General features: G+C 74.1%; 101 protein-coding genes and 1 pseudogene (2 of these 102 running past the window's edge). 44 read left to right on the top strand and 58 right to left on the bottom strand.

Annotated features, from left to right (window positions below; translation table 11 throughout):
* From E4U92_RS06980 to zapE, 11 genes are all read right to left on the bottom strand, one after another.
* A protein-coding gene (locus E4U92_RS06980; protein WP_137299359.1) for an alpha/beta hydrolase crosses the window boundary here: on the bottom strand, nt 1-1,542 show its 5' portion. Its footprint begins 63 nt before the window's first position; only the first 1,542 of its 1,605 coding nucleotides appear in the window; the start codon lies at nt 1,540-1,542; its stop codon lies off the left edge, out of view.
* Nucleotides 1,543-1,689: 147 nt separating this feature from the next.
* Complete coding sequence (locus E4U92_RS06975; protein ID WP_137299358.1) at nt 1,690-2,472, bottom strand: TIGR04222 domain-containing membrane protein; 783 nt, start codon at nt 2,470-2,472, stop codon at nt 1,690-1,692.
* 120 nt (nt 2,473-2,592) lie between these two features.
* Entirely contained in the window at nt 2,593-3,930 is a 1,338-nt protein-coding gene (locus tag E4U92_RS06970; RefSeq protein WP_137299357.1) for an MbnB/TglH/ChrH family RiPP precursor modification enzyme, read from the bottom strand.
* A gap of 164 nt (nt 3,931-4,094) precedes the next feature.
* Nucleotides 4,095-4,811: a peptidyl-tRNA hydrolase gene (locus tag E4U92_RS06965; protein WP_168725051.1), complete on the bottom strand. Its 717-nt coding sequence runs from the start codon at nt 4,809-4,811 to the stop codon at nt 4,095-4,097.
* 16 nt (nt 4,812-4,827) lie between these two features.
* Nucleotides 4,828-5,055, bottom strand: a complete 228-nt coding sequence (locus E4U92_RS06960; RefSeq protein WP_168725031.1) for a hypothetical protein — start codon at nt 5,053-5,055, stop codon at nt 4,828-4,830.
* 30 nt (nt 5,056-5,085) lie between these two features.
* A complete protein-coding gene (locus tag E4U92_RS06955) occupies nt 5,086-5,967 on the bottom strand; it encodes a polysaccharide deacetylase family protein (RefSeq protein ID WP_168725050.1) in 882 nt (293 codons plus the stop codon).
* Nucleotides 5,968-6,043: 76 nt separating this feature from the next.
* On the bottom strand, nt 6,044-7,417 hold the full coding sequence (locus tag E4U92_RS06950; protein ID WP_137299356.1) for an alkaline phosphatase PhoX: 1,374 nt from the start codon (nt 7,415-7,417) through the stop codon (nt 6,044-6,046).
* A 93-nt stretch (nt 7,418-7,510) separates the two neighbouring features.
* Complete coding sequence (locus E4U92_RS06945) at nt 7,511-8,299, bottom strand: slipin family protein (protein WP_137299355.1); 789 nt, start codon at nt 8,297-8,299, stop codon at nt 7,511-7,513.
* A gap of 126 nt (nt 8,300-8,425) precedes the next feature.
* A complete protein-coding gene (locus E4U92_RS06940; protein ID WP_137299354.1) occupies nt 8,426-9,904 on the bottom strand; it encodes a SulP family inorganic anion transporter in 1,479 nt (492 codons plus the stop codon).
* A gap of 237 nt (nt 9,905-10,141) precedes the next feature.
* Nucleotides 10,142-10,549: a hypothetical protein gene (locus tag E4U92_RS06935; RefSeq protein WP_137299353.1), complete on the bottom strand. Its 408-nt coding sequence runs from the start codon at nt 10,547-10,549 to the stop codon at nt 10,142-10,144.
* A gap of 181 nt (nt 10,550-10,730) precedes the next feature.
* Nucleotides 10,731-11,837, bottom strand: coding sequence for a cell division protein ZapE (zapE, locus tag E4U92_RS06930; RefSeq protein ID WP_137299352.1), 1,107 nt, complete (start codon nt 11,835-11,837; stop codon nt 10,731-10,733).
* Nucleotides 11,838-11,874: 37 nt separating this feature from the next.
* Here zapE and E4U92_RS06925 point away from each other — a divergent pair, with 37 nt between their 5' ends.
* From E4U92_RS06925 to msrB, 4 genes are all read left to right on the top strand, one after another.
* Nucleotides 11,875-12,687 (top strand): pyrimidine reductase family protein, encoded by an 813-nt coding sequence (locus tag E4U92_RS06925; RefSeq protein WP_137299351.1) that lies wholly within the window; start codon nt 11,875-11,877, stop codon nt 12,685-12,687.
* A gap of 181 nt (nt 12,688-12,868) precedes the next feature.
* Entirely contained in the window at nt 12,869-13,342 is a 474-nt protein-coding gene (locus tag E4U92_RS06920; protein ID WP_174863724.1) for an indole-3-glycerol phosphate synthase, read from the top strand.
* 120 nt (nt 13,343-13,462) lie between these two features.
* Nucleotides 13,463-14,854 (top strand): UDP-N-acetylmuramate--L-alanine ligase, encoded by a 1,392-nt coding sequence (murC, locus tag E4U92_RS06915; protein ID WP_137299349.1) that lies wholly within the window; start codon nt 13,463-13,465, stop codon nt 14,852-14,854.
* A 13-nt stretch (nt 14,855-14,867) separates the two neighbouring features.
* A complete protein-coding gene (msrB, locus tag E4U92_RS06910; RefSeq protein ID WP_137299348.1) occupies nt 14,868-15,275 on the top strand; it encodes a peptide-methionine (R)-S-oxide reductase MsrB in 408 nt (135 codons plus the stop codon).
* A gap of 30 nt (nt 15,276-15,305) precedes the next feature.
* On the opposite strand, the gene E4U92_RS06905 is transcribed toward msrB, so the two are convergent.
* The 3 genes from E4U92_RS06905 to E4U92_RS06895 form a co-directional block, all read right to left on the bottom strand.
* A complete protein-coding gene (locus tag E4U92_RS06905) occupies nt 15,306-16,382 on the bottom strand; it encodes a lysylphosphatidylglycerol synthase transmembrane domain-containing protein (protein ID WP_174863722.1) in 1,077 nt (358 codons plus the stop codon).
* A gap of 267 nt (nt 16,383-16,649) precedes the next feature.
* On the bottom strand, nt 16,650-18,089 hold the full coding sequence (locus E4U92_RS06900; RefSeq protein ID WP_137299347.1) for a sensor histidine kinase: 1,440 nt from the start codon (nt 18,087-18,089) through the stop codon (nt 16,650-16,652).
* The gene (locus E4U92_RS06895; protein WP_137299346.1) at nt 18,086-18,775 is read right to left on the bottom strand and encodes a response regulator transcription factor; all 690 of its coding nucleotides are present in this window, start codon (nt 18,773-18,775) and stop codon (nt 18,086-18,088) included. Before E4U92_RS06895 ends, E4U92_RS06900 begins: the two co-directional genes overlap by 4 nt.
* A 182-nt stretch (nt 18,776-18,957) precedes the next feature.
* On the opposite strand from E4U92_RS06895, the gene E4U92_RS06890 reads away from it, so the two are divergent.
* From E4U92_RS06890 to E4U92_RS06865, 6 genes are all read left to right on the top strand, one after another.
* On the top strand, nt 18,958-20,298 hold the full coding sequence (locus E4U92_RS06890) for a ferredoxin reductase family protein (protein ID WP_137299345.1): 1,341 nt from the start codon (nt 18,958-18,960) through the stop codon (nt 20,296-20,298).
* A 44-nt stretch (nt 20,299-20,342) separates the two neighbouring features.
* Nucleotides 20,343-20,756, top strand: a complete 414-nt coding sequence (locus E4U92_RS06885; RefSeq protein WP_137299344.1) for an FMN-binding protein — start codon at nt 20,343-20,345, stop codon at nt 20,754-20,756.
* A 1-nt stretch (nt 20,757) separates the two neighbouring features.
* Nucleotides 20,758-21,480, top strand: coding sequence for an FAD:protein FMN transferase (locus E4U92_RS06880; RefSeq protein ID WP_137299343.1), 723 nt, complete (start codon nt 20,758-20,760; stop codon nt 21,478-21,480).
* Between the two features lie 177 nt (nt 21,481-21,657).
* Nucleotides 21,658-22,830: an ABC transporter ATP-binding protein gene (locus E4U92_RS06875; RefSeq protein ID WP_168725060.1), complete on the top strand. Its 1,173-nt coding sequence runs from the start codon at nt 21,658-21,660 to the stop codon at nt 22,828-22,830.
* Nucleotides 22,827-23,534 carry an ABC transporter permease gene (locus tag E4U92_RS06870; RefSeq protein WP_137299342.1) on the top strand — a complete coding sequence of 236 codons (708 nt, stop codon included), beginning with the start codon at nt 22,827-22,829 and terminating at the stop codon, nt 23,532-23,534. Before E4U92_RS06875 ends, E4U92_RS06870 begins: the two co-directional genes overlap by 4 nt.
* Nucleotides 23,531-24,199: an ABC transporter permease gene (locus E4U92_RS06865; protein ID WP_137299341.1), complete on the top strand. Its 669-nt coding sequence runs from the start codon at nt 23,531-23,533 to the stop codon at nt 24,197-24,199. The genes E4U92_RS06870 and E4U92_RS06865 overlap by 4 nt, the downstream gene beginning before the upstream one ends.
* Nucleotides 24,200-24,282: 83 nt before the next feature.
* On the opposite strand, the gene E4U92_RS06860 is transcribed toward E4U92_RS06865, so the two are convergent.
* Genes E4U92_RS06860 through E4U92_RS06845 form a run of 4 tightly spaced genes read right to left on the bottom strand, consistent with a single transcriptional unit; the run spans nt 24,283 to nt 28,546 of the window.
* Complete coding sequence (locus E4U92_RS06860; RefSeq protein WP_137299340.1) at nt 24,283-24,885, bottom strand: GTP-binding protein; 603 nt, start codon at nt 24,883-24,885, stop codon at nt 24,283-24,285.
* Nucleotides 24,872-25,312, bottom strand: a complete 441-nt coding sequence (locus E4U92_RS06855; RefSeq protein ID WP_137299339.1) for a DUF742 domain-containing protein — start codon at nt 25,310-25,312, stop codon at nt 24,872-24,874. The genes E4U92_RS06860 and E4U92_RS06855 overlap by 14 nt, the downstream gene beginning before the upstream one ends.
* A gap of 40 nt (nt 25,313-25,352) precedes the next feature.
* Nucleotides 25,353-25,853, bottom strand: a complete 501-nt coding sequence (locus E4U92_RS06850) for a roadblock/LC7 domain-containing protein (RefSeq protein ID WP_067229434.1) — start codon at nt 25,851-25,853, stop codon at nt 25,353-25,355.
* Nucleotides 25,850-28,546 (bottom strand): ATP-binding protein, encoded by a 2,697-nt coding sequence (locus E4U92_RS06845; RefSeq protein WP_137299338.1) that lies wholly within the window; start codon nt 28,544-28,546, stop codon nt 25,850-25,852. The genes E4U92_RS06850 and E4U92_RS06845 overlap by 4 nt, the downstream gene beginning before the upstream one ends.
* Nucleotides 28,547-28,946: 400 nt before the next feature.
* Between E4U92_RS06845 and E4U92_RS06840 the strand changes: the two genes are divergently transcribed.
* The 3 genes from E4U92_RS06840 (at nt 28,947) to E4U92_RS06830 (ending at nt 31,935) form a co-directional block, all read left to right on the top strand.
* On the top strand, nt 28,947-29,903 hold the full coding sequence (locus tag E4U92_RS06840) for an ABC transporter substrate-binding protein (RefSeq protein WP_137299337.1): 957 nt from the start codon (nt 28,947-28,949) through the stop codon (nt 29,901-29,903).
* 21 nt (nt 29,904-29,924) lie between these two features.
* The gene (locus E4U92_RS06835; RefSeq protein ID WP_137299336.1) at nt 29,925-31,445 is read left to right on the top strand and encodes an aromatic amino acid lyase; all 1,521 of its coding nucleotides are present in this window, start codon (nt 29,925-29,927) and stop codon (nt 31,443-31,445) included.
* Nucleotides 31,446-31,518: 73 nt separating this feature from the next.
* Nucleotides 31,519-31,935 carry an ankyrin repeat domain-containing protein gene (locus E4U92_RS06830; protein ID WP_137299335.1) on the top strand — a complete coding sequence of 139 codons (417 nt, stop codon included), beginning with the start codon at nt 31,519-31,521 and terminating at the stop codon, nt 31,933-31,935.
* 32 nt (nt 31,936-31,967) lie between these two features.
* Here E4U92_RS06830 and E4U92_RS06825 read toward each other — a convergent pair whose 3' ends face one another.
* Complete coding sequence (locus E4U92_RS06825; protein WP_174863719.1) at nt 31,968-32,408, bottom strand: DUF6114 domain-containing protein; 441 nt, start codon at nt 32,406-32,408, stop codon at nt 31,968-31,970.
* Nucleotides 32,408-33,070, bottom strand: coding sequence for a DUF6230 family protein (locus tag E4U92_RS06820; protein ID WP_137299520.1), 663 nt, complete (start codon nt 33,068-33,070; stop codon nt 32,408-32,410). Before E4U92_RS06820 ends, E4U92_RS06825 begins: the two co-directional genes overlap by 1 nt.
* A gap of 728 nt (nt 33,071-33,798) precedes the next feature.
* Here E4U92_RS06820 and E4U92_RS06815 point away from each other — a divergent pair.
* Nucleotides 33,799-34,443, top strand: a complete 645-nt coding sequence (locus E4U92_RS06815; protein WP_137299333.1) for a Tat pathway signal sequence domain protein — start codon at nt 33,799-33,801, stop codon at nt 34,441-34,443.
* Between the two features lie 56 nt (nt 34,444-34,499).
* Here E4U92_RS06815 and E4U92_RS06810 read toward each other — a convergent pair whose 3' ends face one another.
* Both E4U92_RS06810 and E4U92_RS06805 read right to left on the bottom strand, forming a co-directional pair.
* Complete coding sequence (locus tag E4U92_RS06810; protein ID WP_137299332.1) at nt 34,500-35,471, bottom strand: lytic polysaccharide monooxygenase; 972 nt, start codon at nt 35,469-35,471, stop codon at nt 34,500-34,502.
* Nucleotides 35,472-35,561: 90 nt separating this feature from the next.
* A complete protein-coding gene (locus tag E4U92_RS06805) occupies nt 35,562-36,230 on the bottom strand; it encodes a ScbR family autoregulator-binding transcription factor (RefSeq protein ID WP_137299331.1) in 669 nt (222 codons plus the stop codon).
* Nucleotides 36,231-36,410: 180 nt separating this feature from the next.
* On the opposite strand from E4U92_RS06805, the gene E4U92_RS06800 reads away from it, so the two are divergent.
* The 4 genes from E4U92_RS06800 (at nt 36,411) to cyc2 (ending at nt 41,592) form a co-directional block, all read left to right on the top strand.
* Nucleotides 36,411-37,313: a ScbA/BarX family gamma-butyrolactone biosynthesis protein gene (locus E4U92_RS06800; RefSeq protein WP_137299330.1), complete on the top strand. Its 903-nt coding sequence runs from the start codon at nt 36,411-36,413 to the stop codon at nt 37,311-37,313.
* Between the two features lie 67 nt (nt 37,314-37,380).
* Nucleotides 37,381-38,037 (top strand): ScbR family autoregulator-binding transcription factor, encoded by a 657-nt coding sequence (locus tag E4U92_RS06795; RefSeq protein ID WP_137299329.1) that lies wholly within the window; start codon nt 37,381-37,383, stop codon nt 38,035-38,037.
* Nucleotides 38,038-38,096: 59 nt separating this feature from the next.
* The gene (locus E4U92_RS06790) at nt 38,097-39,269 is read left to right on the top strand and encodes a damage-control phosphatase ARMT1 family protein (protein ID WP_137299328.1); all 1,173 of its coding nucleotides are present in this window, start codon (nt 38,097-38,099) and stop codon (nt 39,267-39,269) included.
* Between the two features lie 142 nt (nt 39,270-39,411).
* Nucleotides 39,412-41,592 carry a germacradienol/geosmin synthase Cyc2 gene (gene cyc2, locus E4U92_RS06785; protein ID WP_137299327.1) on the top strand — a complete coding sequence of 727 codons (2,181 nt, stop codon included), beginning with the start codon at nt 39,412-39,414 and terminating at the stop codon, nt 41,590-41,592.
* On the opposite strand, the gene E4U92_RS06780 is transcribed toward cyc2, so the two are convergent.
* A complete protein-coding gene (locus E4U92_RS06780; RefSeq protein WP_137299326.1) occupies nt 41,582-42,316 on the bottom strand; it encodes a CTP synthase C-terminal region-related (seleno)protein in 735 nt (244 codons plus the stop codon). The genes cyc2 and E4U92_RS06780 overlap by 11 nt on opposite strands.
* 96 nt (nt 42,317-42,412) lie before the next feature.
* Here E4U92_RS06780 and E4U92_RS06775 point away from each other — a divergent pair, with 96 nt between their 5' ends.
* The 4 genes from E4U92_RS06775 to E4U92_RS06760 all read left to right on the top strand — a co-directional run bounded on the left by E4U92_RS06775 (nt 42,413) and on the right by E4U92_RS06760 (nt 46,330).
* A complete protein-coding gene (locus tag E4U92_RS06775) occupies nt 42,413-43,279 on the top strand; it encodes a LysR family transcriptional regulator (protein ID WP_137299325.1) in 867 nt (288 codons plus the stop codon).
* Nucleotides 43,280-43,425: 146 nt separating this feature from the next.
* Complete coding sequence (locus E4U92_RS06770; RefSeq protein WP_137299324.1) at nt 43,426-44,034, top strand: PDZ domain-containing protein; 609 nt, start codon at nt 43,426-43,428, stop codon at nt 44,032-44,034.
* A gap of 105 nt (nt 44,035-44,139) precedes the next feature.
* The gene (locus E4U92_RS06765; RefSeq protein ID WP_137299323.1) at nt 44,140-45,267 is read left to right on the top strand and encodes an aminopeptidase P family protein; all 1,128 of its coding nucleotides are present in this window, start codon (nt 44,140-44,142) and stop codon (nt 45,265-45,267) included.
* 106 nt (nt 45,268-45,373) lie between these two features.
* On the top strand, nt 45,374-46,330 hold the full coding sequence (locus tag E4U92_RS06760; RefSeq protein ID WP_137299322.1) for an aminoglycoside phosphotransferase family protein: 957 nt from the start codon (nt 45,374-45,376) through the stop codon (nt 46,328-46,330).
* An 87-nt stretch (nt 46,331-46,417) separates the two neighbouring features.
* Here the strand turns inward: E4U92_RS06760 and treZ are convergent, their stop codons facing one another.
* The gene (treZ, locus tag E4U92_RS06755) at nt 46,418-48,163 is read right to left on the bottom strand and encodes a malto-oligosyltrehalose trehalohydrolase (protein WP_137299321.1); all 1,746 of its coding nucleotides are present in this window, start codon (nt 48,161-48,163) and stop codon (nt 46,418-46,420) included.
* 184 nt (nt 48,164-48,347) lie between these two features.
* Between treZ and E4U92_RS06750 the strand changes: the two genes are divergently transcribed.
* The 3 genes from E4U92_RS06750 to E4U92_RS06740 all read left to right on the top strand — a co-directional run bounded on the left by E4U92_RS06750 (nt 48,348) and on the right by E4U92_RS06740 (nt 51,068).
* On the top strand, nt 48,348-48,899 hold the full coding sequence (locus E4U92_RS06750; protein ID WP_137299320.1) for a DUF1707 and FHA domain-containing protein: 552 nt from the start codon (nt 48,348-48,350) through the stop codon (nt 48,897-48,899).
* A 262-nt stretch (nt 48,900-49,161) separates the two neighbouring features.
* On the top strand, nt 49,162-50,574 hold the full coding sequence (locus E4U92_RS06745) for a M14 family zinc carboxypeptidase (protein WP_174863717.1): 1,413 nt from the start codon (nt 49,162-49,164) through the stop codon (nt 50,572-50,574).
* On the top strand, nt 50,571-51,068 hold the full coding sequence (locus tag E4U92_RS06740) for an SSI family serine proteinase inhibitor (protein WP_137299319.1): 498 nt from the start codon (nt 50,571-50,573) through the stop codon (nt 51,066-51,068). Before E4U92_RS06745 ends, E4U92_RS06740 begins: the two co-directional genes overlap by 4 nt.
* A gap of 64 nt (nt 51,069-51,132) precedes the next feature.
* On the opposite strand, the gene E4U92_RS06735 is transcribed toward E4U92_RS06740, so the two are convergent.
* Nucleotides 51,133-52,398: a murein peptide amidase A gene (locus E4U92_RS06735; protein ID WP_137299318.1), complete on the bottom strand. Its 1,266-nt coding sequence runs from the start codon at nt 52,396-52,398 to the stop codon at nt 51,133-51,135.
* A gap of 142 nt (nt 52,399-52,540) precedes the next feature.
* Nucleotides 52,541-54,766, bottom strand: coding sequence for an ATP-binding protein (locus E4U92_RS06730; RefSeq protein ID WP_174863715.1), 2,226 nt, complete (start codon nt 54,764-54,766; stop codon nt 52,541-52,543).
* Nucleotides 54,767-55,070: 304 nt separating this feature from the next.
* On the opposite strand from E4U92_RS06730, the gene E4U92_RS06725 reads away from it, so the two are divergent.
* Nucleotides 55,071-55,763: a DUF4232 domain-containing protein gene (locus E4U92_RS06725; RefSeq protein ID WP_137299317.1), complete on the top strand. Its 693-nt coding sequence runs from the start codon at nt 55,071-55,073 to the stop codon at nt 55,761-55,763.
* A 310-nt stretch (nt 55,764-56,073) separates the two neighbouring features.
* On the opposite strand, the gene treY is transcribed toward E4U92_RS06725, so the two are convergent.
* Nucleotides 56,074-58,464, bottom strand: a complete 2,391-nt coding sequence (gene treY, locus E4U92_RS06720) for a malto-oligosyltrehalose synthase (protein ID WP_137299316.1) — start codon at nt 58,462-58,464, stop codon at nt 56,074-56,076.
* A 136-nt stretch (nt 58,465-58,600) separates the two neighbouring features.
* Nucleotides 58,601-60,760 (bottom strand): glycogen debranching protein GlgX, encoded by a 2,160-nt coding sequence (gene glgX / locus E4U92_RS06715; RefSeq protein WP_137299315.1) that lies wholly within the window; start codon nt 60,758-60,760, stop codon nt 58,601-58,603.
* A 192-nt stretch (nt 60,761-60,952) separates the two neighbouring features.
* Here glgX and E4U92_RS06705 point away from each other — a divergent pair, with 192 nt between their 5' ends.
* From E4U92_RS06705 to E4U92_RS06690, 4 genes are all read left to right on the top strand, one after another.
* Nucleotides 60,953-61,771 (top strand): Tat pathway signal sequence domain protein, encoded by an 819-nt coding sequence (locus E4U92_RS06705; protein WP_137299314.1) that lies wholly within the window; start codon nt 60,953-60,955, stop codon nt 61,769-61,771.
* Nucleotides 61,772-61,838: 67 nt separating this feature from the next.
* Nucleotides 61,839-63,158: a copper amine oxidase gene (locus E4U92_RS06700; RefSeq protein ID WP_137299313.1), complete on the top strand. Its 1,320-nt coding sequence runs from the start codon at nt 61,839-61,841 to the stop codon at nt 63,156-63,158.
* A gap of 116 nt (nt 63,159-63,274) precedes the next feature.
* Complete coding sequence (locus tag E4U92_RS06695; RefSeq protein ID WP_137299312.1) at nt 63,275-64,513, top strand: SAV2148 family HEPN domain-containing protein; 1,239 nt, start codon at nt 63,275-63,277, stop codon at nt 64,511-64,513.
* 129 nt (nt 64,514-64,642) lie between these two features.
* Nucleotides 64,643-65,365 (top strand): 3'-5' exonuclease, encoded by a 723-nt coding sequence (locus E4U92_RS06690; protein WP_137299311.1) that lies wholly within the window; start codon nt 64,643-64,645, stop codon nt 65,363-65,365.
* Nucleotides 65,366-65,393: 28 nt separating this feature from the next.
* Here E4U92_RS06690 and E4U92_RS06685 read toward each other — a convergent pair whose 3' ends face one another.
* Nucleotides 65,394-66,257, bottom strand: coding sequence for a phosphotransferase enzyme family protein (locus tag E4U92_RS06685; protein ID WP_137299310.1), 864 nt, complete (start codon nt 66,255-66,257; stop codon nt 65,394-65,396).
* 142 nt (nt 66,258-66,399) lie between these two features.
* On the opposite strand from E4U92_RS06685, the gene mgt reads away from it, so the two are divergent.
* Nucleotides 66,400-67,701: a macrolide-inactivating glycosyltransferase gene (gene mgt, locus E4U92_RS06680; RefSeq protein WP_137299309.1), complete on the top strand. Its 1,302-nt coding sequence runs from the start codon at nt 66,400-66,402 to the stop codon at nt 67,699-67,701.
* A gap of 71 nt (nt 67,702-67,772) precedes the next feature.
* Here the strand turns inward: mgt and E4U92_RS06675 are convergent, their stop codons facing one another.
* Nucleotides 67,773-70,028: an MMPL family transporter gene (locus E4U92_RS06675; protein WP_137299308.1), complete on the bottom strand. Its 2,256-nt coding sequence runs from the start codon at nt 70,026-70,028 to the stop codon at nt 67,773-67,775.
* A gap of 270 nt (nt 70,029-70,298) precedes the next feature.
* Here E4U92_RS06675 and E4U92_RS06670 point away from each other — a divergent pair, with 270 nt between their 5' ends.
* On the top strand, nt 70,299-70,847 hold the full coding sequence (locus tag E4U92_RS06670; protein WP_137299307.1) for a DUF1697 domain-containing protein: 549 nt from the start codon (nt 70,299-70,301) through the stop codon (nt 70,845-70,847).
* A 75-nt stretch (nt 70,848-70,922) separates the two neighbouring features.
* Nucleotides 70,923-71,531, top strand: coding sequence for a TIGR03086 family metal-binding protein (locus E4U92_RS06665; protein ID WP_137299306.1), 609 nt, complete (start codon nt 70,923-70,925; stop codon nt 71,529-71,531).
* Nucleotides 71,532-71,571: 40 nt separating this feature from the next.
* Here E4U92_RS06665 and E4U92_RS06660 read toward each other — a convergent pair whose 3' ends face one another.
* From E4U92_RS06660 to E4U92_RS06590, 15 genes are all read right to left on the bottom strand, one after another.
* Nucleotides 71,572-72,348, bottom strand: a complete 777-nt coding sequence (locus E4U92_RS06660; RefSeq protein WP_137299305.1) for a sirohydrochlorin chelatase — start codon at nt 72,346-72,348, stop codon at nt 71,572-71,574.
* Between the two features lie 5 nt (nt 72,349-72,353).
* Nucleotides 72,354-73,292, bottom strand: a complete 939-nt coding sequence (locus E4U92_RS06655; RefSeq protein WP_174863713.1) for an ABC transporter permease — start codon at nt 73,290-73,292, stop codon at nt 72,354-72,356.
* Nucleotides 73,279-74,064, bottom strand: a complete 786-nt coding sequence (locus E4U92_RS06650; RefSeq protein ID WP_137299304.1) for an ABC transporter ATP-binding protein — start codon at nt 74,062-74,064, stop codon at nt 73,279-73,281. The genes E4U92_RS06655 and E4U92_RS06650 overlap by 14 nt, the downstream gene beginning before the upstream one ends.
* Before the next feature lie 32 nt (nt 74,065-74,096).
* Nucleotides 74,097-75,212: an aliphatic sulfonate ABC transporter substrate-binding protein gene (locus tag E4U92_RS06645; RefSeq protein ID WP_137299303.1), complete on the bottom strand. Its 1,116-nt coding sequence runs from the start codon at nt 75,210-75,212 to the stop codon at nt 74,097-74,099.
* Nucleotides 75,213-75,487: 275 nt separating this feature from the next.
* Nucleotides 75,488-76,822 (bottom strand): sulfate adenylyltransferase subunit 1, encoded by a 1,335-nt coding sequence (locus E4U92_RS06635; protein WP_137299301.1) that lies wholly within the window; start codon nt 76,820-76,822, stop codon nt 75,488-75,490.
* Nucleotides 76,823-76,824: 2 nt separating this feature from the next.
* On the bottom strand, nt 76,825-77,763 hold the full coding sequence (cysD, locus tag E4U92_RS06630) for a sulfate adenylyltransferase subunit CysD (RefSeq protein ID WP_137299300.1): 939 nt from the start codon (nt 77,761-77,763) through the stop codon (nt 76,825-76,827).
* A complete protein-coding gene (cysC, locus tag E4U92_RS06625) occupies nt 77,760-78,323 on the bottom strand; it encodes an adenylyl-sulfate kinase (protein ID WP_137299299.1) in 564 nt (187 codons plus the stop codon). The genes cysD and cysC overlap by 4 nt, the downstream gene beginning before the upstream one ends.
* Nucleotides 78,320-79,030 (bottom strand): phosphoadenylyl-sulfate reductase, encoded by a 711-nt coding sequence (locus tag E4U92_RS06620; protein WP_137299298.1) that lies wholly within the window; start codon nt 79,028-79,030, stop codon nt 78,320-78,322. The genes cysC and E4U92_RS06620 overlap by 4 nt, the downstream gene beginning before the upstream one ends.
* Nucleotides 79,027-79,245 carry a hypothetical protein gene (locus tag E4U92_RS36530; protein ID WP_137299297.1) on the bottom strand — a complete coding sequence of 73 codons (219 nt, stop codon included), beginning with the start codon at nt 79,243-79,245 and terminating at the stop codon, nt 79,027-79,029. The genes E4U92_RS06620 and E4U92_RS36530 overlap by 4 nt, the downstream gene beginning before the upstream one ends.
* Nucleotides 79,242-80,942, bottom strand: coding sequence for a nitrite/sulfite reductase (locus tag E4U92_RS06610; protein ID WP_137299296.1), 1,701 nt, complete (start codon nt 80,940-80,942; stop codon nt 79,242-79,244). The genes E4U92_RS36530 and E4U92_RS06610 overlap by 4 nt, the downstream gene beginning before the upstream one ends.
* Nucleotides 80,943-81,068: 126 nt before the next feature.
* Nucleotides 81,069-81,152: a putative leader peptide gene (locus tag E4U92_RS37205; protein WP_310591794.1), complete on the bottom strand. Its 84-nt coding sequence runs from the start codon at nt 81,150-81,152 to the stop codon at nt 81,069-81,071.
* A gap of 195 nt (nt 81,153-81,347) precedes the next feature.
* On the bottom strand, nt 81,348-81,920 hold the full coding sequence (locus E4U92_RS06605; RefSeq protein ID WP_137299295.1) for a GNAT family N-acetyltransferase: 573 nt from the start codon (nt 81,918-81,920) through the stop codon (nt 81,348-81,350).
* 155 nt (nt 81,921-82,075) lie between these two features.
* Nucleotides 82,076-83,368 carry a hypothetical protein gene (locus E4U92_RS06600; RefSeq protein ID WP_137299294.1) on the bottom strand — a complete coding sequence of 431 codons (1,293 nt, stop codon included), beginning with the start codon at nt 83,366-83,368 and terminating at the stop codon, nt 82,076-82,078.
* A 184-nt stretch (nt 83,369-83,552) separates the two neighbouring features.
* On the bottom strand, nt 83,553-84,821 hold the full coding sequence (locus E4U92_RS06595) for a GAF domain-containing protein (RefSeq protein ID WP_174863744.1): 1,269 nt from the start codon (nt 84,819-84,821) through the stop codon (nt 83,553-83,555).
* Nucleotides 84,822-85,178: 357 nt separating this feature from the next.
* On the bottom strand, nt 85,179-86,837 hold the full coding sequence (locus tag E4U92_RS06590) for an acyl-CoA dehydrogenase family protein (RefSeq protein WP_137299292.1): 1,659 nt from the start codon (nt 86,835-86,837) through the stop codon (nt 85,179-85,181).
* Between the two features lie 171 nt (nt 86,838-87,008).
* Here E4U92_RS06590 and E4U92_RS06585 point away from each other — a divergent pair, with 171 nt between their 5' ends.
* Nucleotides 87,009-88,193: a YihY/virulence factor BrkB family protein gene (locus tag E4U92_RS06585; RefSeq protein WP_137299291.1), complete on the top strand. Its 1,185-nt coding sequence runs from the start codon at nt 87,009-87,011 to the stop codon at nt 88,191-88,193.
* Nucleotides 88,194-88,330: 137 nt separating this feature from the next.
* On the opposite strand, the gene E4U92_RS06580 is transcribed toward E4U92_RS06585, so the two are convergent.
* From E4U92_RS06580 to E4U92_RS06570, 3 genes are all read right to left on the bottom strand, one after another.
* Nucleotides 88,331-88,591, bottom strand: coding sequence for a hypothetical protein (locus E4U92_RS06580; protein WP_137299290.1), 261 nt, complete (start codon nt 88,589-88,591; stop codon nt 88,331-88,333).
* Between the two features lie 90 nt (nt 88,592-88,681).
* The gene (locus E4U92_RS06575; protein ID WP_137299289.1) at nt 88,682-89,482 is read right to left on the bottom strand and encodes a GNAT family N-acetyltransferase; all 801 of its coding nucleotides are present in this window, start codon (nt 89,480-89,482) and stop codon (nt 88,682-88,684) included.
* 211 nt (nt 89,483-89,693) lie between these two features.
* Nucleotides 89,694-90,974, bottom strand: a complete 1,281-nt coding sequence (locus tag E4U92_RS06570; protein WP_137299288.1) for a cation:proton antiporter — start codon at nt 90,972-90,974, stop codon at nt 89,694-89,696.
* Between the two features lie 634 nt (nt 90,975-91,608).
* Here E4U92_RS06570 and E4U92_RS06560 point away from each other — a divergent pair.
* Nucleotides 91,609-92,274: pseudogene (locus E4U92_RS06560) on the top strand (helix-turn-helix domain-containing protein); the annotation flags it as partial.
* Here E4U92_RS06560 and E4U92_RS06555 read toward each other — a convergent pair.
* Together E4U92_RS06555 and E4U92_RS06550 are read right to left on the bottom strand one after the other, a co-directional pair.
* On the bottom strand, nt 92,269-92,673 hold the full coding sequence (locus E4U92_RS06555) for a VOC family protein (protein WP_137299287.1): 405 nt from the start codon (nt 92,671-92,673) through the stop codon (nt 92,269-92,271). The pseudogene E4U92_RS06560 and the gene E4U92_RS06555 sit on opposite strands and share 6 nt — an antisense overlap.
* A gap of 125 nt (nt 92,674-92,798) precedes the next feature.
* Nucleotides 92,799-93,428 carry a VOC family protein gene (locus tag E4U92_RS06550; protein ID WP_137299286.1) on the bottom strand — a complete coding sequence of 210 codons (630 nt, stop codon included), beginning with the start codon at nt 93,426-93,428 and terminating at the stop codon, nt 92,799-92,801.
* Between the two features lie 115 nt (nt 93,429-93,543).
* On the opposite strand from E4U92_RS06550, the gene E4U92_RS06545 reads away from it, so the two are divergent.
* A complete protein-coding gene (locus tag E4U92_RS06545; protein WP_137299285.1) occupies nt 93,544-94,203 on the top strand; it encodes a ThuA domain-containing protein in 660 nt (219 codons plus the stop codon).
* A 186-nt stretch (nt 94,204-94,389) separates the two neighbouring features.
* Here E4U92_RS06545 and E4U92_RS06540 read toward each other — a convergent pair whose 3' ends face one another.
* The 3 genes from E4U92_RS06540 to E4U92_RS06530 form a co-directional block, all read right to left on the bottom strand.
* Nucleotides 94,390-95,832 (bottom strand): MFS transporter, encoded by a 1,443-nt coding sequence (locus E4U92_RS06540; RefSeq protein ID WP_137299284.1) that lies wholly within the window; start codon nt 95,830-95,832, stop codon nt 94,390-94,392.
* A gap of 310 nt (nt 95,833-96,142) precedes the next feature.
* The gene (locus E4U92_RS06535; protein WP_137299283.1) at nt 96,143-98,452 is read right to left on the bottom strand and encodes a beta-L-arabinofuranosidase domain-containing protein; all 2,310 of its coding nucleotides are present in this window, start codon (nt 98,450-98,452) and stop codon (nt 96,143-96,145) included.
* Between the two features lie 151 nt (nt 98,453-98,603).
* Complete coding sequence (locus E4U92_RS06530; protein ID WP_174863711.1) at nt 98,604-99,617, bottom strand: hydroxyacid dehydrogenase; 1,014 nt, start codon at nt 99,615-99,617, stop codon at nt 98,604-98,606.
* 174 nt (nt 99,618-99,791) lie between these two features.
* Here E4U92_RS06530 and E4U92_RS06525 point away from each other — a divergent pair, with 174 nt between their 5' ends.
* Nucleotides 99,792-101,492 carry a carboxylesterase/lipase family protein gene (locus tag E4U92_RS06525; protein WP_137299282.1) on the top strand — a complete coding sequence of 567 codons (1,701 nt, stop codon included), beginning with the start codon at nt 99,792-99,794 and terminating at the stop codon, nt 101,490-101,492.
* A 121-nt stretch (nt 101,493-101,613) separates the two neighbouring features.
* On the opposite strand, the gene mmuM is transcribed toward E4U92_RS06525, so the two are convergent.
* Nucleotides 101,614-102,552: a homocysteine S-methyltransferase gene (gene mmuM, locus E4U92_RS06520; RefSeq protein WP_137299281.1), complete on the bottom strand. Its 939-nt coding sequence runs from the start codon at nt 102,550-102,552 to the stop codon at nt 101,614-101,616.
* Between the two features lie 215 nt (nt 102,553-102,767).
* Between mmuM and E4U92_RS06515 the strand changes: the two genes are divergently transcribed.
* The 4 genes from E4U92_RS06515 (at nt 102,768) to E4U92_RS06500 (ending at nt 106,443) form a co-directional block, all read left to right on the top strand.
* A complete protein-coding gene (locus tag E4U92_RS06515; protein ID WP_137299280.1) occupies nt 102,768-103,223 on the top strand; it encodes a hypothetical protein in 456 nt (151 codons plus the stop codon).
* Between the two features lie 244 nt (nt 103,224-103,467).
* Nucleotides 103,468-105,216, top strand: a complete 1,749-nt coding sequence (locus tag E4U92_RS06510) for a DUF2264 domain-containing protein (RefSeq protein ID WP_137299279.1) — start codon at nt 103,468-103,470, stop codon at nt 105,214-105,216.
* 11 nt (nt 105,217-105,227) lie between these two features.
* A complete protein-coding gene (locus E4U92_RS06505; protein ID WP_137299278.1) occupies nt 105,228-105,599 on the top strand; it encodes a VOC family protein in 372 nt (123 codons plus the stop codon).
* Between the two features lie 73 nt (nt 105,600-105,672).
* Nucleotides 105,673-106,443 carry an isocitrate lyase/PEP mutase family protein gene (locus E4U92_RS06500; protein WP_137299277.1) on the top strand — a complete coding sequence of 257 codons (771 nt, stop codon included), beginning with the start codon at nt 105,673-105,675 and terminating at the stop codon, nt 106,441-106,443.
* 35 nt (nt 106,444-106,478) lie between these two features.
* Here E4U92_RS06500 and E4U92_RS06495 read toward each other — a convergent pair whose 3' ends face one another.
* The gene (locus E4U92_RS06495; RefSeq protein WP_137299276.1) at nt 106,479-107,123 is read right to left on the bottom strand and encodes a TetR-like C-terminal domain-containing protein; all 645 of its coding nucleotides are present in this window, start codon (nt 107,121-107,123) and stop codon (nt 106,479-106,481) included.
* A gap of 192 nt (nt 107,124-107,315) precedes the next feature.
* On the opposite strand from E4U92_RS06495, the gene E4U92_RS06490 reads away from it, so the two are divergent.
* Together E4U92_RS06490 and E4U92_RS06485 are read left to right on the top strand one after the other, a co-directional pair.
* Nucleotides 107,316-109,052 (top strand): PHP domain-containing protein, encoded by a 1,737-nt coding sequence (locus tag E4U92_RS06490; RefSeq protein ID WP_137299275.1) that lies wholly within the window; start codon nt 107,316-107,318, stop codon nt 109,050-109,052.
* Nucleotides 109,049-109,555, top strand: a complete 507-nt coding sequence (locus E4U92_RS06485; protein ID WP_137299274.1) for a hypothetical protein — start codon at nt 109,049-109,051, stop codon at nt 109,553-109,555. Before E4U92_RS06490 ends, E4U92_RS06485 begins: the two co-directional genes overlap by 4 nt.
* Nucleotides 109,556-109,573: 18 nt before the next feature.
* Here the strand turns inward: E4U92_RS06485 and E4U92_RS06480 are convergent, their stop codons facing one another.
* Entirely contained in the window at nt 109,574-110,047 is a 474-nt protein-coding gene (locus tag E4U92_RS06480; protein WP_229861952.1) for a hypothetical protein, read from the bottom strand.
* A gap of 114 nt (nt 110,048-110,161) precedes the next feature.
* Nucleotides 110,162-110,389, bottom strand: coding sequence for a helix-turn-helix domain-containing protein (locus tag E4U92_RS06475; RefSeq protein WP_137299273.1), 228 nt, complete (start codon nt 110,387-110,389; stop codon nt 110,162-110,164).
* Between the two features lie 363 nt (nt 110,390-110,752).
* On the opposite strand from E4U92_RS06475, the gene E4U92_RS06470 reads away from it, so the two are divergent.
* A complete protein-coding gene (locus E4U92_RS06470; protein ID WP_137299272.1) occupies nt 110,753-112,033 on the top strand; it encodes a helix-turn-helix domain-containing protein in 1,281 nt (426 codons plus the stop codon).
* A gap of 559 nt (nt 112,034-112,592) precedes the next feature.
* On the opposite strand, the gene E4U92_RS06465 is transcribed toward E4U92_RS06470, so the two are convergent.
* Nucleotides 112,593-113,541, bottom strand: partial view of an aldo/keto reductase family protein gene (locus E4U92_RS06465; protein ID WP_137299271.1) — the 3' portion only. The gene runs 53 nt beyond the window's last position; the window shows 949 of its 1,002 coding nt (coding positions 54-1,002); its start codon lies off the right edge, out of view; it ends in the stop codon at nt 112,593-112,595.

Genomic DNA, 113,541 nt, shown 5'->3' with positions numbered 1-113,541 from the left:
CAGCCGCCCTTGGAGGAGGTATGCCTCCAGGTGCCCGTCGACGCACCGGTTCGGCCCGCCGGCGATGCCGTGGGTGCCCGCGTCCCGCTCGGTCACCAGCACCGAGCCCGACAGCCTCCGGTGCATCTCCAGCGCCCCCTCGTAGGGCGCGGCGGCGTCCTGCTCGGCGGCCAGGATCAGCGTCGGCGGCAGCTCGCCCGGTCCGGTCCGCACGTCCACCGGCCGCTGGCGCGGCCCCGGCCAGTACGCGCACGGCAGGTTCGCCCACACGTTGTCCCACGTCTCGAAGGGCGCCACGCGCGCGAGCCGGGTGTTGTCCCGGTCCCACACCCGCCAGTCGGTCGGCCAGGGCGCGTCGTTGCACTCCACGGCCGTGTAGACGGCGCGGGAGTTCTCCGCCTCGGCGGCCGCCTCCCGTACCGGCCCGGCCTGCGCGACGAGCTGCTCCGGCCGGCCCCTGAGGTACTCCGACAGCGCCTCGGCGCGGTGCGGCCAGTAGTCGTCGTAGTACGTGGCCTGGAGGAACGCGCCCTGGAGCTGGGCCGGTCCGACGGTGCCGCCCGCCGGTTCGGCGGCCAGCCGGTCCCGGGCGCGCTCGTAGCTGCGCTGCACCTCCTGCGGGGTGGCGCCGAGGCCGTACACGTCGTCGTGCCGGGCGACCCAGTCGCGGAAGTCCGCCCAGCGGGCCTCGAACGCCGCCGACTGGGCGAGGTTGTCGCGGTACCAGATGTGCTCCGGGTCCGGGTCCACCGGCGCGTCGAACACCATCCGCCGCACGTGCGAGGGGAACAGCGTCGCGTACAGCGCGCCGAAGTACGTGCCGTACGAGGCGCCCATGAACGTCAGCCGGTTCTCGCCCAGCGCGGCGCGCAGCACGTCCAGGTCGCGGGCGTTGTTCAGCGAGTGGTAGTGCCGCAGGGCGTCGCCGGAGCGCTCGGCGCAGCCGCGCGCGTACGCCTTGGCCCGCGTGATGCGCTCGCGCTTGTACGCCTCGGACGGGTGGGTCGGCGCCGGCGACGGGCCCTTGAAGAAGTGCCCGGGGTCCTCGCAGGACAGCGGGGCGGAACGGCCCACGCCGCGCGCGTCGTAGCCGACGAGGTCGTAGGCGGCGCCCAGGCGCTTCCACTCGGGCAGCAGGCCGGTCAGCGGGAAGTACAGGCCCGAGCCGCCGGGGCCGCCCGGGTTGAAGACCAGCGAGCCCTGCCGGGGGACGCGCCGCCCGCCGCTCTGCGGGTCCTTGCCGGTGGCCTCGACGCGGCTGACGGTGAGCTCGATCTGCCGGCCGTCGGGGTGGGCGTAGTCCAGCGGCACGGTGACCGTGCCGCACCGGATGCCGGCGGGCAGGTCCTCGGCGTCGGGGCACGCGCCGAAGTCGATGCCGGTGGCGGCGGCGCGGGCGGCCGCGACCGCGGTGCCGTGCCGTTCGGCGATGCCGGTGGCGGCGGGGGCACCGGGGGAGATGGGGGAGCCGGCCGCCGGGACGGCGGTGAGCGTGGACAGGAGCAGGGCTCCGGCGGCCGTGTGGAGGGCGGCAGCTCGCATCGCGGGTCCCTTCGGTGCGCGGCGGCGACGATAGGGATGGTTGGTGCGGGGGTGGGGCGAGGCAAGCACCGTCGGCGGGTGTCGGCCCCGATGCCCCCGTACGCCCCCCGCGCACGCCGCGCGTGTGCCGCGCCTGCGGACCGCGTGTCAGTCGCGCTCGTACGCCTCGCGGTGCCCGAACGCCGCGCGCAGCTCCGGCCCGCCGACCGCGCGGACGCCACGGACGGCCACCGAGGTCAGGTAGGAGTGGTCGTCGCCCTCGCCGCGGTGCCGGGCCAGCGCGCCCAGCAGCCGCTGCCCGGCCGGGGACGCCCAGGGGGCGTACGGTCCCGTCTCGCCGCGCGCGATGAGCAGGCAGCCCAGCGCGAGGGCGAGCGGCAGCGCGAACCAGAGGGCGACCATCGGGCGGGGCGGCCCGGAGGCGCCCGGCGCCAGCAGCGCCGCCGTCCCCAGCACCAGCACCGCGACGGCGGCGGCCCGCACCTGGCGCACCCCGGCCGCGACGTCGGTCCGCGCCCCGGCGGGCACCGCGAGCCCCGCGGTGACCAGTCGGTCGGCGAGGCCGCGCACGGCGTCGGCGGCCGCCGCGGCGGCACGCACGGGCGCGATGCGGGACTGGCCCCCGGGGCCGATGGCGCCGATCACGGACCGCTCCATCTCGTCCCGGCCGCGCGGGTCCACGACGGTGGCCCAGCCGGTGGGGGCGAGCAGCAGCCGGCGCTGCCGCGCCATCGCCACCATGGTCAGGTCGGCGACCCGGGCCGGACCGCCGGACAGGAACGCGGCCTCGTAGAGCGTCAGGTCGTGGGCGCCGCCCGCGCCCGCGTCACGCCGGTCGAGCGCGGCGGCGCGCACGGCGGCCAGGCACAGCCGACCGCACGCCGCACCCGCGACGACCCAGGCGAGCACCAGCAGGAGGACCCAGAGCATGCGGTGTTTCTATGCCAGGAACACCCCCCGTGACCATGCCCTGTTCGCCATGCGGACAGGATGTCGCGGTGGGGTGACGTTCCGGTGGGGTTCCCGTTCCGGTGCGGGCGCCCCGCGCAGCTAACGGCGCATCAGCACCCGGCCCATCCGCGCCACCCGCGCCGCCCGCGACCGCCGCCGGGGCGCCGGTCCCGACCGGTCCAGCCACCACTCCCGCAGCTCCCGCGTGGCGCGCCCCTCCGCCAGGTCCCCGCTCAGCAGCACCCACTCCGCGAAGTCCAGCGCGTCCTGGCGGTAGCCGCCGCGCATCGGGCGGCTCTGCGCGTACGACAGGAACGCCGGCCGGTACGCCGTGCCCAGCACCACCGGGAGCTCCGGCGCCACCTTCGCCACCACGCCCGCGCGCTTGGCGGCCAGCGCCCGCGCCTGGATCCCGAGCCGCGTCCGGTCGAAGCCCTCCGGCACCGGCGTCCCCGCCACCAGCGCGGACAGCAGCGCCGTCTGCGCGAGCGCCACCCGCTCCCGGACCCGCTCCCCGGCTTCCCCGGCCTCTCCGGCTTCCCGGGTTTCTCCGGCTGCCGCGGTGCGCCCGACGGCGACGGGCTCCTGCGCCGGCTCCGGGTGCCGCGACCGCGTCCCCGTCCGCACGGCCTCCCAGATCGCCCGCAGCTCCCGCTCCAGTTCGCCCGCTCCGGGGAAGTCCTCGTCCCGCTCCAGGAGCACCCCGGGCGGTGCCACGCGGGAGGCGAGGTCGGTCAGGATGTCGAGGACCGGGCCCGGCACCGGGTGGGCGTGGCTGTCGTGCCAGACGCCGTCCTTCTCGACCCCGCCCGCGACGTGGACGTACGCGATGGCCTCCACCGGCAGTTCGGCGAGCGCCTTGGCCGGGTCCTCGCCGCGGTTGACGTGGTTGGTGTGGAGGTTGGCCACGTCGATCAGCAGCCGTACGCCGGTGCGCTCGACCAGCTCGTACAGGAACTGGCCCTCCGTCATCTCCTCGCCCGGCCAGGAGATCAGCGCGGCGATGTTCTCCACGGCGAGCGGCACGGGCAGCGCCCGCTGGGCGATGCGGACGTTCGCGCAGAGGACGTCGAGCGCGTCCCGGGTGCGCGGCACCGGCAGCAGGTGGCCGGCCTCCAGCGGCGCGGACGCGGTGAGCGGACCGCCCGCCCGGACGAACGCGATGTGCTCGGTGACCAGCGGGGCGCCGAGCGCCTCGGCCCGCTCGGCGAGCGCGGCCAGCCGCCCCTCGTCGGGCCGCTCGGCGCCGCCCAGGCCGAGCGAGACGCCGTGCGGCACGACCGTGACCCCGCGCTCGCGCAACCGCAGCAGCGACTCGGGCAGGTGGCCCGGGCAGAGGTTCTCGGCCACCACCTCGACCCAGTCGACGCCGGGCATCCCCTCCACCGCGTCCGCGATCTCCGGCCGCCAGCCGATGCCGGTCCCCAGTCGCACCATGGTCCCCTCCTCGTGCCCTGCCCCCTCCGTGGTGAACGGGGTATGGCCCCGGCGCGCGGCGGCGAACCGCCCCGCGGGCACCTTCAGAGGAACATTTGAGGTTGGCGCCGGGACCGGGCGCCCGCCCGGGGGACCGGACGGTCCGGCTCCGCGGGCCGGCGGGCTCAGCGCAGCGCCGGGTGGTCCGCCACCACCGTGCAGGAGCCCGGTGCGATCTCCGTGAAGCCGGCGTCCCTGACCAGCGGCAGTCCGCTCCCGGTCAGCTCCCGCCAGCGCCCGGGGGCTGCGGTGCGCACGGCGAGCGGGAAGCCGGCCTCGCGCCAGGCCGTGCGCTCCGGCTCGGGCAGGGCCCACCAGGCGAGCTGGGCCCCGTGTCCGGCCTGGGCCATCGCCTTGCCCGCGGACATGTCCAGCTCGGGGTTGAGCCACAGCACCGGCACCCCGGGCTCGGCGGCATCCGGCGCCTCGGGGTCGTCGAGGTCGGTGCCGGACACCTGGAGCCTGGCCAGGTCCTTCGGCCACCCGTCCAGCGGCACCGGCGGGAACACCCGCACCTCGGCCGCCTTCCCCGTCACGGTGATCCCGGGCAGGGCCTCGGCCCGCCGCCACTCGGCGCCGCGGGCCCGCCGGACGACCTTGCGGATCCGCGCGTCCTGCCAGTCGCGCACCGCCTCGGCCCACTCGCCGTCCCCGGTGGAGCGCGCGTCGCTCAGCATCACCAGGACGGCCCGCGCGGCGGTCTCCAGGGCGTCGGTGCGGGCGGGCGGTGCCGCCTTCTCGATCCGTACGACCATCGGCAGCACGAACTGCGGGGCCAGGTCACGCTCCTCGGAGGCGTGCCGGAAGGGGCTGTCGGCGGGGGACCGGTGGAAATCGCTCACACCGCCCCACCCTAAATCAGCCCGAGCAGGCGGTGCGCTGCGCCTCCTTCCACTCGCACACCGGGCACAGCGTGATGCCCTTGTACGACTCCGGGTACTCCGTCGGCTCCCGGCACAGCACGCACTCCGCGTACGGCGGGCCGTCCGCCTTCGGCGGCCGGGTGGCGTCGATCAGGCAGTACGTCTCGTCGGTGCCGGTGCCGGTGCCGGTGCCGGTGCCGGTGCCGTCCTTCTCCTCGCTCATGACTCCAGCGTAGGACGGCGCGGGACGCGCTCAGTGGCGGGCGCCCGCGGTGCCGATCAGCTCGGAGACCTTCACGAAGCGGTAGCCGCGCCGGCGCAGCTCGGGCACCACCGAGCGGACCACGCGCTCCGTGGTGGGCGCGGCGCTGCGGGTGCAGTGCAGGACCACCACGGACCCCGGCCGCACCCCGTCGAGCACCTGCCGGGCCACCGCGTCCGCGTCCGTCGCGAAGGCGTCGCCGCTGACCACGTCCCACTGCACGGCCGTGACGCCGGTGCCACTGACCGCGCGCAGCGCCCGCCGGTCGTAACAGCCGCCGGGGAAGCGGAAGTACGGCATGGCGTCGGTGATCCCGGCCGCTCGGAACGCCGTGTAGGCCCGCTCCACGTCGGCGCGCATCCGGTCCTCGGGGACGGTCGGCAGGCCGTAGCAGTCGGCGGTGAAGGCGTAGTGGCTGTAGGAGTGGTTGGCGACCTCGAAGAGCGGGTCGTGGCCGAGGGCGCGGGCCTGGTCGGGGTACTGCTCCGCCCACCGGCCGGTCATGAACACGGTCGACGGCACCCTGAGCGTGCGCAGCGCCCGGATCAGGCCGGGGTTGTCGAAGTGCTCCCCGGCGGCGGCGCGCGGCCCCTGGTCGGCGGTCATGTCGGCGTCGAAGGTGAGGGCGACCGTCCGGCCCGCGGTGCGGGGCGCGTGCGTGAACACGGGCGTGAGCCCCGCCGGTCCCGGCGCCAGCGTGGGCGGCCGGGACGGCGCGGGCGGGGCGGGCGGCGCGGAGGAGGCCCGGGTGAGGCTCGGCGCGTGCGGTGCGGGGGCGGCGCCGGGCCCCGGGGCCGTGCCGCAGGCGGCGAGGGCGGCGCCGAGGGCGCAGAGTGCGGTGAGCACCGTGAGACGGCGTACGGGAACGATCACCGCATGACCATACGAGTGTGATCGTCGTACTGATGTGACCGTCCGGGCGGCCCTCCGCCGGCGTCACCCCCGTGGCTCAGCCGTGCCAGGGACCCGTCACGGCGAACGTGGTGCCGGGGGTGTAGCAGTTGACGAACATCGTCCGCCCGTCGGGGGAGAAGGTGACCCCGGCGAACTCGCCCCACTCCGGCTGCTCGGCGGTGCCGATGTTCTGGGCGTTGCGGGCCATCGCGTAGACCTCGCCGTGCCGGGTGACGCCGAAGACGTGCTGGGCGCCGTTGCCGTCCTCGCAGACCATCAGGCCGCCGCTGGGGGCGAGGCAGATGTTGTCGGGGGACTCGCCGGGCAGCCGCACGTCGGTGTCGGGGCCGAAGACCACGACCAGGGTGAGGCGGTGGTGGTCGGGGTCGTAGCGCCAGATCTGGCCGAAGTGGTCCGCGGCCGAGCCGTCGGCGCCGCGCGCGAACGACGACACGAAGTACACCGAACGGCCGCCCCAGTAGCAGCCCTCCAGCTTCTGCGCGTGGGTGATGCCGCGCGGCCCGAAGTCCTGCAGGCGCACGGGCGTGCCCTGGGCGAGGGGATCGGGCACGTCGACCCACTCGACGCGGTCGAAGGAGGTGCCGGTCTCCTGGATCGAGGACAGGTCGGGCACGTCCGGCACGCGCAGGGCCTGGAGCCGTCCGCCGGCCCGCAGCGAGCCGGGGCCGCCGAGCGGCTTCTCGGGCAGGAACCGGTAGAACAGGCCGAACGGCTTCAGGAACGCGTCCTCCGTCTCGTAGACGACGCCCCGCCGCGGGTCCACCGCGATCGCCTCGTGCTGGAAGCGGCCCATCGCGGTCAGCGGGACGGCGCCGGAGCGGTGCGGGTCCGCGCCGTCGACCTCGAAGACGAAGCCGTGGTCCTTGGTGTAGCCGTTGGTGCCGGCCCGGTCCTCGGTCTCCTCGCAGCTCAGCCAGGTGCCCCAGGGGGTGGGCCCGCCCGCGCAGTTGACGGCCGTGCCGGCGAGGGCCACCCGTTCCGACACCACCTCGCCCCGGGCGTCCAGGACCAGGGCCGTACAGCCGCCCTTGCCGGCGGGGTCGTAGGTGAGGCCGTCGATCACGGGGACGGGCACCCGGGCGTCGACGCGGTTCTCGTGGTTGCGGACCAGATGGACACCGCCGCGGCCGTGGCGGCCGGCGAAGGCGGCCATGCCGTCGTGGTGCGAGGGGACCGGGCCCTCGCCGGAGCGCAGCGGGTCGCCCTCGCGGGACAGCACCCGGTAGCGGAATCCTTTCGGCAGGTCGAGCAGGCCGTTCGGGTCGGGGACGAGGGGGCCGTAGCCGGTGCGGCCGAGGGGCTGCGCGGCGGCGGTGCCGGCGAAGAGCTCGGCGAGGGCCCCGCCGAACGCGATGCCGGCTCCCACGGCACCGGTGCGGGCGAGCAGTTGACGACGGGTCGCGGACATACGGGGACGACCTTCCTGCTGGCGGACAGGGACGGTGATCCCGTCGTGTCTACCACCCGGTGCGCGCCCCGGGAACCACGCCCGGTGCCCGTGTCACGGCTCGACGCGCGGTGGGGGAGGCTGCTGCTGGGCCTTCTCCAGGAACCGCAGCAGCTCCACCGGGAAGGGCAGCACCAGGGTGGAGTTCTTCTCGGCGGCCACCGCGACCACCGTCTGGAGCAGCCGCAGTTGCAGCGCGGCCGGCTGGTCCGACATCTCCTTGGCGGCCTCGGAGAGCTTCTTGGACGCCTGCAGCTCGGCGTCGGCGTTGATGATCCGGGCCCGGCGCTCGCGGTCGGCCTCGGCCTGGCGGGCCATGGAGCGCTTCATCGACTCCGGCAGCGACACGTCCTTGATCTCGACCCGGTCGATCTGCACGCCCCAGCCGATCGCCGGGCTGTCGATCATCAGCTCCAGGCCCTCGTTGAGCTTCTCCCGGTTGGAGAGCAGGTCGTCCAGCTCGCTCTTGCCGATGATGGAGCGCAGCGAGGTCTGCGCCATCTGGGAGACGGCGAAGCGGTAGTCCTCGACGTTCACGATCGCCGCCGCCGCGTCCACGACCCGGAAGTACACCACCGCGTCCACCCGCACGGTGACGTTGTCGCGGGTGATGCCCTCCTGGGCGGGGATCGGCATCGTCACGATCTGCAGGTTGACCTTGCGCAGCCGGTCGACCGCGGGGATCACCGTCGTGAAGCCGGGTGTGCGCACGTCGCCGACGACGCGGCCCAGCCGGAACACCACCCCGCGCTCGTACTGCTTGATCACCCGGGCGCCCGCCAGCAGGTACGCGGCCCCGCCGGCGCCGACCGCGACGGCCGCCGTCACCAGTTCCTGGAGCATGACGACCCCCTTCACCAGAGGTCCCAGAGGTCTGAATCGCCTGCTCTGCCACGATATGCCCACCGTCCGGTCCGGGGCCACGCCCCCCTGCCCGGACCGGACGGCGGACGCGTGGCCCCGGCCCGCTCAGCGCAGGGCGGTCATCCTGACCGGCTCCGTGCCGGCGGCGCTGTGCCGCTCGGCCCAGTTCTCCAGCGCCGTGCGGCAGGCGTGGTCGAGGTGGTGCAGGCCGGACAGGTCCAGTTCGACCGGACGGTCCTGGGGCAGCGCCTCCAGGCTGTCGAGGATCCTCGGCAGCCGCAGGAAGGTGGCGTTGCCCGCGAGGTACGCCCGGATCGGGCCGGCGCCCTTGTCGACGACGTCCAGCTTCACGGCCGAGGCCTCCCACGCGGTCTTCACCACGGACAGGGCCAGGCCGATGAGCACTCCCTCGAACATGTTGACCGCGACGATCGACACCGCCGTGACCACCAGGATCAGTGCCTCACCCCGGTGCCGCCGCCACAGCGCGGCGACACCGCGGAACGGGATCAGCTTCCAGCCCGCGTGGACCAGGACGCCGGCCAGCGCGGGCAGCGGGATGAGCGCCAGCGCGGACGGCAGCAGCGCCGCGAACAGCAGCAGCCACGCGCCGTGCAGGACCCGGGACGCCTTGGTGCGGGCCCCGGCCTGGACGTTGGCGGAGCTGCGCACGATCACCGCCGTCATGGGCAGCGCGCCGAGCACGCCGCACACCGCGTTGCCCGCGCCCTGCGCCATCAGCTCCTTGTCGTACGCGGTGCGCGGACCGGTGTGCAGCCGGTCCACGGCGGCCGCGCTGAACAGGCTCTCCGCGGAGGCGATCAGGGTGAAGGCGAGGATCGTGCCGAGCAGCGCCGGGTCGGCCAGGCCGCCGAAGGCGTCCGCGCCGGGCGGCTGGACGGCGGACAGCAGCCCGTCCACCTCGACCGTCGCGACGGGCAGGCCGAGGGCGAGGACGGCGAGCGTCGCCAGGACGACCGCGGCGAGCGCGCCCGGCACGGCCCGGGCCCGCGCCGGGAGCCTCCTCCACGCCACCATCACCGCGACGGTGCCCGCGCCCACCGCCAGGGAGGCGAGCGCCCCGGTGCTGCCGACGGCGTCCACCGCGGCCCCGGGCAGGCCCAGGATCTTGTCGAGGCCGGAGGCGGGCGCCTTCAGCCCGGCCGCCGCGTACAACTGGCCCGCGATGATGACCAGTCCGATGCCGGCCAGCATCCCCTCGACGACCGAGACGGATATCGCCCGGAACCAGCGCCCCCACTTCAGGGCGCCCATGAGGAGCTGGAGCAGTCCGGTGGCCAGCACGACGACGCCGAGCGCGGGCAGCCCGAAGCGGTCGACCGCCTCGAAGACCAGCACGGTGAGCCCGGCGGCCGGCCCGGACACCTGCAGGCTGCTGCCCGGCAGCAGGCCGGTGACCAGGCCGCCCACGATGCCGGTGACCAGGCCCAGTTCGGCCGGTACACCGGAGGCGACGGCGACGCCCACGCACAGCGGGAGCGCGACGAGGAACACGACGAGCGAGGCGGCGAGGTCCTGCCGCAGGTGGGGGAACCTCGACGACGGGGAGGTCACGGAGGTCATGGCGGGCCTCACCGGGTGCCCGCGATCGGTGCCGGGAGGGCCCGCGCGGCGCGGGAGACGGGGAACGGGGCGGCGGGGGACCGGCCTTCAACGAGGCGGGCGAAACCCTCGGGGCGGTGCCCGGGCATACGGGCGTGGTGGAAGAGCGGCTGCATGATGGGCTGATTCCTCCTGGCGCGCCGTGGGGGGCGCGTCGGACGTGCAGGACAGGTGGGGAGGCGCTGTTCTGCGTCCCTCTCAGCAGCGGAAGACCTGCAGGGCTGCGGGAGAGTGGCCCGCCGGGGCTCTCGGCGGGCGGTGGTGGGCCGCCCCGGCCGCGGACGGCGGGTGCGGGACGGCGTCGTCGTGGGCGGCGCGCTCCACGCCCTGCGGCGGCGCGCCGGCGGCGACGGCCCGCGCGCGGTCGCGGGTGCGCAGGGGAGCGGTCGGTGCCCCGGGCCGGTCGCAGTCGCGGTGGGTCACGCGCTCGTCGCGCAGCGCGGCGGGGGAGGGGGCGGTCCCGGCCCCGGGCCGGGCCTCGGCCTGACCGGCGGTGTGCGCGGGTGCGAACGGTGGTGCGCACGCGTCGGACGCGACGAAGGGGAGGACGAGCAGGAGGGCGGTGAGCAGTCCGGCCGCGAGCCGGGCCGTCGCACGTCGGACCATGCGCCCCCCTCCCGCGATCCCTGCTTCTGGCGCGCACCAAAGAATGGTCAACGGCTGGTCAAGAACCACGGTAGCGGCGTCCCGCCCTTTGCAGGGTGAACTCCGTGTTACGCGCCCGACTGCGCCCGAAAAACGAGGGGTCGTGGCGCGATCCGTCCGGACGCGGGGCCGGGACGGCCGGTCAGGCGGGGGCGGCCAGCCGCTGCCCGTCGCGGGCCAGGGCGGTGAGGCGGGATATCGCGCGGAAGTACTTCTTGCGGTAGCCGCCGTTCAGCATCTCCTCGCTGAACAGCCGGTCGAAGGGCAGCCCGGAGGCCAGCACCGGGACCTCGCGGTCGTAGAGCCGGTCGGCCAGCACCACCAGGCGCAGCGCCGTCGACTGGTCGGGCACCGGGCGGACGTCCGTCAGGCACACCGCCCGCAGGCCGTCGGTCAGCGCGCCGTACCGGCTCGGGTGGACCTTGGCCAGGTGCTCGAGGAGGTGCGCGAAGTCGTCCAGCGAGGCGCCCTCGGTGGCGTGCGCCGCCTTGGTGACGGCCTCGTCGGAGCAGGGCGCCGGCGCCTCGGGCAGCCCGCGGTGGCGGTAGTCCTCGCCGTCGATGCGCAGGGTGCGGAAGTGCGCGGACAGCCCCTGGATCTCGCGCAGGAAGTCGACCGCCGCGAAGCGGCCCTCGCCGAGCTTGCCGGGCAGGGTGTTGGAGGTGGCGGCGAGCGCGACGCCCGCCTCGACCAGCTTGCCGAGCAGGGTGGAGACCAGCACGGTGTCGCCCGGGTCGTCCAGCTCGAACTCGTCGATGCACAGCAGGCGGTGGCCGGAGAGCGTGCGCACGGTCTGCTGGAAGCCCAGGGCGCCCACCAGGTTGGTCAGCTCCACGAACGTGCCGAACGCCTTCAGGGAGGGGTCCGCCGGGGTGGCGTGCCACAGGGAGGCGAGCAGGTGGGTCTTGCCGACGCCGTAGCCGCCGTCCAGGTAGACCCCGCGCGGTCCGGCCGGGGCCTTGGGTGCCCGGGACCGGCCGAACCCGAGGAAGCCCCGCTTGGCCCCGCCGACGGCGTGCGCCCCGCCGAGCCCGCCCGCGAACTCCTCCAGCACCTGCACCGCCTCGCTCTGGCTGGGCTGCCCGGGGTCGGGGACGTACGTCCCGAAGCGCACCGAGTCGAAACGCGGCGGCGGCACCATCTCGGCGACCAGCCGGTCGGCGGGCACGTGCGGCTCGCGGGCGCACAGGGACAGCGGGGCGGCCCCGGCGCGGGGGCCGAGGTCGGGGGCGGGGGTGGAGGACGACACGGTTCCCCAGCTTACGGGGCGTGCCAGACTGCCAGGCATGCGACGCCTGTTCCCTGTGACCGACCAGACAGCGCCGACGGCACCCGGCGGGAGCGCCGAGAGGGGTGGGGACCCCGGAGCCGGCGAGTGGAGCCTCGACGAGATCGCGGACGCCTATGCCTACCCCGAGCCCGCGCCCGGTGGGCCGCGGCCGTACCTGCGCGCCAACATGGTCTCCACGCTCGACGGGGCCGCCCAGCACGAGGGCCGCTCGCACCCCATCTCCAACGCCACCGACATGCGCATCTTCGGCACCCTGCGGGCCCTCGCGGACGTCGTGGTGGTCGGTGCGGAGACGGTCCGTCAGGAGGGCTACCGGCCCGCCCGCGTGCGGGCGGAGTTCGCCGCGCGGCGGGAGGCCGCGGGACAGACGCCCGCGCCCGCGATCGCCGTGGTCACGGCGAGCCTGGACCTGGACTTCTCGCTCCCGCTGTTCACCTCGCCGGCGGTCCCGACGCTGGTGCTGACCGGCGCCGCGGCCGCGCCGGACCGCGTGGCGGCGGCCGAGAAGGCGGGCGCCCGCGTGGTGACGGCCGGGGACGGCGTCGGCGTGGACCCGGCCCGTGCCGTGCGGGCGCTGGCCGGGCTGGGCCACACCCGGCTGCTGACCGAGGGCGGGCCCCGGCTGCTGGGCCAGCTCGTGGCCGCCGAGGTGCTGGACGAGCTGTGCCTGACCGTCGCGCCCATGCTCACCGCGGGGGCGGCGCAGCGGATCGCGGGCGGACCGGCGGTGCCGGTCCCGCACCGGTTCGCGCTGGTCTCCCTGCTGGAGGAGGAGGGATTCCTCTACGGCAGGTACCGGCGGGCGTGAGGCGGGTATCCGGGGGTCCGCGGCGGGCACCGGGCCCGCCGCGCGACACCCGGGGCTCCGAAACGGCGGAATCATCCGTTCCGTTTCATTGCGGGTGGGCAGACTAGGACGGCATCCCCGTGCGGGCACGGGGAAGGATGGTTTCCGCAGGGCCGCTGCAGGCCCAGGAGAAGGGGCGCTGGTGTTCACAAGCGTGTTGATGATCGAGAAGGCCTTGACGTCCGCCGACGTGGAGTTCGTCACCACCCTGCACGGCGACGAGGCGGTCTCCTTCCACGTGCTGCTCCAGCCGCGCGGCGAGCAGGCCGACCGGCTGCTGCGGGCCATCGACGACGTCGCCCTCGGCGAACTCGACGAAGCCGTGCGGGAGGGGCAGACCCCGGAGGGCGAGGAGGCGCTGACCGTGGGCGAGCGGGCCCTGGAGGTATCCCTCACCGCGCTGCGCACCGCGGGCAGCGCGGCCGAGGGCAGACTCGTCGAGGACCACCCGCTGGACGCCCTCAAGGCGGCGGTCCAGGAGGTCGGCGCGGACGAGGTGATCGTGCTGACCGACCCGCACTACGTGGAGGAGTTCTTCCACCGCGACTGGGCCTCCCGCGCCCGCCACAAGGTGGGCGTGCCGGTCCTGAAGCTGTTCTCGCACAGCAAGGCGTAGTCGCACCCGCCGGCCGCGGGGACCCGGTCGCGGACGGGGGACCGCGGTGCCGGTGGCGGGGGCCCGCAGGCAATAGGGTGGGGGCCGCACTCGTCGTACGCAGCCCCTGGAGATGAACGCATGGCCCCCGGCATCCCCTCCCCCTTCGACCGACCGCACTTCATCGGCATCGGCGGGGCCGGGATGTCCGGGATCGCCAAGATCCTGGCGCAGCGCGGGGCCCGGGTGGCCGGCAGCGACGCCAAGGAGTCGGCCACCGCGGACGCCCTGCGCTCCTTCGGCGCCACCGTGCACATCGGGCACGCCGCCGGACACCTCGCCGACGACGCGACCTGCGTCGTCGTGTCGTCGGCCATCCGCCAGGACAACCCGGAGCTGGTCCGCGCGGCCGAGCTGGGCATCCCCGTGGTGCACCGCTCCGACGCCCTCGCCGCCCTCATGGAGGGCCGCCGCGCCATCGCCGTGGCCGGCACCCACGGCAAGACCACCACCACCTCGATGCTCGCCGTCTCCCTGTCCGAGCTGGGCCTGCACCCCTCGTACGCGATCGGCGGCGACCTGGACGCCCCCGGCTCCAACGCCCTGCACGGCGACGGCGAGATCTTCGTCGCCGAGGCGGACGAGTCCGACCGCAGCTTCCACACCTACCGCCCCGAGGTCGCGATCGTCCTCAACGTGGAGCTCGACCACCACGCCAACTACGCCTCGATGGACGAGATCTACGAGTCCTTCGAGACCTTCGCCGACAAGATCGTGCCCGGCGGCACCCTGGTGGTCTGCGCCGACCACCCGGGCGCCCGCGAGCTGACCCGCCGGGTCCGGCGCGAAGGCCTCACCGTGGTGACCTACGGCGAGGCCGAGGACGCCGACGTGCGGGTCAGCTCGATCGTCGCGCAGGGCCTCAGGAGCGAGGTCACCGTCGTGCTGGACGGCCGGGAGACCGTCTTCACCGTGTCGGTGCCCGGCCGCCACTACGCGCTCAACGCGGTCGCCGCCCTCACCGCGGGCGTCGCGCTCGGCGTGCCCGCGGCGGACCTGGCGCCCGCACTGGCCGCCTACACGGGCGTCAAGCGCCGGCTCCAGCTCAAGGGCGAGGCGGCCGGGGTGCAGGTCGTCGACTCCTACGCCCACCACCCCACCGAGATGACGGCCGACCTGGAGGCGATGCGCGCCGCGGCCGCGGACGCCCGCATCCTGGTCCTCTTCCAGCCCCACCTGTTCTCCCGCACCCAGGAGCTCGCCACGGAGATGGGGCAGTCCCTCGCCCTGGCGGACGCCTCCGTGGTCCTCGACATCTACCCCGCGCGCGAGGACCCGGTCCCCGGTGTCACCAGCGACCTCATCATCGACGCCGCCCGGAAGGCCGGCGCGGACGTCACGGCCGTCCACGACAAGGCCGGGGCGCCCGCGGTGATCGCGGGAATGGCCAAGCCCGGTGATCTCGTTCTCACCATGGGCGCGGGCGACGTCACCGACCTCGGCCCGCGCATCCTGGAACAGCTGTCGAAGTGAGGGGCTGAGACTCATGTCGTACGACGTCGAGAAGCCGGACGAGCAGTGGCGCGCGGAGCTGGAACCGGCCGAGTACGCGGTGCTCCGGCAGGCGGCGACGGAGCCCGCCTTCACCGGTGAGTACACCGACACCAAGACCCGCGGCGTCTACTCCTGTCGCGCCTGCGGTGCCGAACTGTTCACCTCCGAGACCAAGTTCGAGTCGCACTGCGGCTGGCCGTCCTTCTACGACCCCAAGGACACCGACGCCGTGGAGCTGATCGAGGACCGCTCCCACGGCATGGTCCGCACCGAGGTCCGCTGCGCGCGGTGCGGTTCGCACCTCGGGCACGTCTTCGAGGGCGAGGGCTACCCCACGCCCACGGACCAGCGGTACTGCATCAACAGCATCTCGCTGCGGCTGACCCCCGCCGAGGGCTGAGCCGGCGCACCGGGAGGCGCACGGCGTCCGTCACAGCGCCTCCCGCTGCACCATCGCCGACATGACCAGCATCCCCGGCACCAGGAACAGCCAGACCGTCAGGACGCGGTAGCCGAGGACCGTGGCCGTGGCCAGCGACAGCGGCGTGCCGTAGCCGGCCAGGGTCAGCACCAGGGCCGCGTCGACCGGGCCGATGCCGCCCGGCGCCGGGACCGCGCCCGCCGCGGTGGTCGCGGCCAGGTACGCGAACACCAGCTGCGGCCAGGACAGCGGCAGGTCCAGCGCGGTGCCGACCGAGGCCACCACGCTCGCCTGGACCAGCGGCGCCGCGACCGCCCCGCCCCACAGCGGCAGGAACCGGCTCGGGCGGGTGTGCAGTTCGCGCACCCCCGTCAGGGCCGTGCGCAGGCAGTCCAGCGCCGGGCCGCGCAGCGGCCGCACCGCCGCGAGGACCAGCGTGGCCGCCGCCGGGGCCAGCAGCACGCCCGCCACCGCCACGAGCAGCGTCCGCCCGTCGGGCAGCAGCGCCTCGGGGCGCACCGCGCTCGGCGCCGCCAGCAGGAAGACCAGCACCACCGGCGTCTTCGCGAGTGCCCGGACCAGCGAGTACAGGGCCAGCGACGCGCTCGCGCGGGGCAGCGGGACCCCCTGCTTCTGCAGGAACCGCAGCGTCACCGCGTGCGCCCCGATGCTCGCCGGCAGGACGTGGTTGGCGGCGCCCGCGGCGAACTGCGAGGCGACCAGCAGGCCCGGCGGCAGGCGCTCGGGCACGGCGCCCTGCCGGATGCAGGCGGCGACCACACAGCCGAGGAACGTGAAGCCCGCCCCGGCCAGCAGCCACCACGGATCGGCGCCGGCGAGGCGGGTGACCCCGTCGTGCACGGCCTGCCGGTCGACCGCCGCCCAGACGCCGAGGAGCAGCAGCGGCAGCAGGGTCATCGCGTGGCGGGCGTGCCGGGCGGCCGACGGGGGCAGCGGTCCCGGGCGGCGCAGGGGCAGACCGGGCAGCGGCGGGACGGCAAGCGCGGAGGGCGGGCCCGCGGCGGCGAGGGCCGGCGAGGCGGCGGGCGGCGGGGCGGTGGGGTCGTCGAGCGGCAGCAGGGACACGGCGCACGTCGTCCTTTCGCGCCACGACCGTGCCGGGCGGGCCGGCCGGGGCGGCGGATCGGCGGGGCCTCGGGGGCCCTCTGCGGGGAGGGAACGGGGGAGGCGTTCCCCTCCGGCGTGACGGTGCGGTGTCCGGGAACCCACGCACTGCGGGCGGAGGGGCGACGGCGGTGCTGTCGGAGGCGGAGGACGTCGGGGGAGTTCTGCCCCGCGCGAGGGGTGGTCATCCCGCGGGCGCCCGGCGCCCGTGAGCCCGGGCGCCGGGGGTCAGCGCAGCGGCAGGGCGAGGACGAAGGCCGTCGCGCCCGGTTCGTCGGCGAGGGCGAGGCTGCCGCCGTGCGCCTCGGCCAGGGAGCGGGCCACGGACAGGCCCAGGCCGCTGCCGCCCCGGTCACGGCTGCGGGCCTTGTCGACGCGGTAGAAGCGGTCGAAGACCCGGGACCGGTCGCCGGGCGGTATGCCGGGCCCCCGGTCGGCCACCCGGACCAGCGCCCGGCCGTCGGCGACGGACACCGCCACCGACACCGCAGTGCCCGGCGGGGTGTGCACGGCCGCGTTGGTCAGCAGATTGTCCAGGACTTGGCGCACGCGCTGCGGGTCGATCCGCAGGGGCAGGGCCGCCGGGCCCGGCGCCACGGTCAGCGCACGGCCCGGGTGGCCCGCGCGGAACGCGTCCGCCGCCTGCCCCACCAGCTCGACCAGGTCCGCCTCCTGCGGGCGCAGCGGGGTCTCCACCTCCGCCGCGTCCAGCCGGGCGAGCAGCAGCAGGTCGTCCAGCAGGACGCCCATCCGGGCGGCCTCGGCGCGCAGCCGGGCCAGGTGGCGTTCGCGTTCGGCGGGCTCGTTGGCCGCCGCGTACTGGAAGAGGTCGGCGTAGCCGCGCACCGACATCAGCGGCGTGCGCAGTTCGTGCGAGGCGTCCGCGACGAACCGGCGCAGCCGCTGCTCCGCCTCCGCGCGCACCGCCAGGGAGTCGTCGATGTGCTCCAGCATGGTGGTGAACGCGGTGCGCAGCTCCTCCACCTCCGGGGCGCCGCCCGGCCGGTCCGCGCGCAGCGGCAGCCGCGCCTCGGACTCGGTGAGGTCGTGCGAGGCGATGTCGTGCGCGGTGTGCGCCATGTCGCTGAGCGGTTTCAGGCCCCGGCGCAGCAGCGCCCGGCCGCACACCACCAGGGCCAGCAGCGCGAGCCCGAAGGCGACGACCTGGACGGTGACCAGCCGGCGCACGGTGTCCTGGAGGCCGTCCATCGGCGCGGCGCTGACCAGCACCACCCCGGGCTCCACCTCGCAGGCGCGCAACCGGTACGCCCCGCTCCCGGCGAGGTCGGCGGTGCGCAGCACCTCCGTGCCGGCGGCGGTCTGCGCCCGGGCCAGCGCGGTGAGCGCCGTCACGTCTTCGGGCAGGTCGGTGGGCTCCTCCGGCGTGCGCAGCGCGGGCGTCCCGGCCGCGCCCACGTCGTAGACGGCGTAGTACCAGCGGTAGTACTTCTTGCCCTGGAGCGTGCCGTGCTCCGCGATGCTCTTGGACTGCCCGAGCTGGGCGAGCCGGAGCTGGTCGTCGAGCTGCGTGGAGAGGTAGCCGCGCATGGACGTCGTCAGGGCCGTGCCGACCACCGCGAACACCACCAGCGACAGCGCCCCGAGGCCGAGCGCCAGCCGGGTGCCGAGCCGCAGGCCCCGGTACGCCCGCCGCAGCCGGGAGATCACCGCGGGGCCTGCCGCACCACGTACCCGAAGCCGCGCACCGTGTGGATCAGCGGCGCGCCCGTCGCGTCCAGCTTGCGGCGCAGCCGGCTGACGACCAGCTCCACCACGTTGGACCGGCCGCCGAAGCCGTACTCCCAGACGTGGTCGAGGATCTGCGCCTTGGTGAGCACGGCCGGCGACCTGCGCATCAGGTAGCGCAGCACCTCGTACTCGGTCGGGGTGAGCGTCAGCAGGGCGTCGCCGCGGCGGACCTCGCGGGTGTCCTCGTCCATCGTCAGGTCCGCCACCCGCAGCACCGACCGCGGGAAGCCGGGGCCCGCGGCCCGGCGCAGCACCGTGCGCAGCCGGGCCATCAGCTCCTCCACCGCGAACGGCTTCACCAGGTAGTCGTCCCCGCCCCGGGTCAGCCCCGCCACCCGGTCGGCCACACCGTCCCGCGCGGTCAGGAACACCACCGGCACCATCGTCCCGGAACGGCGCAGCCGGTCCAGCACCCCGAAACCGTCCAGGTCGGGCAGCATCAGGTCGAGCACCACGATGTCCGGGCGGAACGCGGCGGCGCGGCTCAGCGCCTCCTCGCCCGAGTGCGCCGTGGCCGCCTCCCAGCCCTCGTACCGGGCGACCGTCGCCACCAGGTCGGCGATCGGCGGGTCGTCGTCCACCACGAGCAGTCGTACCTTCTCCACCCGCTCATACTGCGCCACCCCGGTGCCCCGGTCGGCCCCCCGCCCGGCCCCGGGACCGGATCGATATGCTCTTGAAAGTTGTACGACAGGAAATCGACAGCGACGGTCGGCCAGGCTCTGTGTTCCGAGGACCCGATCAAGGGATTCCCGTCGCAGGGTTCGCGATCAAGGAGTTTCCGTCCGTGACGACCGTCCAGTCACCCCCCACGCCCGCCACGGCCGTCCGTCCCCGCGTCGTGGCCCGCGCCGGCCTGTACGCGCTGCTCGCCGCGAACGTCGCCGCCGTCACCTTCTTCGCCGCCGACGCCGGCCTCGGCTCCGGCGCGCTCGTCGTCCTCGGCCGGTTCGCCGGCCTGTACGGCGCCCTGCTCATGGCCTTCCAGCTGCTGCTGGTGGCCCGGCTGCCCTGGCTCGACCGCCGCATCGGCATGGACCGGCTGACCCGGTGGCACCGGTGGACCGGTTTCGGGCTGCTGTGGACCCTGGTCGGCCACGTCGTGTTCATCACCTGCGGCTACGCCGGCCTGGCCGGCTCGACCGACCCGGTGGGCCAGCTCGTGGACCTCGCCGAGACCGCCGAGGGCGTGCTGCGGGCCGTCGTCGCGCTCGGGCTCGTCCTGGTCCTCGGCGCCGTCTCCGCCCGCTGGGCCCGCCGCCGGCTCGCCTACGAGACCTGGCACTTCATCCACCTCTACGCCTACGTCGCCGTCGTCCTGGCCTTCACCCACCAGATCGCCCTCGGCACCACGTTCACCGCGTCGTCCGCCGCGACGGCCTACTGGTACACCGTGTGGGGCGCGGCCCTCGGCGCGGTCCTGTTCGGCCGCCTCGGGCTGCCGCTGTGGCGCAACCTGCGCCACCGGCTGCGCGTCGAGGCGGTCGTCCCCGAGTCGGACGACGTGGTCTCCGTGTACGTCACCGGCCGCGACCTGGACCGGCTGCCCGCGCGGGCCGGCCAGTTCTTCCTGTGGCGGTTCCTCACCCGCGACCGCTGGTGGCAGGCCAACCCGTTCTCCCTGTCGGCCGCCCCCGACGGCACCCGGCTGCGCCTGACCGTCAAGGCCGCGGGCGACGGCTCGGCCGCGCTGCGTCATCTGAGGCCCGGCACCCGGGTGTTCGCCGAGGGCCCCTACGGCGCCTTCACCGCCCTGCACCGCACCCGGCCCGACGCCGTGCTCATCGCGGGCGGCGTCGGCGTCACCCCGGTCCGCGCGCTGCTGGAGGAACTGCACGGCCACGCCGTGGTCGTCCACCGGGTCACCGCCGAGCGCGACGCCGTGCTCCACGCCGAACTGCGCGAGCTGGCCCGCGAGAAGGGCGCCGACGTGCACCTGGTCACCGGGCCCCCGGTGCCCGACCGGCTGTCCGCGCGCGACCTGTCGGGCCTGGTGCCGGACATCGCCGAGCGCGACGTCTTCCTGTGCGGGCCGCCGCCGATGATGCGGGCCGTCCTCGCCACCCTGCGCGAACTGGGCGTGCCCGGGCGGCAGATCCACTTCGAGCGCTTCAGCCTGGCGGGCTGACCGGGCCCGGGACCGACGTACCACCGGAAAGCGAAGGAGACACCGTGAAGCGAGCACTTCCCGTCCTGGTCCTGTCCGCCGCCGCGCTGGTGCCCCTGTGGCGGTACGAGCCGTCGACGGGCACCGCGTCGGGCGGCACCGCCGAGGCGGCCCCGACCGGCACCCCCTCGGCCGCCGCCTCCCCGGGGGCCGCCGGGTCGACCGTCGTCACGGGCTCCACCGTGCCCACCGAGAAGGGCGACGTGCAGGTGCAGGTCACCTTCGAGGGCGACCGGATCACCGCCGTCACGATGCTCCGGGCACCGGACCACCCGCAGACGGCGAACGCCGTCCCGAAGCTCGTCGCGGAGACCCTCCGGGCCCAGAGCGCCGCCATCGACACGGTGTCCGGGGCGACGGTCACCAGCGACGGCTACAAGGAGTCGCTGCAGGCCGCCCTCGACGCACGGGGCCTCTGACGTGCGCCGCGTCGAGCACGTCATGGGCTTCCCGGTGTCCCTGCGCATCGACGACCCGGACGTCCCGGACGGCCCGGCGGACGCCGTCTTCGCGTGGCTGCGCGAGGTCGACCGGCGGTTCAGCCCGTTCCGCGAGGACAGCGAGGTGTCCCGGTACGGGCGGGGCGAGCTGCCGGCCGGCGCCCTGAGCGCGGACCTGGCCCACGTGCTCGCCCTGAGCGAGGAGTTGCGCCGCGCCACCGGCGGTGCCTTCGACGTACGGCTGCCCGGCCGGGGCCTCGACCCGTGCGCCGTGGTCAAGGGCTGGTCGGTGCAGCGGGCCGCCGACCTGCTGACCGGCGCCGGACTGCGCCGGTTCTGCCTCAACGCCGGCGGGGACGTGGCCGTCGCCGGCGGGCCGTGGCGGGTGGGCGTACGGCACCCCGGGCACGCCGACCGGCTGTGCGCCGTGCTGGAGGTGAGCCACGGGGGCGTGGCGACCTCCGCGCGCTACGAACGCGGCGACCACATCCTCGACGGGCGCACCGGGCTGCCCGCGACCGGCCTGGACAGCCTCACCGTCGTCGCGCCGACGCTCACCGAGGCGGACGCGGTCGCCACGGCGGCCTTCGCGCTGGGCGAGGAGGGCGTCGCGTGGGCGGCCGCGCGGGAGGGGTGCGAGGTGTTCGCGGTCCTGCCCGGCGGCCGGGTGCTGCACACGCCCGGGGTGCCGGTGGCGGCCTGAAGCACCCGGTGCCGGTGCCCGTCTCACCGCGACGGTCCGGCCGGTGAGACGTCCCGCACCGGCCGTCCAGGCGTCCGGATCTCGTCGCACACGCGGTCTAGACTCTCCCCGCAACGGCCCGTCCGCACACGGCGCAAGCGGGCACCTCTGTGCCAGACCCGAAGGGTGTTCGGCGTTTTGATACGGATAGATTCAGTCACCAAGCGGTATCCGGACGGCACGGTCGCGGTCGACCGGCTCTCCCTGGAGATACCCGACCGGTCCATCACCGTCCTCGTCGGCCCCTCCGGATGCGGCAAGACGACCACCCTGCGGATGATCAACCGGATGGTCGAGCCGACCGAGGGCACGATCCTCCTCGACGGCCAGGACATCCTGCAGCAGCCGGTCAACACCCTGCGCCGCTCGATGGGTTACGTCATCCAGAACGCCGGGCTCTTCCAGCACCGCACCATCCTCGACAACATCGCCACCGTGCCCCGCCTGCTCGGCTGGGGCAAGGACCGGGCGCGCGGCCGGGCCCGGGAGCTGATGGAGCGGGTCGGTCTCGACGCCGCCCTCGCCAAGCGCTACCCCTACCAGCTCTCCGGCGGCCAGCAGCAGCGCGTCGGCGTGGCCCGCGCCCTCGCCGCCGACCCGCCCGTGCTGCTGATGGACGAGCCGTTCTCCGCCGTCGACCCGGTGGTCCGCAAGGGACTCCAGGACGAACTCCTGCGCATCCAGGCCGAGCTGGGCAAGACCATCGTGTTCGTCACGCACGACATCGACGAGGCCGTCAAGCTCGGCACCATGGTGGCGGTCCTGCGCACCGGCGGCCGGCTCGCCCAGTACGCCCCGCCCGCCGAGCTGCTGTCGGCGCCCGCGGACGCGTTCGTGGAGGACTTCCTCGGCGCCGACCGCGGCATCCGCCGGCTCTCCTTCTTCCCGGCCACCGGCCTGGCGCTGCTCACCACGCCGATCGTGGCCGTCGACGCCACCGCCGAGCAGATCGCCGCCCGGGCCACGGGCGAGGCCCCCTACCTCCTGGTCACCGACCTCGACGGCAGGCCGCTGGGCTGGAGCGAGCCGCACGAGCTGACCGCCGGGAGCATCGACCCCGGCCGACTGCTGTCCCACGGGCGGCCGTTCGTGCCCGGCACCGACTCGCTGCGCGCCGCGCTCGACTGCGCCGTGCTGTCGCCCACCGGCTGGGCGGTCGCCGTCGGCGCCGACGGCCGGGCCACCGGAGTGGTCTCCCAGCAGACCATCGCCGAGGCCATCCGCGGGGCCCACGCGGCCGTCCCCACCGACGCCCCCGCGCCCCACAGCCTCGCCAAGGGCGGTCCCGCGGACGCGAAGGTCGCCGGATGAGCGGCTTCTTCGACATCCCCAGCGACCTCCAGCACAGCTGGCTCGGCCTGGTCGGGCTGCACCTGCGCGAGGCTCTGCTGCCCGTGCTCGCCGGTCTGGTGGTCTCGCTGCCGCTGGCCCAGCTCTGCGTGCGCCTGCGCTGGCTGTACCCGCCGGTGCTGTGGGTGACGACCGTGCTCTACGCGATCCCGTCGCTGGCGTTCTTCGTGCTGCTCATCGACTACACCGGCCAGACCGAGCTCACGGTGATGATCCCGCTCACCGTCTACAGCCTGGTCGTACTGGTCCCCGCGATCGTCGACGGCGTGCGCTCGGTTCCGCCGGAGACGCTCGCCGCCGCCACCGCCATGGGCTTCGGGCCCGTCCGGCGCTACTTCCAGGTCCAGTTGCCGATCGCGGTGCCGGCCGTCATCGCCGGGCTGCGGGTGGCGACCGTGTCCAGCATCAGCCTCGTCTCCGTCGGCGCGCTCATCGGCAACCAGGGCGCGCTCGGCAACCTCATCAACGACGCCAACATCTACAACCGGCCCGAGCTGGCGGTGAACGCCGTGCTCAGCATGGCCGTCCTGGCGATCCTCGCCGACGCCCTGCTGGTCGCCGTACGCCTGCTGCTCACCCCGTGGATGCCGCGCGCGGGACGCCGCAGGCCGGCGGCGGACGTGCCCGACCCGGCCACCGCAGCCCTGGAGGACGCAGTCCGGTGAACCTGCTGCACTTCATCAACGCCTTCTTCGGCGACGGCGCCCACTGGCACGGCTACAACGGCATCCCCACCCGGGTCGGGGAACACGTCGGCTACACCCTCCAGGCGCTCGCCATCGCCGCCCTCATCGCTCTCCCGGTCGGCCTGGTCACCGGTCACTACGGGCGCGGCGGCAACGTGCTCGCCATGATCGCCGTCGCCGGACGGGCGCTGCCCACCTTCGGCCTGCTGGTGCTGATGACCCTGCTGGTCGGCTTCGGCATGGTGAACGTGATGACCCCGCTGGTCGTCCTCGCCGTCCCGCCGATCCTGGTCACCACCTACGAGGCGATGCGCTCCGTGGACCCCTCGCCGGTCGACGCGGCCCGCGGCATGGGCATGAGCGAGGCCGGGGTGCTCTTCCAGGTGGAACTGCCCGCGGCGCTCCCGCTGATCCTCGGCGGCCTGCGCTCGGGCGCCATCCAGATCGTCTCCACGGCCACCATCGCCGCCTACGTCAGCCTCGGCGGCCTCGGCCGCTACATCGTCGACGGCCTCTACCAGCGCGACTACGAGAAGGTCGTGGGCGGCGCCACCCTGGTCGCCGGGCTCGCCCTGGTCACGCTGGCCGTCTTCTGGGCGCTCGGCCGCTTCGCGGTCTCGCGCGGGGTGCGGCAGCGGGCGTAGGGGCCCGCACGGACACGAACGGTCCGGCTGCCCGTGGGCGGCCGGACCGTACTCGTGGCGCCCGGACGTCTACTGACGTACCGTCAGTTCTCGGCGCGGTGCAGGGCCTGCTCCAGGACGACCAGCAACGCGTCGCGCACCGAGCCGCGTTCGCGTGCGTCGAAGACCAGCAGCGGGACCCCGTCCGCGACGTCGAGCGCCCAGCGGACCTCGTCCAGGTCGTGCTCCACCTTCCCGTCGAAGGCGTTGACCGCGACGGCGAACGGGATCTGCTTGTGCTCGAAGTAGTCGACGGCCGCGTAGCAGTCGTCCAGCCGCCGGGTGTCGACGATGACCAGCCCGCCGACCGCCCCCTCGACGATGTCGTCCCACATGAAGCCGAACCGTTCCTGCCCGGGTGTGCCGAACAGGTACAGCTTCAGCGTCGGGTCGATGGTGAGGCACCCGAAGTCCATCGCCACCGTGGTCGTCGTCTTGCTCGGCGTGTGGGAGAGGTCGTCGACGCCGGCCGCCACCTCGGTGATGGCCGCCTCGGTGGTCAGCGGCTCGATCTCGGAAATGGAGCCGACGGCGGTGGTCTTGCCCACGCCGAAGCCGCCCGCGACGACCAGTTTCACCGGCAGCGGCGGCCGTACGGACGCCTGAGCGGCCGGGGCCCCGGCGGTGATCGGGTCAGTCGGTCTCACGGAGTACCCCTCGGGAGTCGGGGACGGCCCGCAGGCCGTCGATAACCCTGCGCAGGACGGAGGCGTCGTGCGTGACGCCCGAGTCGGGCACGTGCACCGTCAAGTGCCCCTCGACGCGCAGGTCCTCGGCGAGGACCCGCACCACGTTCAGGTGCAGCCGCAGCCGGGACGCGATCTCCGCGAGGGACTGCGGGACCCGGCAGGCGGCGACGATGTCGTGCTGCTCGAAGGAGAGCCGGCCGAGCGCCTCGAGGCCGGCGACGGTGGCCACCACCTGGGTCTCCACGGGCATCGCCCGGCCGGTCGTGGCCCGGCCGGCGCCCGCCACCCGGCCGGCGGTGACCAGGAAGGGCCGTACGGCGGGGACGGGGCCCACCGGGGTGGCGCCGTCCCCGCCGGCGCCGCGCGGTGTGCGGCCTTCCGCCATCGGTGGTCCTCTTCCTTCTGATAGGGGAGCCGGTGGCCGCTCAGCGCAGTCTGCCGCGGGGCCTGCTGCGGCTCCTGCCCGCGTCGACGGTGTTCTTCAGCTCCAGCACCAGCTGCGGGCTGAGCGCGGCGCCCGCGCGGTTGGCGAAGACCGTCATCTCGTAGGCGATGTTGCCGAGCTTGGCCTCCTTGTCGGTGACCACGCCGAGCACGGCACCGCTGCCGATCGCGGAGACCAGGACGTGGCCGCCCTCCAGGTCGATGATGACCTTGTTGAGGCCGCCCAGGCCGTAGTTGCCGGAGGCGCCGGCCGCGAGGCTGGTGATGCCGGAGACGATCGCGGCCAGCCGTTCGGAGTCGGCGTGCTCACGCAGCTCCGACACGGCGATCAACAGGCCGTCGGAGGAGACGGCGATGGCGTCCACGACACCCGCCGTCTCGGTGGCGAAGCGGTTGAGCAGCCAGGTGAAGTCGGCTGCGGCGGCCCGCAGGTCGGTCGGCGTGGCGTCGCCCGTCGGGGTGTCACCTGTCGACGTGCTCACTGCTCGGCTCCTTCCGGAAGGTGCTGGTGCCCGGGGTTCCGGTCGTGGGTCGGGGGTCGGTCGGGGGCGGGACGGTCCCCGGCCGGGCGGTCGTCGTCGTCCGCCGCGGGGGTGTCGGGGTGGGAGCCGGCGGGGTCCGCGTCCGCGGGGTCCGCCGGGTGCGCGGCCGGGGTGCCCGCGTCCGGGGCGGGGCGGTCCGTGCCGGGGGTGCCCCGGGCCTCGTCGGAGGCGGTCGCCGCGCTCCGTACGGCGTCCAGGGGGATCTCGCCGGTGTCGCGGTGGGCGCGCTCCACGGCCGCCTCGAACTCCTCCAGCGCGTCCCGCACGGCCTGCGCGTCGGCCGGGCCCGGGGCGCGCAGCGCGGCCTGCTGGGCGGCCGCCTCGGCCGTCGTCCGCAGGGTCGCCCCGCGCACCCGGCGCCGCAGCGGGCGGGGGCCGTCACCCGACGGCAGCGGCTGCTCGGCACGGGCCCGCGGGATGAGCGGGGCGCCGCCCTCGGCCGCCGCGGGCTCCCTGCGGGGCGCACGGCGGGGGAGCGGGCCCGCGCTCTCGGGGGCCGGGGCGGAGGGGGTGGGGCCGGTGGGCGCCGCGGTCGGTGCGGGCGAGACCGTGGGTGCGGCGGGCGCCGCTGCCGGGGCGGTGACCGTGGGCGCCACCGCCGGCTCCGCCTTCCCGGCCACGCCCGCCGTCGCCGTCGCCGGGACGGCCGGGCTGACCGTCGTGCTCAGCGTCAGCAGCAGCGACGAGGGGATCGCCACCTCCGCGGTCACGCCGCCGCCCGGGGTGCGGGTGAGGGTGACATCGATGTTCCAGCGGCGGGCCAGCGCGCCCACCACGAACAGGCCGAGCACCTTGGTCGGCACGACGTCGAGGCGCTCGCGGCGCACCAGGCGGGCGTTCTCCTCGGCGAGGCGCTCGGCGCTCATGCCGAGGCCGTGGTCGGCGACGCTGATGTACGCGCCCTCCCGGCCGGAGCCGACCGTCACCTCCACGGGGCTGCCGGCGGGCGAGAACGACACCGCGTTCTCCAGGAGTTCGGCCACCATCAGCGTCAGGTCGCCGATGATGTCGGGCTCGACCATGACCTCGGTCCCGGCGTGGAGCTGGACCCGCTGGTAGCCCTCGATCTGGCCGAGCGCGGCGCGCACCACATTGGTGAGCGCGGTCGGGCCGGCGTCCAGGACCGTCTCGCGGATGCCGGCCAGCAGCATCAGGCTGTCGGCGTTGCGGCGCAGGCGGACCGCGATGTGGTCGATGGAGTAGAGCCGTTCGAGCAGCGCCGGGTCGGTCTCGCCGCGCTCCACCGCGTCGATCAGCGCGAGCTGACGCGTCGTCAGGTTGCTGACGCGGCGGCCGACGTTGCCGAACATCTCCGCGACGTTGCGCCGGCTGAGCACCTGGCGCTCCAGCAGCGCGGCCGCGGTGGTCTGCACGTTGTTGAAGGCCTCGGCGAGTTCACCGATCTCGTCGTCCGCGGTGACCGGCAGCTCGCGCAGCCGGGGCGGCCCGCTCTCCTCGGCGTCGTCGTCGGCGACCCGCGCGAGTTCGCGGCCGGCGACGTCGGCGACCTCCTGGGCGGCGCCGGTGAGGGCCAGCACGGGCCGGACCACCGAGCGCCGCACCAGCGCCGAGAACGCGATCCACACCGCGAAGCCCAGCAGCGCCAGGGTCAGCAGCAGCGCGGCGCGCCACTCGGCGTCGTCGGCCGACTGCTCGGCGCGGTCGGCGATCCGGTCGATGAGCGAGCCGGTCACCTCCAGCCGGTTCTCGGCCTGCTGCTGGTAGTCGCCGTAGGAGGCGAGGGCGTCGCGCAGCGCCGTGCGGATCTGCCGGTCGGACTCGGCCTGCAGGGAGCTGGGGTCGACGGCCAGTTCGGCGTAGTGCCGGTCGATGACGGCCTGCGCGGCGTTGTGCTCGATGCCGCCGAGCCGGTCGGCCTGCTCCTCGCCGGCGAACCGGGCGAACCGCTCGGCCTGGTAGGCGTACAGCTCGTGGGCGCCGACCGCGCCGGTGAACTCGATCAGCGCGTTGGTGTCCCCGGTGCGCGCCGAGAACACGCCGGTCTCGAAGGCGCCGTGCGCGGCGTCGGCGCGCAGCAGCGAGTCGAGCAGGTTGCCGGTGAAGGTGGTGGCCAGCGCGGAGTTGCGGTCCAGGCCCAGGCCGTCGATGAGGGCCTGGGCCGCGCCGTCGTAGGCGGGGTCGATGTTGTCGGCGGGCAGGTAGCCCTGCTCGATGGTGTCCCGCAGACCGGCCAGGCCCTCGATGCCGCGCAGCGCCTGCGCCTCGGTGCCGGGCAGCCGGTCGCCGAAGGTGTCGCGCACCGTGCGCACCTGGCTGTCCACGCTCGCCTGCGCCACGCGGTAGGGCTCGGAGGAGGGGGTGCCGCCGTCGAACGACGCCTCGTGGCGCACCGACAGCAGGATGGCCTGCTGGTGCTCGGCCTCCACCAGGGAGACCAGCCGGGCGACCTGCGCGCTGTCGCGCACCAGCCGGGAGGCGTCCTCGGCGCGGGTCGACTCCTGCACCAGGTCGGCGATCAGGTACGCCAGCAGCACCGCGATCACCGCGAGCGGCACCCCGACGAGCACGTTGAGCTTGCGCTGGAAGGGCCACCGGTCGGCGAAGCTCCGCAGGCCCCGGCGAACGGAAGGGGCGTCCGACCGGGCTGGCGCGTCCACCTCGTTCGTGGACACCGGGCCTCCTTCGTGGGGTGCGGCACCGCGCGCGGCGCACGCTCGTGACCGGTTGTGATGGACTGCTGATCGATGTGCCTGCCCTGCGGTCGGCATCCCACGGCAGCACGCGCCACGCCTGTACACGGACGGTGCGTGACGACACCGGAGCGGCCCCCGCACACCGCTGTGACCGACGCCAACTGCCGGGAGACTATCGCCTCTTCGAACACGCTCGCACAGGGCCGACGTCAAGAATCAATTACGAAGCACCACCCGGGCCGGGGGCACCGTCCACCGGTCGAAGACGAAGTGAATCGTTAACACGGTTTCCCTTGACTGACCGAGAAGCGGCTGGATTGGATCGAGACCTGCGCGTTTCATCACCCCCCATCGCACCCGAGAGCTCGGAAACGGACACGTGACTTCCAACGCCCACAGCAGCAGGTTCCTCCGCAGACGTCCCGGCGCGGCGGCCGTCGCGCTCGCCGCGGCCACGGTCCTGCTGGCCGGATGCGGCTCCTCCGACGACTCGGACGACCCGCTCGACGGAGGCAAGGCGGACGGCAGCTCGGTCGTCGTCGGCTCCAACAACTTCGCCGAGAGCATCCTCCTCGCGGACATCTACGGCGAGGCCCTGAAGGCCAAGGGCATCAAGGTCTCCTACAAGCCGAACATCGGCAGCCGCGAGACCACCTACGGCCTGCTCAAGAACGGTTCCATCACCGTCCTGCCGGAGTACAACGGCTCGCTGCTCGCCTACCTCGACGCCAAGGCCGAACAGACCTCGCTGCAGGGCGTGAACGCGGCCGTCAAGGCGAAGCTCGACGCCAAGCTGACGCTGCTGGAGTCCTCGCCCGCCGAGGACAAGGACTCCGTCACGGTCAACGCCCAGACCGCCAAGAAGTACAACCTGACCTCCTCCTCGACGCTGGCCGACCTCAAGGACGCCGCGCCCGAGCTGGTCCTCGGCGGCTCGCCCGAGTTCCAGACCCGGCAGCAGGGCATGCTGGGCCTGGACTCCGTGTACGGCCTGAAGTTCAAGTCGTTCAAGGCACTCGACGCCGGCGGCCCGCTCACCCAGGCCGCGCTGAAGAAGAACACCGTGCAGGCCGCGGACGTCTTCACCACGGACCCGACCATCACCAAGGAGAAGTTCGTCGTCCTGCAGGACCCGAAGAACCTCTTCGGCTTCGCCAACGTGACCCCGCTGGTCTACAAGAGCGGTCTGTCCCAGGAGGGCGTCACCGCGCTCAACGCGGTCTCCGCCAAGCTCGACACCAAGACCCTGCTCGACCTGGACTCCCAGGTGCAGCTCGAGAACAAGGACCCGCTGGACGTCGCCAAGGCGTGGCTGAAGACGGCCGGCCTGGACTGACGCACCCCGCGCGCAGCCCACGTGGACACCACGGCGAACGGACCGACCCGGGTGCCCCCGCACGACGGCGGGGGCACCCGGGTCGTCCTGGACGGAACCACCCTCACGGCCGGCGACCTGGTCGCGCTCGCCGACGGCACCGCCGTGCCCGCCGTGGCCCCCGGGGCCCGCGCCCGCGCCGTACGCTCCTGGCGCTCCGCCCAGCGGCTCGCCGCCACCGGCCGCCTCTACGGCCGCGGCACCGGCGTCGGCGCCCAGCGCTCGGTGGCGGTCGCGCCGGACGACGAGGCGGCCCACGGCCTGCGCCTGCTGCGCAGCCACGCGGGAGGCGCCGGCGACCTGCTGCCCGCCCGGCAGGTCCGCGCCCTGCTCGCGGTACGCGCCAACCAGCTCCTGGCCGGCGGCTCCGGCATCCAGCCCGCGTTCGTCGACGCCCTCACCGACGCCCTGCGCCTCGGCGTCCACCCGGCGGTCAACGAGTACGGCGGGGTCGGCACCGGCGACCTCACCGCCCTGGCCCAGACCGGGCTCACCCTGATCGGTGAACGCCCCTGGCTGGACACGCGGCGCGAGCACCCGGCCGACCTGCCCCCGGACGGCCTGCCGGCCCCGGTCACCCTGCGGCCGGGCGACGCGCTCGCCCTGCTCAGCAGCAACGCCCTCGCCCTCGGCCAGGCCGCGCTCGCCTGGCACGACCTCGACGTCCTGCTGCGGGCCACCCACGCGGTGGCCGCCCTGTCCCTGGCCGCGGTGTCGGGCTCACCCGAGGCCTACGCCGCCCCCGTGCACGCCCTGCGCCCCTACCCCGGCGCCGCGCGTGCCGCCGCGGAGGTGCGCCGGTTGCTCGGTCTGCCCGACCGGCCGCCCGGCCCGGGCCGACGCATCCAGGACCCGTTCGGCTTCCGGGCCTTCCCCCAGGCGCACGGCTGCGCCCTGGACGCCGCCGACCGGCTGCGCACGGTGGTCGAGGTCGAGATCAACTGCCCCACCGAGAACCCCCTGGTGGCGCCCGACGGCTCCGGCGCCTACCACCACGGCGGCTTCTTCGCCGCGCCCCTCGCGCTCGCGCTCGACGGGCTCGACCTGGCGCTGCTGCAGACCGCGCAGCTCTCCGCCGCCCGGCTGACCGCGCTCGGCGATCCCGGGCTGACCGGGCTGACGCCGTTCCTCGCCGTCGGTCCGGCCGGCAGCTCCGGCACGATGATCCTGGAGTACGCCGCCCACTCGGCGCTGGCGGAGCTGCGGGCGAGCGCCGACCCCGCCTCCGCCGGGCACGCCGTCCTGTCCCGGGGACTGGAGGAGGCCGCCAGCTTCGCCGGCCAGGCCGCCCGCCAGACCCTGCGCGCGACCCGGGCCTACGCCACCGTCCTGGCCTGCGAACTGGTCGCCGCCGTACGGGCCTTGCGGCTGCACCCGGTGCCACCACCGGTACCCGCCTTCACCCTGGCGGCGGCCGCGCTTCCCGCGGGCACGGACGACCGCCCCCTGACGGGCGACGTGACGACGGCCACCGAACTGCTGCCCGCGCTGGCGGAGTTGTGAGGGGCGGCTGCTGCCCGGACGTTCGGGAAATCGGGTGGGGGTGTGCCCCGCCCGCTGGCTGGGCTCACCTCCCGTGAACCGACGGCGGCAGAAGAAGCTCACCCGACGCCTCGTCGCGGCCGTGCTGTGCGAGGACGGCCGGGCCGTCGACGCGCTGCTGCGGGCCGGCGCCGACCCGGGCGCCGCCGACGCGGACGGCGTGACCCCGCTCTACACCGCCTGTGTCCAGGGCAGCGCGGACACCGCCCGGCGACTGCTGCGGGCCGGGGCGCCCCCGGACGCGGAGAGCGGCGGCACGGGCGCGGACGGCACACCGCTGTGCGCGGCCGCCTGCTGGGGCCACACCGAGACGGTCCGCACCCTGCTCACCCACGGCGCCGACCCCACCCTCCGCGAGGACGAGGGCACGGGGCGCACCCCGCTGGAGTGGGCGCGCGAGGGCGCGCACGCGGAGACCGTCGCGGTGCTGCTCGCGGCGGGCGCGGGCTGACCGGCCCTCGTCAGAACTCCGTCGGAGAGGCGTCAGACCTTCGTCAGGTCCGCCCCGTCCGCCGACCTCGCCCGCCTGCGCGCCCGGCGGCCGCGGCGGGGCTCCTGGTCGGGGAGCCAACCGAAGGCGAGGCAGCTCCCCGTCACCCCGAGCAGCAGACCGACGAAGAAGCCGCCGAGGTTCGAGGTGACCCAGGTGCCCAGGGAGAGCAGCACTCCGGTGATCGAGTAGAACAGCCGCTGCGCCGGGTTGAAGAGGATCAGCAGGCCCAGGAGCAGCATCAGGCCCGGCAGGAGGTAACCCGCCAGGCCCTGCATGCCGATGTGCAGGACGACCTTCAGGGACGCCTTCTCGGTGAGCAGGATCCAGCCCCCGCCCAGGGCGAGCAGCAGCCCGCCCCAGAACGGCCGCCGGGCCCGCCAGTGCCGGAAGGCGGGCCGCAGTCCCTGACGCGGACGGTCGGCCGTGGTCATCAGCACCCCGAGCTGCTGAAGCTCAGTTTGAGGCCCGGCAGCTTGAACACGCCCGCCGTGGTCGCGTAGTTGACCTGGCGCAGGTTGGCGATGCGGACCGTGTCGGCCTGCTGGCTGAACACGCCGATCGGCCCCTTCACGCCGGCCTTGGTCAGGGTGCTGGCGTCGTTGCCGATCTCGATGTTGTCGAAGGAGGCGTTGCCGGACAGCTCGGTGGAGTCCGTGGTCAGGTCGGTCGCCTTCACCTTCTGCGAACCGGAGCCGGCCTGGATCTTCAGGTTGGTGCCGCCGAGGTCGACGCTCTGGCACAGCTTGGTGAGGGTGGCGTTCTTGATGGCGGAGGTCACCACGAGCACCTGCCCGCCCGTGTCACCGGCGTTGGGGCTGCCCTCGGCCATGTTGTCGAGCGAGCCGAACTGCTCGAAGCCGGTACCGGTCAGGTCCGTCGCGGTGACCGTGAAGGGCATGCCGGAGATCGCGAACTGCACCCCCAGCGCGCCTTGGGCGGTGAGGACCGCGAGTCCTGCGGCGACCAGGGTCGCGGGCACCGCCATGACGGCGGCCCGGCGCATCCGCACCCGGCCGCGCCGTTCTTCGGAACCGCTTTCCGGGTTCCCGGGTGTGCTGTCGGCGGACGACGTGACGTCCGAGGACGAGGCCATGTCTGCTCCCATGGGCATAGTCATGCGGGTTGGGCATCAGTGGCGCGTTGTCCTGGCGCGGACACCGGCTGCCGCGTGCGACTCCTCACAACTCCCGGATTCGCAAGGGCTTTCTCGTTACGCGGCAGTAGCCATTTCGGAAGTTACCGATGGTTACACCGAGGGGTCAAGGGAGATGTGGAAAAACGGTGTTCATGGCGTGTCCCCCGGGGGGCACCCACCGGAACGGGTCGCGCGCATATATCTGTCAGTCCGTCAACTCACGTGATCGACACGTGCGTTGAGGCTTGACGCCGTTCCACGGCAGGTCTACAACTGCCCCAGGCCGACTCCGCGGGCACCGCCCCGGCCGGCCCGGATCCGTGGCGCCGGATCCCCCACGCGGCAGGACGGCCGCGTTTCCCGGACGCACCTCAGCACGGGCGGATTCGCCCCTGAGTCCGTACTTCACCCTTTCCACGGCGACGGCCGCGACCGCTTTCCCCCGCGGCCGCGCCCGTACGTCCCGTTCCGCCCGGCCCGGCCGGGGGCGACTCCCCAGGTGGCCCCCGGACGGTCACCGGCCGGCTGCCGTTGCCGGTCCGTCGCGTACGGAGAAGGCGTGACGAGCCGGCAACGGCCGGCGCCGCGGACCACGTCCGTGTCCGCACCGTTCGGCGCTCTCGGCGTTCTCGGTGTTCTCAGCGTTTCAGCGTTCTCCCCAACCCTCACACGAAAGAGGCACCCGCATGCGTGCACGCTCCTTCCTGGCCGTCGCCGGTACGGTCGCCGCGCTCTCGATCCCCGCCATCACCCCGGCCTCCGCGGCCGGCAACGTCCTGACGACCGGGAGCGCCGGCGGCACCGCCGTCGCCGCGGGTGACGTCGTCACGGCCCCGCTGGCCTCCGGCACCAGTGCCACCCTCTACTCCAGCGCCACCGGCACCAGCGGCGTGGTCTGTGCCACGTCCCAGTTCACCGCGGCCATCAACACCAACCCCGCCGCGCCCGGGACGGCCACCGAGTCCGTCACCGCCCACACCTTCAGCAACTGCACCAGCAACGTCACCGGCGTGCTCGGCGTGAACAGCATCACCGTCAACAACCTGCCCTACCAGTCCACCGTGGCCTCCAACGGCACCGTCACCGTGACCGCCGCCTCCGGCTCGACCATCCAGACCACGGTCGTGCTGCGCACCCTGCTGGGCACCGTCACCTGCGTCTACCGGGTGCCCGGCCTGACCGGCACCGCCGGCAACGCCGACAACAGCATCACCTTCTCCAACCAGCAGTTCACCAAGGTCTCCGGCTCGTCCCTGTGCTTCGCCAACGGCTACTTCACCGCGAAGTACGCCCCGGTGACCGACAACGGCGCCAAGGTCTTCGTCAACTGACCTGCCGGCGCACCGCGTTCCACCCTTCACGCCCCCGGCCTCCGGGCCGGGGGCGCTCAGCGCCGCCTCAGCCGGGCGGCCAGGGCGGCACCGCCGGTGAGCACCAGCACCGCCGCGGCGCCGCCGGCCAGCAGCGGGGCGGAGGGCCCGCCGCCGGCCTCCCGCGAGACGGCGGCCACCGGTGTGCTCCCGGCGGCCGACCGCTCCGCGGGAGCGCCCGACGCCGGGGAGGCCGCCGTGGCGCCCTGGGCCGAGGGTCCGCTCGTCCGCCGGTCCGCCGCCCGCGCGCTCACCGACGGGCTCGCCTGCGCGCCGCCCCCGCCGCTCCGGTCGCCGCGCGCCGACGGCGCACCCGCCCCGGCCGTGGGCGACGCCGCCCGCGCCTGCGGGAACACCACGTCCGCGCACGAGTAGTAGGTGTCGGGCGTACTGCTGTTCTGCCACACGGTGTACAGCACCTGACGGCCCGTACGGTCGGCGGGCAGCTTCGCGGTGAGGTGGTAGGCGCCGTCGCGCAGCGCCGGGTCGGTGATCTCGGCGAACGGGCGCCGGGGCAGGTCGTCCCAGGTGAGCGGCTGCGCGGGATCGTAACCGGGCTCGGTCAGGTACAGCCTGAACGTGCCGGTGTGCGGGATCGTCGACGCGTACGTCATCCGCAGCGTCCCGCCCGGCGTGAGCCGCGTCGCCGGCCAGTCCCCGCGGGCCAGGTCGAGCCCCCGGTACGCGGGCAGGCCCCCGCTGCACAGCTCGCCGTCGGGCACCACCTGCCGGTCGCGGCCGTCGACGCCCGCCACCCGCAGGTCGTCCCACGCAGTGAAGGGGCCCCCGTTGGCCGCCACCGCGGCCCGGCACGCCGCCGTCCGCGACGCCGCACCCCCCTCGGGCGAGCAGGCGTACACCCGGCTGACCGGATCGGTGGGCGCGCCGTGCGCCAGGGCCGGGCCCGCCGCGCCCACGGTGAGCAGGGCGGGACCCAGGGCGGCGGCCGCCAGGAGGGCGAGCGGGCGGACTGCGGTCATCCGGGGCATCGGGCGTCTCCTCGGCCGGCGCGGGAACGGTCACCCCAGCAGTACGGCGGCGGCCCCCGGCGCGTTCACGGCGCCCGTCGCCGACACCCCCTAGGAGGCCGCCCGCTCCTCCTTCTCCGGCTTCTCCTCCACCGACGCCAGCACCCGGGCACCCCGGTCGGCGCGGGCGTCCAGACCCGGGAGCAGGCCCGGTACCGCGATGCTCGGCAGGATGTGCGCCCACATGACCGCGAGCCGTTCGGCGAGGTCGGCGCGGCCCGTGAGCGCCCGCGCCATGAGCTGCACCCCGGTGAAGCACCCCACCAGCAGCTCCACCGTGTCGCGCGGCCTGACCGTCGGCAGCAGCTCGCCGCGCTCCTGCGCCAGCCGGAGCAGCTCGGTGAGCCGGTCGGCCCACTGCCGGAACGGCTCGCCGTGGTCGACCCCGGCCGGCGTCTCCTGGTCCACGGCCAGCCGCACGCTGCCGCGCAACAGCGCGTTGCCCAGCAGTTGCTGCCCCACCACGAACGTCATGTCGATGACTTCCTGCAGCTTGCACGGCTGCGGCGGCACGGCCCCGAAGGAGACCTGCGACTCCACCACGGCCTGCGCCAGCGACTCCTTCGAGGGGAAGTGGAAGTACAGGGCGCCCTTGGTGACGTCGGCCCGCTCCAGGACCATCGAGATGGTGGTCGATGCGTAGCCGTGCTCGTCGAAGACCGCGCCGGCCGCTTCCAGGATCGCCCTGCGCGTCCTGATGGCGCGCTCTTGTTTTGCCATAAGAGCCCCTTCACGGCGCCGAGTTGACCGGGCCCCCGCGATCGCCCGCGGCTTCGGCCCGATCATAGGATGCCGTCGACTGATCTCGTCGAAAAACAAACCGGTCGCCTCGTACCCTAACGCCCGACGGAGGGACGGCTCACCGTCGGCCGTGACCCGCGGGGGGCCGTAGGGAGAGAGATGACCCGACCGCGGCAACCCGCCGACCCACCGTCCCTGACCGCGACGGTTCCCCGCCAGCTCGTCCACCGCGCGGCCGTCGCGGAGACCCTTCCCACCGGCTGGCGCAAGGACTCCACGGACCACTTCACCGTAGCGGCGCAGTGGCCGCGTGCTCACGGGTTACACGTGTCGCCGGACTGGACGGCCTACGACCCGCTGCTCGTGGTCGAGACCGTCCGGCAGGCCGGCACGCTGATCGCGCACGCCGAGTACGGGGTGCCGCTGGGCCACCAGTTCGTCCTGCAGGAGTTCCACACCCTCACCCACCCGAAGGAACTGGCCGTCGGACGGCTGCCGGCCGAACCCGAGCTCGAACTCGCCTTCACCGAGGTCCAGTACCGGGGCCGGCGCCCGGCCGGCGCCCGCTACACCGCACGGGTCCTGCGCGAGGGTGCCGTGGTGGCGACCGCCGACGTCAGCTTCACCTGTGTCGCCGAGGCCGTCTACCGGCGGCTGCGCGGCGGCCGCACCCCGGACTCGGTCACCGCCCTGCCCGTGCCGCCGGGCGTCGCACCGGCCGCGGTGGCGCGTGCCCTGCCCTCGGACGTGGTCCTCGCCGCGACCGGCGCAACCGACCGCTGGCAGCTCCGAGTTCATACCGCACATCCCGTTTTCTTCGATCACCCGCTGGACCACGCCCCGGGGATGCTCCTGCTGGAGGCGGCCCGCCAGGCCGCGTTCCTCACCACGGGCGGCACGCGGGCCCCCTCGGAGTACGAGGCGTCCTTCCACCGGTACGCCGAGCTGGACGAACCGCTCTGGATCGAGGCGCGGGACGACGGCACGGGCGTCGTCCAAGTGACCGGGACACAGGCCGAGTCGGCTGTCTTCACCTGCCGCGTGGGCACCGAAGCGAGGTGAGTTATGGTGGACAGGGGGTAGGAAACAAACGGCATGACCCGTTCTTTGCGGCCCAGGAGAGCACCGGATGGCGAGGCAGTTACGCGCCGAACAGACGCGCACGACGATCATCACGGCCGCGGCCGACCTGTTCGACCGTCACGGCTACGAGTCGACCAGCCTCAGCGACATCGTCGAGCACGCCCGAGTCACCAAGGGCGCCCTGTACTTCCACTTCGCGGCCAAGGAGGACCTGGCCCACGCGATCATGGAGCTGCAGTCGCAGGCCTCCCGCCGGGTCGCCTGCGAGATCGACGACCGGGGCTACTCGTCGCTGGAGTCGCTGATGCGGCTGACGTTCGGCATCACGCGGCTGTCCGTGGAGGGCCCCGTGGCCCGCGCCGGGCTGCGCCTGGCCACCGGGGAGGTCGCGGTGCGCCCGCCGCTGCGGCACCCGTTCGCCGAGTGGCTGGAGCTGATCTCGCGGGGCCTGGCGGGCGCGGTCCGCGAGGCGGACGTGCACCCGGACATCGACGTCGACGCCGTGGCCCACTCCCTGGTCTGCTCGTTCGTCGGCACCCGGGTCGTCACCCGCACCCACGAGCCGCCGACGCGACTGCCCCGGCGGATGGCCGAGATGTGGTACGTCCTCATCCGCGGCCTGGTACCGGTGCCGCGCCGGCCGCGCTACCTGTCCCTGGCGACGCGGCTGGAGCGGGAGGTCATGGCAGTGTGCGCGGTCTGAGGGGGGGCGCGCGAGCGCCTGAACCGGCGCGCGCCCCACCCCACGCTACGGTGATCGGCATGCACCACGATCCCGCCCCGCCCGTCCTCCGCGGCGACGAACCCGGCTCCTTCCCGCACGGTGTCCTGGCCGAGCGGCACCCGGCGATCATCGAGCAGGTGCGCGGTGCGTTCCCGTACGGCCCCGAGGTCCACCGCGCGCTGGACGCCCTGCGGGAGAGCTGCCTGCACGGCGTTCTGGAACCGCTCCCCGACGACGCGCACGACCAGCGGCGGTGGCGGGAGTGGGGCGTCGGCGCCGTCCTCGGCCGCTCCTGGTTCGACGTACCGTGGCTGTGGTCGGAGAGCTGGTTCTACCGCCGGCTCCTGCACGCCGTCGGCTACTTCGCCCCCGGCCCCTGGCAGGGCATCGACCCCTTCCGGCCGTTCAAGCTCGCCGAGCTCGACAGCCCCGGGACCCGCGAGGAACTGGCCGCCCTGGACGCCCTCGCGCGGCGCCCCGCCGCCGAGCGCGCCGAGGCCCTGCTGCACGGCTCGCTCTGGGGCAACCGCGCCGACCTCGGGTTCCGGCTCTCCGACGCGCAGGCCGAGGACCGCGCCGCCGCACCGGGACTGGTCGCCGACGACAGCGCGCGGCTGTGGCCGCTGCTCACCGGCCGGGGCACGCTCTGCCTGGTCGCCGACAACGCGGGCCGCGAACTGATCCCCGACCTGCTGCTCGTCGCCCACCTCCTGGCCGAGGGACGCGTCGAACGGGCGGTCCTGCACGTCAAGCCCTACCCGTACTACGTCTCCGACGCCACGACCGCCGACCTCGTCGACGCCCTGCGCACCCTCACCGCCGCGCCCGGTGAGGCCGCCGCGTACGGACACGTCCTGTGGTCCGCGATGACCGACGGCACGCTCGCCGTGCGCGCCCACCCCTTCTGGGCGTCCCCGCTGCCGTTCGAGGACCTGCCCGCGGACCTGCGCGCGCAGTGCGCCGCCGCCACGCTCACCGTCGTCAAGGGCGACCTCAACTACCGTCGCCTGGTGGGCGACCGGCGCTGGCCGCCGACCACCTCCTTCGCCGACGTCACCGCCCACTTCCCGGGCCCGGTCGCCGCTCTGCGCACCCTCAAGTCCGACGTGATCACCGGCCTCGACCCGGACACCGAGCGGGCCCTGGTCGCCGCCGAGGGCGGGCGCTGGCGCACCGGCGGCACCCACGCGCTGATCCAGGTACGCGACTGAGGCGCCCGGCGACGCCCGCCGGGTGACGGTCCGCCCACAGCAACGGGCGCCCGAACGCAAGGAGTTCCGCCCGATTCACGCGATGGTGTGATCATGTGCCCTGCCGTGGATGCCCGTCACGGGCCCTGGGTAGCCCCCGGCCATGACGCAGCCGTTTCACCTCCCGCACTTCTACATGCCGTATCCCGCGCGGCTGAACCCGCACGTGGACGCGGCGCGGGCGCACTCCACGCGGTGGGCGCGCGACATGGGCATGCTCGAGGGGTCCGGCGTCTGGGAGCAGGCCGACCTCGACGCCCACGACTACGGCCTGCTGTGCGCCTACACCCACCCCGACTGCGACGCCGACGCGCTGTCGCTGATCACCGACTGGTACGTGTGGGTGTTCTTCTTCGACGACCACTTCCTCGACATGTACAAGCGCACCCAGGACCGCGCCGCGGGCAAGGCCCACCTGGACCGGCTGCCGCTGTTCATGCCCGCCGACCCCGGCGCGGCCGTCCCCGAGCCGCAGAACCCCGTCGAGGCGGGCCTCGCCGACCTGTGGGCGCGCACGGTGCCCGCCATGTCGGCCGGCTGGCGCCGCCGCTTCGCCGTCGCCACCGAGCACCTGCTCAACGAGTCGATGTGGGAGCTGTCCAACATCAACGAGGGACGGATCGCCAACCCCGTCGAGTACATCGAGATGCGCCGCAAGGTGGGCGGCGCCCCCTGGTCGGCGGGGCTCGTGGAGTACGCCACCGCCGAGGTCCCCGCGTCCGTGGCCGGCACCCGGCCGCTGCGGGTGCTGATGGAGACCTTCTCCGACGCCGTCCACCTGCGCAACGACCTGTTCTCCTACCAGCGCGAGGTCGAGGAGGAGGGCGAGAACAGCAACGGCGTGCTCGTCCTGGAGACGTTCTTCGGCTGCACCACCCAGGAGGCCGCCGACACCGTCAACGACATCCTCACCTCACGCCTGCACCAGTTCGAGCACACCGCCCTCACCGAAGTGCCCGCGCTCGCGCTGGAGAAGGGACTCGGCCCGGACGAGGCCGCCGCCGTCGCCGCCTACACCAAGGGACTGCAGGACTGGCAGTCCGGCGGCCACGAGTGGCACCTGCGCTCCAGCCGCTACATGAACCAGGGGGCCGTGTCCGCGTCCGCGCCCTGGCAGCGGCTCACCGGACCCGGCACCTCCGCCGCGGACGTGGGCGCGCTGCTCGCCTCGGCCGCCGCGGAGCGGCTGCGCGCCCACGCGCACGTGCCGTACCAGAAGGTCGGCCCCGCACGGCTGCCCGAGTTCCGCATGCCGTTCCCGCTGCGGCTCAGCCCGCACCTGGACCGGGCCCGCGCCCGCCTGCTCGCGTGGACCCGCGGCACGGGCATGCTCTCCGAGGGCGTGTGGGACGAGGACAGGCTCGCCTCCTGCGACCTCGCCCTCTGCTCGGCCGGCCTCGACCCGGACGCCACGCCCGAGGCCCTCGACCTGAGCGCCGCCTGGCTCGCCTTCGGCACCTACGGCGACGACTACTACCCCCTGGTGTACGGGCACCGCCGCGACCTGGCCGCGGCCCGGCTGACCACGGCCCGCCTGTCGGCGTGCATGCCGCTGGACGCGGCGGACGCGGTGCCCGTCGTCCCGGCCAACGCGATGGAACGCGCGCTGGTCGACCTGTGGGCGCGCACCACGGCGGACATGACCACCGAGCAGCGGCGCACCCTGAGGTCCGCGGTCGACGCGATGACCGAGAGCTGGGTGTGGGAGCTGTCCAACCAGCTGCAGAACCGCGTCCCCGACCCGGTCGACTACCTGGAGATGCGCCGCTCCACCTTCGGCTCGGACCTCACCCTGAGCCTGTGCCGGATGGGCCACGGGCCCGCGATCCCAGCGGAGGTCCACCGCAGCGGACCCGTGCGCTCCCTGGAGAACGCCGCGACCGACTACGCCTGTCTGCTCAACGACGTGTTCTCGTACCAGAAGGAGATCGAGTACGAGGGCGAGATGCACAACGCGATCCTCGTCGTGCAGACCTTCTTCGGCTGCGACTACCCGACCGGACTGCGGATCGTGGCCGACCTGATGAACCAGCGGATGGAGCAGTTCGAACACGTCGTCGCGCATGAACTGCCCGTGCTGTACGACGACTTCGACCTGCCGGCCGAGGGCAGGGCGGCGATGGGCGCCTACGTCGACGACCTGCGCAACTGGATGGCCGGCATCCTCAACTGGCACCGCAACGTGGACCGTTACCGCGCCGACTACCTGGCCCGGCGCACCCACGGCTTCCTGCCCGACCGCCCGCCCGTGGTGCCGGCGCCCGCCCACCGGGTCACCGCCTGACCGGCGCCGTCCGGCTCGCGTGCTCGACGGCGGCGCGCGCCAGGCCCCGGATCATCGGGTGCGGGCGCGTGCCGTCGCCGTACAGCTCCGGCTGGAACAGCGAGGCCAGGTAGAACGGGTGGCCGGGCAGTTCCGCGACCCGCACCTGACCGGCGCCGTCCCGGCCGGAGAAGCGCAGCCCGTGGGCGCGCAGCGTGTCGAGGTGCCGGCTCGGGCCGTAATGGCAGGAGTAGCGCTCCACCGAGCGTTCCGCGCCGAACACGGCGCGCGCCAGCGACCCCGGCTCCAGCACGACGGTGTCCTCGTGGCCCGCCAGGGAGCAGGCCAGCGGCTCGATCAGGAAGTCCTCGGCGTCGGGGTCGTTCTCGGCGTGCGCCACCTCCGTCAGGCCGCAGGCGCCGCGCGCGAACTCCAGCAGGGCGTGCTGGAACCCGCCGCACGTACCCAGGAACGGGACGCCGTCCTCCCGCGCGGTGCGGATCGCGGCGAGCACCCCGGCCTCGCTGCGGTACGGGCTGCCCGGGACCACCCACACCGCGTCGAAGCCCCGGACCGAACCGGGCTCCTCGGCGTCCTCGGAGGGGATCCAGTAGGGGTCGAGCACCAGCCGGTCCCGGGCGGCCAGCGACTCCAGCAGGAGCGGGATGCGGGTGTGGGAGACGACGTGGGGGGAGCGGTCGCCGACGAGGGCGACCTTGGCGATCTGAGCTGCGCTGTCGGTCATGCGGACCATCCTGGGCAGCCGCCCGGCTTCACGTCCAACGATGATTGACGGTCGCCCCATAAGCAGCGCTGATGCGGCCGGTGGAATGCTGGGGGCGTGGACCCGCACCTCCTGCGCACGTACGTCACCGTAGCCCGCCTCGCCTCCTTCTCGGCGGCCGCCCGGGCCCTCGGCTACACCCAGTCCGCCGTCTCCCAGCACATCGCCGCCCTCGAACAGGACCTCGGCGCCGCGCTGCTCACCCGCCGCCCCGTCGCGCCCACCCCGGCCGGCGAACGGCTGCTGGAACACGCGGAGCCGCTGCTGCTGCGCCTCGACGCGGCCCGCGCCGACGTGGTGCGGATGGCCGGGGCGCCCGCGTACGGCCTGACGCTCGCCGCCTCCGCGACCGCGCTCGGTCCCCGGGTGCTGGCCGCGCTGCCGCCCGCAGGCGTCACCGTGCGCGTGCTCGCCCGCGACGACGTCCCCGCGGCCGTCGCCGCCGGGACGGCCGACCTGGGCCTGGTCGACGGGCTGGCCGCCCCCAGCGACCCGCTGCGGCTGCCCGACGTGGCACCGCTGACCACGTACGGCGTGGCGGAGGAGCCGGTGCGGGTGCTCCTGCCCGCCGCCCACCCGCTCGTCCACCGCCGCGGCCTGCGGCTCGGCGACCTCGCCGACGCGCGCTGGCTCGACGCCCCCGACACCGGCCTGCCCCTGGCCCAGCTCCGCGCCGCCAACGGCGGCCACGGCTTCCGCCCGGCCCTGCGCTACGACGGAACGGACGTACGCGTCCTGGTCGCCCTGGTGGCCGCGGGCCACGGCCTGACCCTCCTGCCCCGCACGGCGACCGCCCCCACCCCCGGCACGACCGCGATCCCCCTCACCGAACCCCGGGTGGTCCACCGCACCGAACTCCTCCACACGTCCACCCCACCGGAAGCGGCCCGCAGACTGACGCAATCCCTCTCCCCGCGGACCTGACCACCCCTCAGGCGCGGGGAACTGCGCGACCGGCCCCACGCACCCGCAGACGAAGACGAGGGACCACCCCCACGCACCCAGTCTCACTCGTTCGTGTCCCGTGCCGCGCCGCCCTGCAGGGTAGAGCACCACCCGGAGGCGATCCCATGGAACAGACCGCGTTGCGTCCCAAGCCCATGCCCGGCCAGGAGCCCGCCGGCGACCCCCGCGGCGGTGACGCCGGGGCCAGGCCCGGCCCCCCGACCCCCCGCCCGCACGCCGCGCGCCGCCGCGGCCGGCGGCTGACCACCCTGCTGCTGGGCCTGTTCGCCGGCGTCGTCCTGGTGCTGACCGGCGTCGGGCTGGGCACCGTGGGGGCCACGGTGATCGGCATGAGCGAACTGGCCGAGCTGCAGCACCAGGCGGCGGCCCACGGCGCCCTCGCCGCCGGGGCGCCCACCGGCACCCGTACCGGCCCGGCGCACACCGCCCCGCCCGCCCCCGCGCCCGCCCGGGCCACCCTCGGTGTCGAGGCCGTGGACGCGTACAAGGCGGGCGCCAAGATCATCGCCGTTCACGTGCCCGGCCCCGGCTACACGGCGGGGCTGGTCCGCGGCGACGTCGTGCTGTGGTGCGGCCGGACCCGCGTCGAGACGGCCGCCGACCTCGCCCGGGCCGTCGCGGCCACCGACCCCGGCAAGAAGGTCACGCTCACCGTGCGCCACCGCAGCGGCGGCTACCAGCAGCTCGCGGTGGTTCCGGGCGTCGTGACGTGACCGGCCCGGTCCCGTGGGCCCGAACTCCGCCGACCGGCTCGCGCCGCTCCCTCGGGCCGGGCAGGATGCTGCCCGTAGTCCCACACGTCTCACCTGGGAGCCCGGATGACCGGCAGCACGCCTTCGCCCTTCACCGCCGACGACTACCGGGCCCGAATGGAGCGGGCGGTCCGCGCGGCCGGTGACGCCGGTCTCGCCGGACTCCTCGTGGCCCCGGGCCCGGACCTGGTGTGGCTCACCGGGTACGCGCCGCCCGCGGTGACCGAGCGGCTCACGTTGCTGGTCCTCGCCCCCGGCCACGACCCCGTGCTCGTCGTCCCCGCCCTGGAGGCCCCCGACGCCGCCCGCGCCCCCGGCGCGTCCGCGCTGAGCCTGCGGGACTGGACCGACGGCAAGGACCCGTACGCCGCCACCGCGGCCCTCCTCGCGGACGGCGGCCGGTTCGGCATCAGCGACAACGCCTGGGCGCTGCACCTGCTCGCCCTCCAACGGGCCCTGCCCGGCTCCTCTTACGCCTCCCTCACCGACGCCCTGCCGATGCTGCGCGCCGTCAAGGACGCCAGGGAGCTGGAGCTGATGGCGGCGGCGGGCGCGGCGGCCGACGCGGCGTTCGAGGAGATCCGCACCGTGCGCTTCGCCGGGCGCCGGGAGTCCGACGTCGGCGCGGACCTCGCCCGGCTGCTGCGCGAGCACGGGCACGAACAGGTCGACTTCACCATCGTCGGCTCCGGGCCCAACGGCGCCGACCCGCACCACGAGATGGGGGAGCGGGTCATCGAGCACGGCGACATGGTCGTCCTGGACTTCGGCGGCCTGAAGGACGGCTACGGCTCCGACACCACCCGCACCGTCCACGTCGGCGAGCCCACCGAGGAGGAGCGCCGGGTGCACGACGTCGTCCGCGAGGCCCAGGAGGCCGGCTTCCGCGCGGTGCGCCCGGGCGTCGCCTGCCAGGAGGTCGACCGGGCCGCCCGCGCGGTCGTCACCGACGCCGGGTACGGCGCGTACTTCATCCACCGCACCGGTCACGGCATCGGCGTCACCACCCACGAGCCGCCGTACATGATCGAGGGGGAGGAGCAGCCGCTCGTGCCCGGGATGTGCTTCTCCGTGGAACCCGGCATCTACCTGCCCGGCCGCTTCGGGGTGCGCATCGAGGACATCGTCACGGTCACCGAGGACGGCGGGCGCCGGCTCAACGACACGACGCGCGAGATGGTGGTGGTCGACTGACGCGAGGACGCGGCGAGCGAGGAGCGCCGGGGGCCGGCGGGCACCCGCCCCGCGAGCCCCGGCGAGGACCCGACCGAGGACCCATCCGAACGACGACGGCGCGACCATGACCCAGGCACCGACACCCACCCCGGACACCGTCCGCAGACTGGTCCGCACCCTCCTGCACGAGGGGGGCCCGGCGGCCCCGACCGCCCGCAACGGCGCGGGCGGCCCCGACGTACGGCCCGTCGCCGAGGGCGGCGGCCACTCCACCTGGTGGGTCGGCACCCGCCACGTGCTGCGGCTCGCCCCCGACCGCGAGGCCGCCGTGCGCCTGCGCCGCGAGCTGCGGCTGCGCGACCTGGTCCGCCCGCACGTCCCGCTCGCCGTGCCGACCAGCGTGGCGCACGGCGAGTGGTCGCCGGGGCTGGCGTACACGCTCGACACCAAGGTGCCCGGCGGCACCGCCGAGGACCACGACGTGACCGCCGTCGGCGAGGCCGACCTCGCCGGGCTGCTCGGCGGGCTGCGCGAGGTGCCGCCCCGGCAGGCCGAGGCGCTCGGCGTGCCGCGGGCCGCGCCGCGTTCCCTGGAGGCGCTGCGCCGCATGGCGGTCGCCGCGGCCCGACGCCTCGCCGACGCCGACGAGTTCGACGCCGGGCGGCTGCGGCAGCTCACGCCGCCCGGCGCGGCGCAGCTCGCCGCACAGCCGGGCGCGGCCGTCCTCGTGCACCACCGGCTGCGCGGCGAGCACCTGGTGGTCAGCGCCGAGGGGCGGGTGCGCGGCGTGCTGGACTGGACCGACGCGGTCCTCGGCGACCCCGCCGAGGACATCGCCGGCCTCGCCCGCGCCGTGGGCTCACCGGCCGCGGTCCGCGCGGCCACCCTCGCCGGGTACGGGGCCCGCCCCTGTCTGCGCGGCCTGTGGCTGGCGCGCTGCGACACGGTGCTCCGGCTCGTCGCCGGGCTCGACGGCCCCACCGGCGGCCCCCTGCCGCTGCTGCGCGCCCAGCTCGGCCGCACCTGGGAGCCGATCCTGCTGGAGCGGGTCACCGACTTCCGGGAGGCCGGCGAGGACTGACCCCAGCGGGGCCGGCGAGGACCGGCCCCCCGGCGGCCTGCGGGACACGGAGCGGGTGCCGGGTGCCCTCCGGGCCCGCTCCGGCCCTCACTCCTGTTCCAGCACCACGCACGACTCCCCGGGCAGGTGCAGCAGGCCGTCCTCGCCCGGCGCCTGCACCGGCTCCCAGGCGGCCAGGACGCGGGCCGGGCGGGAGCCCAGCGGGATCGCGGCCGGGCCGGGGGAGAGGTTCACGGCGACCCGCACGTCACCGCGCCGGAACGCCAGCCAGCGGGCCTGCTCGTCATGGGCGACGTGCAGGTCCCCCAGGTCCGGGTCGGTGAGGTCGGGGTGGCTGTGGCGCAGCGCGATCAGCGAGCGGTACCAGGCCAGCAGGCGCGCGTGCGGTGCGCGCTCCGGCTCGGACCAGTCCAGGCACGAGCGGTCCCGGGTCGCCGGGTCCTGCGGGTCGGGCACGTCCTCCTCGGCCCAGCCGTGCTCGGCGAACTCCCGCCGCCTGCCCCGCCGTACGGCCTCGGCGAGCTCGGGGTCGGTGTGGTCGGTGAAGAACTGCCAGGGCGTCGACGCGCCCCACTCCTCGCCCATGAACAGCATCGGCGTGAACGGCGCGGTGAGCACCAGGGCCGCCGCGCAGGCCAGCAGCCCGGGGGAGACCAGGTGGGACAGGCGGTCGCCCTGGGCCCGGTTGCCGATCTGGTCGTGGGTCTGGCTGTAGCCGAGCAGCCGGTGCGCGCCCACGCGCGTGCGGTCCAGCGGCCGCCCGTGCCGGCGCCCCCGGAAGCTGGAGTAGGTCCCGTCGTGGAAGTAGCCGCCGGTCAGGGTCTTGACCACGGAGGCCAGCGGGGCGCGCGCGAAGTCGGCGTAGTAGCCCTGCGACTCGCCGGTGAGCGCGGTGTGCAGGGCGTGGTGGAAGTCGTCGTTCCACTGCGCGTGCAGCCCGAGCCCGTGCTCCTCGCGCGGGGCGATCAGCCGCGGGTCGTTCAGGTCGGACTCGGCGATCAGGAACAGCGGCCGGCCGGTCTCGTCCGCCAGCGCGTCCACCGACGCGGTCAGCTCCTCCAGGAACGGGTACGCGCGCGTGTCGACCAGGGCGTGCACCGCGTCCAGCCGCAGCCCGTCCAGCCGGTAGTCGCGCAGCCAGGCCAGGGCGCTGCCGAGCAGGAACGCCCGCACCTCGTCGGAGCCGGGCGCGTCCAGGTTGACCGCGGAACCCCACGGCGTCTGGTGGGTGTCCGTGAAGTACGGGCCGAAGTACGGCAGGTAGTTGCCCGACGGGCCCAGGTGGTTGTGGACCACGTCCAGCACCACGCCCAGGCCCAGCTCGTGCGCCCGGTCCACGAACCGCTTGAGGGCCTCGGGGCCGCCGTACGGCTCGTGCACCGCCCACAGCGACACCCCCTCGTACCCCCAGCCGTGCTGCCCCGGGAACGGGCACAGCGGCATCAACTCGACGTGCGTCACGCCCAGTTCGACGAGGTGGCCGAGGCGCTCGGCGGCCGCGTCCAGGGTGCCCTCGGGGGTGTAGGTGCCCACGTGCAGCTCGTAGAGCACCGCGCCCGCGAGCGGCCGCCCCGACCACTCGGCGCGCCACGCGTAGCGCCCCTGGTCGACGACCGCGCTCAGCCCGTCCGGGCCGTCCGGCTGCCGCCGGGACCGCGGGTCGGGCCGCACCGGGCCGTCGTCCACCGCGAAGCCGTAGCGGGAGCCGTCCGTGGCGTCCGCCTCGCCGAACCACCACCCCACCCGCTCAGGATCGCGTTCCAACGCGCGCGTGACGCCGTCGCACTGGAGCGTCACCCGCTCGGCCTGTGGTGCCCACACCTCGAACTGCACGGATGGTTCCCCTTCGTCCGCTGACCGGAGTAACCCGTCCATCGTGCTTCACACACGGTCGATCCGCCGCCGAACGGGGCCGCTTCGCCGCAGGTGTCGCCGGACGGTCACCGCGCGGCCCTCCACGGGCGCCGTTTTCCGTTTTTCTGGACACCCGGGGTTCACTGCACCGACAATCGCCACCGTGACGTCGTCTTTCGAGTTCAACACGTACCCCGCGCGGCTCTCCGACGCGGAGCGCGACAGGGCACTGAAGGTGCTCCGGGACGGCGTCGCCCTGGGGCGCCTGTCGCACGACACGTTCATCCGCCGCATGGAGCTGGCGCTGGCCGCCCGGCGCGCCGACGAACTCGCCGTCCTGACCGCCGACCTGCCCCAGGAGAACCGTTTCTCGCGCGCGGTCCTCGGCACCGTCGAGGCGGTCTCCGGCTTCACCGTCCGGCTGCGCCGGGCCTGGCAGGCCGAGCGGCTGCCCAAGCTGCTGCTGCCGCACCCCGGCACCGGTCACGCGCTGCGCATCGGGCGCGACCCGGCGAACGGCCTGCGGCTCACCCACGAGACCGTCTCCCGCGTGCACGCCGAACTCAGGCGCCAGGGCGGCCTGTGGGTGCTGCGCGACCTGGGCTCGACCAACGGCACGACCGTCAACGGCCGCCGGGTCGTCGGCGCCGCCGTGGTCCGCGAGGGCGACCAGGTGTCCTTCGGGCGCATGGCGTTCCGCCTGTCGGCGAACTGACGGACGCCGGAGGAGGAGCCCGGCCGGCCGCCCGCCGTACGCACGGGCCCCCGCTTTGCGGACACCGTGGCTCGGAACGGCCTCGCGGCTTCCGGACACAGTGGCGCGGAACGGCCTCGCGGCTTCCGGACACCGTGGCGCGGAACCGTCCCGCGCCTTCCGGACACGTGTCGCGGAACCGTCCGGCGGCATCCGGACAGCCTGTCCGAAACACCGGCCCTGTCCACGGTGTTGACGTAGCCCCACGGCATGACCCACTGTGATGACCCCGTGTGCGCACACCGCGACACGGGGTGAACCACGGCACGCACTGTGGAGGTGTGCCCTGCCGCCCCTCCTGCGTTACCCGACCGTCGACGAACTGGCCGCCCGCGCGGCCGCGCTCGTCGCCCGCCACCCCCGGGACGCCCGGCTGCGCCGTGTCGGCACCTCACGCGCCGGCACCCCGCTGTGGCTCCTGTCCGTCGGCCACGGAGCCCGCCAGGCCCTGGTCGTCGCCGGGCCGCACGCCAACGAGCCCGTCGGCGGCGCCACCGTCCTGCGCCTGGCCGAACGGGCCCTCGCCGACCCCCGGCTGACCGAGGGCGCCGACGCCACCTGGAACCTGCTGCTGTGCCTCGACCCCGACGGGCTGCGCCGCAACGAGGGCTGGCTGTCGGGCCCGTACAGCCTCGGCCGGCACTTCCGGCACTTCTTCCGGCCCGGCTTCCTCGAACAGCCCGAGTGGCTGCCCGACGGCGCGGCCGCGGCCGTCCTGCCCGAGACGCGTGCCCTGCTCCGTCTCCAGGACGAACTGAAACCTTTCTTCCAGTGCTCGCTGCACGGTGTGGACGTCGGCGGCGCCTTCGTCGAACTCACCCGTGACCTGCCCGGACTCGCCCAGCGCGTCGCCCACGCCGCCGCCCGGCTCGGCATCCCGCGCGAACTCGGGCCCTACGACGCCCTGTACTGGCCCGGCCTGGGCCCGGCCGTCCACCTGATCCCGCCGCCGCACCGGGGCGACCTGGCCGCCGCCATCACCGAGGCGGCCGTGGAGTCGACCTGGTTCCACCCGCAGCGGCACGGCACCGTCACCGCGATCGTCGAGGCGCCCATGTGGGGCGTGCCCGCCGTGGAGGACGGCACCCGGCCCGACGACCCGGACGCGGCCCTGCGGGCCGTCAGCACGGCCCTGCGCCACGACACCCGCGTCCTGGAACGCCTCCTCGCCCGCGTCCGGCCCCGGCTCGCCGGCCTGCCCGACGCCGCGCGTCTGCTCGCGCCGGTCGACGACTACTTACTGGTCTGCCCCGGCCTCGCCGACGCCTGGGACCCCCGCACCCCGGACCCGGTGCGCCCGCTGCCGCCGCTGCGCCGCGCCCACCTCACGGCCCTGCGGATCGCCGGGCGGCGGCTCGCGCTGCGCACGGCGGGCCTGCTGCACCAGCTCGTCACCGCCTCCGGCGACGACCCGGCCGGGGCCCTGCCGGAGCTGGACCGGCTCATCGACACCTGGTGCGCCGACTACCACGACGGCTGCGGCGCCCGCTGGATCCCCGTCGCACGCCAGGCCGAGTACCAGACGCGCGTCGTGCGCGCCGCCTTCGAACTGGCCGCCCGGCACGGCGCACCGTACCCACGTCCGGGTGAGCCGGGCTGGGGGACGCAGGCGGCCGTGCCGATGCACCGGGAATGACGCACCCGCACCGGCCCACCCGTCCGCCCACCGCCCCCGCGGCCCTGCGCCGCGCCCTCCCGGTCGCCGCCGCGCTGCTGCTGGCCGCCGCCGGCGCGACGACCGCCACGGCGACCACCGCCGGCGCGACCACCGCCGGCCCCGCGACCGCCCCGACCCCGGTGGCCGGCGGCCTCGCGCCGGCCGGAAGCCGGCTCGAGCTGACCGTCACCCCGGGCGCCGACCGGTCCGGCGGTCGGCGCCAGACCCTGCTGCTGTGCGACCCGCCGCAGGGGCACGCCCGCGCCGCCGAGGCCTGCGCGCAGCTCACCGCCGCCCACGGCGACATCCACGCCGTGCCCCACAGGGACGCGGTCTGCCCCCTGGTGTACGCCCCGGTGGCCGTCCGTGCCCACGGCCGGTGGGACGGCCGTCCGGTGGACTACCGCGAGACCTTCGCCAACCGCTGCGAGCTGGAGGCGGCGACCGGAGCGGTGTTCGCGCTCGACGACTGACACCGGGGCGCCGGGGGAGCGCGCCGCCTCGGGCCCCCACGCATGCGTGGGGGCCCGCCGCGGTTCAGCCCCCGTACGGCCTCTCCGGCAGCGCGCGGGCCCGCAGGGCCGCCGCGACCACCGTGCGGGACTGGTGCTCCACCTGGTGCTCCAGCGGCACCCAGCGGGCCTGGAAGCGCCGGGCGAAGGCGTCGCTCCAGCCGGCCACCAGGTCCTGCAGCGGGGGCGCCGCGTCGTCCCCCCGCTCGCGCAGCACGCGCAGCAGCATCGCCGCGGCCCGCAGCGGCAGCCGCCGGCCGAACGCGTCCACGCTGCCGACGTACGCCACCGTGGTGTCGGCCGGCGGCAGGTCGGTCCAGTCCGCGGCCAGTCCCGGCACCAGCTCCAGCACCCACCGCGCGGCCCGCAGCAGCGGCCCGTCGACGCCCTCCAGGCGGGGCAGCGCCTCCGCGAGCACCCGCTCCACCGTCCGCCCGTCGCGCAGCAGCCGGTGCGCCAGGTGCCGCAGTTCCGCCGCCGGTGCCGGGTGCGGGGCGGGGTCGTCCACCAGGTCGCTCGCCCACATCGGCACCTCGACGACGGCGGTCAGCCCGCCGTACCGGTGGACGTGGTACCAGGTGCTGTGCCGGGCGTCGTCCGGCATGCTCGGGTACGCGGCGTCCGACCCCGGCGCCGGCATCACGTGCACCCCGGGGCCGGCCGCGGGCCAGCCCGCCGCGTCCGAGGCGGCCGTCTCCACCGGGATGTGCAGCTCCGCGGCCGACGCGGCGAACGCCTCGGCCAGCCCGGGCACGTCCTTCGTCAACTGCACCCAGCTTCCGCCCAGGTCGGTGCCGTGCAGGGTGACCTGGAGGTAGGGGCGCAGCTCGTCGATGACCCGGGTCAGGGCGCGGGTCTCCGGGGGCAGCCGGTCCGCCGGCAGCACGGAGGGCGACCACTCCGGCTGCTCGGGGCCGGCCGGGCGGTAGAAGCCCAGGTGGTAGTCCAGCAGGCTGCGCGGCTGCGGCGTGACGTGCAGGCTGGCCCCGTCGGGGTCGGCGCACAGCAGCAGGTGCCAGGAGATCCCGTCGCGCAACCCCGGGTCGCCGAGCACGCGTTCGGCGAGGGCGAGCAGGGTGGAGCCGCCGGTCGGCTCGTTGGCGTGGGCGCCCGCGACGACCAGGACGGCCCGCCGCGCGTGTCCCACGGACAGCAGGTGCAGCGGACGGCCCGCCCGCGACACGCCCACCTGCCGCAGCGTGCACAGCGCGGGCCGGGCGGCGGCCAACGCGCGCGCGGAGGCGGCCAGTTCCGTCGGCGTGGGATAGCGCGGATGCGGCAGGACACTCACCCCCGTCGGATTGTCCGGCCTGCTGTGCGCAGTACCCCACGGACACCGGCGACTGTCAAGGCGCGGCGGCGAGGCCCCGGCGGCGGTCTTCCCGACCCGCTCGCGGCCTCCCTCCCGGGCCCGCCCAGCGGGTGCGTCAGGGTCAGGTGCGGGGGGTGAGTCGACTGAGCGCCGCGTCGTACCGTGCCTGGACCTCCGGGTCCGCCGATGCCCGCAGGAGGGCGGTGAGTGCCCGCAGCGCGCCGTCGTCGTAGCCGGCCGATTCCGCTTCCCGTGCGGCGAGGTCGAGCTGGCTGATGCCCTCGTCCTGTTTCCCGAGTCCGAGCAGTGCTTCCCCCCTGATGGTGAGCAGCAGGACGTGCGGGATGTCGGTCGTCTCGGGTCGCTGCTCGAGGGCCAGGGCGTGGGTCGCGGTGGTGAGGGCCCGGTGCCAGTGTCCGGCGTCGGCCTGGTGGCGGGCGAGGTGTTGGGTGGAGAGGCGTTCCATCCTGCGGTCGCCGATCCGGCGGGCCAGGTCGGCCGCGCGCTCGCAGCTGTCGGCGGCGTCGTCGAGGCGCCCCAGGGAAGCCTGGGCCATGGCCAGCACGATCAGTGCGTTGGCCTCGGCGAACGCGTCGCCGGCGCGAGCGGCGAGCGTGGACGCGGCCTCCAGGTGGACGAGTGCTTCCGGGGTGCGGTCCTCCTCGGTCAGGACCCAGCCGAGGACGTTGAGGACCCGGGCCTCGCCGTGCTCGTCGGCGTCGGCGCGCGTGGCCGTGAGGGCGGTCCGCAGGAGCGGGGCCCAGCCGTCGCGCACGCGCCACACGATCAGCGGCCACATCGTCATGACGATGCGCCAGGTCCTGTCGTGCAGTTCGGCGGCGTCGGCCGCGGCGACCGCTCGGGTGAGGTTGTCGCGCTCGGCGGCGTACCAGGCCACGGCGGCGGAGCGGTCGTCGAACCGTCGCACCGCGGCGGGCGGGACGAAGTCGGACGGGAGCGGGAAGCAGTCCTCCGCGCCCGGTTCGGCCGCCGCCACGGCCCCGGTGCCCGTGGCGATGTAGTGGTCGAGGACGCGCTTGAGGGTGTCGGGGTGGGCGTCCAGGCTGCGGGCGTACAGCCGCACCAGGTCGTGCATCGCCCACCGGCCGGGCGCCGTCTCGGTGAGTAGGTGCGCGGCCGTCAGCTGCTCAAGGGCGCTCTCGGCGGCCGCCGGATCCGTGCCCGCCAGGGCGGCCGCCGCGTAGCGGTCGATGTGGGTGCCCGGGTGACGGCCGAGGTGGGCGAACACCCCGGAGACGTGCGCCGGGAGCTGCTGCAGTGTCAGGTGCAGTGCGGCGCGGACACCGGTGTCCTCCAGGTCGAGCAGGCTCAGGCGGCGTGTCCGGTCCGACAGTTCATCGGCCATCGACTCCAGGGACCAGTCGGGCCGGCCGGCGAGGCGGGCGGCCACGACCCGCAGGGCCAGCGGCAGTCCGCCGCACAGCTCGGCCAGGCGGAGCGCGGCCGCCGGCTCGGCGTGCACCCGGTGCGTGCCGAGCACCCGGGCCAGGAGGGCGGTGCCGTCCGGGGGAGCGAGGACGTCGACGGTGACGGGCCGGGCGGAGTCGCTGACGATCAGCCCTGGCAGCCGGTGCCTGCTGGTGACGACGGTGACGCAGCGGTCACCGCCGGGCAGGAGCGGCCTGACCTGTTCGGAGTCGCGGGCGTTGTCGAGGACGACCAGCAGCCGGCGGTCGGCGGCCAGCGACCGGAACAGTGCGGCCGCACCGTTCTCCGACTCCGGTATCCGCTCCCGCGGCACGCCCAGGGCCGTCAGGAACTCGTGCAGCACCTCGACGGCGGTCGGCTCGCCCGTGCCGCTGAAGCCGCGCAGGTCGGCGTGGAGGCGCCCGTCGCCGGGCCCGGCGGGGTCGCGGTGGGCCCAGTGCAGGACCAGGGCGGTCTTCCCGACCCCGGCCGGTCCGACGACCAGGCAGACCGGGGCCTCGCCGTGGGTGGCCCGGGTCAGGGCCGCGAGTTCCGCCGCCCGGCCGTGGAAGCCGCGCGGTGGGCGCGGCAGCAGGTCGGGTGCACGCGCGGCCATGGCGGACGCCGGCTCGGCGGCGGACAGCTGGGCGGCGACCGCCGACCGGCAGGGGCGGGGCCGGCCGAGGCTCGCGGCCTCCTCCAGCTCGTCGGCACCGGCCGCGTCCAGGCCCAGCGCCTCCGCCAGCGCCCGCACCGTACGGCGCTGGGGACCGCGGGTCCGCCCGCGCTCCATGTCGGCCAGTGCCCGCACGCTCACGCCGGCCTCGTGGGACAGCGCCTCCTGGCTCAGTCCGGCATTCACCCGCAGGGACCGCAACCGCTGCCCGAAGTTCCTGCCCGAAGACGTGCCGTCGTGCACCGCTGATTTCCCCGATGGTCCGGCTCGTCCGGATGAGAGCCCCCCGGCAGAAGTATCGCCGACCGTACTTCTGCAGGGGGAACTGCCTGGGCGAGGAAGACCGGAAGTGGTCGACTGAAGACCGACACGGAGCGCCTGGTCACGGGCCTGCACGGGTCCGGCCGTCCCGTCGTGACCGCGGGGCCCTGGGGCACCGGGGCACCGGGGCACATGGGCCTGGATCCCCTCCGTCGTCGACCGACCGCACCACCATCCGGGCCGCGGCACCGCGCCGCGGCCCGCACCACACACGGGGGACCACTCCATGAACACGCTGCACCGCTCCACGCTGCTCGCCGTCGCGGGCACGGCCCTCGCCCTGTCGCTCACTGCCTGCCAGAGCGACTCCGGCAGCACGTCGTCGTCCCGGCCGACCGCGGCGGCCACGGTGGCGTCGTCACCGGCGGCCGACGCGACGACGGCCGCCAAGGACACGGTCACCTCCGGGGCGGCGGGGCCGGCCGCCTCCGCGCGCTCGGCGGGGGCGAAGGGCGCCACCGGCGCCACCGGCTCGACCGGTGGACGCGGGACGGCCTCCACCCCGGCCTGCACGGCGAAGGGCGTCCGGGTCAGCGCCGCCACGCAGGACGGCCCGCCCTACACCCACATCGTCCTCACGGCCCGCAACACCTCCGGACACTCCTGCCGGCTGGCGGGCTTCCCGCACATCCAGTTCCTGGAGAGCCACAAGCAGGACGTCCCGGCGGTCGCCAAGAGCAAGCCGGCCACGCCGGTCGTCCTCACGGCCGGGGCCCCGGCGTACGCCCTGGTGAAGCTGTCGGACGGCGGGGTCGACGAGGACAACGAGCCGGTGTCGGCATTCTCCGTGCAGCTGGAGGGCGACTCCACGGTCATCCCCGTCACCGCCCCCGGCAACGACGGCATCGCCGCCGACCCGGCCAAGGCCCTCACCGGCTACTGGACCCCGGAACTCCGCAACGGCGCGGACGACTTCTGAGTCCTGCCCGCGAGCGGAGGTGAGTCGGACCAGCTGAGCGGCCGCAGGTCAGGTGTAGACGTTCCGGCCGTACTCCTCGCGGCTCACCCGGAAGTCGTCCGGCCGGTCGCGGCGGAGTTCCTCGTACCGACCCCGTCGCCGACGACCGTGTCCGGTCGCCGGTGAGAAGCCACCGCCAAGCTGTGGTCCGTCGACCGGGGAGCCGGTCGGCGGACCCCGGGCCCGCGCGGGCGCCCCCCCGTCCGGAGGCCGCCCGCGCCGGTTGTGTCGCCCGGGCGGCCAGTGATGCCCCGGCCGCCCGGACCCTCCGCTACCTGGCGACCTGGCCGCCGTTGCCGGAACCGCCGTCGCCGTCGTCGATGCGTTCCAGCAGCGCCACCGGCAGCCGCTCGAACAGCTCGGCCACGTGCACGTGTCCCGTGAACTTCCGGCCGGGGGTGAGGGCGTCGCCCCACCACCCGGGCGGCAGCGGCAGCCGGGTGTCGCCCCAGCCGCCGGCCTCCGCCAGCCGCAGCGACAGCCGGGTCACCGCGGTGACGACGGCCCCGGAGCGCGCGAACGCCAGGCAGTGGTCCGCGGCCGGCCCCTCGGCGGGCAGCGGCGCGTACGACGCCGACGCGCCGAAGGCGTCCGGGTACCGCGCCCGCAGTGTGAGCGCGGCGGCGGTCACGGCGTTCTTGTCGCCCGGGTCCGCGGGCGGGAACCCCGCCGGGCGCCGGTTGTCGGGGTCCACCAGGGCCCGGTACTCGCCCTCCGTGCCCTGGTAGACGTCCGGGACGCCCGGCATGGTCAGGTGGACCAGGGCGGTGCCCAGTACGTTGGACCGGATGTGCGGCGCGAGCGCGTCGCGCAGGGCGGTCACGTGGGCGCCGGGCCTCCCGCACGGCCCCTGCGCGACGAACGCGGCCACCGCCTCCTCGTACGGCGGCTCCTGCTCGGTCCAGCTCGTGTACAGGCCCGCCTCGCGCACGTGCTTGAGCAGCGCGTCCTGCACCCGCTCGGGGTCGGCCGGGCCCAGGCCGAACACCGTCTGCCAGGCCGCCCACGCGAGCTGGGCGTCCGGCACGGCCTCGTCCGGGTGGCTCGCGTCGGCCAGGGCACCGGCCCAGCGCTCCGGGCACTCGGTGAGCACGGCCAGCGCGGCGCGCACGTCGGCGCTGCGCTTGGTGTCGTGGGTGGACACGACCGTCCCGGTCAGCGGCCAGTCGCGCTGCACGCGCGCGCAGTACGCGTGGAAGTCCTCCGGCGACACCGCCGGGGCGCCCGGGTCGCCGCCCACCTCGGTCGCCGACAGCAGCGGCACGTACCGGTAGAACGCGGTGTCCTCGACCGACTTGGCGCGCAGCGCGGACGAGGTCTGCGCGAACCGGGCGCGGAACTCCGCGGCCGCCGGGACGTCCCCGCCGCGCCGCCCGAGCACCAGGTCCCGCACGACGTCGACGACGCCGGCCTCCTCCGGCACCACGAACGCCTGCCGGGCCTCGGCGGCGGCCTCCTCGGTGACCACCTCCGCCGCGTCGACCGAGGCGTACGGCCGGTACACCTCCATGCGGACCAGCAGCTCCTCCAGGGCGGTGCGCAGCGCCCAGGGCGCCCGGTCGCGCAGGGCGGGGTCGGGCGAGGCGGCGCACACCTTGACGGCCGTGCGCACGAGCCGGTCCAGCTCGGTGGCCAGCTCGTGGGTGAGCACCGCGTACGCGGCCCGGCGGACGGTCGCCGCCCAGTCGCCGCCCCGGTCGGTCTGCGGGGCGGCGAAGGCGCGGTAGCGGGTCACCAGCTCGCCGGCGCCCGCGGGGTCGGCGAACAGGCCGTCGACGTGGCGCAGGGCGTCGTAGCCGGTGGTGCCGGCGACGGGCCAGGTGGGCGGCAGGTGCTCGCCGTCGGCGAGGATCTTCTCGACGACCGTCCAGCGGCCGCCGGTCGCCTCGTGCAGCCGCTGCAGGTAGCCGTCGGGGTCGGCGAGGCCGTCGGGGTGGTCGATGCGCAGCCCGTCGATCACGCCCTCGTGCAGCAGCCGCAGGATCGTGCCGTGGGTGGCCTCGAACACCTGCGGGTCCTCCACCCGCACCCCGATCAGCTCGGAGATGCTGAAGAACCGCCGGTAGTTCAGCTCGGTGCGGGCCAGCCGCCACCACACCGGCCGGTACCACTGGGCGTCCAGCAGCTCCGGCAGCGGCAGGCCGGCGGTGCCCTCGCGCAGCGGGAAGACGTGGTCGTAGTAGCGCAGCACGTCCCCGTCGACCGTGAGCTGCTCGATCTCCTCGCCGAGCGGCCCGCCGAGCACGGGCAGCAGGAGCTGCCCGGCCTGCGCCTCCCAGTCGATGTCGAACCAGCGCGCGTAGGGCGAGGCGGGGCCCTCGCGCAGCACCTCCCACAGGGGGCGGTTGTGGCGCGGGGCCATCGCCATGTGGTTCGGCACGATGTCCACGACCAGGCCGAGGCCGTGCTCGCGCGCGGCCCGGGCCAGCTCGCGCAGCCCGTCCTCGCCGCCGAGCTCCTCGCGCACGCGCGCGGGGTCGACCACGTCGTACCCGTGCAGCGACCCCGGCACGGCCTCCAGGACCGGCGAGAGGTGCAGGTGGGAGATGCCGAGCGAGGCGAGGTAGGGCACGGCGTCCGCCGCAGCGGCGAACGGGAAGCCGGGCTGGAGCTGGAGCCGGTAGGTGGCGGTGGGGACGGGGGGCACGGGCTCAGGCGTCATGCACACCTACGTACCCGCTCCCGGCGGGTTCCTGCGTATCGACACCCGGACGCGGCGGGGCGGGCTCCGGCACGGACGAGGGGCGCGGGGACCCAGGTCCCCGCGCCCCTCGCCGCGCCCGTGGTCCGGCCGCCGGTCAGGCGGGCCGCTGCAGCACCGTCATGCTGCGGTCCACCAGGGTCAGCCGGTCGCCGGCCTGCACCTTCGCCCCGGCCCCCTCCTTCATCGTCTCCGGCTTGGCGGTGTCCACGACCACCTCCCACTGCGGGCCGTGGTCGACGGGCACCACGAAGTCGATCGGCTCGGGGGAGGCGTTGAACATCAGCAGGAACGAGTCGTCGGTCACCCGTTCGCCGCGGGTGCCCGGCTCGGAGATCGCGTTGCCGTTGAGGAACACGGTCAGCGCGGACGCCTGGGCCGAGTCCCAGTCCTGCTGGGTCATCTCCCGCCCGTCGGGAGTGAACCACGCGACGTCCGACAGGTCGTCGTGGGTGCCCTCCACGGGCCGTCCGTGGAAGAACCGGCGCCGCCGGAACACGGGGTGCTCCCTGCGCAGCCACACCAGCGTGCGCGTGAAGTCCCGCAGCCCGGTGTCGGCGCCCTCGGCGCCCTCGGCGCCCTCGGCTCCCTCGCCGTCACCGCCCTCCGTCTCCGGCCACCGCACCCAGGACAGCTCGTTGTCCTGGCAGTAGGCGTTGTTGTTGCCCTGCTGGGTGCGGGCGAACTCGTCCCCGTGGCTGATCATGGGGACGCCCTGCGAGAGCATCAGCGTGGCGATGAAGTTGCGCATCTGCCGCTCCCGCAGCTCCAGCACCCCCTCGTCGTCCGTGTCGCCCTCGGCGCCGCAGTTCCACGACCGGTTGTGGCTCTCGCCGTCCCGGTTGTCCTCGCCGTTGGCCTCGTTGTGCTTGTCGTTGTACGCGACGAGGTCGTGCAGCGTGAAGCCGTCGTGGCAGGTCACGAAGTTGATCGAGGCCAGCGGCCGGCGCCCGTCGTCCTGGTACAGGTCGGAGGACCCGGTCAGCCGCGAGGCGAACTCCGCGAGCGTGCGCTGCTCGCCCCGCCACAGGTCGCGGACGGTGTCCCGGTACTTGCCGTTCCACTCGGTCCACAGCGGCGGGAAGTTGCCCACCTGGTAGCCGCCCTCGCCCACGTCCCACGGCTCGGCGATCAGCTTCACCTGGGAGACCACCGGGTCCTGCTGGACCAGGTCGAAGAACGACGACAGCCGGTCCACCTCGTGGAACTGGCGGGCCAGCGTCGCCGCAAGGTCGAAGCGGAACCCGTCGACGTGCATCTCGGTGACCCAGTACCGCAGCGAGTCCATGATCATCTGCAGGACGTGCGGGGACCGCATGAGCAGCGAGTTCCCGGTGCCCGTGGTGTCCATGTAGTACTGCGGGTCGTCCGTGAGCCGGTAGTAGCTCGGGTTGTCGATGCCCTTGAAGGACAGCGTCGGACCCAGGTGGTTGCCCTCGGCGGTGTGGTTGTACACCACGTCCAGGATCACCTCGATCCCGGCCTCGTGCAGCGCCCGGACCGCCGACTTGAACTCCAGCACCTGCTGCCCGCGGTCGCCCCAGGAGGCGTACGCGTTGTGCGGGGCGAAGAACCCGATCGTGTTGTAGCCCCAGTAGTTGTTGAGGCCCATGTCGACCAGGCGGTGGTCGTTGACGAACTGGTGCACGGGCATCAGCTCCAGCGCCGTGACCCCCAGCTCCCTCAGGTGCTCGATCACCGCGGGGTGGGCGAGGCCCGCGTAGGTGCCGCGCAGCTCCTCGGGCAGCCCGGGGTGCCGCATGGTCAGGCCCTTCACGTGGGCCTCGTAGAGCACCGTGTGGTGGTACTCGGTGCGCGGCGGCCGGTCGTCGCCCCAGTCGAAGTAGGGGTTGACCACGACCGACGCCATCGTGTGCGGCGCCGAGTCCAGGTCGTTGCGCCGCTCGGGGTCGTCGAAGTGGTAGCCGTAGACCTCCTCGCCCCAGCGGATCGACCCGCTGATCGCCTTCGCGTAGGGGTCGAGGAGCAGCTTCGCCGAGTTGCACCGCAACCCGCGCCCCGGGTCGTAGGGGCCGTGCACCCGGAAGCCGTAGCGCTGTCCGGGCATCACCCCGGGCAGGTACGCATGGCGTACGAATGCGTCGCTCTCGCGCAGTTCCACCGCCGTTTCCGAGCCGTCGTCGTGCAACAGACACAGCTCTACTCGGTCCGCGGCTTCTGTGAAGACCGCGAAGTTCGTGCCGGCGCCGTCGTACGTGGCACCGAGGGGATACGCCTCACCAGGCCAGACCTGCATGGATACAACTCTTTCAGGTGTCCACCGGCGCGGGGGGCGCCTTACTTACCGAGTCTCCCGGAAACTCGTGGAACCACCTATGACTTACGTCCCTCTTACCCGACGACCAGCGCATGCGTCCGTACGGGTGCATGCCGACACCAGTGGGGCAGACACATACTCCCGGGGACACAGGGGGAGTAGGGGGACATTGTGCGCACGACAGTGCGCCGCCACCTGGGCAAGGTGGTGGCGGGCGCGGCCATCGCGGTGACCGGAACGGCCGTGATGGTCGCGATCACCCTGCCGGGCACGGCGGGAGCCGACGACACAGCAGGACGGGCGGGCGCCGCGTCGGCGTCCGCCGCGGCGGGGCAGCAGGGCGGGGCGGGCGGCGCGGTGCCGCCCGCGGTCGTCGAGGCGGCGCCGGCCGAGGGGGACCGGGGGACGGGTCACGACCCGCTGACCGACGACGAGACCCGGCGCGCGGAGCGGATCGCGCTCAGCCGGCAGATGATGGCCGCCGGTGAGGACGTCGGGGGCGACCGCGGCCCGCAGCGCCTCGGCGTCGACCTCGCCGAGCCCGACGCGGCCGAGGCCGACGACCCGGACGCGCCGCGCCGCGCGGACGTCACGTACTACGACTACCGCAACGACACGCTCGTCACCCGGACGGTGAACCTCGCCACCGGCACCGTGGAGGCGACCGGGACCCAGCACGGTGTGCAGCCGCCGCTGAGCCCCGAGGAGCAGACCGAGGCGGCCCGGCTGCTGATCGCCGACCCGCTCGGCGCGGGCCTGAAGGCCGACTACCGGGACGCCACCGGCAAGGAGCTGACCTCACCGGACCAGCTCCTGCTCGCGAGCATGGTCTACCGGGCCGTGCCCGGCGCCGAGCCCGCCGCCCTGGACCACTGCGGCGAGCACCGCTGCGTGCGGCTGCTGCCGAAGGTCAAGGACGGCCCGTGGATCGACGCCAGGTCCCTGGTGATCGACCTCAGCACCCGCAAGGTCGCCCGCCTGGCCGGCTAGGCGCCCGTTCCGTCATCTCTCACCTCCCGGTACCTGTCGGTACCTCCTGTCGAGGAGTCATGTCTTCATGTACATGAACAGAACGCGTCGCGCCCGCCGGGGAGCGGCGGCCCTGGGCCTGTCCGTGGCGGCCCTCGCCGCCGGCGTGACCACCGCCGCCGGACCGGCCGCCGCCGGACCCCGGACGGCCCCCGCGCCCGCCCCGGCCTGCAGCGCGGCCTACCGCATCGAACAGAAGCTCTCCACCGGCACCACCTGGCGGATGTGCTGGCGCTACGAGGCCAAGTCCGGCCTCGTCCTGGAGGACGTCAGCTACCAGCCGCCCGGCGAGCCCAAGCCGATCAAGGTCCTCAACAGCGCCAAGATCGCCCAGATCCACGTGCCCTACGACGACGGCACCAACGAGTACAACGACGTCACCGACTACAACTTCGGCTCGGGCCTGGTGAACCTGGCCCCCGCCGAGTGCCCCGGCGGCACCATCAAGACCGTCAAGGTCCCCGAGTCGTTCGACCCGGCCCACCCGAACGTCAAGGGCCTGTGCACCACCACCCGGTCGCGCGGGCACGCGTACCGGATGCAGGCCGACACCGGCAACAAGGTGTACCAGGCCCAGGGCAAGGACCTGCTCGTCTACACCGTCAACAAGGTCGGCTGGTACGAGTACATGACCGAGTGGCGCTTCTCCGACGACGGCACCCTGAACATGAACGTCGGAGCCACCGGCAGCCTCTCGCCGTTCGACTACGACGCCGGCGACGGCCGCGGCTGGCCCATCGGCAAGGGCGCCCACTCCTACGCCACCAGCCACAGCCACAACGTCTTCTGGCGGCTCGACTTCGGCCTCGACGGCTCCTCCAAGACCAAGGTCGAGCAGTACGACTCGAAGGTCAGCGCCCCGGCGAGCGGCCAGCAGGGCCCGACCGCGAAGACCACCCGCACCGCGGTCACCAAGGAGCTCGCCGGTGACGCGGCCACCATGCGCTGGTGGCGGGTGGTGAGCACGGCCGGCAAGAACAAGGACGGCCACGCGCGGTCCTACGAGCTCGTGCCCGGCGCCACCACCAAGTACTCCGGACGTCCCTTCACCAAGCACGACCTGTACGTCACCGAGTACAACAAGTGCGAGCAGTACGCGAGCAACAACCCGCTCAACTGCGGGACGGGACACGGCAAGTCCGTCGACAAGTGGGTCAACGGGCAGACCCTCACCCACCCCGTCCTGTGGGTGAACGTCGGCTTCCACCACATCGCGCGCGACGAGGACCAGCAGCCCATGCCGGTCCACTGGCAGGGCTTCTCGCTGGCCCCGCGGGACGTCACCGCCATGAACCCGCTCACCCCGGCCGCGCTCGCCAACCAGAACGGCCAAACGGAACCGCGGTAGTTGGGCAACGACCCTGTCCATCCGGCTGCACCGCCGACCGCTCGCGGAGTACCCTTCCTTGATCGTCGGGGAAGGGTCGGGACGCAGAGCCCGGGGGAGCGGAAGGCGGTGCTCGGGTGGGCTCGGGAGGGCTGGAGCTGCCCCCTGGTGACGAGGGTCACGAGGGGGGCTCCGCGGACGTCCCGCCCGGGACGGTGTCCCTGGCCCGGCCGATGGAGGCGGGTGCCATCGGCCCGGAGCTGGACTGGGACGCCGAGGACTGGCGCGAGGTGCGCACGCGCGCGCAGCGGGCGGGCCGCGCCTACATCTGGCTGAACCTCGTCGAACAGCGGCTGCGCGCCGTGGTGGCCGCCGTCCTGCGGCCCGTGTACGAGCCCGTCCACGGCGACGACTGGGTGGTGGCCGCGGCCGGCCCCGCCGGGCAGGAGTGGGTGCAGCGCGCGGTCGCCGTCCGCGAGGTCAGCCGCCGCAAGGGCTACCTGCTCGACCCGGCCGACGACAACGTCGTCTCGTTCCTGACCCTGCCCCAGCTCCGTGAGCTGATGGTGCAGCACTGGCCGTGCTTCGAGCCGTACTTCGACGACCGGCGCGACGTCGAACTGGCCCTGGACGAGCTGGAGGTGACCCGCAACGTCGTCTCCCGCAACCGCGCGCTGTCCGAGGCGGTCCTGAACCAGGCCGAGCGGGCCTCCGCGCGGCTGCTGGAGATGCTCGGCACCGGCGGCGACGTGCCCTCCGCGCGGCGGCTGCCGGTCGACGCCGTCGAGGACCTGGTGGGCGACCGCTACGCCGACGTGGTCGCCGTCCACTCCGACCGGGTGCGGCTGCTGCGCCAGTTCCCCGCCGAGGACATCTTCGACGGCGCCCGCCGCATCGACGCCATCGGCATCGGCCTCAACCTGCTCGTGCAGAACTTCTCCGGCCGCCGGATGGTCCGGCTCGCCGAGTCCGGGTGCCGGGTGCGGCTGCTGTTCCTCAACCCCGCCTCCAGTGCCGTCAAGCGGCGCGAGCGCGAACTCGGCGTCAAGCGGGGCGAGCTGAGCCGCGCGGTGGAGATGAACATCCTGCACATGCGCCGGGTCCGCGCCCGGCTGCGCGACCCGGGCGCCTTCCAGATCCAGGTCTACGACGACACGCCCCGGTTCACCGCCTACCTCGTCGACGGCGACGGCACCGACGGCATCGGCGTGGTGCAGTCCTACCTGCGGCGCCTGCGCGGCATGGAGGCGCCCGTGCTGGTGCTGCGGGGCGGTCACCGGGTGGTCAAGGCGGGCGAGGTGGACGAAGGGGGTCTTTTCGCGGCGTACCGCGAGGAGTTCGAGCTGGCTTGGGCCGATTCGCGTCCCGTGTCCTGAAGCGCCCCACTGCTTCGGGGAGATGCCGGATCGTCCCACCGGGGAAGCGGAATGCGCTCCTCTGGTTGTCAGTGGCGCATGGCAGGGTGAAGACCACTGGGGGACGCACCACTGAGAAGGGGGGCCACCATGGCCTGGCACCAGGAGCTGCTCGTCGGCTTCGACCTGGAGACGACCGGCACCGATCCGCGCGAGGCGCGCATCGTGACGGCCGCCGTCATCGAGGTCAGGGACGGCCGGGTGCTGGGCCGCCGCGAGTGGCTGGCCGACCCGGGCGTGGAGATCCCGGCCGACGCGGTCGCGGTGCACGGCATCAGCACCGAGCGCGCGGCCGCCGAGGGCCACCCCGCCGACCGGGTCGCGGACACGCTCGCCGACGTCCTGACGACGTACTGGAAGACGGGCGTCCCGGTCGTCGCCTACAACGCCGCGTTCGACCTGACCCTGCTCTCCGCCGAACTGCACCGGCACGGACTGCCGTCCCTGCGCGAGCGCCTGGGCGGCCTCGACCCGGCCCCCGTCGTCGACCCGTACACCATCGACCGCTGGGCCGACCGCTACCGCCGCGGCAAGCGCAACCTCGAAGCCGTCTGCGCCGAGTACGGCGTCGCCCTCGACTCCGCGCACGACGCGGGCGCCGACGCCCTCGCCGCGGCCCGCCTCGCCTGCGCGATAGCCGTCCGCCACCCCAAGGTGGGGACCCTCGGCCCGGCGGAGCTGCACCTGCGTCAGATCGAGTGGTACGCCGCGTGGGCGGCCGACTTCCAGAGCTTCCTGCGCGCCAAGGGGGAGGCCGACGCGGTGGTGGACGCCACCTGGCCCGTCCGGGAGGTCACGGCGGCCACCCCTTGATCCTCCTGGCCCCGCTCGCCCGCACGGCTCAGAAGGGGTACCAGCGCACCGTCGGGTCGCCGTCGCGCAGGGACGCCACCCGGCGCTCGAACTCGGCCAGCGCCTTGGGGTTGCTCGGCGCGTGCTGGGCCACCCACGCGCAGCTCGCCGTCTCCCGCGCCCCGCGCAGCACGGCGCACCCGTCCCACTCCCGCACGTCCCAGCCGTAGGTCCGGGTGAAGGCGTCGTAGTCCTCGGCCGGCAGGCCGTAGCGGTCGTGGGACAGGGCCATCACGACCAGGTCGTGCTCGCGCAGGTCGGCGGAGAAGGTCTCCAGGTCGACCAGGACCGGGCCGTCGGGGCCGATGTGCACGTTGCGCGGCAGGGCGTCGCCGTGCACGGGGCCCGGCGGCAGGTGCGGGGTGAGCGCGGCGGCCGCCGCGGCGAAGCCGTCCCGGCGCTCCCGCAGGTACGCCGCGTCCGCCGGGTCGATCGCCTCGCCCGCGAGCCGCAGCCAGCGCTCCACCCCGGACAGCAGATCGCGCGGCGGCAGGGCGAACGGGGGTGCGGGCAGGGCGTGTACGCGCCGCAGCAGTGACGCCAGGTCCGCCGGTCCCGCGGGCCGCGCCGCGTCGGGCAGCCGGTGCCACACCGTCACCGGGTGCCCGGCGACGAGCCGTGCCTCGGGCTCCGCCGCCCGCACCGCCGGGACGCCCGTGTCGGCCAGCCAGCGCGCGATGTCCAGCTCGCGCCGGGCCCGGTCCAGCAGTTCGGCGTCGCGGCCCACCTTCACGACGAGGTCCCCGGCGGCGAACACCGCGTTCTCGCCGAGGGCGAGCAGCCGCGCGTCCCCGGCCGGCCCGGGCAGCACCCCCGCCCCGGCCAGAACCTCCCGCGCCGTCGCCTCGTCCATCGTCCGCCTCCGTGCCGTCGTCGTAGCGCTGCCGCGGTCAGTCTCGCATTCGCACAGGTCGGACCCCGGACGGGGGCGAGTGGGCCACGGCGGACGAGAAACCCGGTGGACGAGACGTATCGTCTCGTCTAGCGTCCTCGGCATGACCCCTTCCGCCTCGTCCCTTTCCGACCCGTCCCTCTCCGGCCCGTCCCCTTCCGCCGTTCCCCCCGCCCACATCGCCATGTTCTCCATCGCCGCCCACGGCCACGTGAACCCCAGCCTGGAGGTGATCCGTGAACTCGTCGCGCGCGGCCACCGCGTCACCTACGCCGTCCCGCCGGCCCTCGCCGACAAGGTCGCCGCCACCGGCGCCGAGGTGCGGACCTGGCACTCGACGCTGCCCGGACCGGACGACGACCCCTCGGCCTGGGGCAGCACCCTCCTCGACCACGTGGAGCTGTTCCTGGCCGACGCCGTCCAGGCGCTGCCCCAGCTCACCGACGCCTACGCCGGGGACACCCCCGAGCTGGTGCTGCACGACATCACGGCGTACCCGGCCCGCGTCCTCGCCCACCGCTGGGGCGTCCCCGCGGTCTCCCTGTCGCCCAACCTCGTCGCCTGGGAGGGCTACGAGGAGGAGGTCGCCGCCCACGTGTGGGCCGAGGCCCGCGGCTCCGAGCGGGGCCGCGCCTACTTCGACCGGTTCCACGCCTGGCTGAGCGAGCACGGCGTCACCCTGCACCACGACGACTTCGTCGGCCGGCCCGACCGGTCCCTCGTGCTGATCCCGCGGGTCCTGCAGCCGCACGCCGACCGGGTCGACGAGAGCGTGTACACGTTCGTCGGCGCCTGCCAGGGCGACCGCCCGGCCGAGGGCGCCTGGGAGCGCCCCGCCGGCGCCGAGAAAGTCGTGCTGGTGTCCCTCGGCTCGGCCTTCACGGCCCCGCCGGAGTTCTACCGGGCGTGCGTCCGGGCCTTCGCCGGCCTGCCCGGCTGGCACCTGGTGCTGCGGACCGGCCCCCGGATCGACCCGGCCGAGCTGGGCCCCGTACCGGCGAACGTCGACGTGCGGCCGTGGGTGCCGCAGCTCGCCGTGCTCCGCGAGGTTGACCTGTTCGTCACCCACGCCGGCGCGGGCGGCAGCCAGGAGGGGCTGGCCACGGCCACCCCGATGATCGCCGTGCCGCAGGCGGTGGACCAGTTCGGCAACGCGGACCTGCTCCAGTCCCTGGGCGTGGCACGCCGGTTGTCCACCGAGGAGGCGACCGCGGACGCCCTCAGGGACGCCGCGCTCGCCCTGGTGGACGACCCCGAGGCCGCCCGGCGCCTGGCGGAGATCCGGGACGGGATGGCCCGGGAGGGCGGCACCCGGCGGGCCGCCGACCTGATCGAGGCCGAGCTGACCGCCGCGCGCTCCGCTCGCCGCCCCGGCACGCGGACGGGCCCGCTGGCTCCCCGGTGACCAGCGGGCCCTGCTCACTGGAGGACCGGTCCCCCGTGCGACGGGGCGGACCGGTCCTCATCCGGTGCGGGTCACACCCCGACCGGCCTGTCCTCCCGGGGCGCCGTGGCGAGGACCGCCTCGGGGGACTCGTCGTGGGTGAGGTCGGGCAGCCGGTGCAGCCACTTCGGCAGGTACCAGTTGCGCTCGCCCAGCAGCGCCATCACCGCCGGGAGCAGCACGCCCCGGATGACCGTCGCGTCGATCAGCACCGCGGCCGCCAGGCCCACGCCCATCTGCTTCATCGACTGCATCGACAGCGTCCCGAAGATCGCGAACACGGCGACCATGATGACCGCGGCACTGGTGACCACGCCCGCCGTGGTGACCACGCCGTGGGCGATCGCGTCCCGCGTGGTGCGGCCCCGCAGCCGTGCCTCGCGGATCCGGGAGACGACGAACACGTGGTAGTCCATCGACAGGCCGAACAGGATCACGAAGAGGAACAGCGGCAGCCAGGTGATGATGGCGCCGACCCCCTCGGCGCCCACCAGCGAGGCGCCCCAGCCGTGCTGGAAGACCGCGACGAGGATGCCGTAGGCGGCGCCCACCGACAGCAGGTTCAGCAGGATCGAGGTGACCGCGATGGTCAGCGAGCGGAACGACAGCAGCATCAGCACGAAGGCGAACACCACCACGAAGGCGAACACCGGGACGACCGCGCCGCCGAGCTGGTCGTTGAAGTCCTTCGACCCGGCGACCTGACCGGTGATCGGCGCCTGGAGGCCGTCGACCTTGCCGAGCGTGGCCGGGCGCACCTCGTCGCGCAGCTTCTCCAGGCTCGTGCCCGCCTTGTCCAGGTCGGAGCCGCCGACCAGCGGGACGTACACGTAGGCGATGTTCTGCGCGTCGTGCAGCTTGATCTCCACCGGGCCGCGCGAGGCGCCCGAACTGATCGCGCGGGCCTTGAAGTCGGCGAGCGCGTCACGTACCTCGGGGGCGTTGATGTCCTTGGCGTGGACGACGACCTCGGCCGGCTCCGACCCGCCGGGGAAGGCGTCGTTGACCCGGTTGTAGGTCTGCACGATCGGCAGCGAGTCGCCGAACTCCTGGTCCAGCGTGAGGTTCTGGGTCTTCATGCCGACCGCGGGAGCGGCGACGGCCAGCAGCGCGCCGGCGGCGACCAGCACCGACACCAGCGGCCGGGCCAGCACGCCCTTCAGCACCGCCGACCAGAAGCGGCTCTCGCCGTTGGTGCGGGCCGCGCGGCGCCGCATCGCCTTGTGCAGGAAGGGGATCCGGCCCCGCTCCACCCGCTCGCCGAGCAGCGACAGCAGCGCCGGCAGCACCGTCACCGAGCCGACCATCGCCACGGCGACCACCATCAGCGAGGCCAGGCCCATCGCCTCGAACTCCGCGAGCCCGGTGAACAGCATGCCCGCCATCGCCACGCACACCGTGACACCCGAGACGATGATCGCGCGGCCACTGGTCGCCGCGGCCACCCGCAGGGCCGTCCGGGCGTCCCGGCCCGCCTCGCGCTCCTCGCGCTCACGGCGCAGGTAGAACAGGCAGTAGTCGACGCCGACGGCCAGACCGACCAGCAGCATCACGGAGTTGGCGGTGTCGCTCATCGGCATCACGTGGCTGACGACGCCCATCAGGCCCATCGTCGCCATGATGGCGGTGATCGCCAGCGCCACCGGCAGCAGCGCCGCGACCAGCGCGCCGAACGCGATCAGCAGGATGCCGAGGGCCACCGGCACCGCCGAGTACTCGGCCTTCTGGAAGTCGTCGCCGAACGCGTCGTCGAACGTCTTCATCATGCTCGCGCCGCCGATCTCCTCGATCCGCAGCGTGTCCGCGTGGCTCTTCCGTACCCCCTCGACGGCCTTCAGCACCGGCTCGACCCGGTCGCCCGCGGTGTCGGAGTCGCCGCGCATGTCGAACTGCACCAGCGCGCTGCGCCCGTCGCGGGAGATGGTCTTCGTGTCGTACGGCGACGTCACGTCGCTGACCCGGCCCGTGCCCTGCACGGCCGTGACGACCTCGGCGACCGCGGCGCGGAACTCGGCGTCGGTGGCCTTCAGGCCGCCCCGCGCCTGCACCAGGACCGACTCGCTGGCCGGCTCCTCGATGCCCGCGTCCTCGATGATCTTCGCCGCGGTGTGCGTCTCGCCCTTGAGCTGGTCGCTGTCCTTGACGTCGACCCGGCCCGCGGCCGAGCCGAGCCCCATGGCCAGCACCACGAACAGCACCCAGATACCGACCGCCGCCCACCGGTGCCGGGCGCTCCAGCCGCCGGCCCGCGCGGCCAGGCCCCGCACCCGTGTGTCTCTAGTCCCCATGACGGGCCTGCCCCCTCGTGAGCGGTGACAGCCCCCTGCCGCCACCTCCAGGAACGACGCTATGGGGCGGGTGGGCCGCTCTCGTCGTGCTGCCCGGTGAAAGGACGGCGGCCCGGCTCCTCCCCTCGGACCCCGCCGGCTCCGCACAGGGGAGGACAGCGGCCCCTTACATCTATCCCGCCGGCTCGGGGACGGCGATCAGGGACGCCCCCCGCGGTGCCGGACGCCGCGAGCCCGGCCTGACCGCCGAGACCCCCCTAGGGTGATCCCATGACGACGACGTACGCGGCCCTGCTGCGCGGCATCAACGTGGGCGGCAGCCGCAAACTGCCGATGGGCGACCTGCGCCCCCTGATGGAGGGCCTCGGGTACGACCGGGTCCGCACCTACCTCCAGAGCGGCCAGGCGGTCTTCGCCAGCGACCACGGGGACGAGGAGTCCCTCGCCGCCGAGCTCTCCGCCGCCGTCGCGGAGCGCTTCGGGTTCGCCGTCGACGTGATCGTCCGCGACCACGCCTACCTCAGGGCCGTCGCCGAGGCGTGCCCGTTCCCGGCCGCCGACCTCCAGCCGAAGCAGCTCCACGTCACCTACTTCTCCGGCCCCGTGGACGCCGCCCGCTTCGCCGGCGTCGACCCGGCCGCCCACGCCCCGGAGGAGTTCCGCCTCGGCGACCGCGCCCTGTACCTGTACGCACCCGACGGCCTGGGCCGCTCCAAGCTCGCCGAGCAGCTCTCCCGACCGCGCGTCACCCAGGGTCTGATCGCCACCACCCGCAACTGGAACACGGTCCTGAAGCTGGTGGAGATGACCGCCGGCTGACCCGCGGCACCGCCCCGGGCACGGTGTCGCGTTTCTTCAAGAGCGCACCCCGCACGGGTCCCTAGCGTGGGACGCATGACGTACGACGACCCGCACCCGTACCTGAACGACACGCACCGGTACCTGTCCGAGTGCGCCACCGAGGCGGCCCGCGTCGCCCACGGCGTGCCGGCGGACCGGCTGGACGCCCCGACGCACTGCCCCGACTGGGACGTGCGGGCCCTGGTCAACCACTGGGTCCTGTACACCTCCCACGGCCTGGAGCACCGCGCCCTGCGCACCCCGCTCCCCGAGGAGCTGGTCGCGCGCGACTTCACCGCCGACCCGCACTGGGCGGACGCCTACGCCGCGCAGCTCGGGCGGGCGGTCGCGGCCTGGTCCGACCCGGCGGCCTGGGAGGGCGAGGTCGACCTGGGCATGGCGTCGATGCCCGCCGACGAACTCGCCGGGATGCTCGTCAAGGAACTGGCGGTGCACGGCTGGGACGTGGCCGTGTCCACCGGCCAGCACTTCACCGTCTCCGAGGAGGTGGGCCGCTTCGTCCTCGACGTGGTCGTCAAGCACGGCGAGATCTACCGCCAGTACGACGGCTTCGCCGACCCGGTGCCGGTCGCGCCCGACGCCCCCGCGTTCGAGCGGGCACTGGCGGAGAGCGGACGGGACCCGGGGCTGCGGTCGGGCTGACCACCCACCGCCTGGCGGGGGCGCACGGGGGACGTCCCCGTCAGGCACCCACCGCGGCCGGCAGCGGCAGGCACGCCGCGTCGTAGCGCTCCAGCACCACGCGCGCCACCTCCGGCGCCGGGCCCAGCACCTCGGCGAGGACGTCCGCGCCGGCCGCGCCCCGCGCGATGCGGTCCGGCAGGAAGCCGGGCGCCAGCACGTACGGCGCGACCGCGACCCGCTCACAGCCGTCGGCCCTCAGGGCCCGCACGACGTCCTCGGTGCGGGGGAAGCCCGCGGGACGTCCCGCGCCGGTCGCGCCGTGCGGTCCCGCGGAGGCGAACGCGGGCCGCACGGCGCACCAACCGGTGAGCCGCCACTCCCGCGCGATACTTGCGATCACCGCGATCGCCTCCGGGTCGGTGGACCCCGCCGAGGCCAGTACGACCCCGGTCGAGGACTTGTCGGCCGGGCACAACCCGGCCTCCCACAGGCGGCGTTCGAGCGCCGCCCGCAGCAGCGGGGACGGCCCGAGGACGTCCGCCTGGCGGATCCGCAGCCACGGCGGGGCGTCCCGCAGCACGGCCGGGATGTCCGCCTTGGCGTGGAAGGCGCGCGTCAGCAGCAGCGGCAGCGCCACCACCTCGCGCACGCCCTCCGCCGCCAGCGACTCCAGCACCCCGTGCACCGACGGGACGTTGAAGTCCAGGAACCCGGTCTCCACGCGGGTGCCGGGCCGCAGCGACCGCACCCGCTCCACGAGGGCGTGCACCGTCGCGGCGTGCCGCGGGTCACGGCTGCCGTGCGCGATGACGAGGAGGACCGGATCGTGGCGCATGCGGGTCAGCCCTTCACCAGCAGACCGCGGCTGCGCAGCACCCGGCGTTCCAGCGGGCTGAAGATCAGCAGGTCGATCGCGATGCCGACGAACAGGATCAGGATGATCGCCTCGAACACCATGGACATCGAACTGGCGTTGCGGCCGTTCTCCAGCAACGCGCCCAGGCCGATGCCCAGATCCGGCGAGGAGGCGATGATCTCCGCCGCCATCAGCGAACGCCAGGAGAACGCCCAGCCCTGCTTCAGGCCCGCCAGGTAGCCGGGCAGCGCGGCCGGCATCACGATGTGCCAGGCGCCCCGCCAGCCGGTCGCGCCCATCGTGCGGCCGGCCCGCAGGAACAGCGGCGGCACCTGGTCGATGCCGGACACCAGGCCGTTGGCGATGGACGGCACGGCACCCAGCAGGATCACCGCGTACATCATCGAGTTGTCCAGGCCCAGCCAGATCACGGCCGGCGGCACCCACGCCACCGACGGCAGCGACTGCAGACCGGACAGGATCGGGCCGATCGCCGCCCGCACGAACCTCACCCGCGCCACCAGCAGGCCCAGCGGGGTGCCGATGGCCAGGGCGAAGAGGAAGCCGAGCAGACCGCGCGAGACGCTGGTCCAGATGTAGCCGAGGAGCTTGCCCTCCAGCCACGCGTCCTTGAACTCGTCGCCCACGTCCGCGGGCGACGGCAGCTTGGACGGGTCGTCGACGACCTTCAGCGAGATCAGGGCCTGCCAGACCAGCAGGACCACCGCCACCGCGACGACCGGCGGCAGCACCTTGTCGAGGAGCGTCCTGCGCAGCGGGGTGCGGTCCGCCGCGGAGGTCTCCAGGGCGTCCAGGCCCGCCTCGAGACCGCCGAGGCCGTCCCTGGCGGGCCCGTCGGGGGCGGCGCCGTCCGCCGCGCGGTCGGTCGTTCCGGCCGTGCCGGTCGTCTCAGTGCTGGCCATGACGGCGGATCTCCCCACGCAGTACTTCGGTGATCTCCAAGGACAGCTCCGCCACCGGCGCGTCCTCGATCCGGCGCGGCTGCGGGATGTCCACCCGCCACTCGCGGGCCACCCGGCCCGGCCGCGACGACAGCAGCACCACGCGCTGCGCCAGCCGTACGGCCTCGCGCACGTTGTGCGTGACGAACAGCACCGACACCCCGGTCTCCGCCCAGATCCGGGTCAGTTCGTCGTGCAGCACGTCCCGGGTGATCGCGTCCAGCGCCGCGAACGGCTCGTCCATCAGCAGCAGCCGGCTGTCCTGGGCGAGGGCCCGCGCCAGCGCGACCCGCTGGCGCATGCCGCCGGACAGCTCGTGCACCCGCTTGCCGTGCGAGCCGGTCAGCCGGACCAGTTCGAGCAGTTCCTCGGCGCGGCCGCGCCGCTCGTTCTTCGGCACGCCCCGCAGCTTCAGGGCGAGTTCGATGTTCTTGCCGGCGGTCAGCCACGGGAACAGGGCGTGTTCCTGGAACATCAGCGACGGACGCCCGTCGGTCGTGATGCCGCCGGCGGTGGGCCGGTCCAGGCCCGCCACCAGGTTCAGCAGCGTCGACTTGCCGCAGCCCGAGGCCCCCAGGAGGGTGACGAACTCGCCCGGCGCGACATCGAGGGTGATGTCGTCGAGGACGAGCTGCTGCCCGGCGGGCCCGGCGAAGGACTTCGAGACGTGCTCGATCCGGGCGGCGTACTCGACCGACTCCGCGCCCTCGGCCTTCAGAATCGTGGTGGCCATGGTCGTCACCTCCTGGGGACTGGGAACCGGGCTTACTTCACGCCGAGACCGGCGTCGGCGACCGCGGTCCCGCCCTCGGCCGCCAGGACCTTGTTCAGGAGCGTGAGGTCGTAGATGCCGTCGAGCTTGGGCTTGTCCAGCAGGCCGGCCTTGACCGCGTGCGCCGCCTCGGTGTTGAGCGTGGAGGCCAGCGGGTCGTCGGTGAACGTGATGGACTTCCACGCCGGGTCGAGCACCTCGGCCGGGAGCTCCTTGCCGGAGTCCGTCTTGAGCTGGGCGTTCGCCGCCGCCTTCGCCGCGTCCGGGTTGGCGTTGATCCACTTGTTGGCGTCGACCGACGCCTTCAGCACGGCCTCGACGGCCTTCGGGTGCGCGGCGAGGAACTTCTGCGACACGATGATGTTGGTGATCACGAACTTCTTGTCCGGCCACAGGTCGGCCTCGTCGAGCAGCACCTTCGCGCCCTCGGCGACCAGCTTCGACGCGGTCGGCTCCGGCACCCACGCGCCGTCGATGGAGCCCGACTTGTAGGCGTCCGGGGTCACCTTGTTGTCGGTGCGGATGACCGACACGTCGCCCTTGCCGCTCTGCGCGTCGACCTTCCAGCCCTTCTCGGCGATCCAGTTGAGGAACGCCACGTCCTGCGTGTTGCCGAGCTGCGGGGTCGCGATCTTCTTGCCCTTGACGTCGTCCAAAGTCTTGATCTTCTTCGGGTTCACCACCAGCTTCACGCCGCCGGACGCCGAACCGCCGATGATGCGCAGGCTCTTGCCGTCGGACTTGGTGTAGCCGTTGATCGACGGGGACGGGCCGATCCAGCCGATGTCGATCGCCCCGGAGTTCAGCGCCTCGATCTCGGAGGGGCCGGCGTTGAAGATCTGGTACTGCGCGTGCGTGGCGCCCAGCGCCTTCTGGAAGAAGCCCTTGTTCACGCCCACCAGCGCGGTGCCGTGCGTGAGGTTGCCGAAGTAGCCGATCTTGACGGAGTCGAGTCCGTCGATCTTCTCGGCGCCGGCGGCGACCTTCTGCTGGCCGGAGCTGTCGTCCTTCGAGTCGGAGCCGTAGCCGCAGGCGGCCAGGGCGAGGAGGGGAAGCGAGGCCACGACGGCGAGGCCGCGGCGCAGGTAGGTCGATCGGGTGGCAGGCACGGGAGGGTTTCCTCTCGTTGGCCCGGCGGTCACGACGCTCTCAGGTCGTGGCCGGGGGGTCGGCAGAAGGTTTTCGTCGCTTCCGGGGTGGGGGTCCCCCCGCGAGCGAGCGAAGTCGAGGCCGTGGGGGAGGGTGGGGGGACAGGGCGCGCGAGCGGTGCGCGTACGTCACGGCGCACATCGGGCCACCCCGCCCTGTCCGCTGCCGAGGGCGCCGCTGCCGACGCGGCCGCCCTCCTTCGCGAACGTCGAGTAGAAATCGGAGGAGTTCATGCTCAGAAGTCCCACCCGTCTTCCTCGGCCGGGTCCTTGACGGGCTCGGGGGAGGCGAACGACTCGCCGACCATGCCCGCGGTCAGCGTGGTGCCGTCGGACGGGTCGATCAGGATGAAGGAGCCGGTGCGGCGCGAGTCGGCGTAGGAGTCGACGGGGAGCGGCTCGGCGGTGCGGATCTTCACCCGGCCGATGTCGTTGGCGGCGAGCTGTCCCGGGTGCGGGTGCAGGGACAGGTCGTCGAGCGTCAGCCGGGACGGGATGTCCTTGACGATCGCCTTCACCGTGCGCGTGCCGTGCTTGATCAGCACCCGGTGGCCCACGGTCAGCGGCTGGTCGGCGACGTGGCACACGGTCGCCTCGACGTCCTGCGTGGTCGGCGGGGCGTCCTTGGTGGGCACGAGGAGGTCGCCGCGGGAGATGTCGAGGTCGTCCTCCAGCAGGACCGTCACCGACTGCGTCGTCCACGCCTCGCGGACCGCGCGGCCCAGCACGTCGATGGCGGAGATCCGGCTGGTACGGCCCGAGGGCAGCACCGTGACCTCCTCGCCGACCCGGAAGGTGCCGGCCGCGATCTGACCGGCGTAGCCGCGGTAGTCCGGGTGCTCGGCGGTCTGCGGCCGGATCACGTACTGCACGGGCAGCCGCGCGTGGCAGTGCGCGAGGTCGTGGCTGACCGGGACGGTCTCCAGGTGCTCCAGCACGGTCGGGCCGCCGTACCAGTCCATGTGCGCGGACGGCTCCACCACGTTGTCGCCGGCCAGCGCCGAGATGGGGATGGCGGTGACCTCGGGCACGCCCAGCTCGGTGGCGTACGCCGTGAACTCCTCGGCGATCGCCGCGAAGACGCTCTCGCGGTACTCCACCAGGTCCATCTTGTTGACCGCGAGGACGACGTGCGGGACGCGCAGCAGGGCCGCGATCGCCGCGTGCCGCCGGGTCTGCTCGACCACGCCGTTGCGGGCGTCGACCAGGATCACCGTCAGCTCGGCCGTCGAGGCGCCCGTCACCATGTTCCGCGTGTACTGCACGTGCCCGGGGGTGTCGGCGAGGATGAACCGCCGCCGGGGCGTGGCGAAGTAGCGGTAGGCGACGTCGATGGTGATGCCCTGCTCGCGCTCGGCGCGCAGGCCGTCGGTGAGCAGCGCGAGGTCGGGGCCCTCCTGGCCGCGGCTCGCGGACGCCCGCTCCACGGCCTCCAGTTGGTCGGTGAGGACCGACTTGGAGTCGTGCAGCAGCCGGCCCACCAGGGTGGACTTGCCGTCGTCGACGGACCCGGCGGTGGCGAACCGCAGCAGGGTGGTGGCCGAGAGCTCCTCGGTCGTGGTGGTGCCCATGGTTAGAAGTACCCCTCGCGCTTGCGGTCTTCCATCGCGGCCTCGGAGAGCTTGTCGTCGGCCCGGGTGGCGCCGCGCTCGGTGAGCCGCGAGGCGGCGATCTCGGCGATCACGGCGTCCAGCGTGGTGGCGTCCGAGTCGACCGCGCCCGTGCAGGACATGTCACCGACCGTGCGGTAGCGCACCAGGCGCTTCTCGACGGTCTCGCCGTCCTTCGGGCCGCCCCACTCGCCGGCCGTCAGCCACATCCCGGCCCGCTGGAACACCTCACGCTCGTGCGCGAAGTAGATCTGCGGCAGCTCGATGCCCTCGCGGGCGATGTACTGCCAGACGTCCAGCTCGGTCCAGTTGGACAGCGGGAAGACGCGGACGTGCTCGCCGGGCGCGTGGCGGCCGTTGTAGAGGTTCCACAGCTCGGGGCGCTGGCGGCGCGGGTCCCACTGGGAGAACTCGTCGCGCAGGGAGAAGACGCGTTCCTTGGCGCGGGCCTTCTCCTCGTCGCGGCGGCCGCCGCCGAAGACGGCGTCGAACTTCTCGGCCTGGATCTTCTCCGTCAGCGGCAGCGTCTGCAGCGGGTTGCGGGTGCCGTCGGGACGCTCCTTGAGCACCCCGCGGTCGATGTAGTCCTGCACGGACGCCACGTGCAGGCGCAGCCGGTGCCGCTCCACGGTGCGGTCGCGGTACTCGAGGACCTCGGGGAAGTTGTGCCCGGTGTCGACGTGCAGCAGCGAGAAGGGCACCGGCGCGGGCGTGAACGCCTTCAGCGCCAGGTGCAGCATGACGATGGAGTCCTTGCCGCCGGAGAAGAGGATCACCGGGTTCTCGAACTCGCCCGCCACCTCACGGAAGATGTGCACCGCTTCCGACTCGAGCGCGTCCAGGTGCGACAGGGCGTACGGGCTGCCCGTGCCCTCGTGGGCGGTGGTGGCGACGGTCGTCACGCCAGTCCCCTCTCGGTCAGCAGGGCGTGCACCGACGCGGCGGACTCCTGCACGGTCTGGTTCTGCGACTCGATCCGCAGATCGGGCGCCTCGGGCTCCTCGTACGGGTCGTCGACGCCCGTCAGGCCCGACAGCTCGCCCGCCGCCTGCTTGGCGTACAGGCCCTTGACGTCCCGCACGGAGCACACCTCGACGGGCGTGGCCACGTGGACCTCCAGGTACGTCGTGCCGTTCGCCTCGTGCCGCTTGCGCACCGCGTCCCGGCTGTCCGCGTACGGAGCGATGACGGGGACGAGCACCTTCACCCCGTTGCGGGCGAGCAGTTCGGCGACGAAACCGATGCGCTGCACGTTGGTGTGCCGGTCCTCGCGGCTGAAGCCGAGGCCCGCCGAGATGAACTCGCGGATCTCGTCGCCGTCGAGCACCTCCACCCGGTGGCCCTCGGCGCGCAGTCGGCCGGCCAGCTCGTACGCGATGGTGGTCTTGCCGGCGCTCGGCAGACCCGTGAGCCAGACGGTGGCTCCGCTCGTCACGTCAGTCTCCTGGGGGTTGGTCGTCATCCGTGCAGTCCGCACTCGGTCTTGCCCCGGCCGGCCCAGCGGCCGGCGCGCGCGTCCTCGCCCTCGAGGACCCGGCGGGTGCAGGGGGCGCAGCCGATGGAGGCGTAGCCGTCCGTCAGCAGCGGGTTGGTCAGCACCCCGTGCTCGGCGACGTAGGCGTCCACGTCGTCCTGGGTCCAGCGGGCGATGGGGGAGACCTTGACCTTCCGGCGCTTGTCGTCCCAGCCGACCACCGGGGTGTTCGCCCGGGTCGGCGACTCGTCGCGGCGCAGGCCGGTCGCCCACGCCCGGTAGCCCTTCAGCCCCTCCTCCAGCGGCTGCACCTTGCGCAGCCGGCAGCACAGGTCGGGGTCGCGGTCGTGCAGCTTCGGGCCGTACTGGGCGTCCTGTTCGGCGACCGTCTGCCGGGGCGTGAGGGTGATGACGTTGACGTCCATCACGGCCGCCACCGCGTCACGGGTGCCGATGGTCTCCTCGAAGTGGTAGCCGGTGTCGAGGAACACCACGTCCACGCCCTTGAGCACGCGGGACGCGAGGTGCGCGACCACCGCGTCCTCCATCGAGGAGGTGACGCAGAACTCCTTGCCGAAGGTGTCCACCGCCCACTGGAGGATCTCCAGCGCGCTGGCGTCCTCCAGGTCGCGGCCCGCCTGCTCGGCGAGGGCCTTCAACTCCGCGTCGGTACGGGCGTCCTGAGCCGTCGTCATATGTCGTCGCCTCCGTTGTCCTCGGCTCGCCGGAGTCCCCGGGCGAGCAGCCCGAGGAACTTCAGCTGGAATGCGCGGTTGCACGCCGCGCATTCCCAGGCGCCTCCCCCACGCTCGGCTGCGCTCGCGCGGGGGGACCCCCATGCGGCCTCGTGCGGACGCAGGTCCTCGTCGCCGCAGTAGGGGCAGTGGAAGGGGGCCGCGCGTTCGCTCACGACAGGGCCTCCTCGGAGGCACGGGCCGTCCAGGCGGCGAACCGCTCGCCCTCCTGGCGCTCCGCCCGGAACCGCGTCAGCACCCGCTCGATGTAGTCGGGCAGTTCGTCCGCGGTGACCTTCAGGCCGCGCACCTTGCGGCCGAAGCCGGCCTCCAGGCCGAGCGCGCCGCCCAGGTGCACCTGGTAGCCCTCGACCTGCCTGCCCTCGTCGTCGAGGACGAGCTGGCCCTTGAGACCGATGTCCGCCACCTGGATACGGGCGCAGGCGTTGGGGCAGCCGTTGAGGTTGATGGTGAGCGGCTCGTCGAAGTCCGGGAGCCGGCGCTCGAGTTCGTCGATGAGCGTGGACCCGCGCTGCTTGGTCTCGACGATGGCGAGCTTGCAGAACTCGATGCCGGTGCAGGCCATGGTGCCGCGCCGGAACGTGGACGGCCGGGCGGTGAGGTCCAGCGCCTCCAGCCCCTCGACCAGCGAGTCGACCTGGTCCTGCTCGACGTCGAGGACGATCATCTTCTGCTCGACGGTGGTGCGCACCCGGCCCGAGCCGTGCGCCTCCGCCAGGTCGGCGATCTTGGTCAGCGTGGCGCCGTCGACGCGGCCGACGCGCGGGGCGAACCCGACGTAGAACCGGCCGTCCTTCTGGCGGTGCACGCCGATGTGGTCGCGCCACTGCTGCACGGGCTGCTCGGGCGCGGGCCCGTCGGTCAGCCTGCGCCCGCCGAGGTACTCGTCCTCCAGCACCTGCCGGAACTTCTCGGCGCCCCAGTCGGCGACCAGGAACTTCAGCCGGGCGCGGTTGCGCAGGCGGCGGTAGCCGTAGTCGCGGAAGATCGAGATGACGCCCTCGTAGACGTCGGGCACGTCCTCGATCGGCACCCAGGCGCCGAGCCGGACGCCCAGCTTGGGGTTGGTGGACAGCCCGCCGCCGACCCACAGGTCGAAGCCGGGGCCGTGCTCGGGGTGCCGTACGCCGACGAACGCCACGTCGTTGATCTCGTGCACCACGTCCAGCAGCGGCGAACCGGAGATGGCCGTCTTGAACTTGCGGGGGAGGTTCGAGTACGCGGGGTTGTTCAGGACGCGGCGCTTCATCTCCTCCAGCGCCGGCGTGGCGTCGATGATCTCGTCCTCGGCGATGCCGGCCACGGGGGAGCCGATCATCACGCGCGGGGTGTCGCCGCAGGCGGTCACCGTGGACAGGCCCACGGCCTCCAGCCGCTGCCAGATCTCCGGGACGTCCTCGATGCGGATCCAGTGGTACTGGACGTTCTGCCGGTCGGTGATGTCGGCGGTGCCGCGCGCGAACTCCTGCGAGACCTCGCCGATGACGCGCAGCTGCCGGGTGGTGAGCGCTCCGGCGTCGATGCGCACCCGCAGCATGAAGTAGCGGTCGTCGAGCTCCTCCGGCTCCAGCACGGCGGTCTTGCCGCCGTCGATCCCGGGGCGGCGCTGGGTGTACAGGCCCCACCAGCGCATCCGGCCGCGCAGGTCGTTGGGGTCGATCGAGTCGAAGCCGCGCTTGGAGTAGATCGTCTCAATGCGTGTCCGCACGTTGAGACCGTCGTCGTCCTTCTTGAACTGCTCGTTGCCGTTCAGCGGGGTGAAGTGACCCGCGGCCCACTGACCCTCGCCGCGGTGACGGCTCACCTTGCGGCGGGGCCCGGAGGCGGCGGGGTTCTGGGGGCTGGCGGCCATGGTGAATCGTCCTTCGGGACAGGCGGAATGCGCTTCTGACCTGTGCGTAGGGGCGCACGGGGGCATGCGTGCGCGCCGTTGCGCACGGGGGCGGGGAGGCGAGGGGTGCCGGGAGTGCTGGAGACGTCAGCGGGCCGGACAGATGGCGCTGGACATGCGGCCGAGGTCGACGTGGCGTCGACTCACCAAGGCAATTCCAGTTCCGGACATGACGGAAGCGTGGCACGGCGAAATGGACACAGTCCAGCTTCGTCCGCCATGCGGACACCTGGGTCTCGCCTGGCGAGACAAGGGTGGCCTCGATCACACGGTCCGTCGCGGGGCTTGTCCGCCCAGGTCAGACCCGGTATGGGAGAGGGGGAGCGAGGGCGCCCCGCGCGTGTGCGCGCGGCGCGCGGACGCAGGTCAGGCCGGGTACGCGCCGGGCCACGGACCCGGCGTGGCCACCTCGGCCTCCTCCTTCACCTCGGTGTCGAACAGCCGGAAACCGCGCCGCTGGTAATTGGCCAGGGCGTGCTCGCCGTCCCTGCTGCAGGTGTGCAGCCACACCCGCTTGGTCCGCGCCAGCCCCGGCCAGCGCTCCGCCAGGTCCCAGGCGCGGGCGGTGCCGTACGCCAGCAGGTGGCCGCCGATCCGCCGGCCGCGGAAGGCGGGGATCAGCCCGAAGTACTCGATCTCGACGACCCCGTCGTCCTGCGGGCCCAGCTCCACGTACCCCGCGGGCGTGCCCCGGTCGTAGGCGACCCACGTCTCGACCCCCGGCCGCTCCAGGTGCTCGCGCCACCGCGCGTACGTCCAGCCCAGCCGGTCCACCCACTGGATGTCCCCGCCCACGGACGCGTACAGGAAGCGGCTGAACTCGGGGGAGGGCACCTCGGCCCGCACGATCCGCACGTCGCCGTCGGGCGCGTCGGCCGGCAGCAGGTCGCTCGGGGCGGTCTGCTCCAGGGACCAGGTGGTCACGGGGATGTTGGTCATGCCGCACAGGGAATCATCCGACCGGCGAGCCCGTCCACCGGGGCATCGCCGCCGGTCGCGGCCCCGCGGGCCGGGCCCGAGGGACGGCGCGCCCGCAGGCCGGCCCGCCGTCCGTGGACAGCGGTCCCGGCATGCGGACCGCGGGTCCGCCCCGGCTACTTCGCCGTGTCGTCGAGCGCGGCCAGCGGCAGGGCGAACAGCACCCGGCCCGACTGGGTCCACACCTCGCCGGTCTCCTGCCAGTACGACAGCGACGGCGTGCTCTCGCTCCAGCACCGGTGCGTGTCCTCGTCGCCGCACCGTGCGGCGCGCGCCCCGTCCACGTCCTGCCGCCACAGCGTGCCCCGCTCGTCCCCGGAGCCGGCCGGCCGCGTCACGTACCAGGTGCCCCCGCGCGCGAGCACGCCCCGCACGCCGCTCGCGCGTGTCTCGTACGCCCCAGTCGGCTCCGCGCGCCCGGCCGCGTCCGTGCTGAGCAGGCCCGCCCGCTGGGGCAGCGGGCTCAAGGAGTAACGCCACAGGCGGGCGTGCCGGCCACTGCCGGGCAGCGTCCACTCGGCCGCGACCAGGCTGTCGGGGGTGGTGCTGCGGTCCAGGGAGAGCGCGGCGGGCCGCGGCGCGTCCGGGCCACCGGCCGGCCGGTAGGCGGCCACGGCGGGCAGGACGTAGCGCTCGCCGTGGGCCGACCAGCCGCCGGGCACCCGGCCCACCGCCCCGCCCGTCACGCCGGCCCGCTCGATGCGGTTCAGGTCGAACACGTACAGCCCGGCCCGGTCCCCGTCGTCGGCGGTGACCAGCAGCCGGTTGCCGTACCAGACCATCCCGGAGACGTGCGAGGCGAGCGCCCGGTAGTCCAGGCCGCCCTCCACCGGGACCGCCAGCAGCACCCAGGTGTAGGTGAGGCGGCCGGGGTCGTCCGCGTCGACGAAGGCGACCCGGGCCAGCCGCCCGCCGCCCGTCGTGCGGTCCGGGGCGGACCAGCCGGACAGCACGACGCGGTGCGCGCCCCACAGGCCGTCGTCGTCCGCGTCGCCGGAGGTGGTGACCGCGCCCGGCTGCCAGCCGCGGGTGTCGTCGCCGTCCCAGCAGTACGCGCGCGTGGCCGCCGGGGCCACGGGCAGCGCCCGGCGCTCGCCCGGCGTGCAGTCGGGGGCGGGGCGCAGCGTGCGGTCCGCGTCGGCGAGGACGTCGCCCACGCCCACCGGCGCACCCATCGCGGCGGTCAGCCGGTCCAGGGACCCCGGGGGGACCGCCTCCTCGGTCAGCCGCGCCTGGCGGGCCACGGCGTGCCGGGCCAGTGGTTGAAGCGCCCCGGGATCGTCCGTGACCGTGGCCTGGGACGCGCTGATCATGGTGGCGGCCGCGGTGAGCGCGAGAGCGGTTCCGGCCAGGAACGCCCGCAGCGCCCTGCCGCGCCTGCGCCGGCGGTGTCGGCCCCGTTGCTTCATTCGTCCTCCCGAGGCGAGCCAACTGCGCCCGTCGATCCGTACGTTGACCGAGGAGCAGGTGGGGTGGCCCGTACCGGGATGCTACGGCAGGTGACACGTGCAGGGGAGGAAGACCCGGCAGATCGTGGGAAGATGCCCCACGATCATGCGTTTTCCGGTATGGATCGGACGCCCGGCGACGGCATCACGGACCCGTGCCCCGGGTGCCGGCCACCGCCGGCGCCGTGGAGTGCGGCAACAGGTCCCGCGGGTCGTCGGGCAGCAGCACCTCGACCTCCGCGTCCTCGCAGAAACGATACGGCCGATGCTCCAGGAACCCCCCGAGATACCGCCGCACCCGCGACATCTCCGCCCGTACCGTCACCGTGCGCCCCGGGTCCCCGAACATGTCCTCGGCCAGCCCGGACGCGCTGCGCCCACCCCGGTGCACCGCCAGCAGGTAGAGCAACTCCGCGTGCCGCGGGCTCAGTTCGTGGCTCCACGCCCCCGCGCTGCCGGACACCGTCACCGACCAGCGGCGCGGCCGCGTCAGGTCCAGCACGATCCGCGTGCTGCCCGGCGGCGACGGCTCGTCCACCGCCCGCACCAGCCAGCCCCCGTCCAGCGGCTCCAGCGCGCACAGCCCCAGCGCCGGCAGCCATCTGCGGCCCGGCGTGCACGACTTGGGCAGCGTGATCCGGTTCGTGTACGGCATCCCCGTCACGGCCGCCGTCCAGCCGTCCCGGTCCACCACCGCCGCCCGCCCGGTCAGCCGTGCCAGCACCGGCGCCGCCACCGCGCGCAACCGCTCCAGCGCGGTCAGGTGTCGTTCGCGCAACCGCGCCTCGGCCAGCTTCGCCACCGAGTCCACCCAGGCCAGGGTGGCCGGGTGCATCGTCTCCAGCGGCCCGCTGACGTCCACCACGCCGATCAGCCGCCCGTCGCGCGGGTCGGTGATGGGCGCGCCCGCGCACGTCCAGCTGGCGTGCGAGCGCACGAAGTGCTCGGCGGCGAACACCTGCACGGGCCGGCGCACCACCGCCGGCGTGCCCACACCGTTGGTGCCGACCACGTCCTCGCGCCAGTCCGCGCCCAGCTCGAACCCCAGCCCGTCCGCCTTGCGCAGCACCGGTGTGCAGCCCTCCCGCCACAGCACCCGGCCGTCCTGGTCCGCGACCACCATGATGTGGTGGGCCACGTCCGCCACCGACAGCAGCCCCTCGCGCAGCACCGGCAGCACCTCCTTCAGCGGCGACTCCTCCCGCCGCCGGCGCACCTCGTCGGAGCTGAGCAGCCCCGAGCGGAAGTCGTGCTCCGGATCGACCCCGCTGCGCAGCAACCGGTCCCAGGACTGCTCGATCACCGGGCGGGGCGCCACCCGCGCCCGCTGGCCGGCCAGCCGGGCCTCCCGCACCTCGTTGAGCACCCGCGCCGCGCGTGCGGCGTCGACGGCCGCGAGCTGCGCCACGTTCATCGGCGAGTTCGCCACTGGGGCCTCCCGGAAAGGACCTGCGGAAACCTGAGGAAGAACGAGCGGACCGCGGGGTGCCGGTCCGGCCGACCGACGCCCTGCGGTCCCGCTCGCCGTCTCATCCTCCTCAATACTGCCGCTCCGCCGTGACGGAGGGGCACACTCCGGTCACTCTGCCCGTCCGAGTTGCAACCCCCTGCAACCCTGGTGGACCCCCACGGGACTGTTTGAAAATTGACCTACGCCGTCCCGAGCGGCGTTCCTGGCCTCGCAGGGCCATTGCGGCGGGGGTGGTGCCGTGTCGGCGCAGCACCACCCCCGCTCACCTGTACCCGTCTCGGAACGAGACCGAGCGGCCGGTCAGGCCGACGGCCGGGCCCGGTCCACCACCGCCGCCAGGTCCAGCGTCGCCGGCAGCGTGCCGAAGGCCGCGCCCCCGTCCCCGCCCAGCCGCGCCGCGCAGAACGCGTCGGCGACCTGCGGCGGCGCGAACCGGACGAGCAGCGACCCCTGCAGCACCAGCGCGAACCGCTCCGCGAGCCGCCGGGCGCGCGCCTCGATGCCACCCAGGTCGGCCAGGTCCGTCAGCAGGTCCTTGATCGCCGCGTCCAGCCGGTGGTCCGCGCCGCGCGCCCTCCCGACCTCCTCCAGGTAGGCGTCCAGCGCCCGCGGCTCCCGGCGCAGCGCCCGCAGCAGGTCCAGCGCCTGCACGTTGCCCGCGCCCTCCCAGACCGAGTTCAGCGGCGACTCCCGCACCAGCCGGGGCAGGCCCGACTCCTCGACGTACCCGTTGCCGCCCAGGCACTCGGCGGCCTCCACCACCACCGGCGCACACCGCTTGGTGATCCAGTACTTCGCCGCCGGCACCGCGATCCGCAGCAGCGCCCGCTCCTGCTCGCCCCCGTCGTCGTAGGCGGCCGCGAGCCGCAGCGCCAGCGTCGTCGCTGCCTCCGACTCCAGCGCGAGATCGGCCAGAACGTTGCGCATCAGCGGCTTGTCGACGAGCTTCCCGCCGAACGCCTCGCGGTGGAGGCAGTGGTGCACGGCCTGGGTGACCGCCTGCCGCATCAGCCCTGCCGAACCGAGCGCGCAGTCCAGCCGGGTCGCCGCGACCATGTCGATGATGGTGCGCACCCCGCGCCCCTCCTCACCGACCCGGCGCGCCCACGTCCCGTCGAACTCGACCTCCGCCGAGGCGTTCGACCGGTTGCCGAGCTTGTCCTTCAGCCGCTGGACCAGGAACGGGTTGCGCGTGCCGTCCTCCAGCACCCGCGGCACCAGGAAACAGGTCAGCGCGTCCTCGCGGGCCGCGCCCGCCGCGTCCGCCGCCTGCGCCAGCACCAGGAAGCCGTCCGACATGGGCGCCGAGCAGAACCACTTGTGCCCGGTCAGCTCGTACGTCCCGTCCTCGGCGAGCGGCCGCGCCACCGTGGCGTTGGCCCGTACGTCGCTGCCGCCCTGCTTCTCGGTCATGCCCATCCCGAACAGCGCCCCCGCCTTCAGCCGGGCCGGGCGCAGCTCGCGCTCGTAGAGCGTGGACGTCAGCCGCGGCTCCCACTCGGCCGCCAGCGCGGGGTCGGTGCGCAGCGCGGGCACCGCCGCGTGGGTCATCGACAGCGGGCAGCAGGTGCCGGCGTCGACCTGCGTCCACACCAGGAACGCGGCCGCCCGCCGCACGTGGCCGCCCGGCCGCACCCAGGCCGCCGTGAGCCCCGCGCCGACGCCCTTGCCGAGCAGCCGGTGCCAGGCGGGGTGGAAGTCGACCTCGTCGACGCGGTGACCGTAGCGGTCGTGGGTGCGCAGCCGGGGCGGGTTCTGGTCGGCCTGCTCGGCCCACTCGTGCAGTTGCGCGGACCCTGCGGCGCGGCCCAGGGCCGACAACTCCGCGCGCGCCTCGTCGAGCAGCGCCGGGTCGAGATGTCGTCCGACCGCTTCCACCAGGGCGCGGTCGCCGCCGTAGACGTCGTGGCCGACGAGGGGAGGGGGCTGGTTGGTCACGGTGTGCGTGCTGCCTGCCATACCGCGAACGTACCCCCGGGCACTGCGGACATGGCCGCCCCGACACAGCCGCGGCCCTCCGGACCGGGTCCGGCCTGCTCGCGCGCCTCGTCCCGCCTCGTCCCCGGTGGGGGGTGTCCCCGGCCCGAGCCGGGGATGAGCGGAGCCTCGTACGGCGGATACCTTTAGGACGTGCAGCCAGCAAGTCAGTCACCCGAGCAACCCGAGGGCCCCGCGGGGCGTCTCCACCGGGCGCGTGCCCTCTACCGGAACGTCTCCAAGCGGCGTACCGCCTGGCTGCTGCTGAAGGACACGGTCAACTCCTGCATCGAGTACCGCATCCTGGGTCTCGCCGCCGAGGCCGCGTTCTTCTCGCTGCTGTCCGTGCCGCCCCTGCTGCTCAGCCTGATCGGGCTGCTCGGCTACGTCGACGACTGGACCGGCACCGACACCATCACCAGCCTCGAGACCAACATCCTCGACGCCTCGCGCACCGTCCTGTCCGACAAGGGCGTCCACCAGATCGCCCAGCCGATCCTCGACGACGTCATGAAGGGCGGCCGGCCCGACGTCATCTCGATCGGCTTCCTGTTCGCCCTGTGGTCCGGCTCGCGCGCCGTCAACGTCTTCATCGACACCATCACCGTGATGTACGGCCTCGACGGCGTGCGCGGCATCGTCAAGACCCGGCTCATGGCCTTCGCGCTGTTCACCGTGGCGCTGCTGATCGGCTCGATCGCCCTGCCGCTGATGGTCGCCGGACCCGACGCCGTGGTCCGCGTCCTGCCCTGGTCGACGACCGTCGTGCAGGTCCTGTACTGGCCCGTCGTCATCGTGCTGTCCATCGTCTTCCTGACGACGCTCTACCACGTGTCCGTGCCCGTGCGCTCGCCCTGGATCGAGGACGTGCCCGGCGCCCTCGTCGCCCTCGCCATGTGGGTCCTCGGCAGCTTCCTGCTGCGCCTGTACCTGCAGAGCACCATCGAGGGCGCCACCATCTACGGCTCCCTGGCCGCCGCGGTCGCCGTGCTGCTGTGGATCGGTGTGTCCGCGTTCGCCGTGCTGGTCGGCGCCGCCGTCAACGCCGCCATCGACCGCGTCTGGCCGGCCGCCGCCACCGCCGCGGCCCGCGCCGCCAACGAGCGCCTGCGCCAGGAGGAGGCCGCCGAGTACGTCGCCCGGCTCGCCGCGGCCCACGCCCACGAGGACCCCGACGACCCGGACATGCCCTCCGAGTTCCCCGAGCGCTGGTCCCGCTTCCTGCCCCCCGAGGACGTCACCGGCCGCCTGCGCACCCACGCGCGGGCCGCCCCGAAGCACCCGCACCACCACCAGCACCAGCACCACGGGGAGGAGCCCCCCGCTCCGGGGAAGTGACTCCAGCGCGCACCGGGCGCACGTCTGCCTGGCCGCGTGGACGCCCCGCCCCCGCTCACCGGCGCTGACCTCCCGGCTGCCCCCGGCGCAGCAGGGTGCGGCCGGAGCACTCAGGAGGCCACGGTCGTCGTATGCGCTCAGCCCCTGGTGCGACGGCGAACGGCGAAGACCCGCATCGTCAGGGCGACGGCGAGCAGCACCCAGGCGGCAGCGCAGTACGCCCACGCGGTCGTTCCCCGTACCGCGCCGACGGAGGTCCAGACCGCCCACAGCGCCACCAGCACCGCCAGCGCGGTCCAGGCGATGTCGGCGATACGGGAGGGTAATTGGGCGCGCTGCCTGGTGCCGGGTTCCAGTGTGCCGAGTCCGTGGTGCTGCGGCGCGTCGTGACGCGACATGGACAGTTCCTCCCGCGTGGTGAGGGTGCACTTTCCGTAGGCGTTCCGGATACCCGGCGCGGAAAGCGGCACACTGCCGACGGCTGTCCGTCAGCCCTTGAGCCCGTAGAAGCGGATGGGGGAGTTCGGCTCGAAGCCGATCCTCGGGTACACGGGTGCGCCCGCCGCCGTCGCGTGCAGTGTCGCTCGGGTCAGGCCGGTGGCCCGGGCACCCTCGTAGAGGGCCTTGCGGGTCACCGCCTCCCCGTAGCCGCGGCGTTCGCAGTCCGGGTCGGTGGCGACCAGGACGACGAAGAGGCGTCCGTCGGCCTCCACCGTGGCGGCGCAGGTGACGGGGACGCCGTCGCGCAGGCCCAGGTAGGCGTGGACGTCGCGCTTCCACAGCGTGGACCCGGCCAGGCCGTCACGGCCGTCCTCCGGATCGAACCCGTAGGCCCGTGAATTGAGGTCGGCGTAGGCCCGCAGCAGCTCGTCGTCGGTGACGCGCCGGAACGTCAGCTCGTCGTGGGCCGGCTCAGGCAGGGACGGCAGGTCGGCCGCCATGCCGGTGCCGGGGAAGGCGTAGGCGAGCCCTGCCGCGTCGGCGGCCTCGTCGAGCCCGGCACGGGCCGGCTCGTCGACGAGGTCCTCGAAGACCCACAGGAACCCCGGCCGCCGCTTGGCGCGCATCACCTCCGCCGCCTCGCCGAGCCGCTGCTCCACCAGCCGGGCGTCCGCGCCGACGTCGGTCAGCGTGAGGCAGTTCCAGAACGCGAACCGGCAGTCGGCCCAGCGCACCGCGATCCCCGGGAGGTCGCGGACATCGGCCCCCGGGTCACGGTCGAGGACCATGATCCGCCAGACCAGGGCGAGTTGTTCCATCGACTCGACCGAGTCGGCGTGACGGTGCATGAGACCCCCGAGGTCGTCGACAGCGCGCGTCGACGGACAGTACACGCTGTTCACCGCCCGGCGGGCCGCACGGGGACACGTACCGGCCAGGGCGTCGACCGGGGGCGGCGGCGCGCCGCGGATCGCCGTTCGGGATGCCGTCCGTTCTCCTGTGGACGTTTTCGTACAGACGCCCTGCCCAAGGGCGAGCCGGAGGATTTTGCGTACCGGGTCACCGTCGCGGAGGCGCAACGGAGCGCGGCTGCTCCACGTCCCGAAGCCGGTCGAGGCGGGCGATGACCGGACCTGCCGTGATCCCGTGCAGCACCACCGAGGCCAGCACGGTGAACGTCACCACGGCCCACAGCTCACGCTGCGGGACAGCCGGACCGTCGTGGCCCAAGGCGTAGGCGAGGTAGTACAAGGAGCCGATCCCGCGGACGCCGAACGCTGCGACGACCCAGCGTTCCCGGCTTCCCAGGCGGCTGCGCAGCAGTCCGGCCCACCCCGCCAGCGGCCTGATCACCAGCAGCACCGTGCAAGCGGCGACCGTGCCCCGCCACGTCAGAGCGGACAGACCGCCCCGCGCGATGAAGGCACCCAGCAGGAACAGCACGGTGGCGGTCAGCAGGCGTTCCACCTGCTCCATGAAGTCGTGCAGGACGTTGTGGTAGCCGTGGGCGCGCTCGGCGGCCCGGATGGCGCAGGCGGTGACGAAGACGGACAGGAAGCCGTACCCCCCGGCAAGCTCCGTGACTCCGTAGGTCAGGAAGGTGGCGCCGAGCGCGACGAAGCCCTCCCTGTGCTGGGACAGTCGCAGCGTCCTCGAGCGCGTCCGGAAGAACAGCCAGCCGAGCAGCTTGCCCATCAGCAGCCCGACCAGCACGCCGACAGCACACTTGTAACCGAGGTCCTCCGCCACCCAGGGACCGATCCACTCGCCCGACCAGCCGCTGCCCGCGGCGGCCGCCAGCCCCACGGCCGCGTACGTCAGCGGGAACGCCAGGCCGTCGTTCAGACCCGCCTCACTGGTGAGGGCGAACCGCACCTCGTCCTCATCGTCCTCGTCGTCCGTGGGCTCGCCCACCCGTACTTCCGAGGCGAGCACCGGGTCGGTGGGCGCGAGGACGGCCCCCAGCAGCAGCGCGGCGGCCGGTGGCCAGTCGAGCAGCCACCAGGCGACCGCCGCGGTGACCAGGAACGTCAACGGCATGGTGACACCCAGCAGTCGCCAGGTCGCGCCCCACCGACGCCACCCGACGGGCCGGTTCAGCGCCAGCCCCGCACCCATCAACGAGATGATCACCACGACCTCGGTGACATGCTCGGCCACCACCCGGTCGCCCACCGGGTCGACCACGGGCAGCGGCAAGGGCAGCAGGTACACGCCGATGCCGCACAGCAGGAAGACCAACGGCATCGACAGCGGTCGTCCGGCCAGGACCCGGGGCAGAACGGCGGCGAGCAACGCCCCGACCCCCAGCCACGCGAAGACCACGTCCGCGCTCGTCATCGGTACGACCCGCCCTTCCCGCCGCCCTGGATCACCACGTGTGCCCGGCTGGGCGCCCCGGCCGACTACCCCGGATGCGCAGCGCCATGATCGGACAACGGGTGTGGCGGCCACCTCCTGGCTGGGCCGGGTCGCTGCAGCAAGGAGTAGCCGCGCATGATGTCGGAGTGCTCGCACCAAGAAAGGGTGTCGATGATGTGGTCTCTGTCTGCCCCGCCGTTGCTGCGAGACGGGCAATCGGCGCTCTGGTTCACCGTCGGTTTCATCGTGCTGGTAGGAGGCGCGATATTTCTCTTCAGTAGGAAGGATCGGTGGCCCCTGCGCGCTTGAGATCGACCGCTACGGCAAGGACTGCGCCGAGCTCCGGGACCGCCACGGACAGCGCCCTGGCGCCTGCGCGGCGAGCGCACCGTCGAGAAGGCCGCGCGCCTTGCGAGCGGTCTCCACGACCCGGCGCTGCCGGCGTCCGCCCCCAACGGTGCCGGAACCAGACCCGCCGTTGCCCTGCGCAGCCGCACCGTGTACGTGCTGAGCACCGCCGAGGACCCCAACCCGGTGCCGGCCCACCTGGCCGGACAGGACATGGGGTGCCGCCCTTGGTCCCCCGCGGTACACCCGGCGTAGCCTGGTGTCCGTGTACGCGGAACGCCCCTCCCGGCTGCCGGGCGCGGTCCTGTGGACGGCCGCGCCGAGCGGCCGGGAGCCGCGCGCGGTGCTCCCCGACGGCTGCATGGACCTCATGTGGAGCGAGGGCCGGCTCCTGGTCGCCGGCCCCGACACCGGCGCCCACGTACCCGACGGGCCGCCCGCCTCCTGGGCGGGTCTGCGCTTCTTCCCCGGCACCGCGCCCGGCTTCCTCGGCGTGCCGGCCCACGCACTGCGCGACCGCCGCGTGGACCTGACCGACCTGTGGCCCCCGGCCCGGGTACGGCGCCTGCGCGCCGCGGTGGAGGCCGCGACCGACCCGGCGACCGGCCTCGAGGAGGCGGTGCTGCCCGGTGTGACCCCGCCCGACCCGGCGCTGCGCCGCCTGGTCACCGCCCTTGGCGCGGGCCGTCCGGTCGGTGCCGTGGCCGACGAGCTCGGCTTCGGGGCACGCCGGTTGCACCGGACCTCCCTCGCCCGTTTCGGCTACGGCCCGAAGACCCTGGCCCGCGTCCTGCGCCTGCAGCGCGCGCTGGCGCTGGCCCGCGCGGGCGCGCCGCTGGCCGGGACGGCGGTGCGGGCCGGCTACGCGGACCAGGCTCATCTCGCGCGGGACGTACGGGCGTTGACGGGCCGGACGCCGTCGGAGCTACTGGGCGAGCGGCGCGAACAGGTCGACGCCGTTGCCGTCCGGGTCGTGGACGACGGCGTACCGCTGGCCCCAGAAGGCGTCCCAGGGCTTGAGCTCCCCGTGGTGGCCAGCGCCGACGAGCTGTTCGTAGACGGCGTCCACCTCACCGGGCGTCTCGCAGCGCAGGGCGAGTGAGGCCCGCCCGCCGCCGGACGGGGCCCGCCACCCGGGGTGGAACGACCGCACGGTGTCCTCGGTGTCCAGCAGCAGCCGCAGCCCGCCGGGCAGCACCGCCTCGGCGTGCGGCTCCCGCTCGGCACCCTCGGGGAAGGCGAACCCGAGCCGCCGGTAGAAGGCGACGGAGGCGGCCATGTCGGAGACGACCAGGCCGATGGCATCGAAACGCGGAGTCGGTGAAGTCATGGGGCCACGGTAGGCAGGGGACGGGGAGCGGGTCTTGAACGAAACGGACAGCGGGCGGGGGCAGACGGATCGGAGGAGGACCGCGGGGGACCGCAGTGGCCTTGCGTCCGGACACCGTCCGGCGGTCAGCCGAACGTGACCGGGCCGTTCGGGGTGTCCACGGTGAAGGAGAACCCCCAGGGACCGGGGGACACGGTGAGGTCGGTGCCGAGCGCGGTCAGGCAGGGGCGCACCTCGTGCGGGGCGGGCGCCGTCGCCGTGAACGACAGCAGCGGGAGGACCGGGAGACCCGAGTCGGTCGGGTGTGCGGCGGCGCCCCAGTCGATGAGGAACGGCGCCAGGTCGCACGGCAGCGGCGGCCCGTCGGTGAGCCGCCACTCCAGCAGCACCCCGTCCGGCCGGCGCCGGCTCATCGCCCGGATGTCCCCGGGGTCGTACCCCTGCCCCCGCGCCGCCGCCACGGCCGCGTCCAGGTCGGGCGGGCTGATCGCCCAGGTGAGGGTGCGCGCGGCCGGCAGCGCGTCGACGCCGAAGGGGCGGCTCCGGGAGGGGCCGGGCCGGTCGGGGTCGGGTCCGATGATCTCCAGGTAGGCACGTCCGCCCAGCCCGACCAGGTGGTTGCGCGTACCGAGGTCGACGTGCGCGCCTCCCGGCGCCGGCGCCACACCCGTGCGCCGCGTGAACTCGGCGACCGTGGCGGCCAGATCGGGTGTCGCGAGGACGATGTGGTCGAGGTGCGCCGGGAAGGACGTCATCCCGCCGAGCCTACGCGCCGGCCCCGCGACGCCCCCGACGTTCCGCAAGATCGTCCGCCCTGTGAACTCGGTGCAGCCGGTGAGCCGCGCCGACCCGGGGCATAGGGTCGGGGCCATGACCGCCCGGCTGCTCGTGTACACCCGCACCACCGACTACCGCCACGACTCCATCCCGGACGCCGTCGCCGCGCTGCGCGCGTTCGACGGCGTCACGGTCGACCACACCGAGGACCCAGCCGCCCTCGAGACCCGCCTCGACGCCTACGCCGCGGTCGTCTTCCTCTCCACCAGCGGCGAGGTGCTCACCCCCGCCGGCCGGGACCGGCTCGCCGCGTACGTCGACGGCGGCGGCGCCTTCGTCGGCGTCCACGCGGCGGCCTGCACGGAGGAGGACTGGCCGTACTACGGCGAACTGCTCGGCGCCCGCTTCGCCCGGCACCCGGAGTACCAGCCGGGCAGGGTCGTCGTGGAGGACCCCGGCCACCCGGCCACCCGGAACCTCCCCCCCGTCTGGGAGTTCACCGACGAGTGGTACGACTTCCGGACCAACCCCCGCGCCCGGGTACGGGTGTTGCTGCGTGCCGACGAGACGTCGTACGAGGGCGGCGGCATGGGCGACGACCACCCCCTGGCCTGGACGCGCGAACAGGGCGCGGGACGCGTCTTCTACACCGCCCTCGGGCACGCGGCCGCGGCCTACCGGAACCCCGACTTCCTCGCCCACGTGCGGGGCGGCCTCGCCTGGGCGGTGGGCGGCGCCCCGCAGGACTCCTGACGGGAAGCCCCCGTGCCGCCTTCTCCGGCCCCGAGCAGCCCTGGCCGCGCGGCGTCCCGGACGTGCGCCCGGCGCCGGCGCCGACATGTCATGCCACGGCGCCGGCGGCCCGCCCCGTCCCGCGGAGGGATCGGACGGACCGCCGGCGCCGTGACATCGTTCCTCGGCGTGGTCACGGCTCATGGTTCACACCCCGGTCCTCTCTGCCGGTGTGTGGGACGGGGTGCTCCGCTCAGCAGCGGCTACGGCCTTCTCGGTGCGCATCGTCAGGAGTGTGATGAGTCCGCCGGCGGCGGCGATGACGGCGGCCGCGGTGAAGGCCGCGCTGAAGCCGTCGGTCAGGGCGGGTAGGTCACCCAGTGCGCCGGCGCCCCGGGAGGTGGCCAGGGCGGTCAGTGCCGCCAGGCCGAGCGCGGAGCCGATCTGGTAAGTGGTGTTCACGATGCCGGAGGCCAGGCCCGCCTGTTCGGCCGGGGCCCCGGACATGGCCGCCATCATGGCCGGGATGTACGCCAGCGCCATGCCCAGCGCCGCCACCAGCGAGGCGGGCAGCACGTCGACGGCGAAGGAGCCGCTCGGCTCGACGGCCGACAGCCACAGCAGGCCGGCTGCGAGAACGAGCAGGCCGCCGCCGATCAGCGGCTTGGCGCCCAGGCGCGCCAGCAGCCGGGCCGTGATCGCGGTCATGAAGACCATGAGCAGCAGCGTCATCGGCAGCAGGGCGGCTCCGGAGGCGAACGCCCCGTAACCGAGGACCTGCTGCAGGTAGAGGTTGAGGAAGTACCACATCGGGATCCACGCGGCGCCCAGCAGCGTCATGGCCAAGTTGGCCGAGCCCAGCCGCGGAACGCGCCAGATGCCGAGCGGCATCAGCGGCTGGCGCGAGGTCCTCTGGAGGACGAGGAACAGCACCAGCAGAGCAGCGGCGCCGACGAGTTCGAGCACCGTCTGCGTGGCGCCCCAGCCGGTCTGCGGCGCGCGGACCACGGCGAACACCGTGAGCGCGAGACCGGCGGTGACGGCCGCTGCGCCCAGCACGTCGAGCGCTCCGCGACGGGGGGCGACGGACGGGAGCAGCGTGGTCGCGGCGAGCGTGGCGGCGCCGATGGGGACGTAGATGATGAACACCCAGGGCCAGCTGAGCCATTCGGTGAACACGCCGCCGAGGAAGACGCCCGCGGTGCCGCCGGCCGGGGCCGCCGCGCCGTAGAGGGCCATGGCCTTGCCGAGCTCCTTCGGGTCGTGTGCGAACAGCGTCATCAGCAGGGTCATCGCGGCCGGGGCGATCAGTGCGCCGCCGACGCCCTGGACGGCACGGCCGACGACTTCCACCCACGCGGTCTGCGCGGCCGCCGCGACGACGGATCCACCGATCAGTACGGTCCAGCCGGCGGTGAACACGCGGCGTGCGCCCAGCAGGTCGGACAGCCGCCCGCCGAGGAGCAGCAGACCGCCGAAGGCGACGACGTAGGCGTTGAAGACCCACTGCAGCTCGCCCTGTGAGAAGCCGAGGTCCTTCTGCATCTGCGGGAGTGCGACTCCGATGATCGAGGTGTCCATGATCACCATGAACTGGGCGGTGGCGAGCACGGCGAGTGCCCACCAGCGCTTGGCGCTGACGGTCGGCATTGCCTTTCCCTCTCGAAGAGCAGGCATACCCCTAGGGGGTATCTGTCATCGAGAACATAACATACCCCAGGGGGGTATCTATGGGCCGTCACCGCGCCGCCCGATCCGGCGGCGCGGCCGCGTGCGTCGTGGGGTGCGGGCGCGGGTGCTAGGGGGTGTCTTGCCGATCAGGCCGGGCTCGCGGCGTCTGATGCCGCGCCTCGCCGCGTTGTCGTCAGTCGCCGATGCTCCGCATCGGCTCCCTCCTCCGCCTTGCGATGCACGGCACCAGACGCCGCTCCCTGATCCGGCCTGATCGGCAAGACACCCCCTAGCGCAGGACGCGCCACCGGTTGTCGGCAGTGCCGTCGTCCGGGGCCTGCACCACGAAGGCGCCGATCGAGGTGGAGCCGTTCTCCACGCCGAGCAGCTTCCCGCTGTTCACGTTGCGGATCTTGAAGGTGCCGTCGCCCTGGTCGAGGAGGATCCAGCGGTGGTCGGCGGTGCCGTTGTCCGACCACTGCAGGACGGCCGCGCCGTCCGCCGCCGACATGTCCCGCACGCCGAGCACCTTGCCGCTGTGGGCGTTGCGCAGGCGTACGGCGTCGCCGTCCGGGATCATCTGCCAGTCGTGGTCGGCGGTGCCCGAGTCGCTCCACTGCAGGGCGCGGCCGCCGTCGGCGGTGGACATGTCCTGGACACCGAGGACGAGGCCGCTGGCGGCGTTGGCGAGGCGGACGGACGACGCAGCGCCGGTGTTCCAGTGAACGGTGTAGTTGTGGCCCTGGGCGTCGTGGAAGGGGCCCAGGGCGACGGCCGCCCCGTTCGCCGTGGCGGTGAAGGAGAGCGCGGTGGAACCGGTCCGCCGGATCGAGGACGGGTCCAGCGCGGGCAGCGACCCGAGCGCGGTGTCACCGTAGTTCCCGGACAGGACGACGGGACCGTAGGTGACCGCGGCCACGTTCGGGTCGTCGTTGGCCGGCCGCAGGACGGTCCGCATGGGCAGGCGGACGGTGACCGTGTCGCCGGAGGTCCAGGCACGGGTCAGCGTGGCGTAGCTGCCGGGCGTGGTGGCGATGTTCTGTACGGCGCCGTTGACGCTGACGGTGGCCCCGGTGGTCCAGCCGGGGATGCGGATGCGCATCGCCCACGTGCCGCCGACGGAGCCGGTCACGCTCAGGGCCGTGGTGTCGCTCGCCGGGTAGGACGTGGTCTGGGTGACGGTGATGCCGCGCTCGGTCCAGGTGAGCACCGACGGCACGAACAGGTTCACCGTCAGGGTGGTGCCGGCGTGGAAGTAGACGGAGTCCATCAGCCGGGTGTGCATCTCCAGGCCCGTGCCCTGGCAGCACCAGAAGGTGGTGTAGTCGGTGCTCCAGGTGCCGCCGCCCCACGCCGGACCCACGCCTCGGCGACCGCCGGGGTCGAGCGGGGTGAAGTACGTGACGTGACCGTGGGGGTCGGCCGGGTTCTGCTGGCCGATCATCTGGTTCAGCCAGGCCTGCTCGTAGTAGTCGAACAGGGCCGCCCGGTCCGGGGTGAGGGTGAACAACTCCCGGGTGAGCGTCAGCATGTTGACGGTGTTGCAGCTCTCGCAGGTGTCCCGGCGGAGGTAGCCGGCGATGGCGTTCGGGGCGCGGAAGTGCTCGGCCTGGCTGTTGCCGCCGATGGCGTAGGTGTGCGCACCGACGCAGATGTTCCAGGCGTTGGCGGCGATGTCCCGGTAGCGCGTGGTGCCCGTCGCCTTGTACGCGCGGGCGGCCCCGATCCATTTCGGCACCTGCGTGTTGGCGTGCAGCCCGGCCAGCCGGTCCTGGCCCGCCGCCAGCGGATCGAACACCGCGGCGTGGTCGAAGCGCTGGGCGGCGGTGAGCCAGCGGGTGTCACCGGTCTGCCGGAAGCAATCGATCAGCACGGCGTTCATTCCGCCGAACTCGGTGCCCAGCACGGCCTGCATCTGCGCCGTGCTCAGCCGCGCGGTGCGCCGGTCGACCCAGTCCGCCAAGGCGAGCAGGACGTCGCGGGCCTGTGTGCTGCCGAGGTGGCGCCATGCGTCCAGCAGGCCGGTGAGGGTCTTGTGGATCGTGTAGTACGGCACGTTCCCGTTGGACAGCGTGCCCGCCTCCAGTGCGGCGAAGTCGGACTCCGGGTAGCCCGACAGATACCCGGCGCCGAAGCCCGCGTTGCTGTTGCCGGCCTGGCACCTGGCCAGTTCCGCGACCATGTACAGGGCCTTGTCCCGGCAGACGGTGTCCCCCGTGACGGCGTACGCCTGCGCCCATGCGGTGAGGAAGTGTCCCTGCACATGGCTGCGGAAGGGGAAGTCGGGCGCCTCCCAGCCGCCCACCGGCGCCGCGCCTGCGGTCGGCCGGCGGTGGTTGACGCGGAAGGTGTACAACAGCCGGTCGACGTCCACGAACCGGAGGTAGCTCAGGGTGCGGTTCTGGTTGTCGAGCCATCGGCTCGCGGTCAGCTTCACCTGACCCAGTTCGAAGGGGGAGGCCAGCACCCCGGTGTCGGGGCGGACCGGCGGTACGGCCGCGTGGGCGGGGGAGCCGCTCAGGAGCGGCCCGGCGGCACCGGCGGCGGCGCCGGCCCCGGCGAGCTGGAGGAGGCGGCGTCTGCTGACGGAAGAGGACATGGGGATCCTTTCGGCTCAGGCTCGGCTCACGTGCGGGCTCGGACGCTCGGCTCGGGCTCGAGTGAGGACGGGAAGAGAGCTGTTCTGTATTTCGAACGCCGTTCGCAGGATCGACGAGACCATAGGGCGCGGGAAGGGGCGCGTCAACGCCTCAGGCCAGCCGGGACAGTTCCGCCCGTCGTACCTCGTGGCTCAAGGGGTGGCCGGAGGCCAGGCGTTCCAGTTCCTCCACCACGAGGCGGCCGAGGCGCTCCAGTTCGTTGCCGAGGGAGCCGGCGACGTGAGGGGTGAGGACGACGTTGGGCAGGGTGTAGAGGGGGGAACCGGCGGGCAACGGCTCGGGGTCGGTGACGTCCAGGATCGCGTGGAGGCGGCCGGAGACCAACTCGTCGACGAGCGCGGCCTGTTCGACCAGCGCACCCCGGGACGTGTTGATCAGCACCCCACCGTCCCGCAGCAGGGCGAGCCGCGCCCGGTCCAGCAGGTGGTGGGTCTCGGGGACGTCCGGCGCGTGCAGGGTGACGATGTCGCTGCGCCGCACCAGCTCGTCCAGGCCGACCAGTCGCGCGCCGAGCGCGCTGGCCTCCGCTGCGTCCACGTACGGGTCGTGCAACAGCACCTCGAACTCGTGCGGGCGCAGCAGTTCCAGCAGGCGGCGGCCCACCCGGGAGGCCGCCACGACGCCGACCCGGCGGCCCAGGTTGCCGGTGGCGGCCGTCTCGGCGGGGGTGGGCAGGGCGTGCGTGCGGCGGTACCGCTCGCGGTGCGCGAAGACGTCCTTCCCGGCGAGCAGGATCATCGCCAGCGTGTACTCCGCCACGGGCACCGCGTTGCCGGCGACCGCGCTGGACACCACGACCCCGCGCTGCCAGAGCGCCTCGCCGACCAGGGAGCGGACCGAGCCCGCCGCGTGCAGGACCGCGCGCAGCCGGGGCGCGGCGGCGAGCAGGGCGCCGCCCAGGTGCGGGCAGCCCCAGCCGGTGATCAGGACGTCCGCGGCGGACAGCGCCGGCGCCACGGCGGGGTCGGCGACATCCCGGACGACCAGGGCGGGGTCGATGTCGGCCGCCAGGCGCAGCCGCTCCAGGAGCGGCGCGGGGAAGAGCCGGGGGAGGTGCACGGGATCCATGGCGAACACGGCCCTGGGCAGTGGGGCGCTGGGCATGACCCTCCCAGGGGCGCACGGAGCGGCGGAAAGCGTTTTCCAGGCTAGGGGTGCGGTCGAAACCCGGTCAAGGAACGCGTGATCGTCGGCTCGACAGGGCGGAATACCCGGGGCCGGTGTGGTGCTCTGGTGTCACCGGTGCACGTGCGAGCACGGCGAAGGGCTGGTGGGCGCATGACGGCAGACCAGACGGACCTCGCGGCCAGACCCCAGGCGGATCCCGTCGTGGGGACCCCGTACGGGGCCGTACGCGGCCGCCACGAGCGCGGCGTGGCCGTCTTCCGGGGCATCCCCTACGCCGCTCCCCCCTTCGGGCCCCGCCGTTTCCGCCCGCCCGTGCCGCCCGAGCCCTGGGACGGCGTGCGCGACGCCGGCTCCTTCGGGCCGACGGCACCGAAACCGCCGTACTCCGAGGCGTTCGGGAAGTACCTCTCCGACCCCGACGTGCCCGGCGACGACTGCCTCAACCTCAACGTCTGGACCCCCGAACCCTCGCGCGGCGCGCGGCTGCCCGTCCTGGTGTGGCTGCACGGGGGCGCCCTGACCAGGGGGTCCTCCGCCGTCCCGGTCTACGACGGCCACGCCTTCGCCCGGGACGGCGTCGTGTGCGTCTCGGTCAACTACCGCCTGGGCGTCGAGGGGTACGGCCTGTTCCCCGACGCCCCCGCCAACCCCGGCCTGCGCGACCAGCTCGCCGCCCTGGAGTGGGTGCACCGCTCCATCGAGGCGTTCGGCGGCGACCCCGCCCGGGTCACCCTGGCCGGCCAGTCCGCCGGGGCGATCAGCGCCGGCGCGCTCATCGCGGCGCCGCAAGCCCAGGGGCTGTTCCGGCGCGCCGTCCTGCAGAGCGGGCCGCCCGAGGCCTCCGACCGGGACAGGGTGCGGCGCATGGTGCGGCGGATGGCGGCCCGGCTGAAGGTGCCCGCGACCGCGGAGGCGTTCGCCGCCGTCGACCGTGACGTGCTGCTGCGCGCCCAGGCCGAGGTCGGCCGGCTCAGCAGCCCCGTGCTCGGCGGCCCGGCGTTCGGCATCGTGGCCGACGGCGACCTGGTGCCGCGCGATCCCCTGGAGGCGCTGGTCGCCGGCGACGTGGCCCGCGACGCCGACCTGCTGGTGGGCTGGACCCGCGACGAGTACCGGCTCTGGCTGGTCCCCGGCGGCCTGCTGGAGCGGGTCGACCGGCTCGGCGCGCTCGCCCTGGCCGGGGCCATGGCCCGCTGCCACTGCGGCCACGAGGTGCCGCGCGGCTATCGCGCCCTGCACCCCGGCGCCGGGACCGCCGAGGTCGTCGGGCAGATGGTCACCGACCACCTGCTGCGGGTGCCCTTGCAGCGCCTGGCCGAGGGCCGGCCCGGGCCGACGTACGTGTACGAGTTCGCCTGGCCGTCGCGGCTGCCCGACCTCGGCGCCTGCCACGGGCTGGAGCTCGGGTTCGTCTTCGACAGCGGGGACACGCCGGAGTCCGCGAAGCTCGCCGGGGAGGGCACCCCGCAGGAACTGGCCGACGCGATGCACGGGGCATGGGTGCGGTTCGCGGAGACCGGCGACCCCGGGTGGCAGGCGTGGGACGACCGTCATCCCGTACGGGTCTTCGGCGGCGGCAGCGACAGCGGCGGCGCCGGGGTGGTGCACACCGCACACGGTCTGCGGGACGCTGAATTCCGGCTGTGGGAGACCTCCAGTGAGACGGCCGCCTCCCCAGCGCAGGCGGCCGCAGCGGCGCAGGCCGTCTCGGAGCTCGTGGCCGACCCCGACGACCCCGCTCCCACGTCGGGCCCCCTGCCCGCCCTCCTGACCGCCCGGCTCGCCCGCGGTGCGGAGCTGCGCTCGGCGGTGCGCCGACTGCGCCGGGTGACGGCGGCGCGACGTCACTGACGGGGCCGACCTGGCGTGCCGGTACCGCCCGTCCCGCCGCCGCGGCGTCGTCGTGGCGGGCGCGCACTTCCCCGCGCGCCTGGCTCGGCACGGTGCGGCCCCGCCCGGTGAGGCGCCCTGCCTACGCCGCCGTCAGCGTCCGTGCGATCGACGTCACCGCCTCCGGGCCCACCCGGCAGCACCCGCCGACCAGTCGTGCCCCGGCCGCCCGCCAGCCGCGGACCTGCTCCGAGGTGAAGCTGGCACGCCCCGTCCAGGCGCGTGCCTCCGCGTCCCAAGCCTCGCCGCTGTTCGGGTAGACGACGACCGGCTTCCCGGTGACCCGGGCCGCGATCCCGACGGCCCGGTCCACGTCGCCGGGGGCGCAGCAGTTCACCCCGACCGCGATCACCTCGTCCGCGTCGGCCGCGAGGCCGAACGGCTCCTCCAGCGGCTGTCCGGCGCGGGTGCGCACACCGTCGACCGTGTACGACAGCCAGGCCGGCACCCCCAGCCCGCGCACCGCCCGCAGCAGCGCCGCCGCCTCGTCCGCGTCGGGCACCGTCTCCAGGGCCAGCACGTCGGGGCCGGCGTCGGCCAGTACCTCCAGGCGGGGGCGGTGGAACCGCTCCAGCTCGTCGACGCTCAGCCCGTACCGGCCCCGGTACTCCGAGCCGTCCGCGAGCATCGCCCCGTACGGGCCCACCGAGGCGGCCGTCCACAGCGGGCGGGTGACGCCCCCGGCGTGCGCCTGCCGGGCCGCCTCGCGGGCCAGCTCCACGCTCAGCCGCAGCAGGCCCGCCGCTTCCTCCCGGCCGGTCCCGCGCCTGGCGAAGCCCTCGAAGGTGGCCTGGTAGCTCGACGTGATGGCCACGCTCGCACCCGCGCGGTAGTACGCGAGGTGCGCCTCGGTGATCGCTTCCGGCCGCTCCGCCAGCAGCCGGGCCGACCACAGCTCGTCGCTCAGGTCGTGCCCGGCGGACTCGAGCTGGTTGGACAGGCCTCCGTCGAGGACGACGGCCCCGGCCGCGAGGGCCTCGGCGAGCGGGGAAGGGGCGGGGGAACGGGTGTCGCTGGTCATGACCCGACGCTAGTCCACAGAGGGGGAGCGTCAGCAAAGAGCCCCCGGTGTCGGGTCCCGGGCGGGGCAACTCCCGTGCCTGCAGGGGGTCAGCTTTCAGTGACGATCGGACAACACTCAAGATATTGTCGATCAAGCGCTGGACCGGAGGTCATGATATGGCAATTCGGCCCTATCGGAAAAAGTGGCGCAGAGTCGAAGAATGTGGGTAATTCATGCGTTTCAAGCTTTTGTCAGTGATGGCGGCAGCAGTAGGAATCCTCGCCCTCGGTGTCGCTCCCGCCAGTGCCAAAACGGTGAATTGGCAGATCGTGAGCACCAACTCCAACTGGTACTGCGGTGGCGGCTACATCACGCATCCGGTGTCAGAACATGTCAACTTCAAGGCGTGTCTCGTCGTCAACGCCAACAACGATGCGCAGACCGTCCTGGTCGTACAGAACACCGCGAGTGTGGCAGTGGCGATCGGCGGGCTCGTTTTCTTCGACGGAGGTTCGGTCTCGAACACCACTGATTGCGCCGCCTCCACGCTCAATCCTGGCTTCACGCGTGGTTGCTTCGGGCCAACGTTCCACATCGACAGCGGCACTAGGATATGGGGCAACGGAAATCTGACTCTCAACGGCGTCACCCAGTCGTACGGCTGGGTCGACCGGTGGGTGTTGGCCTGACCTTCGGTGACGAAAGGCTCGCCCTGGTGCCGGTGCCGGACGTGTGACATCGTCCGCCGCGGCTTCTTCGTGTTGTGGAAGCCGGACCTGCTGGTCCGCACGACCACTGCCGTCTGCCACGTTCGCGCTGCGGGAGCAACGCCACGTGCTGGAGCTGGAGGTGATCGGACCCGCACGACCCGTGCTCGTACGACGACCTCGGTCTGCACGATCGAAGCCCGTGCCGGAAGGACGAACACGTCTCATGCACCTGCCCCCGCCCGACCCCGGCCTGAGCCCGCGCACCGGCTACGCCCGCGCCCACTGGGAGGCCGCCGCCGACGCCCTGCTCGCCGCGGTCGAGCCGTACGCCACCGCGGACCGCGCCCTCTACCACCTCCCCGGCCCCCGGCCGAGCTGGTCCGGCCGGCTCTCCGACGGTCTGGAGGGATACGCCCGCACCCTGCTGCTCGCGGCCTTCCGCCGGGACGAGCGGGTGCTCGCCCGCTACGCCGACGGCCTCGCGGCCGGCCCCGCGGGCGTCTGGCCCCGGATCGAGGACCGCGGCCAGCCCCTGGTCGAGGCGGCGTCCGTGGCCCTCGCCCTGCGGCTGACCCGCGAGCTGCTGTGGGACCGGCTGGACGACGCCGTGCGGCAGCGCACGGCCGACTGGCTGGCGGACGCGCTCACCGCCCGGCCCTGGCCGTGCAACTGGGAGTTGTTCCCCGTGACGGTCGGCGGTTTCCTCGCGTCGGCCGGCTACCGGGTCGAGGAGTCCCGCGCGGCCGTCGAACGCGGCCTGGAGCGGATCGAGCAGTGGTACGCCGGCGACGGCTGGTACACCGACGGAGACGGCCGCAAGTTCGACTACTACAACGGCTGGGCGATGCACCTGTATCCGGTGCTGCACGCCTGGCTGGCGGACGACCGTGAGCGGCTGACCGTCTACGGTGCGCGGTTGTCCGGCCACCTCGCCGACCACGCCCGTCTGTTCGGTGCCGACGGCGCCCCGGTGCGGCAGGGCCGCTCCCTGACGTACCGGTTCGCCACCGCCGCCCCGCTCTGGCTGGGCGCCCTGACGGGCCACACCCCGCTGCCGCCGGGCGAGACCCGCCGCCTCGCCTCGGGTGCGCTGCAGTACTTCCTGGAGCGCGGCGCGGTCGACTCCCGCGGCCTGCTCACCCTCGGCTGGCACGGCCCCGACGAGAGCGTCCTGCAGGGCTACTCGGGCCCCGCGTCCCCCTACTGGGCCAGCAAGGGCTTCCTCGGCCTGCTCCTCCCCGCGGACCACCCGGTGTGGACGGCCCCGGAGGAGCCCGGGCCGACCGAGCGCGGGGACGCGGTCACGGGGCTCGCGGCCCCCAACTGGCTGCTGCAGTCGACCCGTTCGGACGGTCTGGTGCGCCTGCACAACCACGGCAGCGAGGACGTCCGCTGGGACCCCTACTACACCCGCCTCGCCTACTCGACCGTGACGGCGCCGAGTCCCTCGTACGACAACAGCGTGGTCGTCGGGGGCGATGCCGGGCGGACGGGGATCGTTCCGCTGGGCGTCGGTGACGGTTGGGCGGCCTCCCGGCACACCGCCGCCGGCGGCACCGCGGAGGTCACCAGCCTCATCGTGGCGCGCGGCGCGGTCGAGGTACGCGCGCACCTGGTCACGGGCGCGGCCCCCGGAACTGCGGTGCGGGTCACCGGCTGGGCGCCCTCGGACGGCGTGCGGGCCGAACTGGTCCCCGTAGCAGGGCTGTCGGCGCAGGACGCGCCCACAGAAGCGAGCGGCCCCACCGGACCGAGGGGAGCGGCAGCCGCCGTCGGGCTGACCGGTGAGACCGGTGCGGGCCCCACCCTCTTCGTGGCCCTCGCCCGCCTCACCGGCGAGCCGGACCCCGCCCCGTTGGAGGAACTGGTCACCGTGGAGGTGGACTCCGCCGAGGAGGTGCACCTCCGGTGGCCCGACGGCACCCGGGAGCGATTCGGTCTGTCCTCTCGCCCCGTTCGTCTCTCCGGGTGAGAATCCGCTCCATGACCTCCACGATCCGCCACACCACGATCGACACCACCGACGCCTACGCCCTGGCACGGTTCTGGTCCCGGGTGCTCGACCTGCCGCTGCACGAGGACGACGAGCCCGGCGACCCGGAGGCGCTCATCGAGGGCGCGGGGCTGCTCTTCGTCACCGTCCCGGAGGGCAAGACCGTCAAGAACCGCGTCCACTTCGACCTCCAGCCGCAGGACCGCACCCGTGACGAGGAGGTCGAGCGGCTGCTCGCCCTCGGCGCCACGCTGGTCGACGACCGCCGCAACCCCGACGGCACGGGATGGACCGTCCTGGCGGACCCGGAGGGCAACGAGTTCTGCGTGGAGCGCAGCGCCGCGGAGCGGGCGGCGGGCTGAGCGGAGGCGGACCGCCGACCACCGGCGGAACGGTTCGGCCGGCGCCGAACCGTTCCGCCCCCACCCTGGTCCCATGACCCCTTTCGCCGCCCTTCACCACGCACCCGGACCCCTTCTGCTCCCCAACGCCTGGGACCACGCCTCCGCCTCGGCCCTGGCCGCCGCGGGTTTCCCGGCCGTCGGGACCACCAGCCTCGCCGTGGCGGCCGCCGCGGGGCTGCCCGACGGGGCCGCCGCGACCCGGGAGGAGACGCTGCGGCTGGCCCTCACGCTCGGCTCGGCACCGTTCCTGCTCAGCGTCGACGCCGAGGGCGGGTTCAGTGAGGACCCCGACGAAGTGGGGGAGTTCGCGCGGCAGTTGTTCGCCGTCGGCGCGGTCGGCGTCAACCTCGAGGACGGGCTGGGCCCGGTGGACCGGCACGCCGCGAAGATCGCCGCCGTGAAGCGGGCCGCGCCCGGCCTGTTCGTCAACGCCCGTACGGACACGTACTGGTCGGGCGACGGCAGCGGCACCCGGGCCCGGCTGGACGCCTACCAGGAGGCGGGCGCCGACGGGGTGTTCGTGCCGGGGCTCACCGACCCGCGGCAGATCGCGGCCCTCGTCCGGCACCTGGACGTGCCCCTGAACGTCCTCTACTCGCCCGCCGGGCCCGGACTGACCCAGCTCACCGGCCTCGGCGTGCGCCGCGTCAGCCTCGGCTCCCTGCTGTACCGGCGGGCGCTCGGCGCGGCTCTGGAGGCACTGGACGACGTCCGCCGCGGCCGCGCACCCCACGGAACGACACCCACCTACGCCGAGGTGGACGCCCTCGCCCGCACCGGCACCCGCACCCGGCAGGACTGACCCCGCCGCCTCACCCCTCCCCCCCCGGCGTCCGGCTACGCCCCCGACTCCGTCCCCGTCCCTGAACTCGCCTCCGTCTCCGCCTCCGCCTCCGCGCCTGTGCTCGTCCCCGCGTCCCGCGGCCAGTGCGTCAGCGCCGCGTGCAAGGCGTCCACCGTCCTGTCCCAGGAGGCGCGCACGTCGCGGGGGGCGCCGAAGCCGCCGCCGGCCTCCAGGGCGCAGTAGCCGTGGAAGGTGCTGCGCAGCAGGCGGACGGCGTCGGTGAGGTCCGGTTCGGTCAGGCCGTAGGCGCCGAGGAGGCCGTAGGTGACCTCGGCGGTGCGGCGCAGGGCGGGGGAGGAGGCGGCGAGCTCCTGGTCGACGCGGATCTGGGTGGCGGCGTAGCGCCCCGGGTGGCGCAGGGCGTAGTCCCGGTAGGCGCCCGCGAACGCCACCAGTGCCTCCTTGCCGGTGCGCCCGGCGACGGCGGCGGCGATCGCCTCGATCATCTCGCCGCCGGCCAGCAGGGCGACGCGGGTGCGCAGGTCCTGGATGTTCCTGACGTGCGAGTAGAGGCTCGCGTCCTTGACGCCGAAGCGGCGGGCCAGCGCGGACAGGGTGACGTTCTCGAAACCGGCCTCGTCGGCGAGGTCGGCGGCCGCGGCGACCAGCCGCCCGGTGGACAGCCCGGCTCGGGCCACACCACACCTCCTGGGGTGTCCTGGGAACCAGCCAAGGCTACCCACGGTGCACGACCGAGCCGCCGCGCCCCGGGCCGGCGTCGATCACCTCCCCGTCGTCCGGCGTTCATGTCCCGCCTCGATCCTCCTCACGCGGCGCACCGGCACCGCGGCAGGCAGCCGCGTGAAGACAGCGGCATCCAGGAGGCGTTCATGGGACACGGACACCCGCACGGGCAGGGCCACCCGCACGACCACGGGCCCGCGGCCGGGGCGGCGCTGCCCGCCGCGTTCGACACGTCCGTGCCCGACGAGGAGTTGTCCCCGCAGCAGCGGTCGCGCCGCTCCCTGCTGCGGCGTGCCGGGCTGCTCGGCGCGGGGCTCGCGGCCGGCGGCGTCCTCGGCGAGGTGACGGGGGTGACGGGCGGCGCCGCCGCGTACGCCGCCCCGTCCGCCGGCGCGTCCGTCCCCGCCTCCTCCGGCCGGCGCGGCAAGGGCTTCCTCTGGCTGTCCGGCGACCACCACATCCACACCCAGTACAGCAGCGACGGCAAGTACCGCGTCGTCGACCAGGTCCGCCAGGGCGCCCGGAACGGCCTGGACTGGCTGGTCATCACCGACCACGGCAGCGCGGCGCACGCCAGGATCGGGGTGGAGAAGGTCAACCCGGACATCCGGGCGGCCCGCGCCGCGCACCGGGACACGCTCGTCTTCCAGGGTTTGGAGTGGAACATCCCGGCCGCCGAGCACGGCACCGTCTTCGTCCACCCGGGCAGCAACGAGGTCGCCGTCCTCAAGCAGTTCGAGACCGACTACGACGGCAGCGTCAACAACGCCTCCGACGCCACGCCCGCCAACGAGGCGCTGGCCGTCGCCGGTCTGGCCTTCCTCGCCGAGCAGGTGCAGCGGCGCAAGGTCAAGGACGCGCTGATGCTCGCCAACCACCCGGCGCGGCGCGGTGTGGACTCTCCGCACGAGATCCGCGGCTGGCGCGACGCGACCGGCGCCGGCCACCGGATCGCCGTCGGCTTCGAGGGCGCCCCCGGCCACCAGGCGTCCGGCCTGTCCGCGCCCCTCGGCCCGGGCCGGGCGCGCGGCATCTACGACAACAGCCCGAGCGCCAACTCCTTCGCCGGCTACCCCCTGGAGAGCTACCGCACCTGGGGCGGCTTCGACTGGATGACGGCCACCGTCGGTGGACTGTGGGACAGCCTCCTCGCCGAGGGCAAGCCCTGGTGGATCACCGCCAACTCCGACTCCCACCAGGTGTACGCCGACACCGCCGTGCGCGGCCCGGGCGGCGACTTCAACGCCGACGGCCGCTACCCGGACCCGGTCTACGGCGGGCAGATCGACCTCACCCAGGGCGACTTCTGGCCGGGCCAGTACAGCCGCACGCACGTCGGTGCCGACGGCTTCTCCTACGCGGCCGTCATGGACGGCATCCGCGCCGGCCGCGTCTGGGTGGACCACGGTCAGCTCGTCAGCGGCCTCGACGTGCGGGTCTCGGGCGGCGGCCGCTGGGCCACCCTGGGCGGCGCGCTGCACGTGAAGAAGGGCACCCGGGTCACCCTCACCGTGGACGTCGCCCTGGCCGGCGGCCCCAACTGGGCCGGGTTCACGCCGTCGTTGGCGCGCGTCGACGTCATCCAAGGCGACGTCACGGGCCCCGTCGCCGACCGGGACACCTTCACCGCGCCGACCGCGCGCGTCGTGCGGTCGTACGAGATCGGCGAGTCGGCGGGCACGGTCCGGCTCACCCACGACCTGGGCCGGGTGGACCGCCCCGTCTACGTCCGGCTGCGCGGCACCGACGGCAACCGCGGCGCGGTCGGCGCGATGGGCGCGGCCGTCGACCCGGCCGGTCCCGCCATCGACGTCGTCGGGGACGCCGACCCGTGGCGCGACCTGTGGTTCTACGCCAACCCGGTGTGGGTCCTGCCCTCGTGACACCCCCCGTCGTCACCCTGGACCCGGGCCTGCGGGACCTGCGCGCGGCCGACCACCTGCTCCTCACGCTGGCGGCCGAACTCGCGCTGCCCGAGGGCACGTTCGGCTGCACGCACCTGGTGCGGGGCGACCGGCCGCGCGTCGCGGTGTCGCTGGCCCTGCCGACGGACGCGGAGTTCACCGCCGTCCGGGACCGCCTGGCCGCGCGCGGGACGGCGTACGGCCGTCCCGACGCCGTGGGCCGTGCGGTGCTGTTCCCCGGCGCCGCCGCGCTCACCGGCACGACGACGGTCGGTGAGGTGCGGATGGCCTCGGCGATCGACCGCGTCACCGTGCTCGGCACCGCCGAGTCACCCGGTTCGGACACGGTTCTGCTGACGCGGGACCATGTGCGCCCGCAGTGGCAGGACGGCGCGCTCGTACTGGTCTGCATGCCGGCCGCGGGCGGCACGCTCGTGCCGTTCGAGGTGCCCGACCCGACGCCCTGCTGCGCCGACCACTGAGCGATCGGCCCCGTCGGCTCACGCCCGCCGCGCGCCCCGCCCGCGGCGGGCGCCCGGCGGACGCTGCACGGTGTCCAACGCGCCCACCGCGGCCCGCACATGGTCCTGCGGACACCACCACACCGCTCGCTCGTCCGCCTCGCGCAGGTGCATGCCGAGGTTGTGTTCGGAGCACACCGGCCAGGCCTGCCACAGGCGTTCGCTGACGGTGTCCTGCGCGGCCTCGGCGACGGCGAACAACGCGGAGACCGGGTCGGCGTCGGAGCCGTCCGGGAGGTGGTTGCCCCACCAGGTGCCGTCGGCCAGGGCCACATGGACGTGCTCGTGCGGGGCCTCGTCCTCCTCCCAGCCGGGCAGTCCCGTCAGCCGCAGCGGTGCGCGCTCGGGGAGCGTCGCGGCCAGGTCGCGGTTGACGAGGGCCAGCGCCTCGTCCCAGACCGGGTACTCGCCCGGCTCGACGGGGCGGGGCGGTGTGTCGAAGGGGTCGTTCATGCGGCCCATCATGCCGAGGACCGTGCCCGGGCCCTGCCGCGGCCCCCGCCAGGAGGGGCACCCGCCCGCACCCTGTGCTGCGCACGCGCCGTGACACTGGTGACAACGTTTCCCTCACGGTGCCGCCCGGTCGGTCGCCGTCCGGTCGGTCGCCGCCCGCATCCGGCTGCCGAGGGCCACCCCCAACTGGAAGCGGTTGTCGACCCCCAGCCGGTCCATGAGCGAGCGGAGGATGTTGGTCACCGTGCGGGGGCTGACGCCGAGCCGGCCGGCCGCGCTCGCGTCCGTGTGTCCGGCGAGCAGCAGCGCCACCAGCTTGCGCTGGCGCTCGTCGAGGGGCATGACCGTGGCGAGTCTCTCCTCCGGGGTCGGCCGTAACGGGGCGGACCGCTGTTCGCCGCCGGGCGTGCGGGGGCTGCTGCGGCGTACGGATGCGGGGTTCGTTGGGCCAGGCACGGGACTCCCCTGGTCGGTGGGCAGAAACTGACTGAGAAGGTGACAGGAGGGTGAAGGTTGTCAATAATCGGCTCCGATGCCGCAGGAGGCACCCCGATGAGTTCCGGATCCGGAGATTGATTCCCCGCATTCATCGATTTGAGTTAAAGTTGACTGACTGGTAATACCCGTTCATGTGGCCGAGGAGCAGGTGTGAAGATCTCGGGGGAAGTCGGCGCGCGTATCCGACGCCTGCGCCGGGCAGCCGGGATGTCCCAGGCCGAGCTCGCCGGCGACGGCCTGTCCGCGAGCTACATCTCGCTCCTGGAGGCGGGCAAGCGGGCGCCGTCGGCGGACGTGCTCGCCCAACTGGCCCGCAGGCTCGGCTGCGAGCCGTCCGACCTGAGCGGCGCCCTCGCGGAGATCTCGGTCAACGAGTTCCAGGTGGAGCTGAGTTACGCCGAGATGGCCCTGAACAACGGGGACGCGGACGCGTCGTTCGAGGCCTACCGCACACTGCAGCAGAAGGTGAGCTGCGCGGACCGGCCCGAGGTCTGGTACAAGGCGGAGTACGGCATGGCCCGGGCGCTGGAGCACGGGGGCCGGCTGGAGGAGGCGGTCGCCCGGTTCGAGTCCCTGCACGCTGCCTCCCAGGACCGTCCCGACCTGGTGCCGCGCCTGCCCACCGTGATCGCCCTGTGCCGGTGTTACCGGGAGCTGGGCGACCTGTCGCACGCCATCGAGGTGGCGGAGGCGACCCTGGCCGAGCTGGAGAAGCTCCGGCTCGGGCCGACCGTCGTCGGCATCGAGCTGCTCTCCACCCTGGTGGGCGTCTACATGGAGCGCGGCGACATGCACCGGGCGGCGTACCTCGCCACACAGGCGATCGAGCAGGCGGGGACGGTCACGGACTCCCGGGCGCTCGGCGCCGCGTACTGGAACGCCAGCGTGGTCATGCATCGCAACGGCAACACCGCGGACGCCCTCACCCTGATCGAGAAGGCGCTGGCCATCTACGCGGAGGGCGAGGACCAGCGGGCCCTGGCGCGACTGCGCAACGCCTACGCCATGCTGCTGCTCCAGTCGGAGACGGCGCAGCCGGAGCTCGCCCGTGACGTGCTCGACCAGAGCCTGACCAGCCTGCGCGAGGTCGGCAGCAGTGTGGACGTCGCCTACGGCCTGTCCGCCCTGGCCCAGGTCGAGCTGCGCCTCGGGAACGCCGAGGTCGCGATCGACCACGCCGAACAGGCTCTGGAACTGCTCGGCACCGACCACCGGCTGCAGAGCGCCCGAAACCATCTGGTGCTGGCCGCCGCCCGGTTGGCGCTCGGTGACCGCGAGTCCGCGAAGGACGCCTACGAGCGGGGCGCCCTGATGCTGGAGGCGTCGGAGGCCAACCGCCAGGCGGCCTTCGCTTGGGCCGAGTTGGCCGAGATCCTGAAGCTCTGCGGTGAGGACGAACGCGCGGTGTGGGCGTATCGGCAGAGCATGCGGTGCATGGGGCACCGGGAGACCTTCCTGACGGGCCAGAAGCTGACGTCGCGCACGTAGGGACGGCGCGGAAGGACGTGCGACCGCGCTGAAGGCGGCAGAGAGAGGGACGGCTCTGCCGCCTTCACGCGTCGGGGGCCCGTCGTCAGCAGCAGAGGGGAATGCCGTCGTCGTCCGGGGAACCGTCGGGTGCCGGCGCGGCGATCCCGGCCGGCGTTCCCGGCCTGGCCGGCTGCCCGCCGTGCACAGCGGACGCCATCGGCGTGGCGAAACACAGCAGGAGAGTGACGGCCACCGACAGGCGCCTTAAGCGTTTCATTCTCAGTCCTTACTCGATTCCAACCGATCGCATAAGTGACGCGTGTTGTGACTCACTTGACCGGCTCGAGGTCAGATGCTGACACGGGTGTGACTCGATGGTCAATACCTGAATTAAGTGCGAAGGGAAGGGTGTTTCGCCCCCTCTTGTGCGGTATTCAAGATCGCGATCGAAAGGTGCAAACCATCAGAAAATCGCGAAAAGCCACCGCGCTGCGAAAAAGGGCCGATCCCTGATTCTTCATGACTGGAATTTGTGACAAGGGTCAAGTTTCGCTGGGTGAACCGAAACGCGGAGTGTTCAGAACTCGGCGGCCGGGCTGCTCGTGAGGGCCGGGTCGGTGAGGGCCACCGGCGCCAGGACGGCGTCCACCGCGGCCTTGAGGTCGTCGTCGAGGACGACGTCGCACGCCGCCGCGTTGGCGGTGATCTGCTCGGGCCCGCTGGCCCCGATCACCGCGCCGGCCACGTTCGGCTCCCGCAGCACCCAGGCCAGGGCCAGGGCCGGCAGCGGCAGCCCGGCCTCCTCGGCCAACGGCACCAGCCGTCGTACCCGGCCGAGGATGTCCTCGCGCAGCACCTTCTCCATGAAGTGCATCCCGAACCCCTTGGTGTCGGTCGCGCGCGATCCGGTCGGCGGCGGCCGACCGGGCAGGTACTTCCCGGTGAGGACACCCTGCGCCAGCGGGGAGAAGGCGAGCTGGCCCAGACCCAGCTCCCGGCAGACCGGGATCACCTCCGCCTCGATCACGCGGTGCAGGGCCGAGTAGCGTGCCTGGTTGGACACCAGCGGCACCCTCAGTTCCCGGGCGATGGCCTGCGCGGCGCGGATCTCCTCCGCCCGCCACTCCGACACCCCGATGTAGAGGGCCTTGCCCGCGCGGACCACGTCGGCGAAGGCCGTCATGGTCTCCTCCAGCGGCGTCCCGTGGTCGTAGCGGTGGGCCTGGTAGAGGTCGACGTGGTCGGTGCCGAGCCGGCGCAGCGAGACGTCGATCGTCTCCATGATGTGCTTGCGGGACAGCCCACGCTCGTTCGGCCCGGGGCCGACCGGCCAGTACACCTTGGTGAAGATCTCGACAGCGGACCGTCGTTCGCCCGCCAGCGCGCGGCCGAGGATCTCCTCGCCCGCGCCGAACGCGTAGCCGTCGGCGGTGTCGAAGCTGGTCACACCGCAGTCCAGCGCCGCCCTGACGCAGGCGCGGGCGCGGTCCTCGTCGATCTGTCCGCCGTGCGTGATCCAGTTCCCG

Origin of the sequence: Streptomyces galbus, from assembly GCF_005280195.1 — a bacterium.
Lineage (GTDB): Bacteria > Actinomycetota > Actinomycetes > Streptomycetales > Streptomycetaceae > Streptomyces > Streptomyces galbus.
This window is presented reverse-complemented; position numbering and strand designations above follow the sequence as displayed.

Excerpts from the sequence above, each read along its gene's own strand:
- E4U92_RS06575 (WP_137299289.1), bottom strand. The coding sequence starts at position 89,482 with ATGCACCGTCACGCCGACTCGGTCGAGTCGATGGAACAACTCGCCCTG.
- E4U92_RS06635 (WP_137299301.1), bottom strand. The coding sequence starts at position 76,822 with ATGGGCACCACCACGACCGAGGAGCTCTCGGCCACCACCCTGCTGCGG.
- E4U92_RS06760 (WP_137299322.1), top strand. The coding sequence starts at position 45,374 with ATGACCCAGGCACCGACACCCACCCCGGACACCGTCCGCAGACTGGTC.
- E4U92_RS06525 (WP_137299282.1), top strand. The coding sequence starts at position 99,792 with ATGACGGCAGACCAGACGGACCTCGCGGCCAGACCCCAGGCGGATCCC.
- E4U92_RS06595 (WP_174863744.1), bottom strand. The coding sequence starts at position 84,821 with ATGAACGTGGCGCAGCTCGCGGCCGTCGACGCCGCACGCGCGGCGCGG.
- E4U92_RS06675 (WP_137299308.1), bottom strand. The coding sequence starts at position 70,028 with ATGGGGACTAGAGACACACGGGTGCGGGGCCTGGCCGCGCGGGCCGGC.
- E4U92_RS06700 (WP_137299313.1), top strand. The coding sequence starts at position 61,839 with ATGTACATGAACAGAACGCGTCGCGCCCGCCGGGGAGCGGCGGCCCTG.
- E4U92_RS06820 (WP_137299520.1), bottom strand. The coding sequence starts at position 33,070 with ATGGCCTCGTCCTCGGACGTCACGTCGTCCGCCGACAGCACACCCGGG.
- msrB (WP_137299348.1), top strand. The coding sequence starts at position 14,868 with ATGTCGTACGACGTCGAGAAGCCGGACGAGCAGTGGCGCGCGGAGCTG.
- E4U92_RS06950 (WP_137299356.1), bottom strand. The coding sequence starts at position 7,417 with ATGTCCGCGACCCGTCGTCAACTGCTCGCCCGCACCGGTGCCGTGGGA.
- E4U92_RS06740 (WP_137299319.1), top strand. The coding sequence starts at position 50,571 with ATGACGCACCCGCACCGGCCCACCCGTCCGCCCACCGCCCCCGCGGCC.
- E4U92_RS06975 (WP_137299358.1), bottom strand. The coding sequence starts at position 2,472 with ATGCTCTGGGTCCTCCTGCTGGTGCTCGCCTGGGTCGTCGCGGGTGCG.
- E4U92_RS06545 (WP_137299285.1), top strand. The coding sequence starts at position 93,544 with ATGACCGCCCGGCTGCTCGTGTACACCCGCACCACCGACTACCGCCAC.
- E4U92_RS06780 (WP_137299326.1), bottom strand. The coding sequence starts at position 42,316 with ATGACCGACAGCGCAGCTCAGATCGCCAAGGTCGCCCTCGTCGGCGAC.
- E4U92_RS06800 (WP_137299330.1), top strand. The coding sequence starts at position 36,411 with ATGACCCGACCGCGGCAACCCGCCGACCCACCGTCCCTGACCGCGACG.
- E4U92_RS06550 (WP_137299286.1), bottom strand. The coding sequence starts at position 93,428 with ATGACGTCCTTCCCGGCGCACCTCGACCACATCGTCCTCGCGACACCC.
- murC (WP_137299349.1), top strand. The coding sequence starts at position 13,463 with ATGGCCCCCGGCATCCCCTCCCCCTTCGACCGACCGCACTTCATCGGC.
- E4U92_RS37205 (WP_310591794.1), bottom strand. The coding sequence starts at position 81,152 with ATGTCCGGAACTGGAATTGCCTTGGTGAGTCGACGCCACGTCGACCTC.
- E4U92_RS06470 (WP_137299272.1), top strand. The coding sequence starts at position 110,753 with ATGTCCCAGGCCGAGCTCGCCGGCGACGGCCTGTCCGCGAGCTACATC.
- E4U92_RS06600 (WP_137299294.1), bottom strand. The coding sequence starts at position 83,368 with ATGAAGCAACGGGGCCGACACCGCCGGCGCAGGCGCGGCAGGGCGCTG.
- E4U92_RS06475 (WP_137299273.1), bottom strand. The coding sequence starts at position 110,389 with ATGCCCCTCGACGAGCGCCAGCGCAAGCTGGTGGCGCTGCTGCTCGCC.
- E4U92_RS06925 (WP_137299351.1), top strand. The coding sequence starts at position 11,875 with ATGCGACGCCTGTTCCCTGTGACCGACCAGACAGCGCCGACGGCACCC.
- E4U92_RS06555 (WP_137299287.1), bottom strand. The coding sequence starts at position 92,673 with ATGACTTCACCGACTCCGCGTTTCGATGCCATCGGCCTGGTCGTCTCC.
- E4U92_RS06815 (WP_137299333.1), top strand. The coding sequence starts at position 33,799 with ATGCGTGCACGCTCCTTCCTGGCCGTCGCCGGTACGGTCGCCGCGCTC.
- E4U92_RS06935 (WP_137299353.1), bottom strand. The coding sequence starts at position 10,549 with ATGGTCCGACGTGCGACGGCCCGGCTCGCGGCCGGACTGCTCACCGCC.
- E4U92_RS06515 (WP_137299280.1), top strand. The coding sequence starts at position 102,768 with ATGCGTTTCAAGCTTTTGTCAGTGATGGCGGCAGCAGTAGGAATCCTC.
- E4U92_RS06650 (WP_137299304.1), bottom strand. The coding sequence starts at position 74,064 with ATGGCCACCACGATTCTGAAGGCCGAGGGCGCGGAGTCGGTCGAGTAC.
- E4U92_RS06870 (WP_137299342.1), top strand. The coding sequence starts at position 22,827 with ATGAGCGGCTTCTTCGACATCCCCAGCGACCTCCAGCACAGCTGGCTC.
- E4U92_RS06660 (WP_137299305.1), bottom strand. The coding sequence starts at position 72,348 with ATGCGCCACGATCCGGTCCTCCTCGTCATCGCGCACGGCAGCCGTGAC.
- glgX (WP_137299315.1), bottom strand. The coding sequence starts at position 60,760 with ATGCAGGTCTGGCCTGGTGAGGCGTATCCCCTCGGTGCCACGTACGAC.
- E4U92_RS06960 (WP_168725031.1), bottom strand. The coding sequence starts at position 5,055 with ATGAGCGAGGAGAAGGACGGCACCGGCACCGGCACCGGCACCGGCACC.
- E4U92_RS06510 (WP_137299279.1), top strand. The coding sequence starts at position 103,468 with ATGCACCTGCCCCCGCCCGACCCCGGCCTGAGCCCGCGCACCGGCTAC.
- E4U92_RS06970 (WP_137299357.1), bottom strand. The coding sequence starts at position 3,930 with ATGGTGCGACTGGGGACCGGCATCGGCTGGCGGCCGGAGATCGCGGAC.
- E4U92_RS06825 (WP_174863719.1), bottom strand. The coding sequence starts at position 32,408 with ATGACCACGGCCGACCGTCCGCGTCAGGGACTGCGGCCCGCCTTCCGG.
- E4U92_RS06620 (WP_137299298.1), bottom strand. The coding sequence starts at position 79,030 with ATGACGACGGCTCAGGACGCCCGTACCGACGCGGAGTTGAAGGCCCTC.
- treY (WP_137299316.1), bottom strand. The coding sequence starts at position 58,464 with ATGACGCCTGAGCCCGTGCCCCCCGTCCCCACCGCCACCTACCGGCTC.
- E4U92_RS06765 (WP_137299323.1), top strand. The coding sequence starts at position 44,140 with ATGACCGGCAGCACGCCTTCGCCCTTCACCGCCGACGACTACCGGGCC.
- E4U92_RS06725 (WP_137299317.1), top strand. The coding sequence starts at position 55,071 with ATGAACACGCTGCACCGCTCCACGCTGCTCGCCGTCGCGGGCACGGCC.
- E4U92_RS06505 (WP_137299278.1), top strand. The coding sequence starts at position 105,228 with ATGACCTCCACGATCCGCCACACCACGATCGACACCACCGACGCCTAC.
- mgt (WP_137299309.1), top strand. The coding sequence starts at position 66,400 with ATGACCCCTTCCGCCTCGTCCCTTTCCGACCCGTCCCTCTCCGGCCCG.
- E4U92_RS06590 (WP_137299292.1), bottom strand. The coding sequence starts at position 86,837 with ATGGCAGGCAGCACGCACACCGTGACCAACCAGCCCCCTCCCCTCGTC.
- E4U92_RS06690 (WP_137299311.1), top strand. The coding sequence starts at position 64,643 with ATGGCCTGGCACCAGGAGCTGCTCGTCGGCTTCGACCTGGAGACGACC.
- cyc2 (WP_137299327.1), top strand. The coding sequence starts at position 39,412 with ATGACGCAGCCGTTTCACCTCCCGCACTTCTACATGCCGTATCCCGCG.
- E4U92_RS06945 (WP_137299355.1), bottom strand. The coding sequence starts at position 8,299 with ATGCTCCAGGAACTGGTGACGGCGGCCGTCGCGGTCGGCGCCGGCGGG.
- E4U92_RS06940 (WP_137299354.1), bottom strand. The coding sequence starts at position 9,904 with ATGACCTCCGTGACCTCCCCGTCGTCGAGGTTCCCCCACCTGCGGCAG.
- E4U92_RS06530 (WP_174863711.1), bottom strand. The coding sequence starts at position 99,617 with ATGCCCAGCGCCCCACTGCCCAGGGCCGTGTTCGCCATGGATCCCGTG.
- E4U92_RS06570 (WP_137299288.1), bottom strand. The coding sequence starts at position 90,974 with ATGACGAGCGCGGACGTGGTCTTCGCGTGGCTGGGGGTCGGGGCGTTG.
- cysC (WP_137299299.1), bottom strand. The coding sequence starts at position 78,323 with ATGACGACCAACCCCCAGGAGACTGACGTGACGAGCGGAGCCACCGTC.
- E4U92_RS06655 (WP_174863713.1), bottom strand. The coding sequence starts at position 73,292 with ATGGCCAGCACTGAGACGACCGGCACGGCCGGAACGACCGACCGCGCG.
- E4U92_RS06610 (WP_137299296.1), bottom strand. The coding sequence starts at position 80,942 with ATGGCCGCCAGCCCCCAGAACCCCGCCGCCTCCGGGCCCCGCCGCAAG.
- E4U92_RS06490 (WP_137299275.1), top strand. The coding sequence starts at position 107,316 with ATGGGACACGGACACCCGCACGGGCAGGGCCACCCGCACGACCACGGG.
- E4U92_RS06855 (WP_137299339.1), bottom strand. The coding sequence starts at position 25,312 with ATGGCGGAAGGCCGCACACCGCGCGGCGCCGGCGGGGACGGCGCCACC.
- E4U92_RS06535 (WP_137299283.1), bottom strand. The coding sequence starts at position 98,452 with ATGTCCTCTTCCGTCAGCAGACGCCGCCTCCTCCAGCTCGCCGGGGCC.
- mmuM (WP_137299281.1), bottom strand. The coding sequence starts at position 102,552 with ATGACCAGCGACACCCGTTCCCCCGCCCCTTCCCCGCTCGCCGAGGCC.
- E4U92_RS06480 (WP_229861952.1), bottom strand. The coding sequence starts at position 110,047 with ATGAACGACCCCTTCGACACACCGCCCCGCCCCGTCGAGCCGGGCGAG.
- E4U92_RS06500 (WP_137299277.1), top strand. The coding sequence starts at position 105,673 with ATGACCCCTTTCGCCGCCCTTCACCACGCACCCGGACCCCTTCTGCTC.
- E4U92_RS06605 (WP_137299295.1), bottom strand. The coding sequence starts at position 81,920 with ATGACCAACATCCCCGTGACCACCTGGTCCCTGGAGCAGACCGCCCCG.
- E4U92_RS06810 (WP_137299332.1), bottom strand. The coding sequence starts at position 35,471 with ATGCCCCGGATGACCGCAGTCCGCCCGCTCGCCCTCCTGGCGGCCGCC.
- E4U92_RS06790 (WP_137299328.1), top strand. The coding sequence starts at position 38,097 with ATGCACCACGATCCCGCCCCGCCCGTCCTCCGCGGCGACGAACCCGGC.
- E4U92_RS06795 (WP_137299329.1), top strand. The coding sequence starts at position 37,381 with ATGGCGAGGCAGTTACGCGCCGAACAGACGCGCACGACGATCATCACG.
- E4U92_RS06540 (WP_137299284.1), bottom strand. The coding sequence starts at position 95,832 with ATGCCGACCGTCAGCGCCAAGCGCTGGTGGGCACTCGCCGTGCTCGCC.
- E4U92_RS06745 (WP_174863717.1), top strand. The coding sequence starts at position 49,162 with ATGACCCCGTGTGCGCACACCGCGACACGGGGTGAACCACGGCACGCA.
- E4U92_RS06685 (WP_137299310.1), bottom strand. The coding sequence starts at position 66,257 with ATGGACGAGGCGACGGCGCGGGAGGTTCTGGCCGGGGCGGGGGTGCTG.
- E4U92_RS06805 (WP_137299331.1), bottom strand. The coding sequence starts at position 36,230 with ATGGCAAAACAAGAGCGCGCCATCAGGACGCGCAGGGCGATCCTGGAA.
- E4U92_RS06580 (WP_137299290.1), bottom strand. The coding sequence starts at position 88,591 with ATGTCGCGTCACGACGCGCCGCAGCACCACGGACTCGGCACACTGGAA.
- E4U92_RS06770 (WP_137299324.1), top strand. The coding sequence starts at position 43,426 with ATGGAACAGACCGCGTTGCGTCCCAAGCCCATGCCCGGCCAGGAGCCC.
- E4U92_RS06670 (WP_137299307.1), top strand. The coding sequence starts at position 70,299 with ATGACGACGACGTACGCGGCCCTGCTGCGCGGCATCAACGTGGGCGGC.
- E4U92_RS06665 (WP_137299306.1), top strand. The coding sequence starts at position 70,923 with ATGACGTACGACGACCCGCACCCGTACCTGAACGACACGCACCGGTAC.